This is a genomic window from Collimonas sp. GW821-FHT02H07 (assembly GCF_059421505.1).
The window spans coordinates 173109-285865 of sequence record NZ_JBWKVC010000004.1; the positions used below are offsets into that span (position 1 = coordinate 173109).

General features: G+C 58.8%; 111 protein-coding genes, 1 tRNA gene and 1 pseudogene (2 of these 113 cut by a window edge). 62 read left to right on the plus strand and 51 right to left on the minus strand.

Annotation, left to right across the window (positions count from 1 at the left end; all coding sequences use genetic code 11):
- Positions 1–1063, minus strand: partial view of a tRNA (N6-isopentenyl adenosine(37)-C2)-methylthiotransferase MiaB gene (gene miaB / locus AC07V8_RS08680; RefSeq protein ID WP_494678200.1) — the 5' portion only. Its footprint begins 278 nt before the window's first position; only the first 1063 of its 1341 coding nucleotides appear in the window; it begins with the start codon at positions 1061–1063; the stop codon falls past the left edge of the window.
- 34 nt (positions 1064–1097) lie between these two features.
- A complete protein-coding gene (locus tag AC07V8_RS08685) occupies positions 1098–1448 on the minus strand; it encodes a hypothetical protein (protein ID WP_494678199.1) in 351 nt (116 codons plus the stop codon).
- Positions 1449–1857: 409 nt separating this feature from the next.
- Here AC07V8_RS08685 and AC07V8_RS08690 point away from each other — a divergent pair, with 409 nt between their 5' ends.
- The 12 genes from AC07V8_RS08690 to AC07V8_RS08745 all read left to right on the plus strand — a co-directional run bounded on the left by AC07V8_RS08690 (position 1858) and on the right by AC07V8_RS08745 (position 15938).
- Positions 1858–2499 (plus strand): GspH/FimT family pseudopilin, encoded by a 642-nt coding sequence (locus AC07V8_RS08690; protein WP_494678198.1) that lies wholly within the window; start codon positions 1858–1860, stop codon positions 2497–2499.
- Positions 2500–2531: 32 nt separating this feature from the next.
- The gene (pilV, locus tag AC07V8_RS08695; protein ID WP_494678197.1) at positions 2532–3134 is read left to right on the plus strand and encodes a type IV pilus modification protein PilV; all 603 of its coding nucleotides are present in this window, start codon (positions 2532–2534) and stop codon (positions 3132–3134) included.
- Positions 3131–4045: a PilW family protein gene (locus AC07V8_RS08700; RefSeq protein ID WP_494678196.1), complete on the plus strand. Its 915-nt coding sequence runs from the start codon at positions 3131–3133 to the stop codon at positions 4043–4045. The genes pilV and AC07V8_RS08700 overlap by 4 nt, the downstream gene beginning before the upstream one ends.
- 30 nt (positions 4046–4075) lie before the next feature.
- Positions 4076–4588, plus strand: a complete 513-nt coding sequence (locus AC07V8_RS08705) for a pilus assembly PilX family protein (protein WP_494678195.1) — start codon at positions 4076–4078, stop codon at positions 4586–4588.
- Positions 4589–4602: 14 nt separating this feature from the next.
- Positions 4603–8079, plus strand: coding sequence for a pilus assembly protein (locus AC07V8_RS08710; RefSeq protein WP_494678194.1), 3477 nt, complete (start codon positions 4603–4605; stop codon positions 8077–8079).
- Between the two features lie 41 nt (positions 8080–8120).
- A complete protein-coding gene (locus AC07V8_RS08715) occupies positions 8121–8549 on the plus strand; it encodes a type IV pilin protein (RefSeq protein WP_494678193.1) in 429 nt (142 codons plus the stop codon).
- Positions 8550–9295: 746 nt separating this feature from the next.
- Positions 9296–9724, plus strand: coding sequence for a type IV pilin protein (locus AC07V8_RS08720; RefSeq protein WP_494678192.1), 429 nt, complete (start codon positions 9296–9298; stop codon positions 9722–9724).
- Between the two features lie 11 nt (positions 9725–9735).
- Complete coding sequence (locus AC07V8_RS08725; RefSeq protein ID WP_494678191.1) at positions 9736–10323, plus strand: GspH/FimT family pseudopilin; 588 nt, start codon at positions 9736–9738, stop codon at positions 10321–10323.
- The gene (locus AC07V8_RS08730) at positions 10323–10787 is read left to right on the plus strand and encodes a type IV pilus modification PilV family protein (RefSeq protein WP_494678190.1); all 465 of its coding nucleotides are present in this window, start codon (positions 10323–10325) and stop codon (positions 10785–10787) included. The genes AC07V8_RS08725 and AC07V8_RS08730 overlap by 1 nt, the downstream gene beginning before the upstream one ends.
- Positions 10788–10789: 2 nt before the next feature.
- Complete coding sequence (locus AC07V8_RS08735) at positions 10790–11893, plus strand: PilW family protein (RefSeq protein WP_494678189.1); 1104 nt, start codon at positions 10790–10792, stop codon at positions 11891–11893.
- Between the two features lie 47 nt (positions 11894–11940).
- Positions 11941–12495 (plus strand): pilus assembly PilX family protein, encoded by a 555-nt coding sequence (locus AC07V8_RS08740; RefSeq protein WP_494678188.1) that lies wholly within the window; start codon positions 11941–11943, stop codon positions 12493–12495.
- A gap of 14 nt (positions 12496–12509) precedes the next feature.
- Positions 12510–15938: a pilus assembly protein gene (locus tag AC07V8_RS08745; RefSeq protein WP_494678187.1), complete on the plus strand. Its 3429-nt coding sequence runs from the start codon at positions 12510–12512 to the stop codon at positions 15936–15938.
- A 111-nt stretch (positions 15939–16049) separates the two neighbouring features.
- On the opposite strand, the gene AC07V8_RS08750 is transcribed toward AC07V8_RS08745, so the two are convergent.
- Positions 16050–16721: a DUF2076 domain-containing protein gene (locus AC07V8_RS08750; protein WP_494678186.1), complete on the minus strand. Its 672-nt coding sequence runs from the start codon at positions 16719–16721 to the stop codon at positions 16050–16052.
- A 512-nt stretch (positions 16722–17233) separates the two neighbouring features.
- On the opposite strand from AC07V8_RS08750, the gene AC07V8_RS08755 reads away from it, so the two are divergent.
- Positions 17234–17665, plus strand: a complete 432-nt coding sequence (locus AC07V8_RS08755; RefSeq protein ID WP_494678185.1) for a Panacea domain-containing protein — start codon at positions 17234–17236, stop codon at positions 17663–17665.
- A complete protein-coding gene (locus AC07V8_RS08760; RefSeq protein WP_494678184.1) occupies positions 17666–18454 on the plus strand; it encodes a hypothetical protein in 789 nt (262 codons plus the stop codon).
- Here AC07V8_RS08760 and AC07V8_RS08765 read toward each other — a convergent pair.
- The 16 genes from AC07V8_RS08765 to mutL all read right to left on the minus strand — a co-directional run bounded on the left by AC07V8_RS08765 (position 18337) and on the right by mutL (position 32400).
- On the minus strand, positions 18337–18705 hold the full coding sequence (locus AC07V8_RS08765) for an Arm DNA-binding domain-containing protein (RefSeq protein ID WP_494678183.1): 369 nt from the start codon (positions 18703–18705) through the stop codon (positions 18337–18339). The genes AC07V8_RS08760 and AC07V8_RS08765 overlap by 118 nt on opposite strands.
- A gap of 441 nt (positions 18706–19146) precedes the next feature.
- Complete coding sequence (locus tag AC07V8_RS08770; RefSeq protein ID WP_494678182.1) at positions 19147–20115, minus strand: DUF4435 domain-containing protein; 969 nt, start codon at positions 20113–20115, stop codon at positions 19147–19149.
- A gap of 10 nt (positions 20116–20125) precedes the next feature.
- Complete coding sequence (locus AC07V8_RS08775) at positions 20126–21490, minus strand: AAA family ATPase (protein WP_494678181.1); 1365 nt, start codon at positions 21488–21490, stop codon at positions 20126–20128.
- Positions 21491–21665: 175 nt separating this feature from the next.
- Positions 21666–22898, minus strand: a complete 1233-nt coding sequence (locus AC07V8_RS08780; protein ID WP_494678180.1) for a phage major capsid protein — start codon at positions 22896–22898, stop codon at positions 21666–21668.
- Between the two features lie 2 nt (positions 22899–22900).
- The gene (locus AC07V8_RS08785; RefSeq protein WP_494678179.1) at positions 22901–23545 is read right to left on the minus strand and encodes an HK97 family phage prohead protease; all 645 of its coding nucleotides are present in this window, start codon (positions 23543–23545) and stop codon (positions 22901–22903) included.
- A 158-nt stretch (positions 23546–23703) separates the two neighbouring features.
- On the minus strand, positions 23704–23991 hold the full coding sequence (locus AC07V8_RS08790) for a hypothetical protein (protein ID WP_494678178.1): 288 nt from the start codon (positions 23989–23991) through the stop codon (positions 23704–23706).
- 237 nt (positions 23992–24228) lie between these two features.
- The gene (locus AC07V8_RS08795; protein WP_494678177.1) at positions 24229–24645 is read right to left on the minus strand and encodes a hypothetical protein; all 417 of its coding nucleotides are present in this window, start codon (positions 24643–24645) and stop codon (positions 24229–24231) included.
- Positions 24642–25955, minus strand: coding sequence for an AAA family ATPase (locus tag AC07V8_RS08800; protein WP_494678176.1), 1314 nt, complete (start codon positions 25953–25955; stop codon positions 24642–24644). Before AC07V8_RS08800 ends, AC07V8_RS08795 begins: the two co-directional genes overlap by 4 nt.
- Positions 25943–26269: a hypothetical protein gene (locus AC07V8_RS08805; protein ID WP_494678175.1), complete on the minus strand. Its 327-nt coding sequence runs from the start codon at positions 26267–26269 to the stop codon at positions 25943–25945. The genes AC07V8_RS08800 and AC07V8_RS08805 overlap by 13 nt, the downstream gene beginning before the upstream one ends.
- Positions 26266–26631, minus strand: coding sequence for a hypothetical protein (locus AC07V8_RS08810; RefSeq protein WP_494678174.1), 366 nt, complete (start codon positions 26629–26631; stop codon positions 26266–26268). The genes AC07V8_RS08805 and AC07V8_RS08810 overlap by 4 nt, the downstream gene beginning before the upstream one ends.
- Before the next feature lie 336 nt (positions 26632–26967).
- Positions 26968–27156 carry a helix-turn-helix transcriptional regulator gene (locus AC07V8_RS08815; RefSeq protein WP_211471935.1) on the minus strand — a complete coding sequence of 63 codons (189 nt, stop codon included), beginning with the start codon at positions 27154–27156 and terminating at the stop codon, positions 26968–26970.
- A 129-nt stretch (positions 27157–27285) separates the two neighbouring features.
- Complete coding sequence (locus AC07V8_RS08820) at positions 27286–27822, minus strand: hypothetical protein (RefSeq protein WP_494678173.1); 537 nt, start codon at positions 27820–27822, stop codon at positions 27286–27288.
- 126 nt (positions 27823–27948) lie between these two features.
- Positions 27949–29211, minus strand: coding sequence for a tyrosine-type recombinase/integrase (locus tag AC07V8_RS08825; RefSeq protein ID WP_494678172.1), 1263 nt, complete (start codon positions 29209–29211; stop codon positions 27949–27951).
- Between the two features lie 165 nt (positions 29212–29376).
- A tRNA-Met gene (locus AC07V8_RS08830) sits at positions 29377–29453 on the minus strand.
- An 89-nt stretch (positions 29454–29542) separates the two neighbouring features.
- Positions 29543–30511 (minus strand): tRNA (adenosine(37)-N6)-dimethylallyltransferase MiaA, encoded by a 969-nt coding sequence (gene miaA, locus AC07V8_RS08835; RefSeq protein ID WP_494678171.1) that lies wholly within the window; start codon positions 30509–30511, stop codon positions 29543–29545.
- A gap of 17 nt (positions 30512–30528) precedes the next feature.
- The gene (mutL, locus tag AC07V8_RS08840) at positions 30529–32400 is read right to left on the minus strand and encodes a DNA mismatch repair endonuclease MutL (protein ID WP_494678170.1); all 1872 of its coding nucleotides are present in this window, start codon (positions 32398–32400) and stop codon (positions 30529–30531) included.
- Between the two features lie 265 nt (positions 32401–32665).
- Between mutL and AC07V8_RS08845 the strand changes: the two genes are divergently transcribed.
- Entirely contained in the window at positions 32666–33310 is a 645-nt protein-coding gene (locus AC07V8_RS08845) for a VTT domain-containing protein (protein ID WP_211443433.1), read from the plus strand.
- 114 nt (positions 33311–33424) lie between these two features.
- Here the strand turns inward: AC07V8_RS08845 and AC07V8_RS08850 are convergent, their stop codons facing one another.
- Positions 33425–34774: an N-acetylmuramoyl-L-alanine amidase gene (locus tag AC07V8_RS08850; RefSeq protein WP_494678169.1), complete on the minus strand. Its 1350-nt coding sequence runs from the start codon at positions 34772–34774 to the stop codon at positions 33425–33427.
- Positions 34738–35241 (minus strand): tRNA (adenosine(37)-N6)-threonylcarbamoyltransferase complex ATPase subunit type 1 TsaE, encoded by a 504-nt coding sequence (gene tsaE / locus AC07V8_RS08855; protein ID WP_494678168.1) that lies wholly within the window; start codon positions 35239–35241, stop codon positions 34738–34740. Before tsaE ends, AC07V8_RS08850 begins: the two co-directional genes overlap by 37 nt.
- Before the next feature lie 57 nt (positions 35242–35298).
- Between tsaE and queG the strand changes: the two genes are divergently transcribed.
- Positions 35299–36432 carry a tRNA epoxyqueuosine(34) reductase QueG gene (gene queG / locus AC07V8_RS08860; protein ID WP_494678167.1) on the plus strand — a complete coding sequence of 378 codons (1134 nt, stop codon included), beginning with the start codon at positions 35299–35301 and terminating at the stop codon, positions 36430–36432.
- An 8-nt stretch (positions 36433–36440) separates the two neighbouring features.
- Here queG and AC07V8_RS08865 read toward each other — a convergent pair whose 3' ends face one another.
- The gene (locus tag AC07V8_RS08865) at positions 36441–37334 is read right to left on the minus strand and encodes an AEC family transporter (RefSeq protein ID WP_494678166.1); all 894 of its coding nucleotides are present in this window, start codon (positions 37332–37334) and stop codon (positions 36441–36443) included.
- Positions 37335–37827: 493 nt separating this feature from the next.
- Between AC07V8_RS08865 and AC07V8_RS08870 the strand changes: the two genes are divergently transcribed.
- The 9 genes from AC07V8_RS08870 to lpdA all read left to right on the plus strand — a co-directional run bounded on the left by AC07V8_RS08870 (position 37828) and on the right by lpdA (position 48316).
- Positions 37828–38361, plus strand: coding sequence for a methylated-DNA--[protein]-cysteine S-methyltransferase (locus AC07V8_RS08870; protein ID WP_494678165.1), 534 nt, complete (start codon positions 37828–37830; stop codon positions 38359–38361).
- On the plus strand, positions 38358–39296 hold the full coding sequence (gene xerD, locus AC07V8_RS08875) for a site-specific tyrosine recombinase XerD (RefSeq protein WP_494678164.1): 939 nt from the start codon (positions 38358–38360) through the stop codon (positions 39294–39296). Before AC07V8_RS08870 ends, xerD begins: the two co-directional genes overlap by 4 nt.
- 140 nt (positions 39297–39436) lie before the next feature.
- Positions 39437–39625, plus strand: coding sequence for a hypothetical protein (locus AC07V8_RS08880; RefSeq protein ID WP_494678163.1), 189 nt, complete (start codon positions 39437–39439; stop codon positions 39623–39625).
- A gap of 138 nt (positions 39626–39763) precedes the next feature.
- On the plus strand, positions 39764–40249 hold the full coding sequence (ybaK, locus tag AC07V8_RS08885) for a Cys-tRNA(Pro) deacylase (RefSeq protein ID WP_494678162.1): 486 nt from the start codon (positions 39764–39766) through the stop codon (positions 40247–40249).
- Positions 40250–40303: 54 nt separating this feature from the next.
- Entirely contained in the window at positions 40304–40924 is a 621-nt protein-coding gene (gene plsY / locus AC07V8_RS08890) for a glycerol-3-phosphate 1-O-acyltransferase PlsY (protein WP_494678161.1), read from the plus strand.
- A gap of 408 nt (positions 40925–41332) precedes the next feature.
- Positions 41333–44029 (plus strand): pyruvate dehydrogenase (acetyl-transferring), homodimeric type, encoded by a 2697-nt coding sequence (gene aceE / locus AC07V8_RS08895; protein ID WP_494678160.1) that lies wholly within the window; start codon positions 41333–41335, stop codon positions 44027–44029.
- Positions 44030–44158: 129 nt separating this feature from the next.
- Positions 44159–45490 carry a dihydrolipoyllysine-residue acetyltransferase gene (aceF, locus tag AC07V8_RS08900; protein ID WP_494678159.1) on the plus strand — a complete coding sequence of 444 codons (1332 nt, stop codon included), beginning with the start codon at positions 44159–44161 and terminating at the stop codon, positions 45488–45490.
- 78 nt (positions 45491–45568) lie between these two features.
- Complete coding sequence (locus AC07V8_RS08905) at positions 45569–46138, plus strand: Ntn hydrolase family protein (RefSeq protein WP_098493896.1); 570 nt, start codon at positions 45569–45571, stop codon at positions 46136–46138.
- Between the two features lie 72 nt (positions 46139–46210).
- Positions 46211–48316, plus strand: coding sequence for a dihydrolipoyl dehydrogenase (lpdA, locus tag AC07V8_RS08910; protein ID WP_494678158.1), 2106 nt, complete (start codon positions 46211–46213; stop codon positions 48314–48316).
- A gap of 161 nt (positions 48317–48477) precedes the next feature.
- On the opposite strand, the gene AC07V8_RS08915 is transcribed toward lpdA, so the two are convergent.
- Together AC07V8_RS08915 and AC07V8_RS08920 are read right to left on the minus strand one after the other, a co-directional pair.
- Complete coding sequence (locus AC07V8_RS08915; RefSeq protein WP_494678157.1) at positions 48478–48960, minus strand: C40 family peptidase; 483 nt, start codon at positions 48958–48960, stop codon at positions 48478–48480.
- A gap of 23 nt (positions 48961–48983) precedes the next feature.
- The gene (locus AC07V8_RS08920; RefSeq protein WP_494678156.1) at positions 48984–50204 is read right to left on the minus strand and encodes an acetylornithine transaminase; all 1221 of its coding nucleotides are present in this window, start codon (positions 50202–50204) and stop codon (positions 48984–48986) included.
- A 388-nt stretch (positions 50205–50592) separates the two neighbouring features.
- On the opposite strand from AC07V8_RS08920, the gene AC07V8_RS08925 reads away from it, so the two are divergent.
- Positions 50593–51678 carry a hypothetical protein gene (locus AC07V8_RS08925; RefSeq protein ID WP_494678155.1) on the plus strand — a complete coding sequence of 362 codons (1086 nt, stop codon included), beginning with the start codon at positions 50593–50595 and terminating at the stop codon, positions 51676–51678.
- Positions 51675–52226 carry a hypothetical protein gene (locus AC07V8_RS08930; RefSeq protein ID WP_494678154.1) on the plus strand — a complete coding sequence of 184 codons (552 nt, stop codon included), beginning with the start codon at positions 51675–51677 and terminating at the stop codon, positions 52224–52226. The genes AC07V8_RS08925 and AC07V8_RS08930 overlap by 4 nt, the downstream gene beginning before the upstream one ends.
- A 23-nt stretch (positions 52227–52249) precedes the next feature.
- Here AC07V8_RS08930 and AC07V8_RS08935 read toward each other — a convergent pair whose 3' ends face one another.
- Positions 52250–53275: a CDP-6-deoxy-delta-3,4-glucoseen reductase gene (locus AC07V8_RS08935; protein WP_494678153.1), complete on the minus strand. Its 1026-nt coding sequence runs from the start codon at positions 53273–53275 to the stop codon at positions 52250–52252.
- Positions 53276–53286: 11 nt separating this feature from the next.
- On the opposite strand from AC07V8_RS08935, the gene AC07V8_RS08940 reads away from it, so the two are divergent.
- The 9 genes from AC07V8_RS08940 (at position 53287) to AC07V8_RS08980 (ending at position 61807) form a co-directional block, all read left to right on the plus strand.
- Positions 53287–54213 (plus strand): SDR family oxidoreductase, encoded by a 927-nt coding sequence (locus AC07V8_RS08940; RefSeq protein ID WP_494678152.1) that lies wholly within the window; start codon positions 53287–53289, stop codon positions 54211–54213.
- 154 nt (positions 54214–54367) lie between these two features.
- The gene (locus AC07V8_RS08945; protein WP_494678151.1) at positions 54368–55141 is read left to right on the plus strand and encodes an ABC transporter ATP-binding protein; all 774 of its coding nucleotides are present in this window, start codon (positions 54368–54370) and stop codon (positions 55139–55141) included.
- Positions 55138–56145, plus strand: a complete 1008-nt coding sequence (locus AC07V8_RS08950) for an ABC transporter substrate-binding protein (protein WP_494678150.1) — start codon at positions 55138–55140, stop codon at positions 56143–56145. The genes AC07V8_RS08945 and AC07V8_RS08950 overlap by 4 nt, the downstream gene beginning before the upstream one ends.
- 55 nt (positions 56146–56200) lie before the next feature.
- Positions 56201–56974, plus strand: coding sequence for an ABC transporter permease (locus AC07V8_RS08955; RefSeq protein WP_211443413.1), 774 nt, complete (start codon positions 56201–56203; stop codon positions 56972–56974).
- 19 nt (positions 56975–56993) lie between these two features.
- Positions 56994–57809, plus strand: a complete 816-nt coding sequence (locus AC07V8_RS08960) for a transporter substrate-binding domain-containing protein (RefSeq protein ID WP_494678149.1) — start codon at positions 56994–56996, stop codon at positions 57807–57809.
- Between the two features lie 239 nt (positions 57810–58048).
- Positions 58049–59176, plus strand: coding sequence for a branched-chain amino acid ABC transporter substrate-binding protein (locus tag AC07V8_RS08965; RefSeq protein WP_494678148.1), 1128 nt, complete (start codon positions 58049–58051; stop codon positions 59174–59176).
- A 105-nt stretch (positions 59177–59281) separates the two neighbouring features.
- Complete coding sequence (lhpH, locus tag AC07V8_RS08970; protein WP_494678147.1) at positions 59282–60292, plus strand: trans-3-hydroxy-L-proline dehydratase; 1011 nt, start codon at positions 59282–59284, stop codon at positions 60290–60292.
- Positions 60293–60319: 27 nt separating this feature from the next.
- Positions 60320–61237 (plus strand): delta(1)-pyrroline-2-carboxylate reductase family protein, encoded by a 918-nt coding sequence (locus tag AC07V8_RS08975; protein ID WP_494678146.1) that lies wholly within the window; start codon positions 60320–60322, stop codon positions 61235–61237.
- Between the two features lie 75 nt (positions 61238–61312).
- Positions 61313–61807: a GNAT family N-acetyltransferase gene (locus AC07V8_RS08980; RefSeq protein WP_494678145.1), complete on the plus strand. Its 495-nt coding sequence runs from the start codon at positions 61313–61315 to the stop codon at positions 61805–61807.
- Positions 61808–61834: 27 nt separating this feature from the next.
- On the opposite strand, the gene AC07V8_RS08985 is transcribed toward AC07V8_RS08980, so the two are convergent.
- A complete protein-coding gene (locus tag AC07V8_RS08985; protein WP_494678144.1) occupies positions 61835–62299 on the minus strand; it encodes a rhodanese-like domain-containing protein in 465 nt (154 codons plus the stop codon).
- A 438-nt stretch (positions 62300–62737) separates the two neighbouring features.
- Here AC07V8_RS08985 and glnA point away from each other — a divergent pair, with 438 nt between their 5' ends.
- The 4 genes from glnA to ntrC all read left to right on the plus strand — a co-directional run bounded on the left by glnA (position 62738) and on the right by ntrC (position 67853).
- The gene (gene glnA / locus AC07V8_RS08990) at positions 62738–64153 is read left to right on the plus strand and encodes a type I glutamate--ammonia ligase (protein WP_211443405.1); all 1416 of its coding nucleotides are present in this window, start codon (positions 62738–62740) and stop codon (positions 64151–64153) included.
- 217 nt (positions 64154–64370) lie between these two features.
- Positions 64371–64877, plus strand: coding sequence for a DUF4124 domain-containing protein (locus AC07V8_RS08995; RefSeq protein WP_494678143.1), 507 nt, complete (start codon positions 64371–64373; stop codon positions 64875–64877).
- Positions 64878–65162: 285 nt separating this feature from the next.
- Positions 65163–66245 carry a nitrogen regulation protein NR(II) gene (gene glnL, locus AC07V8_RS09000; RefSeq protein ID WP_494678142.1) on the plus strand — a complete coding sequence of 361 codons (1083 nt, stop codon included), beginning with the start codon at positions 65163–65165 and terminating at the stop codon, positions 66243–66245.
- A gap of 81 nt (positions 66246–66326) precedes the next feature.
- On the plus strand, positions 66327–67853 hold the full coding sequence (gene ntrC / locus AC07V8_RS09005; protein ID WP_494678141.1) for a nitrogen regulation protein NR(I): 1527 nt from the start codon (positions 66327–66329) through the stop codon (positions 67851–67853).
- Between the two features lie 71 nt (positions 67854–67924).
- On the opposite strand, the gene AC07V8_RS09010 is transcribed toward ntrC, so the two are convergent.
- On the minus strand, positions 67925–68215 hold the full coding sequence (locus AC07V8_RS09010) for a helix-turn-helix domain-containing protein (protein ID WP_494678140.1): 291 nt from the start codon (positions 68213–68215) through the stop codon (positions 67925–67927).
- Positions 68212–68553, minus strand: coding sequence for a type II toxin-antitoxin system RelE/ParE family toxin (locus AC07V8_RS09015; RefSeq protein WP_494678139.1), 342 nt, complete (start codon positions 68551–68553; stop codon positions 68212–68214). Before AC07V8_RS09015 ends, AC07V8_RS09010 begins: the two co-directional genes overlap by 4 nt.
- A gap of 222 nt (positions 68554–68775) precedes the next feature.
- On the opposite strand from AC07V8_RS09015, the pseudogene AC07V8_RS09020 reads away from it, so the two are divergent.
- The 8 genes and pseudogenes from AC07V8_RS09020 to AC07V8_RS09055 form a co-directional block, all read left to right on the plus strand.
- A pseudogene (locus AC07V8_RS09020) lies at positions 68776–68899 on the plus strand (2-methylcitrate synthase); the annotation flags it as partial.
- Positions 68900–69012: 113 nt separating this feature from the next.
- Entirely contained in the window at positions 69013–69417 is a 405-nt protein-coding gene (locus tag AC07V8_RS09025) for a hypothetical protein (protein WP_494678138.1), read from the plus strand.
- A gap of 102 nt (positions 69418–69519) precedes the next feature.
- Complete coding sequence (locus AC07V8_RS09030; RefSeq protein WP_494678137.1) at positions 69520–70971, plus strand: bifunctional 2-methylcitrate dehydratase/aconitate hydratase; 1452 nt, start codon at positions 69520–69522, stop codon at positions 70969–70971.
- 156 nt (positions 70972–71127) lie between these two features.
- Positions 71128–73020 carry a propionate--CoA ligase gene (locus AC07V8_RS09035; protein WP_494678136.1) on the plus strand — a complete coding sequence of 631 codons (1893 nt, stop codon included), beginning with the start codon at positions 71128–71130 and terminating at the stop codon, positions 73018–73020.
- A 122-nt stretch (positions 73021–73142) separates the two neighbouring features.
- Positions 73143–73637, plus strand: coding sequence for an arsinothricin resistance N-acetyltransferase ArsN1 family B (locus tag AC07V8_RS09040; RefSeq protein WP_494678135.1), 495 nt, complete (start codon positions 73143–73145; stop codon positions 73635–73637).
- Complete coding sequence (locus AC07V8_RS09045) at positions 73634–74542, plus strand: RluA family pseudouridine synthase (protein WP_494678134.1); 909 nt, start codon at positions 73634–73636, stop codon at positions 74540–74542. The genes AC07V8_RS09040 and AC07V8_RS09045 overlap by 4 nt, the downstream gene beginning before the upstream one ends.
- A gap of 48 nt (positions 74543–74590) precedes the next feature.
- Positions 74591–74848: a hypothetical protein gene (locus AC07V8_RS09050; protein ID WP_494678133.1), complete on the plus strand. Its 258-nt coding sequence runs from the start codon at positions 74591–74593 to the stop codon at positions 74846–74848.
- A 7-nt stretch (positions 74849–74855) separates the two neighbouring features.
- Complete coding sequence (locus tag AC07V8_RS09055; protein WP_494678132.1) at positions 74856–75491, plus strand: esterase/lipase family protein; 636 nt, start codon at positions 74856–74858, stop codon at positions 75489–75491.
- Between the two features lie 17 nt (positions 75492–75508).
- On the opposite strand, the gene AC07V8_RS09060 is transcribed toward AC07V8_RS09055, so the two are convergent.
- The 3 genes from AC07V8_RS09060 to AC07V8_RS09070 all read right to left on the minus strand — a co-directional run bounded on the left by AC07V8_RS09060 (position 75509) and on the right by AC07V8_RS09070 (position 78264).
- Positions 75509–76816: an MFS transporter gene (locus AC07V8_RS09060; RefSeq protein ID WP_494678131.1), complete on the minus strand. Its 1308-nt coding sequence runs from the start codon at positions 76814–76816 to the stop codon at positions 75509–75511.
- Positions 76813–77262: a MarR family winged helix-turn-helix transcriptional regulator gene (locus AC07V8_RS09065; RefSeq protein WP_494678130.1), complete on the minus strand. Its 450-nt coding sequence runs from the start codon at positions 77260–77262 to the stop codon at positions 76813–76815. Before AC07V8_RS09065 ends, AC07V8_RS09060 begins: the two co-directional genes overlap by 4 nt.
- 387 nt (positions 77263–77649) lie before the next feature.
- A complete protein-coding gene (locus tag AC07V8_RS09070; RefSeq protein WP_494678129.1) occupies positions 77650–78264 on the minus strand; it encodes a hypothetical protein in 615 nt (204 codons plus the stop codon).
- 860 nt (positions 78265–79124) lie between these two features.
- Between AC07V8_RS09070 and xth the strand changes: the two genes are divergently transcribed.
- On the plus strand, positions 79125–79892 hold the full coding sequence (gene xth, locus AC07V8_RS09075; RefSeq protein ID WP_494678128.1) for an exodeoxyribonuclease III: 768 nt from the start codon (positions 79125–79127) through the stop codon (positions 79890–79892).
- A gap of 77 nt (positions 79893–79969) precedes the next feature.
- On the opposite strand, the gene AC07V8_RS09080 is transcribed toward xth, so the two are convergent.
- Positions 79970–81493, minus strand: a complete 1524-nt coding sequence (locus tag AC07V8_RS09080) for a leucyl aminopeptidase (protein WP_494678127.1) — start codon at positions 81491–81493, stop codon at positions 79970–79972.
- A gap of 38 nt (positions 81494–81531) precedes the next feature.
- Here AC07V8_RS09080 and lptF point away from each other — a divergent pair, with 38 nt between their 5' ends.
- From lptF to AC07V8_RS09095, 3 genes are read left to right on the plus strand one after another with little or no spacing between them, the layout of a single operon-like run.
- Positions 81532–82683, plus strand: a complete 1152-nt coding sequence (gene lptF, locus AC07V8_RS09085; RefSeq protein ID WP_494678126.1) for an LPS export ABC transporter permease LptF — start codon at positions 81532–81534, stop codon at positions 82681–82683.
- A complete protein-coding gene (gene lptG / locus AC07V8_RS09090) occupies positions 82680–83813 on the plus strand; it encodes an LPS export ABC transporter permease LptG (protein WP_494678125.1) in 1134 nt (377 codons plus the stop codon). Before lptF ends, lptG begins: the two co-directional genes overlap by 4 nt.
- An 18-nt stretch (positions 83814–83831) precedes the next feature.
- Positions 83832–84227: a sirohydrochlorin chelatase gene (locus AC07V8_RS09095; protein ID WP_494678124.1), complete on the plus strand. Its 396-nt coding sequence runs from the start codon at positions 83832–83834 to the stop codon at positions 84225–84227.
- Here AC07V8_RS09095 and AC07V8_RS09100 read toward each other — a convergent pair.
- Positions 84208–85119 carry a LysR substrate-binding domain-containing protein gene (locus tag AC07V8_RS09100; RefSeq protein ID WP_494678123.1) on the minus strand — a complete coding sequence of 304 codons (912 nt, stop codon included), beginning with the start codon at positions 85117–85119 and terminating at the stop codon, positions 84208–84210. The two genes, AC07V8_RS09095 and AC07V8_RS09100, sit on opposite strands and share 20 nt — an antisense overlap.
- Positions 85120–85251: 132 nt before the next feature.
- Here AC07V8_RS09100 and AC07V8_RS09105 point away from each other — a divergent pair, with 132 nt between their 5' ends.
- From AC07V8_RS09105 to AC07V8_RS09120, 4 genes are all read left to right on the plus strand, one after another.
- The gene (locus AC07V8_RS09105; RefSeq protein ID WP_494678122.1) at positions 85252–85458 is read left to right on the plus strand and encodes a DUF3563 family protein; all 207 of its coding nucleotides are present in this window, start codon (positions 85252–85254) and stop codon (positions 85456–85458) included.
- A 558-nt stretch (positions 85459–86016) separates the two neighbouring features.
- On the plus strand, positions 86017–86421 hold the full coding sequence (locus AC07V8_RS09110; RefSeq protein WP_494678121.1) for a hypothetical protein: 405 nt from the start codon (positions 86017–86019) through the stop codon (positions 86419–86421).
- Positions 86422–86772: 351 nt separating this feature from the next.
- Positions 86773–86979, plus strand: a complete 207-nt coding sequence (locus tag AC07V8_RS09115; protein WP_494678120.1) for a hypothetical protein — start codon at positions 86773–86775, stop codon at positions 86977–86979.
- A 146-nt stretch (positions 86980–87125) separates the two neighbouring features.
- Positions 87126–87302, plus strand: a complete 177-nt coding sequence (locus tag AC07V8_RS09120; protein ID WP_211443379.1) for a hypothetical protein — start codon at positions 87126–87128, stop codon at positions 87300–87302.
- Positions 87303–87342: 40 nt separating this feature from the next.
- Here the strand turns inward: AC07V8_RS09120 and cobA are convergent, their stop codons facing one another.
- The 7 genes from cobA to AC07V8_RS09155 all read right to left on the minus strand — a co-directional run bounded on the left by cobA (position 87343) and on the right by AC07V8_RS09155 (position 94346).
- Positions 87343–88119, minus strand: coding sequence for a uroporphyrinogen-III C-methyltransferase (cobA, locus tag AC07V8_RS09125; protein WP_494678119.1), 777 nt, complete (start codon positions 88117–88119; stop codon positions 87343–87345).
- A 31-nt stretch (positions 88120–88150) separates the two neighbouring features.
- On the minus strand, positions 88151–89470 hold the full coding sequence (locus AC07V8_RS09130) for a sulfate adenylyltransferase subunit 1 (RefSeq protein ID WP_494678118.1): 1320 nt from the start codon (positions 89468–89470) through the stop codon (positions 88151–88153).
- A 20-nt stretch (positions 89471–89490) separates the two neighbouring features.
- Complete coding sequence (gene cysD / locus AC07V8_RS09135; protein WP_211443377.1) at positions 89491–90426, minus strand: sulfate adenylyltransferase subunit CysD; 936 nt, start codon at positions 90424–90426, stop codon at positions 89491–89493.
- Between the two features lie 75 nt (positions 90427–90501).
- Positions 90502–91245 carry a phosphoadenylyl-sulfate reductase gene (locus AC07V8_RS09140; RefSeq protein ID WP_494678117.1) on the minus strand — a complete coding sequence of 248 codons (744 nt, stop codon included), beginning with the start codon at positions 91243–91245 and terminating at the stop codon, positions 90502–90504.
- 2 nt (positions 91246–91247) lie between these two features.
- Positions 91248–91793, minus strand: a complete 546-nt coding sequence (locus AC07V8_RS09145) for a DUF934 domain-containing protein (RefSeq protein ID WP_494678116.1) — start codon at positions 91791–91793, stop codon at positions 91248–91250.
- Positions 91780–93474, minus strand: coding sequence for a nitrite/sulfite reductase (locus tag AC07V8_RS09150; protein WP_494678115.1), 1695 nt, complete (start codon positions 93472–93474; stop codon positions 91780–91782). The genes AC07V8_RS09145 and AC07V8_RS09150 overlap by 14 nt, the downstream gene beginning before the upstream one ends.
- A gap of 98 nt (positions 93475–93572) precedes the next feature.
- Positions 93573–94346, minus strand: coding sequence for a sulfite exporter TauE/SafE family protein (locus AC07V8_RS09155; protein WP_098493851.1), 774 nt, complete (start codon positions 94344–94346; stop codon positions 93573–93575).
- Between the two features lie 242 nt (positions 94347–94588).
- On the opposite strand from AC07V8_RS09155, the gene AC07V8_RS09160 reads away from it, so the two are divergent.
- Positions 94589–95530 carry a CysB family HTH-type transcriptional regulator gene (locus tag AC07V8_RS09160; RefSeq protein ID WP_014007481.1) on the plus strand — a complete coding sequence of 314 codons (942 nt, stop codon included), beginning with the start codon at positions 94589–94591 and terminating at the stop codon, positions 95528–95530.
- A 70-nt stretch (positions 95531–95600) separates the two neighbouring features.
- Here the strand turns inward: AC07V8_RS09160 and AC07V8_RS09165 are convergent, their stop codons facing one another.
- From AC07V8_RS09165 to AC07V8_RS09175, 3 genes are all read right to left on the minus strand, one after another.
- On the minus strand, positions 95601–96059 hold the full coding sequence (locus AC07V8_RS09165; protein WP_494678114.1) for a hypothetical protein: 459 nt from the start codon (positions 96057–96059) through the stop codon (positions 95601–95603).
- 160 nt (positions 96060–96219) lie between these two features.
- Positions 96220–96348, minus strand: a complete 129-nt coding sequence (locus AC07V8_RS09170; protein ID WP_494678113.1) for a hypothetical protein — start codon at positions 96346–96348, stop codon at positions 96220–96222.
- Between the two features lie 173 nt (positions 96349–96521).
- Entirely contained in the window at positions 96522–98117 is a 1596-nt protein-coding gene (locus AC07V8_RS09175; RefSeq protein WP_494678112.1) for an MDR family MFS transporter, read from the minus strand.
- A gap of 237 nt (positions 98118–98354) precedes the next feature.
- Between AC07V8_RS09175 and AC07V8_RS09180 the strand changes: the two genes are divergently transcribed.
- The 3 genes from AC07V8_RS09180 (at position 98355) to AC07V8_RS09190 (ending at position 101565) form a co-directional block, all read left to right on the plus strand.
- Positions 98355–99359 carry a J domain-containing protein gene (locus AC07V8_RS09180; protein WP_494678111.1) on the plus strand — a complete coding sequence of 335 codons (1005 nt, stop codon included), beginning with the start codon at positions 98355–98357 and terminating at the stop codon, positions 99357–99359.
- A 158-nt stretch (positions 99360–99517) separates the two neighbouring features.
- On the plus strand, positions 99518–100921 hold the full coding sequence (locus AC07V8_RS09185) for a chloride channel protein (protein WP_494678110.1): 1404 nt from the start codon (positions 99518–99520) through the stop codon (positions 100919–100921).
- Positions 100918–101565, plus strand: coding sequence for a class I SAM-dependent methyltransferase (locus tag AC07V8_RS09190; protein ID WP_494678109.1), 648 nt, complete (start codon positions 100918–100920; stop codon positions 101563–101565). The genes AC07V8_RS09185 and AC07V8_RS09190 overlap by 4 nt, the downstream gene beginning before the upstream one ends.
- Positions 101566–101571: 6 nt before the next feature.
- Here the strand turns inward: AC07V8_RS09190 and AC07V8_RS09195 are convergent, their stop codons facing one another.
- From AC07V8_RS09195 to AC07V8_RS09230, 8 genes are all read right to left on the minus strand, one after another.
- The gene (locus tag AC07V8_RS09195) at positions 101572–103845 is read right to left on the minus strand and encodes a mechanosensitive ion channel family protein (protein ID WP_494678108.1); all 2274 of its coding nucleotides are present in this window, start codon (positions 103843–103845) and stop codon (positions 101572–101574) included.
- A 134-nt stretch (positions 103846–103979) separates the two neighbouring features.
- Complete coding sequence (gene denD, locus AC07V8_RS09200; RefSeq protein ID WP_494678107.1) at positions 103980–104957, minus strand: D-erythronate dehydrogenase; 978 nt, start codon at positions 104955–104957, stop codon at positions 103980–103982.
- 34 nt (positions 104958–104991) lie between these two features.
- On the minus strand, positions 104992–105780 hold the full coding sequence (gene otnI, locus AC07V8_RS09205) for a 2-oxo-tetronate isomerase (protein WP_494678106.1): 789 nt from the start codon (positions 105778–105780) through the stop codon (positions 104992–104994).
- A 23-nt stretch (positions 105781–105803) separates the two neighbouring features.
- Positions 105804–107126, minus strand: coding sequence for an MFS transporter (locus AC07V8_RS09210; protein WP_494678105.1), 1323 nt, complete (start codon positions 107124–107126; stop codon positions 105804–105806).
- Between the two features lie 54 nt (positions 107127–107180).
- Positions 107181–107828, minus strand: coding sequence for a 3-oxo-tetronate 4-phosphate decarboxylase (gene otnC, locus AC07V8_RS09215; RefSeq protein ID WP_494678104.1), 648 nt, complete (start codon positions 107826–107828; stop codon positions 107181–107183).
- On the minus strand, positions 107825–109117 hold the full coding sequence (gene otnK / locus AC07V8_RS09220; protein WP_494678260.1) for a 3-oxo-tetronate kinase: 1293 nt from the start codon (positions 109115–109117) through the stop codon (positions 107825–107827). The genes otnC and otnK overlap by 4 nt, the downstream gene beginning before the upstream one ends.
- A gap of 24 nt (positions 109118–109141) precedes the next feature.
- Positions 109142–110029 (minus strand): L-threonate dehydrogenase, encoded by an 888-nt coding sequence (gene ltnD, locus AC07V8_RS09225; protein ID WP_494678103.1) that lies wholly within the window; start codon positions 110027–110029, stop codon positions 109142–109144.
- A 13-nt stretch (positions 110030–110042) separates the two neighbouring features.
- Positions 110043–110795 (minus strand): FadR/GntR family transcriptional regulator, encoded by a 753-nt coding sequence (locus AC07V8_RS09230; RefSeq protein WP_494678102.1) that lies wholly within the window; start codon positions 110793–110795, stop codon positions 110043–110045.
- Between the two features lie 277 nt (positions 110796–111072).
- Here AC07V8_RS09230 and AC07V8_RS09235 point away from each other — a divergent pair, with 277 nt between their 5' ends.
- The gene (locus AC07V8_RS09235) at positions 111073–112230 is read left to right on the plus strand and encodes an ABC transporter substrate-binding protein (protein WP_494678101.1); all 1158 of its coding nucleotides are present in this window, start codon (positions 111073–111075) and stop codon (positions 112228–112230) included.
- A 32-nt stretch (positions 112231–112262) separates the two neighbouring features.
- A protein-coding gene (locus AC07V8_RS09240) for an HPP family protein (protein WP_494678100.1) crosses the window boundary here: on the plus strand, positions 112263–112757 show its 5' end (the start). 678 nt of this gene lie beyond the right edge of the window; 495 of the gene's 1173 nt are visible here — the first part of the coding sequence; the start codon lies at positions 112263–112265; the stop codon falls past the right edge of the window.

Below are 112757 nucleotides of genomic sequence, written 5' to 3' on the forward strand. Positions count from 1 at the left end.
GCGGCGTGTCGTCCTGCAGGTTGGCTGCGGGCGTGCCCGGACGCGGGCTGAAAATGAAGCTGAAACTGTTGTCGTAGCCGATATCGGTGATCAGCTTCATCAGCGCCTCAAAATCGGCGTCGGTCTCGCCCGGGAAGCCGATGATGAAGTCGCTCGAAATCGTGATGTTGGGGCGCACCTGGCGCAGGCGGCGGATCACCGACTTGTATTCCAGCACGGTATAGCCGCGCTTCATGGCCGACAGGATGCGATCCGAACCATGCTGCGCCGGCAGGTACAAGTGATCGACCAGCTTCGGCACCTTGGCGTAGGTATCGATCAGGCGCTGCGTGAATTCTTTCGGATGGCTGGTGACAAAGCGGATCCGTTCGATGCCTGGGATCTCGGCGATGTACTCGATCAGCAAGGCGAAATCGGCAATCTCGCCATCCGCCATGGCGCCGCGGAAGGCGTTGACGTTCTGGCCCAGCAGCGTGATTTCCTTGACGCCTTGCTCGGCCAGCCCGGCCACTTCGGTCAGCACGTCTTCAAAGCGGCGCGATACTTCTTCGCCGCGGGTGTAAGGCACCACGCAGTAGCTGCAATACTTGCTGCAGCCTTCCATGATCGAGACGAACGCCGTCGCGCCTTCCACCTTGGCCGGCGGCATGTGGTCGAACTTCTCGATTTCAGGGAAGCTGATGTCGACCTGAGAATGGCCGGTAGCACGGCGCTGGCTGATCATTTCCGGCAGGCGGTGCAGGGTCTGCGGGCCGAACACCATGTCGACATACGGCGCGCGCTTGACGATGGCAGCGCCTTCCTGAGACGCCACGCAGCCGCCCACGCCGATCAGCAGATCGGGATTGTTGCGCTTCAGCTCGCGTAGGCGGCCGAGGTCGGAAAACACTTTCTCCTGCGCCTTTTCGCGCACCGAGCAGGTATTGAGCAAGATCACGTCGGCATCCTCCGGGCGGTCAGTCTTGACCAGTCCGTCGGAGGCGTTCAACACATCGGCCATCTTGTCCGAGTCGTACTCGTTCATCTGACAGCCGAAGGTCTTGATGAATACTTTCTTTTGCATCGTTTTTTCCATGACTGCTTATTTATCGTTTCATTTACCGTTTCAGGCTATTGCGCTGCGCTTCGATTTTTACGCCGGCCTCATCGGGCGTCAGGATCCAGACGCGATCGATGTCGCCTTGTATGTTCAGGGTGTAATTCACCAGATAAGTGTCGCTGCCCAGCGAGCTCGGGATCTGGGTCAGCTGCTGGGTGTTCCAGATGCGCGAGCCGGGCGACAGCCGCAGCGTGTTGCCGCTCATGGCGACGGTGGGGTAGGCGGTGATGGTCATTTTGCCGCGCAAGGTGGTGGCGGGGAAATCGCGCTCGACCGCCATTGCGGAAAAGGCCAGCGTCGCCAGCAGGAAAATCATGAGCAGGCGGATTGGCCGCATTGTTGCCGACATAACAAACTCCGTTAGATGAAAGCCATGCCGTATCTGCGCAAGGCGTTGAACAAGGACTGAAATAAGAATGGCCTAAGGCGGCAACGAAGGCTGCACTGCGAAAACCTCATTCGCCTGCAGCAGCAGTGCCGAACCGCTTTGCGGGCGACTATCGGCCCGTTTGCAGGAAGCGCGGATTATAACATTTGGCCGTTCGACTTATCAGCAAGGTTGGCTTGACTGATCGTGTCGCTTTCAGAAAGCCAGTAAAAATCAATAAGCATAAAAAATAAGAAAAAACTGATTTATTACAATTTGAAACAGAATATATTGTTTATTTACAATCTGTAACAGATGGACGGTATGAGGGCAACGACGAGCGGGCCGTCAGAGAGTTTTTCTGGGGAAATGCAAAATATATAATAAGGCCTTGTCAAATCAGCATTTTTCGAGGAAAGGATGTCGCGTGCAAAGAAGTCATTCTGCGAATTTATTGCGGCTTTTTCGATGCTATAAAAGCATTGTTTTGCAATCGGGCAAGGGCTTCACCCTGGTCGAGTTACTTGTCACTATTTCAGTAGCGGCCATATTGGCAACTGTGGCGTTGCCGTCGATGGGCAATTTCATTAACCAGACTCGCTTATCGGGCAACGTCAATGAATTTATTGCGGCGACCATGCTGGCGCGCTCCGAGGCGATCCAACGTGCCGGCGCGGTGACCATCTGCCGCAGCACTGGCGCTGAAAGCGGAACGAGCACTTGCAATCACAGCGAAAGCGACTGGTCCAGCGGCTGGCTGGTATACGTTGGAACCGCCGCCGACACGCCGGATTCCGATCCCGCATCTGCGCATAAAATCCTGGCGCGCCAGGGGGCTTTCAACACAGGCACCCGCATCGCTCCTGCATCCACCGCGACCGCGATCACCTATAACGCCGGCGGCGCGCCATGGCCGGCGCCGCCAGGCGCCTTTACTTTTACGTTCAAAAACAACTTTGCGCGCACTGTCTGCTTTTCCCCGAGCGGACGGATCAGCACGCTTCCGGCTGGGACAGAGACATGTCCGGCTTGACGTCATCTAGGCAATCGAAAGGGATGAGAAGCATGGTCTTTCTCAGCAGTAATTTATCGCGCGCCGGCCGCCGGCAGCGCGGCGTCGGCATGATCGAGGTATTGATAGCCATCACGATATCCGCCTTCGCGCTGCTGGGACTGGCGGGCTTGCAGATGGCTGCTTTGAAATATCAGAAAGTGGCGCATTTCCGTTCCCTGGCGAGCCAGTTTGGCGCCGATATGGCGGACCGGATACGCGCCAATGCGTCTCCCGTGACCAAGGCTGTGAACAGCGGGGCCAGCGGCGGCCCCGACACGGCGACTTACTACCGCGCCGGAGAGCAATATTCGGAAGCGCCGCCGTCGACCGTCCCCTCATGCGCTGGTAAAGCACCGGCGGCTTGCGTTACTCCGCAAGACATTGCCGATAAAGATATCTATGAGTGGCGGCTGGCCCTGAATCGCGGGCTGGTCGGAGGCTGGGGCAATGTCTCCGCCTACGATGCGAAGCAGGGGGTCACCATCACGGTGTATTACAACGAACCTGACAAATCCCTGGCCAAGGCAGTCGACGCCAATTGCGATGCTTCGGTGTTTCCGTCAAAAGTCGACAAGAACGAGATACGCTGCTTTCAAACTACGGTGATGCCATGATGAATTTTCAGTCGCCTGCCGGCAGCCGCTGCGGCAAGGGCTTTACGTTGGTTGAATTAATGGTGTCGATGACGATCGGCCTGATTTTGTTGCTGTTCTTGAGCAGCCTTTATTTGAACAGCAGGTCCAGTTCTCGCCTGAACGACGACAATGCGCGCATACAGGAAGATGGACGCTACGCTATGGCGGTGATTGGCCGCAACCTGATGCAGGCTGGATTCGGCAATATGCAGACTGGCAATACCACGGATTTTCCGCCTGCGAATGCATCGGATTTAAAGGGAATAACAGGGTGTAACTACGGTTTCGCAACGCCCGTGGAGATACGTCCGAACTGTGCCGCCGCGCCGGTTCCGGCGCCATCGAGCATCGCCGGTCCTTCCGCTTTCACTGTCAGCTACACCAGCGAACCCTATTACGACGCCACCAATATCAGCGGCGCAGGGACGGATTGCAGCGGCGCCAAGGCGGTCAACGCCAGCAGCACGCAAGGCGGCCTGGTGATCAACAATTTTTATCTCGATACGAAAACCAAAACCTTGTATTGCAGAGGGAATGCCGGCGCCAGAACTCCGCAAGCGATATTAGGCAATGTCGATAATATGCTGCTGACCTACGGGCTTGACACCGGCAATCAATACGCGCCCGTGCAATCGACCACGGATGCGGCAACTGCCGGCGCCGCCGGTGCCGTCAACGGCAACAACAAGGTTGGCTGGGATCGCGTGGTGACGGTGACCGTTTGCCTGGAAATCCATAGCGCCAACAGCGTGGTGACCAGCGCGGCAGGCCAAACCTACTACAAGTGCAATGCGACGGAGCCGACCACCGCGACCGATCGCTTGTTGCATACCACGATGACGCGCACATTCACCTTGCGTAATAACGCCACCGCCAGTTTGCTGAACTGAGCGGCATCCGACTATCCATCAAATTTATTTATGGCACATAAAAATTTTCCGCAATCCGGCATCGCGCTGCCGATGGTGCTGGTTTTCCTGGTTCTCATGATGCTGATCGGCGCTGTCGCGATCCGCAACGTGATGCTGGATGAAAAGATGGCAGCCAATTCGCGCAATCACCAACTGGCGTTTCAGGCCGCTGAAAGCGGCTTGCGTCATTGCGAAACCGGGGCGCAAAGAAATGCGATCGTTCCCAAGCCCGGCGCCGCCGCCCGGCAACTCGACAGCATGATTACGAAGGCGGTGGCCGACGCCAACGTGTGGGACGTCTGGCCGGAAACAGCCACGACAACGGCCACCGTAAGCCTGCCGGATGGAAGCGGCGCGGCGCAATGCATTATCGAAGACGTGACGGCGAGCATCGCGATGGGACCTACCCAGACCAAAAGAGATATCAGCGCCAAGGTTTATCGGGTTACTGCATTCGGCGTCGACACATCCATGGCCAGTCCTAATGCAAAAGTAATGCTGCAAAGCTATTTGAAATTTTGAGAGTTGGAGAATCCATGTTGATAACCAATGTAACGCGCAGCTTGCCGCGCGGCCGTTTGACCAAACTAGCTGCGCGTTGCCTGTGCCTGGGCATGGCTGCGGTATCCGGTGTGGCGGCCGCCGAAATGACGCAATCGCCGCTGTTCCTGCCTACGCCGCCGCCGCCCAACATCATGTACATGCTGGATAATTCCGGCAGCATGGCATGGGGCACGGTGACCGGCACCGATGCCACCACGGAATTCAATGCCTCCAGAACCCAGCGTTCCTACTATTCCAGCGCCTGGAATCAGATTTATTACAATCCGGCGACAACGTATACGCCGGCGGTGAAGTACGACGGCGGCTCGATGGGCAATGCCAGCACCGGCAAGACGATCATTGATCCTTACCTGGCGGTCAACAGGACGCTGCCGAACAATATCGGCGCGGTCTGCTACTCCGGCTCGACATATGCGTTGCCGCTCTATGTTGCATTGAGTACTGCCAGCAACTACTTTGCCAGCAACAATAATTGCAAGGCGTCGAGCCAGGCCAACAGGAACGCGTTGGCGCAATATGCGTTCTACTACAACTGGATCGGCAGTGGCGCTCCGACCGGGGCGGCCAGTGAGGATACTGACGGCTATTACAAGCGTGTGGATATTCTGCCGGCGACAGCAACCTATCCCAAAGCCGCATCCCGTACCGATTGCGCCGCAGCTTCCACTTGCACCTACGCTGAAGAAATCCAGAATTTTGCCAATTGGTTTTCTTATTATCGGACGCGTATCCTGCTGACCAAGACAGCGCTCGGGATCGCCTTTTCCGGCATCAACGACCGCTTCCGCGTCGGCTTCGCAACGATTAACGACAACAGCGGCAATACGAATAGCAGCGCGGCCAACTTTGTGCCGCCATCGATTTTCAACGCGAACCAGAAAGCGGCGTGGTATGCAAAGCTGTATGCGATCAATCCGGGCGGCGGCACGCCGTTGATTAATGCCTTGAATCAGGTCGGGCAATATTATATGGGCAATGGCATGACCGGCGCCCCCAGATCGACCCCTGATCCGATCCAGTTGAAATGCCAGGCTAACTACACGATTCTTGCGACCGACGGCTATTGGAACGGTGGCGTGCCAAACACGATCGGCAACATGGACAGCAGGGTCCCCGCTTTGCCTGCGCCGATTTCTTATAACCCGGTGTCCGGCACGGCCTTGATACCGAATGATCCGTTCCCTCCGCCGTTTTATGAAGGAAGGACGGCGAATTCGAATTCGTTAGCGGATACGGCGATGAAGTATTGGATTACCGACATCGGTGTTCGCTCCGGGAATGGCGGCACGGTCGGAAAAATCGGCGCGACATCAACCGATCCAGCAACCTGGCAGCACATGACGACGCATACCATTGGGCTAGGTGCAAACGGCACGCTGGACTATCAGCCCGACTACAAGACGGCAGCGAGCGGCCATTATGCCGATATTAAAAATGGCAGCAGGAACTGGCCGGTACCGAAAGAGAATTCCGCGGAAGCGATTGACGATTTGTGGCACGCGGCGGTGAATGGCCACGGTAGCTATTTCAGCGCAAAAAATCCCAAGGGTCTGCAGGATGGCTTGAACAGCATCCTGGCTGAAATCGGCAAGGTCACCGGCTCCGGCGGCAATATTTCGGTACCAGGCGGCCCGGTGCCGGGAGCAAAGAATGCCGTCGCCTACATCCCGAGTTTCGATTCCGGCAGCTGGACCGGGCATTTGACCGCGCACCAGATCGGCGCGCAGGGCAAGCTCGACCCGACGCCGAAATGGGATGCGGCGGCATTGCTGCCGGACTACGCAAAACGCAATATCGTGACCTGGAATCCAAGCACGAACAGCGCCAAGGCCTTTACCTGGGCGAACCTGACCAAGGGTGTCGACAGCCAGCAAGCCAGGTTAGTCTCATCCGATGTAGTCGAATACCTGAAAGGTAATTCGGCCAGGGAACAGGCCCCGGACGGCAATGGTTCAGGCGTGTTCCGCTACCGCAAGAACAAGCTCGGCGACATCGTCAACTCGACTCCGCTCTACGTCCAGGGCAACGATTTCGGTTACGCCGCATTGCCGGCATCGATTCCCGGCGGCAGCGCTTACACGGCGTTCCTGGCAACCAAGGCAAAGCGCAGTGGCATGATCTATGTCGGCGCGAATGACGGCATGCTGCACGGTTTTGATGTCAATGGCGTTGAGAAATTCGCCTTTATTCCGAATAGCGTTTACCCCAATCTGAAAACCTTGAGCGACCCTGGCTATGGTCATCATTATTTTGTCGACGGACCGCTGGCGGAGGGGGATGCCTATATCGGCGGTGCATGGAAAAATATTTTGCTGGGAAGCACCGGGGCCGGCGCGCAAAGCGTCTTTGCGATAGATGTCAGCAAGCCGGATTCCTTGGCGGAAGGAAGCGTTCTGTGGGAATACAATGCTGCTTCCAGCGATGCGGATATGGGCAATGCGCTGGGCGCGCCGGCAGTCGTGCTGCTGGCCAATAACAAATGGGCGGCCATTTTCGGCAACGGCTACGACAGCGCCAGCGGCCGCGCTGTGCTGTATCTGGTCGATATCCAGAGCGGCGCCTTGATCAAGAAAATCGACACCGGTGTTGGCAGCGCCGATGCGCGTAACGGCTTGTCGGCGCCGGCGTTGTTATTCAATGCTTCGCGCCAGCTGATAGCGGCATATGCAGGGGATTTGCAGGGCAATCTTTGGAAATTCGATTTAAGCAACGCCACCGATGCAAACCAATGGAGCCGCGGTTCCCTGTTTACGGCCAAGGATTCGAGCGCTCCCCCGAAAGCCCAGCCCATCGTGCAGGCGCCCGTCATAGCTCCCCATCCGCTGGGCGGAATGATAGTGCTGGCCGGCACCGGAAAATACTTTGAAACGGAAGACCTGGGCAACACCGACACCCAAAGCCTGTATGGCATTTGGGACAAACCCGGGGAAGCAGCAGTCACCGGCCGCAGCCAGCTGCAGGCGCAGACGCTGACCGATGTGTTTTCCAAGTCGGGCCAAATGATCGGCCGCACCCTATCCAGGAATGCCGTTGCATGGGACACAAAGCGCGGCTGGTACATCGACTATCCGGCCGGTAGCGGCGAGCGCACCGTTGGCGCATTGCAGATAGTGAAGGATGTCATCCTGCTGGCCACGTCGCTGACGCCGAACACGGCTGACCCATGTGCCGGCGGCGGTTCCTCGCAAATTTTGGGCGCTAATTTCCTGTCGGGGGCTTACACGGATAAATTCCATTTGATTGTCGCCGATGCGCCACCGAATACCAATTTAAGTTCCGCCACGGTCCCCGGCACGGTTGGCACGGCCGCACCGATACCCAACCCCGATGCTACCCAGCCAGGCTGTATCAATACCGTGGGTTCGGACGGTAAAATACATTGTCAGGAATACCTGACTACAGGAGTGGCGGTGCGCCGCTGGCGGCAACTTTCGATCAAGCCAAACTAACAGGTCGAAAATCGCTTCGGCTTAGAATCAAGGAGATGTCCATGAAACCCAAAGATGCGTTGTCAAAGCCACGCGGCTTTACGCTGGTTGAATTAATGATCGTGGTAGCGATCGTCGCCATCCTGGCGGCGGTTGCGGTGCCGAGTTACACGCAATATGTGCAGCGCGGGAACAGGACGCAGGCGACGGCGACGTTGCTGAAATATGCTAACTGGATGCAGCAGCAATACACGATCAATAATAGTTACCAGGCCGGCGGCAAGGCGCTCAGCCTGCCGGCATTCGCCGACGGCGGCTCGAAATATGTTTATTCCATCCGCGAATCCACTGCCAGTTCCTTCACGCTGCAGGCTGCGCCGGTGGCAAATGACAAATGCGGGACCTTCCTCTTGGATAACACGGGTAAAAGAGATACCGAAAATGGAAAGGCGCCTGCTGCCAGTGCGGCGGATTGCTGGGCGGGGCGATAGGACCCGATGGCGGCAGACTGCTGAGCGAGGCCGCCAAAGTTAACACTTGACTGAGGAGCGCCGATGGCCGGATCTACAAGTCGGCACTCCTTTTCAATGCAATCAATTCATCCCTTCCCCGAAGAAGGGAAATATTGTCTTTCTTGCCTGATTCCCGGACAGGGACAAACAGACTGCTTCCATTCTGGTATGCGGTTTTTCAAATTTTCTCCTCATTCTTCAGGTGAATCTGAAGTGTTCGCCTGCGTCGCGGGCTGATGCGTACAAGTCTCGATACACATTGCTTACCCATATCTCGCCATCCTGAGTCGGCATGCAAGCTGCCTGGTGTAGCAGCGCCTTCTTGCGATCACGCTGGCCTTGCAACACGAACGGCCTAAGTCACTTCCTTTGCTTCTTTTTTGCGCACTGGATTGCTGTTCATTCCATCCGGGAGGAGCTGCAAATTGTCATTGCTTGTCGATTTGTAAAGCTCTATGAGGTGTAGACGAGCGGTATATACGCGGCGACGAACGGGGAGAGGAATCATTACTTTGAGGAAATGGTCCACCTATAATACTCAAATACTTGCACCGTAGAAATTTCGCGCTTGTCGGGCGCGGCGATGCCTAAAATATTTGCAGGTGAAACACAAAATTACCCCTTCACTTTGAGGGCGAGGCTTTTATCAAGGCAACCCGGCAGGCCTAACTTCAGGCGTTGCGGGCTGCATAACATCAGTTCATAAGAAAATCGGGCGGCTCGTAATGAAAAAATTGAACTCGGGTTTTACTTTAATTGAAGTAATGGTCACCGTGGCTATCGTGGCAATTCTGGCCGCTATTGCATTGCCCTCCTATCAGGACTATGTCCGGCGCGGCAAGGTACAGGAAGCGCCGACCAATTTATCCAGTTACCGGGCCCTGATGGAGCAGTCCTACCAGGATAATCGTACCTATGGCACCGGTACCACCTGTGCGGTGACCGTGCCGACCGCCACTGCAACTTTCACGTATGCCTGCGTCACCAGCAATTCCAATCAAAGCTTCAGCGTCACCGCGACCGGCAACGCCAGCACGCTCGCTTCTGGCTTGGTATATGGTTTGACCGAACAAAATGCTCAGTCTACGACCTGCACTAGCTGTGCCTGGGGACCATTTTCCGCGGCGTCAACCTGGGTGGTCAGACATCCATGAACAAATCAAGCATGATTCGTTCCCAGCGCGGAACCACCCTGATCGAGCTGATGATCGGCTTGGCCATTTTCGCGACGCTGCTCGCGCTGGCCTGGCCGAGCTTTAAAAATTCGATCCAGAATGCGCAGATCCGCACTGCGGCCGAATCCATCGTCAACGGCTTGCAGCTGACCCGGGCCGAAGCGGTGCGGCGCAACAGCGAAGTGCAGTTCCAGCTCAACAATACGCTGGCCGGCGCTGCCGTGAGCGGAGGTACTGACTGGTCCATCGTTCCTGACGACCTCTCCAAGCCGGGTACGCCGACCTTTTCGACTGCAATGCAAACCAGAAACGGCAATGACACCGTCAATGCACGGATCGGCGCCAAGACTGCCACGGATTTCACCAGCGCTGCCGCAGCAGGCGCGAACCTGCCGGGAACTATTACGTTTACCGGCATGGGACGCCTGACTGCCGCATCAACTATCGTCCAGATCGATGTTACGAATACTGCGGGAACCGGCACCCGGCAGCTCAGCATTACGCTCACGCCGGGCGGGCAGATCCGCTTGTGCGACCCGGCACTTACGCTAGCCAATAATCCGCAAGGATGCTCCTGATGAAAATACGCGCCTTGCCCGACCCACGCGTCCGGTACAAAACGGCAGCAGGTTTCGTCCTGCTGGAAGGCTTGATTGCCATCTTGATTTTCTCGTTCGGCGTGCTCGCCATCATGGGATTGCAGATCAGCAGCATCAGCGGTGTGCGAGACGCCAAGTTCAGATCGGATGCCGGCTTGTATGCGAGCCAGATCATCGGCGCCATGTGGGCCGACAGGAATAACTTGAGCGCCTATTCCTTGAATGCCACTGCCGCAACATGCGCAGCGGGAACCAGTACCAGCAGCGCTGCCAACGTAACAAACTGGCTCAGCGACGTGCAAGGCGGGCTGCCCGGCAGCGCCGCTTATAAACAGCAAATTGTGATCGGCTCCAACAATGTGGTCACCGTCACCGTCTGCTGGAAAAGTCCGCAGGACACCGGGCCGCACAATTTTTCAGCCACCGCCCAAATTCAGGGATAAGCATGCCTTACGCGATCAAGCAAAAGAGAAATGGTTTCAGCCTTGTCGAAGTCATGGTCGGCATGGTCATCGGCATGCTGGTCATGCTCATCATCTATCAGCTGTATACGACATTTGAAGGCCAGAAGCGCACTTCCACCGGCGGCGCCGAGACCCAGGAAAACGGCGTCTATGCGCTGTCGGCGATCGGTCGCGATATCCGTATGGCGGGCTGGGGCATCAGCAACTCGCCATTGTTGAATTGTTCAACGCCGTTCACGTATTCCAGTGTCAACAACGGTCCGATTGCATCCAGTTTATCGATCATGCCGGTTCGCATCACCGATAAAGGGACAGCGCCGGATATCATTACCATGATGACGGGGATGGCTGGCGCGGCCAACGCTCCCCTTACCGTCGTCGACGTTATCGGCAACGGCTCAAACGTCGAGTTCAAAACAAATTCTCAAGCCGGCCTCAACGTCGGCGACATGGTATGGATGGTGCAAGGCAATCAGTGCACCCTGTCCCAGATTACCAATCTGCAGGGTTCGGCCGGCCACGTTCAGAGAAATCCAGGTAACGCAGGAACTGTCAGCTACAATCCGTCCGCATCTTATAAGAACGGCGTCAGCTGGCCTCAGGAAACCGGCTGGAAATTATATGATGTCGGTCCGATGATGTTGCGTACTTACAGTGTCGCCGCGAACACACTGCAGGCACAGGATCTCGGATCAACAACGGCGGTTAGTCTTGACAGCAATATCGTCAGCATCAAGGCGCAGTACGGCATTACCTCCACCACTGTGGGAGACCAGAGTGTTGCCTATTGGGTCAGTGCCACGGGAAGCAGCCATATCGGTGTAACGGGCACCACCTGGGCCAGTCCGGCGCCGGCGGATGTGCTGCGGATCAAGGCGGTCCGGCTCGCCGTCGTCGCGCGCAGCCCGCTGCTGGAAAAGCCTGCCGCCAACGGCGGAGCGTGCGCCACGACGACCGCGGCGCCCACAACCTGGAACGGCGGTCCGGCAATCGATCTTTCCGGTGATCCCAATTGGAAATGCTATCGCTACAAAACCTTCCAAACCATCATTCCTCTGCGAAACGTCCTATGGTCAAATCTGTGAAAAATGCCCGCCAGTCTAGGGTTCCCCGCGACAGGCAAGAGGGCGCCGTGCTTTTCATTGCGATGATTGCGCTGGTCGTCATGATCCTGGCCGCGATTGCGCTGATGCGCGCTACCGGCACTGCCGGCACGATTTCCGGGAATATGGCGTTCAAGGAGGCTGCCACGCAGGCTGCCGATACAGGCGTCGAACTGGCCTTCGCAGCCATGCCGAACATCATCAGCACCAGCGTGGAATCGGATATCGCCAATCAGTATTTCGCCACCCAGCAGCCGGTCGACTCGAAGGGCATGCCGACCACGATTGACTGGACCAAGGTCGCGTGCCACGACAACAGCGGCAACCCCAGCAACGCGACCATCAGCTGCAGCGATAAGTCGAGCTACCGGGTCCAGTACGTGATCGACCGGCAATGCACCGGCACCCTGCCTATCGTCAATATAGCCAACCAATGTGTAATCGAGTCGCTGCAAGCCGACGGCAGCCACAAGGCGGGGGGGGTGAATTTTACCGGCGCGACCAAGGTTTTTTACCGCGTTACCGTCAGGGTGCTGGGGCCGCGCGACACCAGCAGCCTGGTCCAGGCGTCCCTGTCATTTTGAGATGTGAGAACACTATGCAAAACAAGAAAAATCTCCAGCGCCTGATTGCCTCGGTAGTGCTGCTGACGCAGTTGGCGTCGCCGCTCCAGGCGCTGGCCACCGATCTTGCAGATATCCCGATGGCGGTGCAAAACCGGGTGAGCCCGAACCTCATGTATACGCTGGATAATTCCGGCAGCATGGCTTGGGGTTTCATGCCGGATAGCGTTTACGGCGGCATAAACAATAATTGCTATGAAAATTCCTCATATAACGGAATTTATTACAATCCGAATTTCACCTACCTTCCAGGCAAGGATGCCACCGGCCAGCAATACCCTAACGCCAGCTTTACCGCAGCGTATGTAGATGGTTACGCTACTTCCTATAGTTATACGCCGGATGGAAATTCCTATTTCAATTCACCGGTTGATCTATCCAGTGCTTTTCAGGCTTATTTTGACAACGATAACAACAGCTTCGATACGCAGCAACCAGCTTATTACTACAACTATGTGGGAACCAGCCCCGCAACGCCAGTAGTCGGAACCTGTTACTCGAATAGAAGATATCAAGCAGTCATCGTTGGAGCCACTTCCGGCCCCGGGGGGACTGATGAAAGAACCAATTTTGCCAATTGGTTCAGCTACTATCGCACGCGAATGCTGACGATGAAAACCGGGCTGAGCCGCGCCTTCGCCACTATCGACAAAAGTTTTCGAGTCGGTTTCTCTACTATCAACGACAACAGCGGCAGACTGAATAATTCAGGCACCAACTTTATTCCAATTAACTATTTCAATAGCTGCGCGCTTGGCGCAGGGTGTCAGAAAGATATCTGGTACCAAAACCTGCTATCCATCCAGCCGGTCGGAAGCACGCCGCTCGGCGAAGCGATACGCAAAGTGGGGGAATACTACGCGACCGGAAAAATGCCTGGCGTTTCGCCAAGCACAGCGGACCCGATTCTATATTCGTGCCAGCATAACTATCAAATTGTGTCCACAGACGGATTCTGGAACCAGGGCTTATCAACCTCTGTAGGAGATAACGATCAAACTGTCCCTACCTTGCCTGCGCCGGTTCCTCTGGATCCTATCGCAGGTGTCGCACTGACAGCGGGTCAGCCGTTTCCGGCTATCTTTAGCGAGGGATCCACGGCATCATCCGATACCTTGGCCGATGTCACCATGAAGTACTGGATCACAGATCTGCGTCCTTCCGCCACCAATAATGTATTGCCCAATGCCTCTGACCCGGCCACCTGGCAGCATATGGTGACATACACTATCGGTCTCGGAGCGCCGGGGACGTTGACCAACAATACTACGACCTACAATAATTTGAAGAGTGGCGCTATCAGCTGGCCGGTACCCGTTTCCAATGGCCTGACGACCATTGACGACCTGTGGCATGCAGCCGTCAATGGCCATGGCATCTACACCAGTGCGAAAGATCCGACTGCTTTACAGGCGGCGCTGGGCAACGCGCTTTCTGACATCATCGGCCGCCAGGGATCAGGCGCAGCGGTGGCAGTGAGCAATCCGAACGTTTCCACAACCGACAACAGTTCCTTCTCGTCGAACTACAATTCCGGTACATGGACCGGCGATTTGCAGGCCTACCCGATCAGTCCGACGACAGGGGTAATCAACACTGCGGCGCCAATCTGGACGACCGGAGCGCAGGCGCAGCTGGATGCGCTGACCTGGAGCGGCCGCTACATTGGCAGTTATTCGGGTACAGCGGGAGTCGGGTTCAACACCGGCGCCACGGGACTGACGACGGCCCAAAAGGCAAGACTGAACTCTCCTGTCACTCCGCCAGGCCCGAGCGACGCTTCCGCCGTCATCAATTTCCTGCGTGGCGACCGCAGCAACGAAACCACTCTGTACCGCACCCGCACCCATGTGCTGGGAGACATCATCAACTCCGAGCCGGCTTATGTGACGGTGCCGAATGCGGGCTACGCCGACGCCGGATATTCTTCCTTTGCCTCCACTAATTCGACGCGGCAGAAAATGGTGTATCAGGGCAGTAACGACGGCATGCTGCATGCTTTCAACGCCACTACCGGCGCCGAGGCGTGGGCTTATGTGCCCGGCATTCTCGTCAACGCACCCTATGTGACGGCCAGCACCAACCCTGCGACCAACTATCCTTCCACCAGTGCTTTGGTCAACCTCAGCATGAAGACCGGATTTACCCATCTTTACTATGTGGACGGGACGCCGGTGCAAGGCGATATCGACCTGAACTACACTTCACCGCTGCCGAGCACTCCGTCCCCCAGCTGGATTAGCTTGCTGGTCGGTGGCCTGAACAAGGGTGGCCGCGGCTACTATGCGCTGAATGTCACCAGTCCAACGGCGACCAGCGATGCCAGCGTTGCCTCCAAGGTTCAATGGGAATTTCCGAATACCGCCACCGCCAGTACGGTTGTGCCCAACATCGGCTACAGCTACGGCAAGCCGATCCTGGTCAAGACTACAGCGGCAGGATGGGTAGTGCTGGTGACATCGGGTTATAACAACGGTACCGACACCAGTGGCGACGGCAAGGGCCATCTGTTTGTACTGAACGCCAGCACCGGCGCGCTGATCCAGGATATTTCCACCGGCGTAGGCACTGCCGCAGCACCGAGCGGCCTGGCGCAGATCAGCGCCTATGTTGAAAACGCCAGCGTCGACAACACCACGGATTATGTCTATGGCGGCGACCTGCTCGGCAATCTGTGGCGTTTCGACTTGACCGGATCGAGCAGCAGCAGCTGGAACGTCTCCTTGCTGGCAACCCTGGTCGACGGCACCAGTGCCGCCAACCCGCAGCCGATTACGACTGCGCCAGAACTGGGCAAGGTTAACAACAAGCGCATGGTTTATGTCGGCACAGGTCAATACTTTGGCGCAACAGATATTCCCGGCTCTACCGGCGCGAATGCAAATGCCTCCCAGGCGCAAACTTTCTACGGGCTGGTCGACAACCAGTCCAGCACTCCGCTCATCAAGCCCCTGCGCTCAAACCTGGTGCAGCAAACGTTGACCGTGAGCGGCAACGCTGCGACTGCAACAAAGAGCCCGGCAGATGCGACTAAGCAAGGATGGTATGTCGATCTTCCTAACAGCGGTGAACGCTCAACCACGGACCCGGCTTTGGTGCTGGGGGCGATCAGTTTCACCACCAATATCCCGAGCACCGATGCCTGCGCGCCCGGTGGTTCATCCTGGCTTTACCTCTTGGATGCCGCAAGCGGCGGGTATGTGGCGAATTCGACGGCAAGCTGGTCCGGAACCTTCCTGGGAAGCGTTCTTTCCAGCCGTCCGGTGCTGGTCAAGCTTGCGAACGGTAAAGTTGTCGCGGAAACCAAGGGATCGGACGGCTCCTCGACAAGTACAGTGTTGCCTCTTCCTCCGTCAAATCAGGTAGGCCAGCGCAACGCCTGGCGCGAGGTGATCGACAATTAGAGCTGATGTAAGGCAAGCATATTGTCGTCAATAAGAAACGGGCCTTCGCGGCCCGTTTTGCTTATCTGCCTACAATCGCAATATTTCATGCTGGCATGCGAGTCCGGCGAGTTACGCTAACGATCCGTCATCTGAATCAACGTCGTTGCTGGCGACGTCATTTGAGCTGTCTGAGCTATCGTTCGATGAACTGTCGTCCGCGTAGTAATTGTTGATGGTCGTGTTTTCCACAGGTGCCGCCAATGGCGCTGCCGCCTGCTGACCAAACAGCCCACCACCGTGATTGCCGCCATTCCCCATCAGATGCTCAATCCCCTGGAACAGGAACGCGCCGCCGGCGACGCCCGCAGCGGTAGTCGCGACGCTGCCCAGCACATTGCCAATCCCGCCGCCAAAAAAGCCCGGTGCCACGGCCGGCGCTTGCAGCGGCGACTGATATGCCGCAGGAGCCTGCTGCATTGGCGGCTGCTGATAAGGCGCTGCCGCCACGGGACGCGATGCCGGCGCCGCACTGTTGCCCCATGTATTTGCCGGATCAAGAAAACCGCGCGCTGGCGCTTGCGCCGCCTGGACCTGGCTTTGCAAGTTCGCGATCTGCGCCTTGGCCGCATTGAGGGCCTGATCCATCAGCAGCGCGCGCTGCACCAGCAGATAAGCCGCATCTGGCTGCTGCGCTACCGCACTTGCTATCAATGCATCGGCTTGCGGATCCTTGGCGATGCCTCTGGCTTGCGTGAGTTGATTCAGGAAATCTTGCAAAGCTTGCGATTCTTGCGGACTCATATGAAGTGCTCCTTCGGGATTTCGATGGTCAGGTGCTCTATATCGGGTCGTTTGCAAGGGGCTTCAAGAGGTGTTCAGCGCGGGCATGCTGATTTGGGGCGGCTAGATGGACAAAATGCTAAGGAAAATATTCGCAGTAGATGGAGAGATCTGTTCGGCTGGATGTTTGTACGGGATAGGTGGAATTTAATAATCCTTGCAAACCCAATAAATAAAATGGTTTGTTCGTCTCTTAGATGAAATATACCCGCACTGATACCCACAAAAAATTTTCTTTGTAGTCGATTGCGCTTAATTGGAGCGTGGCCCATTTTTAAGGGGCTCATATCAATTCATATACGGAACGCTAGAATGGTGCTAGATTGATATAAGTAACAACGGGCAAGTTTGTATTTGCTTGTTGAGTTGATAAGTAGATTCCATGGCATGGATGGCAGTCAAATGCCCTAGATTAATTGCATGATGAATTTTCCTAGACTGAATATATTCGATCATTTAAGGAACATATCGTTATGACGAACCACGATTTACTTCTGTTAGCGCTGTCCGCTGGTGGCCAGCATGAGCATTCGCCAGTTCAGGTTCAGAAGCTTCTATTTTTGATTGATAGAAATATTGGAGAGTCATTAGGCGGTCCGGTGTTTGATTTCAAGCCCTATGACTATGGCCCCTTTGACTCCACCATCTATGAATGCCTCCGCACGTTAAAACAGGAGGGATTTGCGAAGGCTGTGCCCACGGCTCGTGGATGGGAAAAATATGCTCTAACGGATGTGGGACTCGAAGCAGGTAAACGAATAGCGGTAAATATAGATCCGACACTGGTTAAATACATTGCCGAGCTATCAGTTTTTGTTCGCACTTTATCGTTTACGGATCTTGTAAGCGCCGTATACAAAGCTTATCCGGAAATGAAAGTAAATAGCGTATTCCGAGGGGCTTAGATGACTATTCTGGTCGGTATTAAATGCAAAAATGGCATTGTCATTGGATCCGACAGTTCAGCAACCTTTGGTTCCGGCCAAATACGCACGATTGAACAAAAAACGAAAAAAATAGAGATACTTCATGGCAAGATTATCGTCGCAGGTACGGGGCAAATTGGTCTAGGGCAGCGATTCTGCGATACCTTGGGCAACGGTTACGCAGCAGGAGGATTTAAGACAAAAAATGGTGTTCAGATGGGAGCACACATATGCCATTTAGTCCGAGCAGAATTTGGTACCACCTCTGCACCTTTGGGGCAATACGGTTCCCTAGTTGCCTATCCCGCAGACCACGACATCCATCTGTGCGAATTTGCGATTAGCGACCTCCAACCAGAGTTGAAAACCACTGGGCTTTGGTACGCGTCCATGGGAAGCGGACAGCTCATAGCCGATCCGTTTCTTGGCCTGATGCGAAGCGTGTTTTGGGAGCAGGGAATGCCAAATCTTGAAGAGGGTATTTTTATCGCAACCTGGGCATTGCAGCACGCTATTGACGTGAATGCTGGTGGGGTAAATGGACCTATTCAGATGGCTGTACTAACTAACGAAAAAGGTACGCCATCTGCGAGAATGCTAACACCCGACGAACTTAACGAGCATCAAGAGAATGTCACTGGTGCAGTAAGTCATCTGCGGACATATCGTTGTAAGCTGGCAGGAAAGGGCGATGCTGCAGTTCCTGCCATCCCTAGCACACCTCCTAGTGCGGTCGTTGCGTCTAAATCGAGCTCATCACCGCCGTAAGAAGGCCTTTTCGTATTAATGAGAAACTGGGGCGGTGGTAGCCGCGCTTCTGACAGCAATATTTCGGGGTAAGTGCCTAGCCGCAGGGAGGTTTCCATGCCCTGACGCTTGTAAACCATCTGCCAGCGCTTTATGCCCGTGGGCTCAACCAATATATATAAGCCGTGCCCGTCGCCAATTTTGTACCTTTTGGAGCGCGGTTTTAGCTCGGCAATCTGTGTTTCAGTCAGCGGCGTGGCTAATTTAGGCATTTTTGTTGGTATGTGATTTTGTTGAACGTTCTCGTATCAACAAGGGTACCAACATAAACTTTGGATTGCAATGGACGCTAAAAACGCTCCAGAAACAAAAAACCCGCATCAGCACTAGGCTAGAAGCGGGTTTCTGTACGTTACTGGACTTCTTAAAACGTGTTCTTGGTGGGATAGGTGGACTTTAATATCGCTCTAAAATCCTTATATATAGCCGTCTCTATACTATTTTTTATGGAAGATGGATTAAAACGTGGATGCAAAAAAATTTCCTTATGTATCTAACGCCGCCGTCCAGTTTCGAGAGCTCCACTGATTTCCTGCGTTTCAACGTCCCGCTACGTTTTCCCAAGAACGACAATCTTGCGAGAGGCAAAGAGTCGACAGTGCTTGGACGAACGCTGTCGACAGGTGAGCGAAGGAAGAGGCAAATTTGAAGTACTAATTTTTATGGTGCCCTTCAATCTCTCCAACGTATTCACAATAAGTTTGTGCAAGAAAACTTTGTAGTGAGATTGGACAGCGTACTCTCGGGGCAATAAACGACATTGCGTTTGATAGTCCCATTGAAATTTTTAGTTTTGGGGGGCGGGTATATTTGTTGCAAATACTGGCTATCGAACGATGAATCTCTAGAGAAAATTCGACTAAAAACCAGATCAGATACTTTCCACGAATGAATTTTTCAATGCCCTGATTCTCGCGAAACTCCAATTCGATTTTGGCTATTTCTTCCATTGGTGAGGCACCTACACCCGTACGGTGAGCTGCATCCTGAATCCTTGTTTCTGTGAGTGCAAACTCAGGCTTCAACGCAATAGTCCCATTTTCTAGTAGGAAAAAATTCTTTGGTTCGATCTTGCCCAACACCGGACGATTTCCTGTTCGTCGCCATATTATTATTTGTGCCATGATTGGGGTCATCGCCTCTCGAAATACCGTTAGGCCTGCGAAAAAGCGATTTTTTATTTGTTCGTTATCGTCGACGCTAAGTTCGTGAATGTTTAATATTTCCTCCAAAATACGCTTCAATGTCCCGGCGTTAATGGCATCGTTCTCAATTGAGTAATTGTCAGTGACGTAAATATTTTCGGCGGTCACAATTTCTTCTGGAATAAATTCAGATAAATCTCTGTCGACAAAAAAACAAATCCTTTTCGATGAAAATCTTGTCCAGTCGAAGATGCCAAATGCTTTTAATACTTTATCTTTGCATCCAGATTTGATTAGTTCGACTTCCCAACCTGCCGGGAGATTGTGTTCAATTAAGCCCCTATAAAAAGCCGGATCTTCTTTACCTTCAACAAGACCATAAACGATTTTTGCGTTGGTCTTGTACTTAAGAAGGAACTCATGATATGAGGTATTTACGCCTTCAAGCGCAGCAGTGTGAATATCGAGCATTGTCATAAATGTCCCCTCAGACGCCTATGAATTCACCGAGCGAATGCGTATAGGTGCGCAGTTCGTTTTCGTAAATAAATGGGGAATGAGTGACCGCGACCAATCCCTTGCAGAACTTACCGTTAGTAATATCTAAAAGAAAACGGCGCTGCCACGGAACAGAAAGAGACAATTCAGGTTCGTCAATCAATACGAAAAAATTACGGTGCCCTGAAAGATAGAGGTGACTAAACAAGGAGACGATTTGTTTTTCGCCTGAAGAGAGATCACTAAGGCTGATTCCTCGCTCCCTTAGCCTCTCATCTTTAGGGACAATTTTGAAAGTGAACGTCGGATTATCATAGAGGAATTGCTTATCAACAATGTACTCAGAACATAAATCACAGAATGCGGTTATCTGTTTTTCCTTGTCTTGAAGTGATTCTTGAAATCTCAATAGCTTCAAAAAATAATGGCATATTATTTTTTCGCGCTCGCCTGGAGTCTCAGAGGAGCGCACTGAATTGATCACACTAAAAAGGTGATCTTTATGTGCTTCAGTAAGAATGCTGTCATCAATTCGATTGAGAACCGTCCTTACGGTCGTCTCAGGAATATCGGAAATTTCTTTCATTCCGACATTTTCGTATTCACCATTGACGACATCACCAAGGTACCCAAGCGTTAATTGATTCAAACTCTCGCGAGCAAATTCTTTCAGCTTGCCCAATGTTTGATCAACGGCCTTTTGAACGTCCTTCATTCCGAATTCAACTAACTCAATATATGAACCATCCGTTTCTGGCTCATGAATTTGATTCCGGCTGCGTTGTAGGTCAGTTGTGTCAGCGCCTTCAAAAATGCTATTTAACTCGCGTTCTATACGCCGATAGGTTGGTAAATAGAGGATTTGAGCGTCGATTGAGCTGTGTATTTTTTTGATTGCATCATTAAATCCCTTTTGCGGTCCTTTCGGATCTTCTTCCAGGAATTCAAGTTGCCTCATAATTTCCAACGGTGAACTATGTCGGCCACTAAACCTTGAAAGTTCGTAGGATGCCCTTTCGGTTTCTCCGCGCTCCAAAAACTCCAGAATCTTTCGTCTAATTGAAGGCGGTACCGACGAAAGGAAGCGGCGGTCCACGCCCTTGAATGCGTTGACGAGCTCCTCGTGGCTGACTTTATATTCATGTCCGGCAACGGTGGCAACGATGTATTCAAAGCGAAATTGAACTAGAGAAAGCCAGCGACCAGATAAGAAATAAAAGAGAATTCGAAGAAACGTAGTTTTACCGGATCCGTTTTCTCCGACAAGGATCAAGGTGTTATTGCGGATCGTTGCGTCGATCGTCTTTTGGTCATGCAGTCCTATAATTCGAAATCGCTCCAGCGTGTTTTCCATTATCTTCTTTCCAGAAATACAAGTCTGCCTATCGAGAGGATATTCTGCGCGCCGATTGGTAAAACCGCAATAAATTTTGTTGCGCAAATTCAACTTATTAAAATGGCTAGATTGGGAGATGACGCGAGCCGATCCCGGCGCTGTATCGCAAAACCTTGGATCGGCCTTGATCTGATTATGGTGCTATGAATGCCCCGTAAACCAGCGCTCCAGGTGCTTCAACTGCCAAACCAAGTCGCTCCTCTACGAGAATAGTTACCATGTTTTTCACGAAATTGTCCCGGTCTTCCCGGCTTATTTCAATGGTGGCTTCCTGGCGGTCGTAGACCACGGCCGCGGCTGGAAAATCACCGACCAAGAAATTGCCTGCTGCAATCGCATTGGTGGGCACGACTGCCAAGCGCCATACCTTGGATTCGCCGCCGGTCGTCACATCAACCCAAATGTACTGCCCCGTAGAGTCTTTCTGTAACTCGATGTCGGCCCAGTCCGTTGGATTTAGCACCACGCCGGTTGGGTCACGTTCAGCCAGCTGGAGCTGAAGAATCGCGCGACGGATCACATCAATTTTTGTGTCACCTTTCTGACGCAGATCGTTGTTAAACGCTGTGAAATTGCCTGGCTTGAGCAGACCGGCCAAGTTGCCCAGCTTGCCGTCCCCGTTCAGCAACTGATCCTCTTCCTTGATTTTCAAACCCTGCAACAATCGATTTCCGATGAAGGACTGCAGCTTCGGCGCATCGTCAAGGATCTGTTTTGACGCCGGCAGCCAGTGCGCAAGCGTGACGACTGGATCCTGTACCAGCTCAAACGAGAGGCCGGATTCATTCTTCAGTACGTTTTCTTTGGCGCCGGCCGCAAATTGTGGGCCGGCGTTGTTGATGAACTCCAGCTCACGGGTGTACTCAACCAGGTTGGACGTGGTGGTTTCGTTACGCAGCAAGTTACGGATGGTCAGGCGACGCAGTGGGGCGACGCGGATCTCAGTCTTGCGGTCAGATGGGACCAGCGGCTGATTCTGGCCGGTTGCATTTACCAATGCAGCTTTGCTCATGAACCCTTGATCCAGCGGGATACGCGCCCGCGGCGTCTGGCCATTCTTGAACATTTCATAGGCTGGCGAGTCGATGATGTCCTTGATGCCGCTTTCCGATTCGCCGGCCTGGCCGCCATTGCCCCCTGGTCGTCGGGCCTGCTTCTGCTCAATCTCAAAAATCCGTGAATTGTGCTCGCTGAGGGTTTCGCTGTGCTTGGTGTGCGCGTCCTTCGCTTCGGCCAGGACACCGCGCACGTTTTGCGCCAACGTCTTGACCAAGACAACGACGTCATCATCCTGATCGTCATCTTGACGCGGTGCTTTGGTATGCAAGGCAGTTTTGGTTTGCAGGTGTGGTTCTGGAAATTTCATATTCATCCTTTAAAAGAAAAGTCGGTGAGTGATTTGATTGCTACATCCAGCTCATTGATGAGCCGATCATTGCTGCGTGGTGCGTCGGACCATCCACGGGTTGCAAGCCGACGGGCGTCAGCGCGTGAATAGCCGATCTCATCGCGAAGAAGGCGTTCAAAATCGCGAATGTTGGTTGGCGCGGATTTAACTTCGGTAATGCGGGCTGCGTGGTTGGCCGGCACGCTGACCAGGCTGATCTCGACCAGATCGACTTCCTTGATGAGCTGGATCTTGCCCTCGTAGGCGGCGTCCACGAGACGGTAGCCTATCGACATGCCCAGGGCGCCATCCTTGGCCAGCGCATGGGCTTCCTGGCCGCGTTGTGTGGCAAGCGTGAAGCGACCTGTCACCTTGAGGCCATGGCGGTCCTCAGTGATTTCTAGCCAGCGGCCAATCGGTTCTTTGATGTTGTGCGCCCAGAGCATAGCGGGCGCTGTTTGATTGGCGCCGTGTTGGTCGAGAGATTTGAGAAAGGCACCGGCTGCAATAACGTCGCCGTAGGAATCTACGGGGCCGTTGAAGGTGCTGGCATAGCCAGAAAAAACGCCATCAGATGCGGTTTTTGCATCCTTCAGGATAAGTGCGGGGGTGTAGCGCTCAATCATGTAGTGGTCTCATTAAGCAAAGTAAAACAAAGCCCGTCGGGCCTCCTTTGCCACATAAACCGCTCATCTCAAGCGCTAAAGGTGGGGGTGTTGCGCATCTCACGCAACACTTATGAGACAGGAGCATAACAGGCGAAATGGATTTGGTCAATCGTGTTTCATTGAAGGGTGCTGCTGCCGTTGACCGTGGCAACCTCGACGAGGACGCGGCGTGTTCCTTCCAGCTCAATCATCACCAGGCACACCGAAGGGACGCCGTGGGCGTTGACGCATAGCTCGATGCCGATTTGACCGCCGGCGCGCATGACCGCCGCAATCTTGCTGTGCTGCGTTTCCGACAGGTCGTTGGAGATGATCTCCAAAAGCTCGCTGCTGGTGCTGAGGGCGGCGCAAACGGCCTTGGAGAGGTTGCTGGTGCTGGCAGTAGGGACGAATTGAGTGGTCATATATTGATTTTGAGAAATGGTTTTAATTTTTAATTACGCGGGTGTAAAAAATTGACGAAGCGGACGGTCTGGGTGGGGAGGTGCTGCAGACTTTGACGCCCCCTACCCGGGCCCAGGACAGCCGGCCCGACCGCATTCCTTGCAATTTCATTTTGTGGAAATAAAAAAATTGCTAGACATACGGTCTTGCCAGGAGCTGCCCAAGACTTTTGCCCCCCCCTGGCTATAACGTGAGCGTCAGCTCGCTACCGATCTGCGGAACCAGAGTAGGGCAGCAGGTATTGATGCCAGGCTCTGCCTCATCCTCGCGTCGTGTATCCGCCGTCTGTCCTCGATGCTCAGGCCGCAGACCTCGCAGTAGCGATCGATCAGGCCGTCAAGCTCAGAGATCATCGAGAGCCACTCGTCAGGCGTGCGGCGAGGCGCAGAGATCGATGCCAACTGCTCGGCATCTTGCTGCGACAGGCCATCAACTTCCATGAACTCGCGAACCAGGTTCGATGCCTCGGCAATGATCGCTGCCTTGTATGGCCGTAGCTGCGGGGCATAATGCGCGACCAATGACTGATCGCCCTCAAGTGATACAGCGTTGCCTTGGACGATGATGGACACACCAGCTCTCTGACATTCCGCCATCAATTGACGGGCGTTCATAGATCCACCTTGGTGATGGCTTGACCAGGGGCGAGCGGTGCTGATGCGGGCAATGAGAGGTTGCTTTTAGGTGTTTCTCCGTCGATCTCAACAAACCCAATTTCAGAAGATTTCGGAGAAGATTTCGAAGATTTCGCTTTATTTTGAGTGGAATCTTCTGAAATCTTCTGAAATCTTGTGCTTACTCCGTTGGGCAAATACCAATACCAGCTGCCTGATTTTGTCCCGGAATCCTTGGCCGATTCGATCCCCGCCTTAGCTTTTGCCCGATTAGCAGCTGCCCAAGAAAACCCCGCGTCACTGAGTTCTGCCTTGACGACTTTGGCTGGCATCTTTCCGCCATTTTCGATCAGTAGATCAATCAGCATCTTTTGGAGGTCGCCTTGGTTTTCAGCGTCGCCGTTCTCATCATGCTCAACGTCGCCTAGAATCTCCCGTGCCGTGCCCTCAATCGTTCCTTCCCATTTAACGCAAGTGGCCTCAATGCCGGAGTCCAGTGTCGATAGCTCAATGTTGTACGACACACCGCCGTCATCCGGAGCGATGTTCGACTTTGCCCGGGCAAGGACGCGACGGCTACTGTCTTCTTCCTTCGCAGTTACCAGTACCATCCGGGCAAGTGCACCGAAGGCTTGAGAGCCGATTACGCGGTCCAGCGGGGACTTACCCGCGCCGGCTTTGCTGAAGTGACTGATACCGAGAATGGCGCACTTGTGTACGTCCCCAAAATCGACAAGAGCTTGAAGACTTCTTCGGACGTCGTTGGCTTTGTGCATATCGCCACTGACGGCGCTGACGATCGGATCCACTATCAACAGGGATACCCCGCCGATATTGATTACTGCCTTGTGCAACTCGTGAATGTCTTGTGCTGGATCAAAGGGCAGCCGCTCGCCGTTCTCGGTAATGCCGTCGATGAAGTGGCAGCGAGTCATGTCGGCGCCGGATGCAATCAGCCGCGGCACTAGCGTATCGTCCGGATTGTCCTCACTGGACCAGATCAAGACGTTCCCAGGTAGTACGCATGGGGCGCCATCCGGCCATTTCCCCAGTGCTGTGAGTATGGAAGCCAAACCCAATGCCAGAGTGGTCTTTCCCGTTCCGCCATTGCCGGCCAGGATGGTGAGCTTGCCAGCAGGTAGCCAGCCCTTCCACAACCAGGTAATAGGTTTGGCTACGATGTCCGCCGCGCAGCGCAGATTCACTACACGATTACCCGCTACTGTCGTTTCAAGCAAAGCACGAGCTGCTTTCGAGTCTTCCGATTCAGCGCCTAATTTAAATCCTGTCATGTCGTCTATCGCTTCCATGTGGCCACCGTTTTAAGAAATGCACTGCGACTGTGATCAAGATCGATAATCAACAGGCGGCGCGGCCTGGCTTGATAGAGAGAGCCAGTAAGTTTCCGGAGCACTCCGTATTTCGCGGAATCGCCGCGATACACGAGGACGACATCCAAACCCGCGACTGCAAAACAATCTCGGTCAGTAGGTAGGTGTGCGGGGTCAATGGCAATTGCATTGGCCTTTGGTGGGCGGAAGCCAAGCCCGAGGTAGATCAAGCCATTCACAGGCGCTAGTCCATGCTCTGTGCGAATGCGGTCGAGTTCTTTGAGAGTGCTCATGATGCGCGCCTCGATCGATCTGCCATCCGTTCCGGGCCGTACTTATTGATCCAATCGACGGAGCGTTCAGCGGACTCTTGCAGCAACTTCATTGATGCTATCGAAAGGGTCATCAAGGCATCGCAATCGAATGTATTCAATGCTGGCAAAACCTCTTCATCAGGATCTGCGTCCACGTTGAGGGTCCGCTGCAAATTGGCTGCATTGATGATTTCTAAGCAGGTTTTGACGCCGAAGCTAATGTCATGCGTGAGCGCAACAAAGTTACCCAGTGGGTAGTTCTTGGCGGCCCCGCATAAGGGGCTAAATGGCTCGTGAGCGCTATCTGTGTGGGAAAGTTTAGACGTGCTGGGACTAGGCAATGTGGCCTCCGTGTGTAGTGGAAGACCCGCTGCTCATCGCCAAATGAGGGAGGCGGGCACAAGGCAGGGTTGGCGAACCGGTACACACAGCAACCGGCATACCCGAAGGTATCCCCACCAAGGCCCGCCATTGAAGGCGCACTAAGGCAGTACGGACGTAAAAAAACCGCTTGATCGCGGCTGTCCGCCGTGTGTCATTCGAGTCGCCAAACCCGATCCATTTTTTCTCAGGGATGCGTTTAGAATACTCCGGCTGTAAACCGGCGTCAATGCCTAATGCACAAGTCATCGAGCCAGCGCTTTGATAGAAGCCTAGCCGTTGCTGGACGCTCACCATCAAACCCCTTGCTGAATCAAGGCGCGGATTTCTTCGACCTTCCAAGCAGTCACGCGCTCGGACAGCTTTATGCCGGCCGGATATTTGCCGGATTTGATGCCAGCCCACCAGGTGGACTTGGAGACGGGATAGACTTTGAGGACGACAGGCAAACGAACGTAGCCGGCAGTAGGTAGGGATTCAAACATGTATTGCACTCCTTTGGATTAACAACAATCCGAAGCGGGTAATTCCGCATCGATGGAGTGCATTACATCTTTTTTTAGTTTGCCAAAATAGCCCGCGTCCTAGGTGCGTGTGCGACTTACTAGCAAGGATTACGGTGTGCTAGGAGAGCGTCTTTTTTTTGCGACCGAAACATAATCGCTCAACGTTCTGAATGAGAGAAGCGGGCTAAAGTAGGTTGCGAGTATGGTCGCTGCTTTGTCTGCGCTAAGTGTGCGATCTATATTTTTTTCCCAATAGTCCAAGACTTCAGCTTTGAGCTTGTATGTTTCTGCGTGACGTTTGCCAGAGTTGATTTTCGCCACAAGTGTTTTTTGTTCGTTACCCCCTACAAATCGGCCTATGGAATGAGAGCTTGAGATTAATGAGCCCACAACTTTATCAAGGCGATTTTTACGTAAATAAATTATTGCTTCGTTGTGCAAAACAATCGCAACTACCAAGTGACTGCTGGAATTATTTTCTTCAATGCTTCGCACTACCGCATCATGTAGAGCAACGTCGCCATGAGCGTCGAGATACTCTAAAAATAGCGGGATTAGAGTCTCTTCTTTGATGCTTAGTATCGCGTCTCGTAAACTTTTTTTGTTGATGCTTATAGCGCCATCAAATATATCTGCTGACTCCATGTGGACCTTTTCCACACCTTAAATCGGGAGCCATGCCGGCCAAGTAAGGTTCTTGGTTTTCCCGCCGTCGCGGTAGGCATGGCTAAACTGGTGTTATCTCATTTTCGGCAATCTTGGTGTAGAGGGCTAAGCAACTTTACCGAACTTTCCGGCGATTACCTTCCCGCCGGCCGCCGAGTACAGATAGTCCGCATACTGCTGCATCATTATCTTGCGCTCATCAAGGAATAGGGCGCGGTCGTAGGCTTCGCCGTAGGTGTCTCCGGACGCGTGGGATAGCTGGCGATCTACGACCTCGTGGCGGTAGCCCAGACGCTCTTTGATTACGCCCATGGCCAATGAGCGGAAACCGTGGCCTGTCATCTTGCCGCTATAGCCCATACGCTTTACTGCCGCCAATATACCGAAGTTGGTCGCCGGTTGGCTTGGGTCGCGCAGATTGGGGAAAAGATGCTTGTTGTTGCCAGTGTGCTCCTGCAGCTCCCTAAGCAGTTCCCAGCCTTGGCTTGGCAGAAAGACGTGATGATCGACCTTTCGCGGGTTCAGCTTCTTCTTGCCCATCTTCATGCGCTGCCAGGGGATTACCCAGTCTTCATTTTCTAGATCGATCTCGGACCATTCTGTTGTCGTCAGCTCGCTGGTCCGCACAAAGGTCAGCATCATCAGCCGGAACATGATGCGTGTAGGTGCGTACATTCGGCCCTCTATCTTTTCGAAGGCTCTTAGGAACTCGGGCAGCTCGTCGGGCGTGATTGCAGCATGGTGACCCTTTGAGGTTTGCTTGAGCGCGCCCCGTAGGCTCGGCACTGGGTCAATCTCGGCTTTCCCGCAGGCAATTGCATACCGGAATATCTGCCCGCATACCTGGCCTTGCCGCTTCGCCATGTCCAGGGCGCCGCGTTTTTCGATCTGCCGCAGCACATCCAGCATGACGGGGGCTTTGATGTCGGTGATGGGGTGCTTGCCGATCAAGGGGAAAACGTCCTTTTCCAGCCGGTGCAAGATATTGGTCGCAGTACGTGCCTGCCAGGTGTCGAGCTTGTTTGTATGCCACTCGCGCGCCACGGCCTCGAAGGTATTGGCGTTGGAAGTCGCTCTGTGTAGTTTTTCTATCCGTTTGGCTTGGGCGGGGTCATTTCCTGCCGCTTTCAGCTTTTTTGCATCCAAGCGCTTTTTGCGTGCATCCAAGAGCGAGACTTCGGGGTAGGCTCCGAACGTCAGCCGGTTGTTTTTACCGTTCTCCTGGCGATAACTCATCCGCCATATCTTTGACCCGCTGGGCATAACCTCAAGATACATGCCGCCACCGTCGGCCAGCGTATAGGGTTTGTCCTTCGGTTTTGCGGTTTTGACCTGTATATCCGTCAGCGGCGTGGCTAATTTAGGCATTTTGCATCCATGCTGTTCAGGGGTTTGAATCCATGGATGCAAGTATGGGTGCAAAAAAGTTGGATGTAAATGGACGCCAAAAACATCCAATAAACAAAAAACCCGCATCAGCACTAGGCTAGAGGCGGGTTTCTGTACGTTGCTGGACTTCTTGAAACGTGTTCTTGGTGGTGATAGGTGGACTTGAACCACCGACCCCAGCATTATGAGTGCTGTGCTCTAACCAACTGAGCTATATCACCAATGAAGCCCTAAATTATGACGCATTTCTCCAAATGCTGTCAAGAAAAACAGGTTTGCGATGCTGCAAAATGGCAACTAGGCCGTGTTGTCAGCGTTTCAGGGCGTTTGTCACCGTCTCCAGCGCGGTTTGCGCAACATGCTGGCCGATGCAGTCGATCACAATCCGTTCCGGCATGGCGCGCAGCCAGGTGAGCTGGCGCTTGGCCAGCTGGCGGGTGGCGGCGATGCCTTTTTCGCGCATTTCCTGGTAGCCGTACTGGCCGTCCAGGTATTCCCAGGTCTGGCGGTAGCCGACGCAGCGCATCGAGGGCAGGCCGAGATGGAGGTCGCCGCGGGCGCGCAGGGTTTCTACTTCATGGATTAGGCCGCCGCTCTCAGGATCGAGCATGAGGTCGAAGCGCTGGGCGATGCGGCCGTGCAGGACGCTGCGGTCGGACGGTTCCAGGGCGATCGGCAGGATCTCGAAGGGCAGTTCCGGCGCTGGCTGGTTGGTCAGCAGCGAGGACATGGTCTGGCCGCTCAATTCGATGATTTCCAGGGCGCGCTGGATGCGCTGGCTGTCGTTGGGCTTGAGGCGTTCGGCGGTGACCGGGTCGAGCAGCGCCAGCTTGGCGTGCATGCCGGGCACGCCGATCACGGCGGCTTCGGCGTCCAGCCGGGCGCGCAGCGCCGGATTGGCTTGCGGCAGGGCGTCGAGGCCGTCGCGCAGGGCTTTGAAATACAGCATGGTGCCGCCGACCAGCAGCACCTGTTTGCCGCGCGCGTGGATGTCGGCGAACAGGCGCAGGGCGTCGTCGCGGAACTGCATGGCCGAATAGGATAGTGTCGGCTCCATGATGTCGATCAGATGATGCGGTACCGCGTCCAGTTCGGCGCGGCTGGGCTTGGCGGTGCCGATGTCCATGCCGCGGTACACCAGGGCCGAATCGACCGAAATGATTTCAGAGGGGATGTGGCGGGCGATTTCCAGCGCCGAGGCGGTCTTGCCGGAGGCGGTGGGACCCATGATGGCCACCACCAGCGGTTTACGCACGGATGTTGCTGACTTTGACGGCATGCTGCTTTTCTCCGCCATCACTGGCCGCGCAGGAAGAGCTTATCCAGGTCGGACAGCGCCAGCTGGCTCCAGGTCGGGCGGCCGTGGTTGCACTGGTCGGCGCGTTCGGTGGCTTCCATCTGGCGCAGCAGGGCGTTCATTTCCGGCGCCGTCAGGCTGCGGTTGGCGCGCACCGCGGTGTGGCAGGCCAGCGTGCCCAGCAGTTCATTGCGGCGCTCCACCAGCACCCGCGAGCCGCCGAACTCGCGCACATCGCGCAGGACGTCGCGTGCCAGCGTCTGGGCATCGGCGTTCTTCAGCAATGCCGGCACCGAACGTACCGCCAGCGTGGTGGGCGATATCGCGGCGATGTCGAAGCCGAGCGCATGCAGGGTTTCCTGGTTTTCTTCGGCGGTGCCGACTTCGACCGCATCGGCAAAGAAGGTGACCGGGATCAGCAGCGGCTGCACTTGCATCGCGTCTTCATCCAGTGCGCCTTTGAGTTGTTCGTAGAGGATGCGTTCGTGGGCGGCATGCATGTCGACCAGCACCAGGCCCTTGGTGTTTTGCGCCAGGATGTAGATGCCGTGCAGCTGGGCCAGGGCGAAGCCGAGCGGGAAGTCATCGCCGGGCAGGGTTTGGCTGGCAGCCTGCGGCAGCGCTTGATAACCCGGAACGCCATCGTTGGCCGGGCGCGTGGAATCCGCAAACAATGCGCCGTAGTTGGCGGTGCTTTGCGCGACGCCGCTGGCGCCATGGGCGAATTGCGGGCCGAACGAGGTTTGCTGTTGCGGCACCTGTGGGACACCCGGTTGCAGGATTGCTTGCAGATGTTCTTGCGAGCCGCGGATCCAGGGCATGGCGCCGCTAGGCGATGCCAGCGGCGCCGGCGTCGCGCCGAAAGAGGTGGCGGAGGTCTGCGCCAGTGCCCGGCTGACGGCATGGAACACGAACTGGTGCACCGCGCGGCTGTCGCGGAAGCGCACTTCGATTTTCGACGGATGCACATTGACGTCGACCAGCGCCGGATCGAGGTCCAGGCCCAGCACGTACGAAGGATAGCGGTCACCGTGCAGCACATCCTGATAGGCGGCGCGCACTGCATGCACCAGCAGCTTGTCGCGCACGAAGCGGCCGTTGACATAGAAATACTGAGCATCGGCGCGCGCCTTGGAGGCGGTCGGCAGGCCGACGAAGCCATGCAGCCGCAGCGGGCCGGCGGCCTCGTCCAGCGCCAGGCGGGCGTTGGCGAACTCATTGCCAAGAATGCTGGCGCTGCGCTTGCCGATTTCGGTGACGATCCAGTGATCGACGGTCTTGCCGTTGTGCGTCAGCGAAAAGGAAACATCCGGCCGCGCCAGCGCGATGCGCCGGACCACTTCGGCGCAATGGCCGAATTCGGTCTGCTCGGATTTCAAGAACTTGCGGCGCGCCGGGGTATTGAAATACAGGTCCTGGACGTCGACCGTGGTGCCTTGCGCGCCGGAGGAGGGCGTCACCGCCTGCGTGCTGCCGTCGATTTCCGAGGCGTGCGCGGCGTCGGCGGTGCGCGAGGTCAAGGTCAGCTGCGACACCGAGGCGATCGAGGCCAGCGCTTCGCCGCGGAAACCCAGGGTGGCGACGTTTTCCAGGTCGTGCAGCGAGGCGATTTTTGAGGTGGCATGGCGCGCCAGCGCCAGCGGCAATTGCTCCGGCGTGATGCCGCGGCCGTTGTCGGTGATGGCGATGCGCTTGACGCCGCCTTGTTCCAGGCGGACGGTGATCTGGCTGGCGCCGGCGTCGAGGGCATTTTCCAGCAATTCCTTGACCACGGCGGACGGCCGTTCGACCACCTCGCCTGCTGCAATTTGCGAAATCAGGTTGTCGGGCAGTTGCTGGATGGAGCGGATGGGGGAGAGCGGTGCATTCATGCAGCGATTATACCGAAGCCGGCGCTGCCGGTTGGCCGGGCTTGCCTGCGCAAACAATTGCCAAAACCGCCTTTGCCCAGTCTTCGGTAGTGTATTATTCCGGCGCACCCTGAGGAAAAGTCGGCCGGACTTACCGGCCGGACAGGCAGGATGGCAAGACGCGCCTGCCGCGTTTCGCGCAGGCGGGTGAACTTAATTCAACAAAGGAAAGTCAGTGTGCATAGACTTTTCAAACATAAAAGCGGTTAACTGAGGAACACGGACTATGGACTTTATGCAATTCATCGATGTCATCCTGCATGTCGATAAATCCCTCGGCTTCCTGATCCGGGAATACGGCACGCTGGTCTACATGGTCCTGTTCCTGATCGTTTTCTGTGAAACCGGCCTGGTGGTGCTGCCGTTCCTGCCCGGCGACACCTTGCTGTTTATCGGCGGCGCCTTTTGCGCCACCGGCGAGATGAATATCTGGGCGCTGATGGGCTTGCTGATCATTGCCGCCACCACCGGCAACACCCTCAACTACTGGATAGGCAGCTTGATCGGGCACAAGGTCTATACCCATGACTACCGCTGGCTGGACAAGGCTGCCTTGCAAAAGACGCACGCTTTCTATGAGCACCATGGCGGCAAGACCATCATCCTGTCGCGCTTCGTCCCTATCGTGCGGACTTTCGCGCCGTTCGTGGCTGGCGTGTCCGAGATGAATTTCTCCAAATTCCAGTTCTTTAATATTACCGGCGCCCTGATCTGGGTGGTCGGCCTGGTCGCGGCTGGCTATTTCTTCGGCAATATTCCTGTGATCCGCGATCATCTGAACACGATCGTGCTGGTCGGGGTCGGCGCGGCGATCGTGCCGGTAGCGCTGGGCGGCTTGTGGAAGTTTTACAAGAAAATGCGCAGCGCCTGAGCAAGCGGCTGCGGTTCAAAATGAAATAAGGGCGCGCTGCAAGATTTGCAGCGCGCCCTTGTTGTTTTGCGCCATTACTGTTTTGACATCATGTTTGCACGGCATGAAGCGGTCTCAGGTCAGGATATTCCTTGCCAGCGGCGGATTGCGGGCGAAATATTTCTTGATGCCCTTCAGGATCGCGTCCGCCATCTGGTCCTGGTAGGCATTGTCGGTCAGCTTGGCTTCTTCTTCCGGATTCGAGATGAACGCGGTTTCGATCAGGATGCTCGGAATATCCGGCGCCTTCAGCACGGCAAAGCCGGCCTGTTCCACCGAGCCCTTGTGCAATTTGTTGATGCCGCCGATTTCGCCCAGCACCGCGCCGCCGAGTTTCATGCTGTCGCTGATCTGCGCCGTGGTCGAGAGGTCGAGCAGCACGCTGGCCAGTTGGCGGTCGTGGCTCTTGATGTTGATGCCGCCGATCATGTCGGCCGAGTTTTCCTTGTTGGCCAGCCAGCGCGCGGCGGTGGAGCTGGCGCCTTTTTCCGACAGGGCGAACACCGACGAGCCGCGCGCCGACGGCGTCACGAACGCATCGGCGTGGATCGAGACGAACAGGTCGGCCTGCACCTTGCGCGCTTTCTGCACGCGCACGCCGAGCGGTACGAAGAAATCGGCGTCGCGTGTCAGCATCACCCGCATGTTCGGCTGCTGTTCGATCCTGGCCTTGAGGCGCTTGGCGATCGATAGCACCACGTGTTTCTCGTGATTGCCGCCGCTGCCGGTAGCGCCTGGATCTTCGCCGCCATGGCCGGGATCGAGCGCGATGGTGATCATGCGCGTCAGGTTGGAAGTACGGTCCGGCTTGGGATCGATCTTGGCGACCTGCGGCTGCTCGGGCTGCGGCTGCAACGGCGGCGTCGGTTTCGGATCAGGCTTGGTCTGCGCCACCGGCGGCGCCACTTCGCCCGGATTGGCGGAGGGCCATTCGCCTTTTTCGATCATCATCGCGATCGGATCGGGCGGGTTGACCGGATACAGGTCGAACACCAGCCGGTGCTGGTAGCCGGCCACCGGCGGCAAGGTGAAGACCTGGGGTTTGACTTCTTCCTTGAGGTCGAACACCAGCCGCACCACGCCCGGACGGTTCTGGCCGACGCGCACTTGCTTGATATAGGGATCGTTGGGCTGGATCTTGGCGACCAGTTCCTTCAGCGTCGCATTCAGTTCGATGCCTTCGATGTCGACCACCATGCGGTCCGGATTCTGCACCACGAAGTGCGTGGTTTTCAGGTCCGAATCGTTTTCCAGGGTGACGCGGGTGTAGTCATCCGCCGGCCAGACCCGCACTGCGACAATTTGCGCGGCGTGCGCCAGGCTTGGCGCCAACACCGAAATGAGCAGGGTCCCGCCCGCCTTCAGAACAGTGCGGCGGGTCTTCGATTTTAGAGGTTTGGTGCAAATTTCAGTCGAGCGAGACATTGACTACCCTTATCAGATAACGCCTGCAATTCTACATCACGTCCCGTGTTGGAAATACTGGAAACACTGGAAACGCTGAGTAATATACTGATGTCGGGCGGCGGCAACGCTGCGGCGGCTTTTTCCGGCCATTCGACGATGCAGATGGTGCTTTGGTTGAAATATTCGCGGAAGCCGGCTTCCAGGAATTCATCCGGACTGGCCATCCGGTACAGGTCGAAGTGCATGACTTCGACGCTGTGTTTGTCTATCAGGATGGAATAAGGTTCCACCAAAGTGTAAGTCGGACTTTTTACATGACCCTGGTGACCGGCCGCATGCAGCAGGGCGCGCGTCAGCGCGGTCTTGCCGGCGCCGAGATCGCCATGCAAATGGATCGCCAGTCCGGGCAGCAAGGCACGCGCCAGGGCGGCGCCCAGAGCATTGGTGCCGGCTTCATCATGCAGGTGGGTTGTAAAATGCGGCATCTCGTAACATAGTCCTCTATAGTAAATTCAGTAGTGTCTTTTGGAATCGCAGCAGCCATGGCCGTCACGCAGCAACACTTTACCGGGAAACCCCCGCCCGCTCCCGATCTGGCGGCGCTCGCCGTCGCCATCAAGGCATGGGGGCGCGAGCTTGGCTTTGCCGATATCCGCATCAGCGATGTCGATCTCGCCGAGCAGGAGGCCGGATTCCAGGCCTGGCTGGCGCTCGGTTATCACGGTGAGATGGATTATATGGCAGCGCACGGAATGAAGCGCGCCCGTCCGGCGGAATTGGTGCCGGGAACGATCCGGGCGATCGCGGTGCGCATGGACTATCTGCCGCGCGGCTACCAGGATGCGCCGGGCCAGTGGCGTCCGCGCGAACAGGCGCGGCTGGCGCCGGCCGCTGCGGGCACGGCGACCGTGTCGCTGTACGCGCGCGGCCGCGATTATCACAAGGTGATCCGCTCGCGCCTGCAGCAGCTGGCCGATCGCATCAAAGGCGAAATCGGCGAATTCGGCTACCGCGTGTTCACCGATTCGGCGCCGGTGATGGAAGTGGCGCTGGCGCAAAAGGCCGGGCTCGGCTGGCGCGGCAAGCACACCTTGCTGCTGAATCGGGAAGCCGGTTCGTTCTTCTTCCTCGGCGAAATCCTGACCGATTTGCCGTTGCCGGTCGACCCGCCCACCAGCTCGCATTGCGGCCAATGCAGCGCCTGCATCGATGTCTGTCCGACCCAGGCCATCGTCGGCCCTTACCGGCTCGATGCGCGCCGTTGCATCTCTTATCTGACGATTGAGCTGAAAGGCAGCATTCCGCTGGAACTGCGGCCCCTGGTCGGCAACCGCGTCTACGGTTGCGACGATTGCCAGCTGTTTTGTCCCTGGAATAAATTTGCTCAGCCGTCGACGCTGGGCGATTTCGATGTGCGCAACGGCCTTGACCAGGCTACGCTGGTGGAACTGTTCGGCTGGAGCGAGGAGCAGTTCAACAGCCGCATGGAGGGCAGTCCGATCCGCCGCATCGGTTATGAGCGCTGGCTGCGCAACATGGCGGTCGGTCTCGGCAACGCCGCCGCGGCGGGCGCCGGCACGCCGGAAATCATCGCGGCGCTGCAGTCGCGCAGCGCCGACCCGTCAGAGCTGGTGCGCGAGCATGTGGCGTGGGCCTTGCAGCAGCACGGCGCCTGATCGACCATTTAGCGCTGCAACATCCACAGCCAGAACGGCAGCGTCAAGGCTGACAGCATGGTGCCGGCAGAAATCAGGAATGCCACCAGCGGGCCGTTGCCGCCCATGCGCGCGGCCAGTATGTAAGCGCTGGAAGCGGTAGGCAGGGCGCAGAACAGCACCACGATCTGCAGTTGCGACGGCGCCAGGCCGAGCCACTGCCCCAGCATCCAGGCCATGGCAGGCAGCGCCATCAGCTTGAGCGTCAGGAAATAGGCGGATAGCGCCTTGGCTTGATGCACGCCGCTCAGGCGCAGGCCCGCACCCACCAGCAGCAAACCCAGCGCCAGTGCGGCGTTGCCCAGGCGCGACAAGACTGCGCCCGCCACTTCCGGCATCGGCAAGCCGCACAAGCTATACAGCAGGCCGCAGGCAGTGGCGATCAGCAAGGGATTGCGCGCCAGTTCCTTGAACAGGCCGCCGCTTTTATGCGCCAGCGCATGCACTGCGGCGAGATTGCATAGAGGCACGCCAAAACCGATCAGCAAGGCCATCATGCCGGTCGCCTGCTCGCCGCCCAGCCGCGCGGCCAGCGCGAGCGCCATATAGGAATTGAAGCGGTAACCGGTTTGCATGCCGGACTCATAATCCATGGGCGCCGCCTTGATCCAGGGTTTGCCCAGCCAGGTAAGGATGATGGAGCCGAGCAAGGCGCACATGCCGACCGCCAGCATTTTGCCGCTGGTGTCGAAGCTCAAAGGGGTACGCGCAGTGGAGTAAAACAGCAGGGCGGGGAACAGCAGGAAATACACCAGTTTTTCCGCACCGGTCCAGAACGCGCTGCCCCAGTCGCTGAAACGGTGCAAGACCGCTCCCAGCAGTATCAGTGAAAAATCGGGAAGCAACAGGTTGACGATGTACATGGAGAGGCGGATATTGTGTGAAGTGGTCTGGTACAGCGCGGCGTTTCGCGCAAATTACGATGCAATGGCGACGTTTATTTCCATGTGGAAATTTAATCGAAGTTTATTTGATTGGTTTGATAAGGGTTTAGTCTAAACCTATGTTGTTTGCGCAAATTCATTCATATAAATTATTTGTTAAATCTGGGTAACACCTGTTACAGTGCGACCACAATTTGACATTGCGAGACAAAAAGCAGCGGCTCAGGCCAGTTGAACCGCATTTTTTGGTTTCCAGCAGGCAGCACAGGATTCAGATTTTTTAAGCAGCAGAAAAAGCGGCAATGCGCTTGAATGACAGAGTTATAGGTGGTGGTGCATAAAAACGGTATTGATACCGGGGATACTGAGGAGACCGTGCGGTCCAAATGAAGCTGTCTAAACAGCCGGGATTGCACACGGAGTAATTTGAGGCGCATCGACAGATGCGCCTTTTTTATTTTATGCTGTGGCTATGAACATTATTTCCGATAGTCCGTTGAAGCGAGTCGCAGGCGGCCAGCTTCCCTCCCAGCACTTCACCGCCGTGGTCGCTGCGCCATTCGGCGCGGTAGGCATACGCACCGACGCCGGCCTGCTGCGCGAACTGGTCTATCTGCCTCCTTCCTTCCACGAGAAAGATGCCAGCGACGCGTTGTCGGCGCGCGTGGCCGAGCAGGTCAGCCGTTACTTCGAACAGCCCGATTTCCGTTTCGACCTGCCGCTGGCGCCGCTGGGCACCGCCTTCCAGCATCGCGTCTGGAAAGCGATTTCCGCGATACCGCGCGGCCAAGTCCTGACTTACGGCCAGGTCGCCAAGCTGATCGAATCGGCGCCGCGCGCGGTCGGCCAGGCTTGCGGCGCCAACTGGTTTCCACTGGTGATTCCCTGCCACCGCGTGACTGCCTCCGGCGGCATCGGCGGCTTTTCCCACCACGACGATGCCGACGGCTTTCACCTGCGGGTCAAGCGCTGGCTGCTGCAGCACGAAGGCGTGACCGGCCTGTGAGAAGATCCAAGGCCGAGCTCGCGGCCAGACCCGTGCTGCAGGCAGAGCATCAAAGCGCAATCGACGAATTTTGCGACAGCCTGTGGCTGGAAGACGGCCTGGCCAAGAATTCCCTGGAAGCTTACAGGCGCGACATGACCCTGTTTGCCTTCTGGCTGCAGGAGCAGCCGGACGCCAAATCGCTGCTGGCGGTCAATGCCGGCGACCTCAACGCCTATTTCCTCGCCAGGCACGACAGCAGCAAGGCCACCTCGTCGAACCGGCGGCTGGCGGTGCTGAAGCGTTTCTATCTGCTGGCGCTGCGGCAAAACCGCATCAGCGTCGATCCCTGCCTGCATCTGCGCTCGGCCAAGCAGGCGCCGCGTTTTCCCAAGGTGCTGTCGGAGGCCCAGGTGGAGGCGCTGCTGGCCGCGCCGGATGTGGCTACGCCGCTGGGCCTGCGCGACCGCACCATGCTGGAACTGATGTACGCCAGCGGCTTGCGGGTCTCCGAGCTGGTGCTGCTGAAGTCGCTGGAAGTCGGCATGAATGAAGGTGTCTTGCGGATTACCGGCAAGGGCAGTAAAACCCGTTTGCTGCCGTTTGGCGAAGAGGCGCGTAACTGGATCGTGCGCTACCTGCAGGACGCGCGCGGCCAGATCCTCAACGGCCAGATGGACGACGCCTTGTTCGTGACAGCGCGCGGCGGCGCCATGACGCGCCAGATGTTCTGGACCCTGATCAAGAAGTACGCCGCCAAGGCGATGATCAACGCCCCTTTGTCGCCGCATACCCTGCGCCACGCATTCGCCACCCATTTGCTGAACCACGGTGCGGATTTGCGCGTGGTGCAGCTGTTGCTGGGACACGCCGACATATCGACCACGCAGATTTATACCCATGTGGCGCGGGAACGCCTGAAAGCCTTGCATGCCGCGCATCACCCGCGCGGATAAAACCACGCCTGTGGAAGTTGCTATAATGAAACAATAAGTGGGCGCTTTGGCAAGCTTCCGCGGTGCTGAATTCTGCATCTTCCCAATTATTCTCCTGTATCCTGTACTACATCATTCAAGAGTCTATTTAGGGGGCGCAATTGGCAAAAACGAATTTTCAGTATGAAAAACGGCAAAAGGAATTAGAAAAGAAAAAAAAGAAGGAAGAAAAGCTGAAGCGCAAGCTGGAGAAGGGTTCTTCTTCCGAAACTGAAGTCGAAGAGGCAGCCGACGAGGGTGCTGAACCTGCGACTGGCGAACCTGCCGCCGACGAGCCGAAGCAGCCTTGAGTACGATGACGGCAGCTTGACTCCATGGATTGCGGATCGAGGACGACTCCTATCCGCGGTCTGTCGCTGCATCAGGTTTTAAGAAAGATAAAAAGCAAGCAGACGTCCGGCACAGGGCGCTGCATCCGCATTCCCGGTATGGCAAAACATATTTCAGAGACCCCGGCCACGCAATTCCTGCGCAAGCACGGCGCAGTCTTTTCCGAACATCCCTATGCATATGAGGAACACGGCGGCACCACGGTATCGGCGCGCGCCCTTGGCGTCGATGAACATCATGTGGTGAAGACCCTGGTCATGCAGGATGAAGCGGCCAGGCCGCTGATCATCCTGATGCACGGCGACCGCAAGGTGTCGACCAAGAACCTGGCGCGGCAGACCGGCCATAAATCGGTCGAACCTTGCAAGCCGGAAGTGGCCAACCGCCATTCCGGCTACCTGATCGGCGGCACTTCGCCGTTTGCCACGCGCAAGCAGCTGCCGGTTTATATAGAAGAAAGCATCCTGAGCCTGCAGAAGATATATATTAACGGTGGCCGGCGCGGCTATCTGATCGGCGTGGCGCCGCAGGTCGTGGTCGATCTGCTGCAAGCGAAAACGGTCCAGTGCGCACTGGAAGAGTAAGCGCCCCTAAATTAAATTAATTGAATTGATTAAGACAAAAAGAAAGAGACACGCATGTACACATTGTTAGCCGTGATTGGCGCCTACCTGCTGGGTTCGGTTTCATTCGGCATCATCATCAGCAAGCTGTTCGGGCTGAGCGATCCGCGCAGCTACGGTTCCAACAACCCGGGCGCGACCAACGTCCTGCGCAGCGGCAACAAGGCTGCTGCTGCGCTGACCCTGCTGGGCGATGGCTTCAAGGGCTGGCTGGCGGTATGGCTGACGCAAAGATACGGGCCGCAATTCGGCCTCGGCGACGGCGCCGTGGCGCTCGCTGCGGTAGCCGTATTCCTGGGCCATCTGTGGCCGGTGTTCTTCCGCTTTGCCGGCGGCAAAGGCGTGGCCACCTTGCTGGGCATCCTGATCGGCCTCAATCCTTGGCTCGGCCTGGCTACCATCGGCACCTGGCTGATCATTGCCTATGCTTTCCGCTATTCGTCGCTGGCAGCCCTGGTCGCCAGCCTGTTTGCGCCTTTCTTCTATGCCTTGATGGAAGGGCCGGACATGATCTTGCTGGCGATCGTGGTAATGAGCGCCTTGCTGATGTATCGCCATGCCAAGAACATCGGCAATCTGCTGGCCGGCAAGGAAAGCCGCATCGGCGCCAAGAAGAACGGCGGCAAGGCGGCGTAGCCAGGCCGGGATTGCCTGGGCAGGTAACGGGAGTGTGGATAAAAAAGCGCTGACCATTTCAGGTCCAGCGCTTTTTTATTTGGATTTATGGAATTCCTTATATCGAATTGACTATAAGTCTTAATTTTATGATGTCTATATGTAATTATTGTTGCGTCGCGACATATGAATAAGCCTGCATATTTTGCTTACAGACCAATGACATTACTTTTGGGATAGATGTTTTTATGAGGATTCGCCTTGCTATGCAGCATATTTTCATAATATGAAACGTCATATCGCTATTTGGAAATGGAAAAAACTCCTGTTAGAATTTGGCGTCCGTCTACAAAGTGACGTAGATGCTTGCGACCCAACCCGCTAATCCGATGCTAAATTGGACAGGCGCACAAATTCAGGAGACTCAGCATGTCAGCCCAGCTCGACCAGGTTTTGGCCCAAGCCGCCAACGATCCAGATGTCATAGAAACCCAAGAGTGGCTTGACGCGCTCGAAGCTGTTATTGAAACCGAAGGTCCTGAACGCGCCCACTATCTGATGGAAAGAATGGTCGACCTGGCGCGCCGCCGCGGCGCCCAGATCCCGTTTTCCAGCAACACCGCTTACGTCAACACCATCCCTGCCCACATGGGCGAGCATTGCCCGGGCGATCTGGAGATCGAAGAGCGCTTGCGCTCGTGGATGCGCTGGAATGCGATGGCGATGGTGGTCAAGGCTAACCGCCTCGACGGCGACCTCGGCGGCCACCTGTCCAGCTTTGCCTCGCTGGCCAACATGCTCGGCATCGGCTTCAACCATTTCTGGCACGCGCCTTCCGAAAACCACGGTGGCGACCTGCTGTACATCCAGGGCCACTCCTCGCCAGGCATCTACGCCCGCGCTTTCCTGGAAGGCCGCCTGACTGAAGAGCAGCTGCTGCATTTCCGCCGCGAAGTCGACGGCAACGGCCTGTCTTCCTATCCGCATCCGAAGCTGATGCCGGACTTCTGGCAATTCCCTACCGTATCGATGGGCCTGGGCCCGCTGATGGCGATCTACCAGGCGCGCTTCCTCAAGTACCTGCATGCACGCAGCATCGCCGATACCGCCAACCGCAAGGTCTGGGCCTTCTGCGGCGACGGCGAGATGGACGAACCGGAATCGATGGGCGCGATCGGCATGGCCGGCCGCGAACGCCTGGACAACCTGGTGATCGTGGTCAACTGTAACCTGCAGCGCCTGGACGGTCCGGTGCGCGGCAACGGCAAGATCATCCAGGAACTGGAAAGCGATTTCCGCGGCGCCGGCTGGAACGTCGTCAAGGTGATCTGGGGCGCGGGCTGGGACGATCTGCTGGCGCGCGACAAAGAAGGCATCTTGCAGCGCGTGATGATGGAAACCGTCGACGGCGAATACCAGAACTACAAGGCCAAGGATGGCGCATTCGTGCGCAAGCATTTCTTCGGCAAGCATCCGAAATTGCTGGAGCTGGTCAGCAAGATGTCCGACGACGATATCTGGCACCTGACCCGCGGCGGCCACGATCCGCACAAGATCTACGCTGCCTTCAAAGTGGCGCAGGAACACAAGGGCCAGCCGACTGTCTTGCTGGTCAAGAGCATCAAGGGTTACGGCTTCGGCAAGTCCGGCGAAGCGCGCAACACCGCGCACAACACCAAGAAGCTGGACGACGAAGCCATCAAGGCCATGCGCGACCGCTTCCAGTTGCCGATCTCCGACGAGCAGCTGCCGAGCGTGCCGTTCTTCAAGCCATCCGACGACACCCCGGAAATGCAATACCTGCACGCCCGCCGCAAGGCGCTGGGCGGCTACCTGCCGCAACGCCGCCAGAAAGCCGACGAAGAGCTGATCGTGCCGGAACTGTCGGCATTCAAGGGCGCCTTGGAGCCAACCGCTGAAGGCCGCGAGATTTCCACCACCCAGGCTTATGTGCGCATCCTGAACACCCTGCTGCGCGACCCGAGTCTGGGCCAGCGCGTGGTGCCGATCATGGTCGACGAATCGCGTACTTTCGGTATGGAAGGCCTGTTCCGCCAGATCGGTATTTTCAGCCAGGTCGGCCAGCTGTACGAGCCGGTCGATAAAGACCAGGTGATGTACTACCGCGAAGACAAGGCCGGCCAGATTCTGCAGGAGGGCATCAACGAAGCCGGCGGCATGAGCTCGTGGATCGCGGCGGCGACGTCGTACTCGACCAACAACCGGGTCATGATCCCGTTCTACACCTACTACTCGATGTTCGGCCTGCAGCGTATCGGCGACCTGGCCTGGGCAGCCGGCGACATGCGCGCCCGCGGCTTCCTGCTGGGCGGCACCGCTGGCCGTACGACATTGAATGGCGAAGGCTTGCAGCATGAAGACGGCCACAGCCACGTGCTGGCGTCGACCATCCCGAACTGCGTGCCTTACGATCCGACCTTCTCGCACGAAGTGGCAGTCATCATGCATGACGGCCTGCGCCGCATGGTCACCAACCAGGAAGACGTGTTCTACTACCTGACCCTGATGAACGAGAACTACAGTCATCCAGGTCTCAAGGAAGGCCAGGAAGAGGGCATCATCAAGGGTCTCTACCTGCTGCAGGAAGGCGGCAAGAAGAACAAGCAGCGCGTCCAGCTGATGGGCTCCGGCACCATCCTGCGCGAAGTCATCGAAGGCGCAGCCTTGCTGGCGAGCGACTGGGGCGTGGATGCCGATGTCTGGTCGGCGCCGTCGTTCACCCTGCTGGCGCGCGACGGCCAGGACGTGGAGCGCTGGAACATGCTGCACCCGACGGAAACTCCGCGCGTGGCGCACATCACCCAGTGCCTGCAAGGCACCAGCGGTCCGATCATCGTCTCCACCGACTACATGCGCACCTTTGCCGAGCAGACCCGCGCCTTTGTGCCGGCCGGCCGTACCTTCAAGGTGCTGGGCACCGACGGTTTCGGCCGTTCCGACACCCGCGCCAAGCTGCGTGAATTCTTTGAAGTCAACCGCTACTATGTGGCAGTGGCGGCACTGAAAGCATTGGCCGACGAAGGCAAGATCAAGGCCTCGGTTGTGGCCGATGCAATTACCAAGTATGGTATCAATCCGGACAAGCCGAATCCGGTCACGCAATAAGGTACTGGTCTTAATTACTGGGTAAACAGCCAGTATTAAAATTTCCACGGCTGCATATGCGGGCCTGAATTTTCTGAAAAGAAATTCAGGCCCGTAATATGCAGCGGGCAGAATGAATGGAGCTAAGCGATGAGTATGGTGGAAGTCAAAGTCCCGGATATCGGCGACGTCAGTGAAGTTGAAGTCATTGAATTGATGGTCAAGGTCGGCGACACGGTCAAGGTCGACCAGTCGCTGATCACGGTCGAATCCGACAAGGCCAGCATGGAAATCCCGTCCAGCCACGCGGGCGTGATCAAGGAATTGAAAGTCAAGCTGGGCGACAAGGTCAAGGAAGGCACGTTGGTGCTGGTGCTGGAAGCCGATGCTGCCGCAGCGCCGGCCAGCGCGCCGGCCGCGGCGCCTGCACCAGCCGCAGCGCCGGCTGCAGCTGCTCCGGCTCCTGCGCCAGCAGCAAGCGCACCGGCGCCAGCGCCAGCGGTTCCTGCACCGGTAGCAGCAGCCCCGGCCCCCGTCGGCGGCAGCATCCCGCATGCATCGCCATCGGTGCGCAAGTTTGCGCGCGAGCTGGGCGTGGACCTGAGCAAAGTCGCCGGCACCGGCATCAAGGCACGCATCACCCACGAAGATGTGCAGAACTACGTCAAGGGCGTGATTGCAGGTAGCGCAAGCACCAACGGTGCGGCAGCCGCAAGCAAGGGCGGCAGCGGTGTCGGCCTGGATCTGTTGGCTTGGCCGTCGCTGGACTTCAGCAAGCAAGGTCCGACCGAATTGCTGCCACTGTCGCGCATCAAGAAACTCAGTGGTCCGAACCTGCACCGCAACTGGGTCATGATTCCGCACGTCACGCAGTTCGACGAAGCCGATATCACCGAGCTGGAAGAATTCCGCAAGCAAGCCAACGACAGCTACGCCAAGGCCAAGTCGCCGGTCAAGCTGACCATGCTGGCGTTCGTGATCAAGGCCAGCGTCGCGGCGCTGAAGAAATTCCCGGCATTCAATGCCTCGCTCGACGGCAAGGGTGAAAACCTGATCCTCAAGCAGTACTACAACATCGGCTTTGCCGCCGATACGCCGAACGGCCTGGTGGTCCCGGTGATCAAGGATGCCGACAAAAAAGGCATCGGCCAGATCGCCCAGGAAATGGGCGAGTTGTCGGCCCAGGCCCGCGACGGCAAGCTGAAGCCGGCCGACATGCAAGGCGCGACCTTCACGATTTCGTCGCTGGGCGGCATCGGCGGTACGGCTTTCACGCCTATCATCAATGCGCCTGAAGTTGCGATCCTGGGTTTGTCGAAAGCCTCGATGAAGCCAGTGTGGGACGGCAAGCAGTTCGTGCCGCGCCTGATGATGCCGACTTCCCTGTCCTACGACCACCGCGTGGTCGATGGCGCCATGGGTGCGCGTTTCAGCGTCTACCTGGCCGATGTCCTGGCCGACATGCGCAAGACATTGTTGTAATACCAGCGGGCGGAAAAAGATCGTCACCCTGCTTTTTCCGCCACTTGCGGTCGTTTGGCAAACCGATGGAGAACAACTATGACTACCTGTGTCGTCGTTAAAAAAAATGGGCAGATCGCGATTGCCTCGGATTCGCTGGTGACATTCGGCGATACCCGCTTGTCGCATGCCTACGAGGTCAACAACAAGATCTTCCAGGTCGGCGAATCGTATATCACCCTGGCCGGCACCGCCGCCCATTTCCCGGTCATGCGCAAGCTGCTGACCGGCATGGGCGAAGACTGCAAGCTGACTAACCGCGAAGACGTGTTCGAAACCTTTTCCAAGGTGCACGGCATTCTCAAGGATCAGTATTTCCTGAACACCAAGGAAGACGAGGATGACCCATACGAGTCGTCGCAGATCACCGCGCTGATCGCCAATCCTTACGGCATTTTCGGCGTGTATTCGTATCGCGAAGTATTCAGTTTCGACCGTTTCTGGGGCATAGGCAGCGGCCGCAATTTCGCCCTGGGGGCGATGTATGCGGTCTACGACCAGGATATCAGCGCCCAGCGAATTGCCGAGATCGGCATTCATGCCGGCGTCGAATTCGACAAGAGTTCTGCCACGCCGCTGCGTATCCACAGTTTTGAAATGAAATCCTGAGCGGCGCACAACGCATCGCCTACATCACACACATCGTCTTCCGGCAGGGAGAGAGAGCATGGAGCAAACGCTATGAGCATGGTTGAAGTCAAGGTCCCGGATATCGGCGACGTCAAAGAAGTTGAAGTTATCGAGCTGATGGTCAAGGTCGGCGACACCGTCAAGGTCGATCAGTCGCTGATCACGGTCGAGTCCGACAAGGCCAGCATGGAAATCCCGTCCAGCCAGGCTGGCGTCATCAAGGAAATCAAGGTCAAGGTTGGCGACAAGGTCAGCGAAGGTTCGCTGGTCCTGGTGCTGGAAGCCGCTGGCGCCGCTGCGGCCCCAGCCGTCGCTGCCGCGCCCGCGCCTGCTGCACCGGCGGCTGCTCCTGCAGCGGCTGCAGCACCAGCAGCCCCTGCTGCCGGTGTCGCCAGCACGATTGAAATCAAGGTGCCGGATATCGGCGACGTCAAGGAAGTCGATGTCATCGAACTGATGGTCAAGGTTGGCGACACGGTCAAGGTCGACCAGTCGCTGATCACGGTCGAATCCGACAAGGCCAGCATGGAAATCCCATCCAGCCAGGCCGGCGTCATCAAGGAAGTCAGGGTCAAGGTCGGCGATAAGGTCAGCGAAGGTTCCGTGGTCGTCCTGCTGGAAACCACCAGCGCTGCCGCGCCGGCCGCTGCTGTTTCTACCGCCGCTGCGCCAGCTTCGGCAGCAGCACCAGCAGTTGCCGCGCCGGCTGCCGCCAGCTTCGGCGGCAAGGTCGATGTCGAGTGCGATACCGTGGTGCTGGGCGCCGGTCCTGGCGGCTATACCGCGGCTTTCCGCGCCGCCGACCTGGGCCAGAGCGTGGTCATGATCGAGCGCTACCCAAGCCTCGGCGGGGTCTGCCTGAACGTCGGCTGTATTCCGTCCAAGGCCTTGCTGCATGCAGCCAAGGTGATCACCGAAGCGGAAGAGATGGCGCACTTCGGCGTCAAGATGTCGGCGCCGGAAATCGATATCGATGCGCTGCGCGGCTGGAAGGAAAGCGTCATCAAGAAACTGACCGGCGGTTTGTCCGGCCTGGCCAAGGCGCGCAAAGTGCAGGTGCTGACCGGCAAGGGCGAATTCAGCTCGGCCAATACGATCACCGTGGCAACCGCGGATGGTCCAAAGGTGGTCGGCTTCAAGAACGCCATTATTGCAGCCGGTTCTTCAGTCGCCAAAATCCCTGGCTTCCCTTACGACGATCCGCGCCTGATCGATTCCACCGGCGCGCTTGAGCTGCGCCAGATTCCAAAGAAACTGCTGGTCATCGGCGGCGGCATCATCGGCCTCGAAATGGCTTGCGTGTATGACGCGCTGGGTTCCAAGGTCACCGTGGTCGAATTCGCCGACGGCCTGATCCCCGCGGCCGACCGCGATGTCGTCAAGCCGCTGCAGAAACGCATCGAGAAGCGCTACGAAGCGATCTACCTGAAGACCAAGGTGACCAAGCTGGAAGCCTTGAAGGAAGGCCTGCGCGCAACCTTCGAAGGCGCCGACAGCAGCTCGCCGGCAGCACCGGAACCGCAACTCTACGATATGGTGCTGGTGGCCGTGGGCCGCCGTCCTAACGGCAAGGAAATCGCGGCAGAGAAGGCCGGCGTCATCGTCAACGAGCGCGGCTTCATCCCGGCCAACAAGCAGCAGCGCACCAACGTTTCGCACATCTTCGCCATCGGCGACATCTGCGGCGATCCGATGCTGGCGCACAAGGCCACCAACGAAGCCAAGGTGGCGGCGGAAGTCATCGCCGGCCACAAGGTCGAGTTCGACGCCATGACGATTCCTTCGGTGGCATACACCGATCCGGAAATCGCCTGGATGGGCCTGACCGAAACCGAAGCCAAGGCCAAGGGCATCCCGTTTGAAAAAGCCAATTTCCCGTGGGCCGCCAGCGGCCGCGCGCTGGCGATGGGACGCGACGACGGCATGACCAAGCTGCTGTGGGATCCGACCACCAAGCGCATCATCGGCGCCGGCATTGTCGGCGTGAATGCGGGCGAGCTGCTGGCGGAAACCGTGCTGGCGATGGAAATGGGCGCCGACCTGGAAGACCTGGCGCTGACCATCCATGCGCATCCGACCTTGTCGGAAACGCCGATGTTCGCGGCTGAAATGGGCCTGGGTACGATTACCGATCTGTTCATTCCAAAGAAAAAATAAGCAGATGGTAGGGTGGGCACCCCGTGCCCACGCGGATCGCAAATTTTGCTGGTGTCGCCCATCAACATTCAGCGTGGGCAGGAAAACCTGCCCACTCTACAAAAAAACGCCGCTCCGGTTTGCATCGGAGCGGCGTTTTTATTATTGACAGTCAATCTCAATCAGTCGAAATATCTGCGCACTGCCTCAAAGCGCGCCGCGTAATAGCTGTTGTCGAGACGGTCTATGCGCACCTTGCCGTTGGTCGACGGCGCATTGATGAAGCGGCCGTCGCCGATATAGATGCCGACGTGGGAAAACGGGCGGCGCATGGTATTGAAGAACACCAGGTCGCCCGGCCGCAGTTCGGCCTTGCTGATAGGGCGGCCCTGGCGCGCAATGTCGGCCGCGCTGCCGCTGACCTTGAGGCCGGCCGCCTGGCGGTAGACATAGCTGACCATGCCGCTGCAATCGAGCCCGGCTTCCGGATTCTTGCCGCCGAAGCGGTAGTTGGTGTCGATCAGGCCGAGCGAGTAGATGACGATATCGTTGCCTTTATCGCTGATCGGCGTGTTGTCGTCGGAGCCGGGGCGGACCAAGCCGGTGCCGCCGCAGGCTGCCAGCAGCAACGCCAGGCAGCAGATAAAGAGATTTCTGATCGTCATCAAGCATGCACCCTTATTCGGTTTTACTTCTTGATCTGGCTGATCACGTCCGACAGCATCGCGATCATCTGGTCGATTTCCGCAATCGTCACATTCAGCGAAGGCATGAAACGCAGCAAGTTAGGCCGCGGCGAGTTCAGCAGCAGGCCGACCGGATTCAGGTCGCGTGCGATATCGACGATCTGCGGGCCGATGTCGCTACCCAGTTTCAACGCCCGCAGCAAACCTTCGCCGCGTTCGCCTTCGAGCCCGTGCTTCTCGGTCAGTTTCAGCAGCTCGGCGCTCAGGTAAGCGCCCTTGTCTTTCACCGACTGCAGGAAGCCCGGCGCCAGCAAGGTTTTCAGCACCGCGACGCCGACTGCCGTCATCAGTGGATTGCCGTTGTAGGTGCCGCCCTGGTCGCCGGCTTCAAACACGGCGATCTCTTCACGCGCCAGCAAGGCCGCCAGCGGTACGCCGCCGCCGATGCCTTTGCCGAGGGTCATGATGTCCGGCTGGATGCCCGACAGCTGGTAGGCAAACAATTCGCCGGTGCGGCCCATGCCCGATTGCACCTCGTCGACGATCAGCAGGATGCCGCGCTGCTTGGTCAGTGCGCGCAAGCCTTGCATGAATTCGCGGGTCGCCGGAATCACGCCGCTTTCGCCTTGCACCGGCTCCAGCATGACCGCCACTGTCTTGTCGTTGATCAGCTGTTCGACGCTGGCGAGGTCGTTCAGTTCCGCTTTCGGGAAGCCCGGCACTTGCGGCGCGAAAATCGTGTCCCAGCCCGGCTTGCCGCTGGCCGACATGGTGGCCAGGGTGCGGCCGTGGAAGCTGTGATTGAAGGTGATGATTTCAAAGCGGTTGTGGCCGGCCTGGTTGGGATTCTTCTTGCCCCATTTGCGCGCCAGCTTGATCGCGCCTTCGTTGGCTTCGGCGCCGCTGTTGGTGAAAAATACGCGGTCGAAGCAGGAGTTGGCGGTCAGCAGGTTGGCCAGTTCAATCGATGGCGCATTGTAGAAAGCGGGCGAAGGATTGAGAATCTTCTTCGATTGCGCGACCAGGGCATCCTGGATGCATTGCGGCGAATGGCCCAGTGCATTGACTGCCCAGCCTTGCAGATAGTCCAGGTAGCGCTTGCCGGTGTGATCCGTCATCCACATGCCGTCGCCTTCGGTAAACACCAGCGGCGGGCGGTTGGTGATGTACATCAGGTCATTGACTGGATATTGGTTGAATTCCCGCATTTCCCGCTGTTCCATTCGATAGACTCCTAAAAAGGGCAAAAAAAAACCACAGGCATCGCCTGTGGCTTCGTGATCAGACAGCGTTCACGCGCACGGCTTACCTGGCAAAGGTAATGAAATATGGCGTCGCAACAAGGTCTGGATCATGTTCATGACGCAAATATTAGGACTTTTTGTGTGGTGCGTCAAAAAAAATTTATGGGCTTGTTGCAGCTCATCGGGACGCATGCCTTGAAGTTTCCTCTCGACGCCCGCCCACGTTGGATGGCCGGATTGTCAAAATAGTTCTTAAAGGCAATAAAATCTGATATCTTGCATTATTATGACTTTGATCATGGCGCCGCTCGCTGCCGGAAGTGATGGTGCAACGCCGCCGCTCTGACCATTCGCGAGGAGGTGTGATGTGACATTTCCGCCTGATAAAACATTGAAGTCGTCGCGGCCGCTGGCGATGCACCACCTGATGCTGCTGCAAGGGATGCAGTTTGCCTGGATAGTCCGCTCGGCCCTGGCCCAGGGCCGCAATCTCTGGAGCGGCGAGCCGAAGCGAGAGCTGGCTGCCCGTTCCAATCCTTTGTTTGCTGTCGCCGATCTGTTCGAGCGCACGCCGCGCGGCCGTTTGAAAAGGGCCGACAAGCTGACCGTGCTGCTGGGCTATCCCTATGTGAAGCACGCGGTGCTGCCGTGGCAGGACGGGCTGACCAGTTCAGCGGACTGGCAAAGATATGCCAATGCAGTGTTTGATGCACAGGATGGCCATGCCAATCCGCAGCGCCAGGTAGTCGTCGATCCGGCGCCGTTCGGCCAGCCTCGGCTGGCGGCGGCAGCCGATGCCGCGCTGATAGAAGGGGTGCAGACGCTGGCCAGGCTGCACAAATTGCGCCTGGTTTCCTGCACCTCGTTGCTGACCGCCGCCGTGCAGCGGCACTGGAACTTGCTGGAAGACGATTGTGTCCTGAGCCTGCCGCAGCCGGAGGCTCTCGAATGTCTGTTCAGAAAGCAGGGAGCGTGGCAGGGCGTGTGCGGCATGGCGGTTGCGCCGGATGCTGAGTTGGCTGCTAGCGTCGCCGCCGGTGCAAGGCTAAGCAAAGCCACTGCCGCAACCGAGAGTACGGTTCCCCTGCTGGCGGTGACGCCGTTCTTGAGCGCTTCCGGCCATCCGCAAGAGCAGAAGCATCCTGTGCGCTGGCTGGGGCCTGCGCATCCCTGGCTGACAGGCAGCCGCGGCCTTGAACGCCTGCATGGCTTCGCGCACGGCCTGGCGCTGGCCGGACCAGCCGTTGCCGACGCGCCGGCTGCCGACCAAGCCGGCGCCAGGGATTACAAGTGGGGGTACTGGACGGCCGACAATCTCATGGCGGAGCAATCCGGACGCTATGGCGCATGGGGCAAGCAGATATCGCGCCATCCCCTCAACTGTTCCAGCTTTAGCGTGATTTACTTCAGGCCGCGGCCGCCGGCTTCGCGGCGGAGAAAGGAGTTGCGATGAGCGATCGTTCCTTGAAGCTGCGGACTGCGGACGCCAGCCCGGCGCTGGATTTTGTGCGGCCGCAAACGCGCCCCGGACGGCGCTTGCCGCTGATACTGTTGACGATACTGGTGGCGGGGGCGCTGGCATTGCAGGGAGGACGGGTGTGGACGTCAACCAGAATTGCTGCCGCCATGCCTGAAAAATCCATGAAAATACTGGCGGTTGGTGAGAAGAGCAGCAATATGCCGGCGTCGGCAGAGGAAAATGACCGCGCTCAGCTCGCGGCGGTGGAGCAGGCGCTCGCCCAGGACAAGCCTGCTGTCGCCGCTGCATTGCGGGCACACGATAAGACAAAGGCAGATCCTGGAGCAGGAGCAGCACGACGGCGGCCGGTGCCGCACTCGCCTTCACGCGTGATGGCGGCAAGCGGAGCGAAGCCGGTCGATCATGCCGGCGCGGAAGCGTTGCCGGCAAGCGCCGGGCGGCCCGAGCCGCAGCAAGCGATCGTCATGCCTGAAGTGACGCTTAAAAGCCACGTGCGCCTGACGAGCGAGGCGCGCAATTAAGTGCGCCGCGCGGCTGTGCCTGCCTAAGCGGCCAGATCCGCTTCCGAAGTAAACGCATCCGCATAAAACTCTTCCGCCGGCAATTTGCACAGGGCGACAAAATCGCGCTGTGCCGATTCCACCACCACCGGTGCGCCGCAGGCATACACCTGGTAGGCGGACAGGTCCGGCAGATCGTCGATCACGGCCTGGTGCACGAAGCCGCTGCGGCCCTGCCACTGGTCTTCCGGCTGCGCATTCGAAATCACCGGCACGAACTTGAAGTTCGGCAGCGTCGCCGCCCATTCCTCGCACAGCGCCATCATGTACAGATCTTGCGGACGGCGGCCGCCCCAGTACAAAGTGATCGGCCGTTGCGAGCCGGTATGGGCGCATTGCTCGACCAGCGCCTTGATCGGCGCGAAGCCGGTGCCGGAAGCCAGCAGCACCATCGGCTTGTCCGAATCTTCGCGCAGGAAGAAAGTGCCGAGCGGGCCTTCCATGCGCAGGATGTCGCGCTCTTTCAGGGTGCTGAATACCTGGTCGGTAAACAGGCCGCCCGGCATGTGGCGGATATGCAGCGTCAGGTGCTCATCCTTGTAAGGTGCGTTGGCCATGCTGTAGCTGCGGCGCTTGCCGTCGCGCAGGATGAATTCGATATATTGGCCGGCCAGGTACTGCAGGCGCTCATTGGCCGGCAGTTGCAGGGATAGCACGACCACGTCGTCGGCTACCTTGTCGATCTTGGCTACCCGGGTCGGCATTTTACGCACCGGGAATTCACCGATGCCGGCGACTTCGCGCGCCTCGATGGTGACGTCGGAATGCGGCGTGGCGCAGCAGAACAGGGCGAAGCCCAGCTGTTCTTCCTTCACCGGCAGGGCTTTTTCCTGGTGCGCGCCATGGCTGATTTCGCCGTCCAGCAGCTTGCCCTTGCAGGAGCTGCAGGCGCCGTTCTTGCAGCCGTAAGGCAGGCCGACACCGGCGCGTATCGCCGCGTTGAGGATGGTTTCGCCGTCGTCGCAAGTAAATTGTCGGCCGCTAGGCTGAACCGTTATCTGAAAACTCATACAATCCTGTAATGAAAAATATAAATATAAAACCCCACCATAGCGATAAGCTTGGCAAGCCGCGCCTGCTGATTCTCGGCTGCGGCGATGTCGGGCTGCGTTTGCTGCAGCTGCTGCAACACCGGTTCCGTGTCTTCGCGGTCACCAGCCAGCCGGCCCGCTGTGCCGAGCTGCGCGCCGCGGGGGCGATTCCGCTGGTGGCGGATCTTGATCAACCGTCAACATTAGGGCGCCTGGCGCGCCTGGCGCAGGTAGTCGTGCATCTGGCGCCGCCGCAGTCTGCCGGCGAAAAAGACCGGCGCACCCGCAATCTGGCCGCCATTTTACCCGAGCGCGCCACTCTTGTTTATATCAGCACCACCGGCGTCTACGGCGATTGCGGCGGCGCGCTGATCGATGAAACCCGGGTGTTGGCGCCGCACAACGGCCGCGCCAAGCGCCGTGTCGACGCGGAACAGGTGCTGCGCGCCTGGGCCCGGCGCCGCAATGGCCGGCTGGCGATCCTGCGCGTGCCCGGCATTTACGCGGCCAACCGCCTGCCGCTGGAACGCTTGCACAAGGCAACTCCAGCCCTGATCGCTGAAGACGACGTGTATACCAACCATATCCACGCCGACGACCTGGCGCGGATTATTGCCGCCGCGCTGTTCAAGGCAGCGCCGTTGCGGGTCTACCACGCCAGCGACGATTCCCGGCTCAAGATGGCGGAGTATTTCGATCTGGTAGCCGAAGCTTTCGGCCTGCCGCCGCCGGCGCGGCTGCCGCGCACCGAACTGGCGCAGGTGGTGTCGCCGATGCTGCTGTCATTCATGTCGGAATCGCGCCGTCTGCAAAACCGGCGCATCAAGCTGGAGCTCGGGGTGCGCCTGCGCTTTCCTGACGTTGCAGCGGCTTTGCCGGCGCTGGCAGCGGAACAGCAAGCCAAGCCTGGCGGCTAAAGTCTGCTGCCATGCGAAGGTTTTATATCTGTTTTTTGCATAAGCATAGAAGTTATAAGTTGTTGTAAGCCGGAAAGTTGACCGATAAAGTGAAAAGTAAATAAAAAATCCACTTTATATGCGCTTGCCGACTAAGCGGCGCTGCAACTTCCCCATGCAATTATCTTTCAAGCACGTCAACAAGCAGTTCTCCGGCTTGCCGGTGATAGCCGATTTCAGCCGCGAAATCGGCGAGGGCGAACTGGTCGCGCTGGTCGGACCTTCCGGCTGCGGCAAATCGACGCTGCTGCATCTGGCGGCCGGTCTCGGCGCTCCCAGCAGCGGCGCGGTGCTGGCCGATGGCGTCAGCATCAAGGGCCCGCACCCCGAACGCATGCTGATGTTCCAGGAAAATGCCTTGTATCCGTGGCTGACGCTGGAAGCCAACGTCGCGCTGGCGCTCGAGCTGCAAAAAATAGGCAAGGCCAGCGCCCGCCAGCAGGCGCGCGACTGGCTCGCCAAGGTCAGCCTGCAGGGTTTCGAGGCCTACTATCCGCACCAGGTGTCCGGCGGCATGCGGCAGCGGGCGGCGCTGGCGCGCGCTTTCATCAGTAAGCCGAAAGTGCTGTTGCTGGACGAGCCGTTCGGCGCGCTCGATGCCTTGACCCGCATGACCTTGCAGGATTCCCTGCGCCAGCTGATCCGGGAGGAGCGGCCGACCGTGCTGCTGGTCACGCACGATGTCGACGAAGCCTTGTTCCTGGCCGACCGCATCCTGGTGTTCAGCCCGCGCCCGGCCACGGTGCTGCGCGAATTCACGCTGAACCGGCATGAAAAGACCCACGACCTGTCCGAATTTGCCGCCACCCGGCGCGAGATTCTGTGCCTGCTCGGGATTCACGCGGAGCAGGACGCATTTGCCAAAAAACTTGAGGATATCGCCGCATGAGATTCATAAAATTCGTCAATTCCGGATTCAAACTATTCTTGTTGCTGCTGGCGCTGGCAGGCCACGCCTCGGCCGCCGAAAAATTCAAGATCGGCTACCTGCGCGTGATGGACGATGCGCAGGCGATCGCTGCGTTTGAAGGCGGCTTCTACAAGAAACATGGCCTGGATGTCGAACTGATCGAATTCAAATCCGGCACCGATCTGATCAAGGCCATTGTCGGCGGCCAGCTGGATAGCGGCGTGCTCGGCTTTACCAATGCCGCGGCCTGGGCTTCCAAGGGCGCCGATTTGAAAGTGGTGGCGGGCGCCCAGCACGGCTATCACGCGCTGGTGGTGCGCGAGGACAGCGGCATCAAGGATGTCGCCGGACTCAAGGGACATACTCTGGCGTCGCAGGCGGAAGGCAGCACCGCCGACACCGTGCTGAAAGGCGTGACGCTGAAGAACGCCGGCCTGAAAGCCGATGACGTCAACATCCTCGGCGTCAGCCCGCAGGTGGCGGTGCAGTCGCTGGTCGGCAAGCGCGTCGACGCCGCTTTCCTGTTCGAACCGCAGGCCAGCATTGCGAAACTGGTGGCGCCGGTGAAGCAGATTTATGAAGTCGGCGAAGTCTGGCCTTTCCCTTGCATGGTGGTGATCACTTCCGGCGAGACGCTGGCGAAGCGGCGCGAGGCCGTCTGGAAATCGCTGGACGCGCAGCGCGAGGCGATCAACCTGCTGCAGAAAGATCCGGCCGCGGCGTCGAAACTGATCGCCGGCTATTTCATCGCCGACCCCACCCTGAAAACCCTGAAGCAGGGCGACCTGCCACGCGAGACGGTGATCAGCGACGCCATCAAGAGCCAGACCTTCAGTGCCGTGCTGACGGCCAAGGAACTGGCGCGCATGCAGGAACTGGCGGACATCCTGCAACAGCAGGGTTCGCTGAAAACGCGCGACGGCAAGCCGTTCAACGTCAACGCGATCATCGACCTCGGCTGGCAAAAAGACCGCAAGCTGTAAGCTGTGCCGCAGCTAAGCATCTCTTTCAACAACGACGTATTGTCCTGGTTCATCTATGAGTACTCAAAGCCGGCTGCTCGGTTACCGCAAAAAGCTCGCCATGCTGCTGGCCATCGTGTTCATCTTCCTGCTGTGGCAGATCGCTGCCTGGTCCTTGCCGGATTTCCTGATGCCGGGCGTGCTGCCGGTGCTGGGGCGCTTGTGGCAAGAGGCGCAGACGCCCGAGTTCCGCACCGCCTTGTGGGGCAGCCTGACCCGCCTCGGCGGCGGCTATGCGGCGGCGATGCTGTTCGGCATCGGCTTCGGCCTGGTCGGCGCGGTGCTGTTCTTCTTCCGCGAAGTGCTGAAGTCGGCCATCATCATCCTGCAGTCGATTCCCTCGATTGCCTGGGTGCCGCTGTTCCTGATATTGATGGGTTTCGGCAACCTGCCGATCATGGTGGTGGTGGCGCTGGCGGCTTTTTTCCCGGCGGCGCTGAGCGTCATGAACGCTACCGAAAGCGTGCAGCAAGTGCATGTCTCGGCGGCGCGAGTGATGGGGGCGACGCGCTGGGACATGCTCAAGCGCGTGTACCTGCCGGCGGTCATGCCGGAGCTGATCACCGGCGCCCAGCTGGCGTTCGGCAATGCCTGGCGCGCGCTGATTTCGGCCGAGATGCTGATTGGTTTCGGCAAGGGCCTGGGCCGCACCCTGGCTTATGCCGGCGAGACAGCCGACATGGTCGGCGTCATGACCAACATCCTGGCGATTGCGATCCTGGCGGCGCTGATCGACCAGTTCATCCTGGAAAACCTGAAGCATCGCGTGTTGCGCTATCAGTACGTCTGATGGCGCCTGGCTGACTACCATGAAAGGCTTCTGTCCGCGCGCCGCGCTCTTCCTGTTGCTGGCTTGCGCCTTGCAAGCAACCGCGGGCGCGGCGAGCTTGCAGCAGATCCGGCAGCGCGGCACGTTGCTGGTCGGGGTCGACCACGTCGCGCCGTCCTACGTTGCCGGCGCCAAGTACCGTACCCAGGGAAGTTTTGACCAGACCGTGGCGGCAGACCTGGCGCAGCGGCTCGGCGTGCGCCTGAAGACGGTCGCCGTGACGGTGCAAAACCGCCGCCAGGCGCTGGCGCAAGGGCAGGTCGACCTGCTGCTGCTGAGCCTGCCGGATGCCGAGGCCGCTGCTTTGCGCGCCAGCGCCAGCCTGCTGCCGACCGCCTATCAGGCCGGACCCAAACTGATCATGCGCAGCGATACCGACATCAAGCGCCCGGCGCAACTCAAGGGGCGCAGCATCTGTCTGGCGCAAGGCAGCGTCTTTGCCGGCACGATGGCGGCCAATTATTCCGCGATAGAGAAAATATACCCGGCGCCGGCCGACGCCTTGCTGGCGCTCAGGACCGGCGCCTGCGACGCCGCCGTGCATGACGATACGCTTCTCGACGGCATGCTGGCGCTGCCCGAGTGGAAGAAATTTTCAGCCAGCCTGCCGCTCAAGGGCAATCCGGCGCGGCTGACCTTTGTTCTAAGGCCGGCGGATAGCCAGCTGGCCGCCTATCTGCAACAGCGCAATCTGGAGTGGGGCCGCAGCAACTACTGGCCGGTGCAGCAAAAAAAATGGATCAACGACGTCGCCTTCGAAGTCTACCTGGACCAGAACGTCCCCGACTGCCACTGAATTTCATTCAGCGCATCTGCCCGATTTATTTCCCAACACCTTGGATAGCAACTAAAATCCAGGATAGATCGCATCTTTTTTCCATCGAATCTACGGAGAAGCCGTCGCATAAAAGAATTTAATGTGGCGGCGTCCCTGCTAGGATTCGATCTGCAAGAGCCGTCCCCGGACTCCCACGCCTAACGATGGGTGCCGTTATTAAAAAAACATTATATTAAAGACAGACGAAAGGAAAAGCCATGTACGCACGGACCAAATTGATGATGGTGATGTTGGCAGCATTCCCAGCGCTCGCGATGGCGCAGGAGACACAGGTAGTAAAGATCGGCTTTAGCAGCCCGCTGACCGGCCCTCAGGCATCGGCTGGCCGCGACAACCAAGGCGGTCTGGCCATGGCGATCGACAAGCTGAATAGCCAGGGCATGGTTATCGGCGGCAAGAAAATCAAGTTTGAAGCGCAGATGGAAGACGACCAGGCGGATCCGCGTGCCGGCGTCGCCGTGGCGCAAAAGCTGGTCGACATGGGCGTCAAGGCAGTCGTCGGTCCCTATAATTCCGGCGTGGCGATTCCTGCTTCGCGCGTGTATAACGATGCCGGCATCGTCATGGGCACCGTGGCCTCCAATCCGAAAGTGACTCTGCAAGGCTTCCACTCGGTGTTCCGCGTGGCTGCCAGCGACAGCCAGCTGGGCGGCAAGATGGCGCTGTATGCGGCCAAGGAGCTGAAGGTCAAGACAGTCTCGATCATCGACGACCGCACTGCCTACGGCCAGGGCCTGGCGGAAGAGTTCTCGAAGGTCGCCAAGGCGAACGGCATCAAGGTGCTGGGCAACGATTTCACCAACGACAAGGCGACTGACTTCACCGCTATCCTGACCTCCATCAAGGCCAAGAAGCCGGATGCGGTTTTCTTCGGCGGCTACTCGCCACAGGGCGGTCCTATGATGCGCCAGATGAAACAGCTGGGCGTAGACGTCAAGTTCCTGGGCGGCGATGGCATCTGCGCTCCGGAAATGGGCCGTCTGGGCGGCGATGCGATTACCGACCAGGTGTACTGCACCCAGGGCGGCGCCTTGTTGGACAAGCTGGCTTCCGGCAAGACTTTCGCGGCGGATTACCAGAAGCGTTACAACCGTCCTGCAGAAACCTATGCAGCCTCGTTCTACGACGGCATGATGCTGATCGCCCAGGCGATGAAAGACGCCAACTCGGTCGAGCCTAAGCAATACGCCGCGGCGCTGGAAAAGATTCACTACAAGGGTGTTGCCGGCGCGTATGAGTTCGACGCCAACCACGACCTCAAGCAGTCGCCTGTGACGGTGTACCGCTTCAAGGCTGGCGCACCGGAAGCGCTGACCAGCTACTAAGCACCACCGGGGCCGGCTGCGCCAAGCGTAGCCGGCCTTTTTTCTGAGGCGGGCGCATCATGTCGCCGGCCATGCAGTTCTTTCCCGTTTCTCCAAAAAATTCCCATGCTAAGTTACACACGCACCATCCATACGGTCGATGCGCATACCGGCGGCGAACCGCTGCGCATTGTGATTTCCGGCTTGCCGCCGGTGCCCGGCAAGACCATCCTGGAACGCCGCAGTTGGCTCAAGGCGCAGCACGATGAGCTGCGCCAGTTCCTGATGAACGAGCCGCGCGGCCACGCCGACATGTATGGCGCCTACCTGCTGCCGCCGGTGACCGAGGCTGCGGATTTCGGCGTGATCTTCATCCACAACGAAGGTTATAGCGACATGTGCGGCCACGGCATCATCGCGCTGGGCAAGGTGCTGGTCGAACTGAATCATGTCGAGCGCACGGTGCCGCTGACGCGCATCGGCTTCGACACGCCGGCCGGCTTCATCGAAGCCCAGGTCGAGTGGGACGGCCAGCGCGCCGGCGCCGTCACCTTCCGCAACGTGCCGGCCTTCATCTATCAGCGCGATGTCGAAGTCGAGACGCCGAGCTTCGGCAAGGTCAGCGGCGACATCGTGTTCGGCGGCGCTTTCTACTACTACATGAACGGCGACCAGGCCGGCGTCCGGATCAAGCCCGAGCAGGTGCGCCAGCTGATACAGCTGGGCGCGGAAACCAAGCAGGCGGTCAAGGACAAGATCAAAATCCAGCATCCGCTGGAGCCGGGCCTGGATACCCTGTACGGCACCATCATCGACGGCGCGCCGAATGATCCGGCGGCGGACCAGGCCAACGTCTGCATCTTTGCCGACCGCGAAGTGGACCGCTCGCCGACCGGCACCGGTACTTCCGGCCGCGCCGCGCAATTATTCCTGCGCCAGAAACTGGCGCTGAACCAGACGTTGGTGAATGAGAGCATTGTCGGCAGCTGCTTCCGCGTGCGCGTGACCGAGACCGCCAAGGTGGGCGGCTTCGACGCCGCCATTACCGAAGTTACCGGCAATGCGCATATCATGGGCTTCAACCAATGGGTGCTGGAAGACAGCGATCCGTTTCCGCAAGGTTTCTTCTTGCGCTGATCTCGTTTAAGGATGGACGACAGGCCAATGCAAATTCTCGACGCTGAACAGACCGCCGCCGCACTGCCTTATGCTGAACTGGTGCCGGCGCTGGTCAAGGTTGCGCAGCAGCTGCGCGAAGGCAGGATCAATGCGCCTGAACGCATGGTGGTGGAAATCGACAAGGCCAGCGTGCTGCTGTGCATGCCTGCGGTTGCCGCCGACATCGGCATGACCAAGCTGATCACGGTGCACGCCAACAATGCCCAGCATCACTTGCCGGCGATCCAGGGCGAGGTGGTGGTGTTCGACGCCGCCAGCGGCCGCCGCCTGGCGCTGCTGCATGGACCTACCGTCACCGCGCGCCGCACGGCGGCGGTCAGCCTGCTTGGCATCGAAGCGCTGCTGCCGCGCAAGCCGCAGTCCGCGCTGTTGATCGGCACCGGCGTCCAGGCCATCGCCCATGCCGACGGCCTGGTCGATTATTTCGGCGTCAGCGAATTCTGGGTATCGGCCCGCGACCTGGCCAAGACCCAGGCTTTTTGCGATCTTCTGCAGCGGCGTCATCCGCACATCAAGATCGCTCCGCTGGCCGCTGCGGCACTGGCCAGCGAGCTGCCGCATACTGACCTGGTGATTGCCCTGACCACCTCGCGCACGGCGGTAATCCCGCCGCATATCGCGGCCGATACGCTGGCGATAGGCGTCGGCGCATTCAAGCCGGACATGGTGGAATTCCCGGCCGAGCTTCTGCATAGCCGCACCATAGTGGTCGACTGCCTGGCCGGCGCCAGGCATGAAGCCGGCGATCTGATACAGGCGCAGATCGACTGGAGCAAGGTGCGCGAGTTGCCTGACGTGCTGGCGCACGGCTTCGTCCAGCAAGCGCAGCTGCCGGTGTATAAAACGGTAGGCCAGGCTGCCTGGGACCTGGCGGCGGCGCGGGTAGCGATCGCTTCTTTGTGATCCGTGCTGCTTGATAGTTTGCAGGAATCGCCGCAACGCCGGCCAGCGCTGCACAACACCCAATGAGGAGATGATTTGATTCGCGATGCAACAGCTGCCGATTGCATGAGCCTGACCGCCTTGTCGATACAGGTCTGGCTGCACACCTACGCCACGGAAGGCGTCAGCGATGACCTTGCGCGCGAAGTGCTGTCCACGTTTACGCCCGCCTATTTCCAGGACCTTATCGGCGATCCCGATTACCGTCTGTTCGTCGACGTCGATGAAGAAAATCTGCTGGGCTACATCCTGCTCGATCTGGACTCGCCCTGCGCGGCTGAAAATTACGGTGGTGTCGAGATCGATACGCTTTATGTGCAGGAACACTTTCACGGCCGCGGCATCGGCCGCGCGCTGCTGGATCACGCTATACGGAACGCCGGCGCGCGGCTGTGGCTGACGGCGTGGGCCGGCAATGCCCGGGCCCTGGGTTTCTACAAGGCCTACGGCTTCGCCGACATCGGCATCACCTGGCACGAGTTTGAAGATCAGAAATACGAGAACCGGATCCTGGCCTTGCAAAAAAAGTAGGCCGGCAGACGCTGCCGGCCTGAGAGCTTAAGCGCCCATCCAGGGCAGGCCGGCCTTGCACCAGCCGTTGACGTTCTTGCGATGGCCGTTATTGTCCTTGTCGCCCTCGAAGCCTTCCAGGATATTGAAGCAGTTGCTGTAGCCATGTTCGGTCGCCAGCTTGGCCGCATGCTGCGAACGCACGCCGGAGCGGCACAGGAACAGCAGCGGCGTGCCTTTTTCGGCGATCTGCGCCAGCTGCGCCAGGAAGTCCGGATTTTGCACGCCGCCCGGATACTGCGACCATTGCACTGCTGCATGCTGCGCGTTCTGGATCGCGACGCGGCCGACCCAGTCGCGCTCGGCATTGGTGCGCACGTCCACCAGGATCGCGGCCGGTTCCGCTTCCAGCAAGGCGAAAGCCTCGCCTGGCGTCATCGCGCCGGCATAGGGGAGCTGGTCATTCTGGCCGCGCTGCCTGGCGGTGGTGAGGAGTTCGCTGCTGGTGGCCATGATGTTTCTCCTGAAATTGCGGGTTTATCAAGTATGCGATTTAATTTTTGCTTTTAATTTCTACCGATTGCACCAAAATCGCGCAAAACAACAATTCGCTGCAATGTTTGCACGAAAATAGTGCCATTGCGAGGCCTTGCACTGATATGGTGACTTGTCTTTATCGTAACGATACGGCCAAGCGGCCCCAAAAACGATGAATTCAGCCTTCCGAACAAGCAAATTACAATACCGACTATGGGCCGTTTCGTGAAAGGATGGTGGCATGGATTCTGCTATCATCCTGCCTGAGTTCTGGTCGTACCGAGTTGCTGTCCGGTCATAGTTTCTCACTACCTGTTCATGATGTTACTGCGACGCTGAGTTTGCGCGCAACAGATCCTGGACCGGTGCGCACAATTCAATTCGCAATATTTTCATATTCCTTAGGAGATTCACATGGCAATGACGGCCGCAGAAGTCTTGAAAATGGCAAAAGACAACGAAGTCAAATTCGTTGATTTTCGCTTCGCTGACACCAAAGGCAAGGAACAGCACGTAACTGTCCCGGTCTCTCATTTCGATATCGACAAATTCGAATCGGGTCATGCATTCGACGGTTCTTCTATTGCTGGCTGGAAGGGTATTGAAGCTTCCGACATGTTGCTGATGCCGGATCCGAATACTGCGAACATCGATCCGTTCATGGAAGAAACCACATTGTTCATGCAATGTGACGTCATCGAGCCATCCGACGGCAAGGGTTACGACCGCGACCCGCGTTCGATCGCCAAGCGCGCCGAAGCCTACCTGAAATCGTCCGGCCTGGGCGACACCGCCTACTTCGGTCCAGAACCAGAATTCTTCATTTTCGACGACGTCCGCTGGGGCGCAGACATGTCGGGCTGCTTCGTCAAGATCGGTTCCGAAGAAGCATCGTGGAGCACCGGCGCCAAGCTCGAAGGCGGCAACACCGGCCACCGTCCAACCGTCAAGGGCGGTTATTTCCCAGTGCCGCCAGTCGACAGCTTCCAGGACATGCGTTCGGAAATGTGCCTGATCCTGGAATCGCTGGGCATCCCGGTTGAAGTGCATCACCACGAAGTGGCCGGCGCCGGCCAGAACGAAATCGGCACCAAGTTCTCGACCCTGGTCGAGCGCGCCGACTGGACTCAGAACCTGAAATACGTCGTCTGGAATGTGGCCCATACCTACGGCAAGACAGCGACTTTCATGCCTAAGCCTATCGTTGGCGACAACGGTTCCGGCATGCACGTGCACCAATCGGTCTGGAAAGACGGCAAGAACCTGTTCGCCGGCGACGGCTATGCCGGCCTGTCCGAATTCGCGCTGTTCTACATCGGCGGCATCATCAAGCACGCCAAGGCGCTGAACGCGATCACCAACCCAGGCACCAACTCGTACAAGCGTCTGGTTCCAGGCTACGAAGCACCGGTCAAGCTGGCTTACTCGGCACGTAACCGTTCGGCTTCGATCCGTATCCCGCACGTGGCCAATCCAAAGGGCCGCCGCATCGAAACCCGTTTCCCGGACCCGCTGGCTAACCCGTACCTGTGCTTCGCAGCCTTGCTGATGGCAGGTCTGGACGGCGTGCAGAACAAGATCCATCCAGGCGAAGCAGCATCGAAGGACCTGTACCATCTGCCGCCGGAAGAAGACAAACTGATCCCTACCGTTTGCGCTTCGCTGGAAGAAGCACTGGAAGCGCTGGACAAGGATCGCGAGTTCCTGACCCGCGGCGGCGTATTCAGCGACAGCATGATCGATGCTTACCTGGACTTGAAGATGCAAGAAGTTCAACGCTTCCGCATGACGACGCACCCGATCGAATTCGACATGTACTATTCGGTGTAAGTCGATACGTAAATGCTGATGGCCTGCCTTGCGCATTGCAGGGCCGGCCGGCAAGATAAAAAGGACAGGGGCTTTCCTGTCCTTTTGTTTTTCATGCGCTGGTTTTTTTCCGTCTGTCCGCTATAAGTAATAATATGTAGGATGGTTTGTCATTGGAAGTTTCTTGACATAAACTAGCGGCTCCATTGAATTGCGAAGAATATCTATGAAGCGTCTCATGTTGCGTTTTTCCCCGGGATTTTTGCTGCTGGCCGCCGTCAGCATGCTTGGCAATGTCGCTCATGCCCAAAGCGAAGTGTTTCTGTGCGTAGACCAGAACGGCGTCAAGGAATACAAGAATACCGGCGACACCAAGGGCTGCAAGCGCGTCAGCCTGCCGCCGCTGACGGTGACTTCATCCGGCAGCAGCGGCAATAAGGCGCCGCGCGAAGGCGCCGCCAGCAAGCCGGCGGCCTCGACCCCGAGCGATTTCCCGAAAGTGGACAACGGCACGCAAAAGGCGCGCGACAACGATCGCCGGCAGATCTTGCAGGATGAGTTGAGGAATGAGCAACAGCGCCTGGCGGATCTCAAGAAAGACTATAACGACGGCACACCTGAGCGCCAGGGCAACGAGAAGAACTACGCCAAGTACCAGGAGCGCGTGGCTTCGATGAAGGAAGACATCTCGCGCAGCGAGAAAAACATCGACGCGCTCAACCGGGAATTGACGAATCTCAAGTAGTTCCAACGCATGGTATCAACCTTGCTTAATGCATAAGGCCGCAATCGCGGCCTTTATTTTTGCCTATCCGGCTTAAGATAGAGCAGGGCTGGAATGCACCACATTGTGGCAATCCGGCATATTACAGACCGACATCGCTTACAAAGCTTGTTATGCTCGGAAAATGCACCATTTCAATCACCAAGATACTTCCCATGGCAGTGGCGCATCGTGCTTTGCTGCCCGCGATCTCGTCGATTGCAGGCGGCGCCAGTCGGAACCAGGTCTTTTCATGAGGATGCCCGGATGCCAATAAAAACCGCCGAACGGAACGTGCTGGCCAGCCTGGATCTGCTGGCTTCGGCCGTGCTGGTGCTGGATCCGCAGGCGCGCCTGGTGTTTGCCAACGCTGCCGCGGAAAACATGCTGGAGAGTTCCTGCCGCTTGCTGAAGCAGCAAACCTTGTCCGACCTGTTCCTGAATCCCGAGCAGCTGCTGGCGATTTTCCAGCAGGCGCTGGAGCACCAGTTCGATGATTCGCGCCAGGACCTGATCCTGGAGCGCGTGGGACGCGAACCGCTGTGGGTCGACACCATCGTCACCGCGCTCGACAATCCCGAGATGCCGGTACTGATCGAGCTGCGCGAGAACGTGCAGCAGCTCAAGCTGGAGCGCGAAGAGCGCCTGATCGACCAGAGCCAGGTCAACAAGGAGCTGGTGCGCAACCTGGCGCATGAAATCAAGAATCCGCTGGGCGGCATCCGCGGCGCGGCGCAGCTGCTGGAGCTGGAGTTGCCGGAGCGTCACGTCAAGGAGCTGCGCGAGTACACCCAGGTCATCATCAAGGAAGCGGACCGCCTGCAGACCTTGGTGGACCGCCTGCTGGCGCCGCACCGGCTGGCGCAGATCGTCGGCGATGTCGACATCCATGAAGTGTGCGAACGGGTGCGCAGCCTGATCGTCGCCGAGTTCCCCAGCGGGCTTGCCATCAAGCGCGATTACGACCTGTCGATCCCGGAGTTCCGCGGCGACAAGGAACAGCTGATACAAGCCATCCTGAATATCGCCCACAACGCCGCGCAAGCCTTGAGCGAACGCATCAAGGCCGGCGACGCCGAGCTGGTTTTCCAGAGCCGGGTAGTGCGCCAGGTGACGCTGGCCAAGGTGCGTTACCGGCTGGCACTAGACTTGCATATCATCGACAATGGACCCGGCATTCCGGCCGAGATCCAGGAACGCATTTTCTATCCGCTGGTATCGGGACGCGATGGCGGCAGCGGCTTGGGCTTGACGCTGGCGCAGACTTTTGTGCAGCAACACATGGGCGTCATCGAATGCGAAAGTCGGCCGGGATGCACGGATTTCAGAATTCTTATACCACTGCCTTGAAGCCTGCTCCTGTCGCCATCATGGCGAGAACGAGCGGCTGATATCCGGTAAGTGTTTAGCGTGGCATATAGAGAAAAAATCATGAAACCAATCTGGATTGTTGACGACGACGAATCGATACGATGGGTGCTGGAAAAAGCGCTGGCCCGCGAGAATCTGACCACCAAGAGTTTTTCCAATGCGCGCGACGCCATTGAAGCGCTGCAAACCAATACGCCGCAAGTGCTGGTGTCCGATATCCGCATGCCGGGCGCCTCCGGCCTGGAGCTGCTGCAAACCGTCAAAGCCAAGTTTCCCGGCGTGCCGGTCATCATCATCACCGCATTTTCCGATCTCGATTCCGCCGTGGCGGCATTCCAGGGCGGCGCCTTTGAATACCTGGCCAAGCCGTTCGACGTCGACAAGGCCGTCGAGCTGATACGCCGCGCGCTTGAGGAGAGCCTGCGCGAGGCGAATGTCGAGCAGGCTTCGGCCGAAACGCCGGAAATCCTCGGCCAGGCGCCGGCCATGCAAGACGTGTTCCGCGCTATCGGCCGCTTGTCGCAATCGAATGTGACGGTGCTGATCACCGGCGAATCAGGCACCGGCAAGGAACTGGTGGCGCGTGCGCTGCACAAGCATAGCCCGCGCGCGGCGCAGCCGTTCATCGCCCTCAACACCGCGGCGATTCCGAAAGACTTGCTGGAGTCGGAACTGTTCGGCCACGAGCGCGGCGCCTTCACAGGCGCCCAGGCGTCGCGCCGCGGACGCTTTGAACAGGCCGAAGGCGGCACCTTGTTCCTCGATGAAATCGGCGACATGCCTTTCGATCTGCAGACGCGCTTGCTGCGGGTGCTGTCCGACGGCCATTTCTACCGCGTGGGCGGCCATCAGTCGCTGAAAGCCAATGTCCGCGTCATCGCCGCCACCCACCAGAACCTGGAAACCCGGGTGCGCGAAGGCTTGTTCCGCGAAGACTTGTACCATCGCCTGAACGTGATCCGCCTGCGCCTGCCGAGCTTGCGCGAGCGGCGCGAAGACATCCCTATCCTGACCCGCTACTTCCTCAGCCAGAGCGCCAAGCAGCTGGGCGTGGAAAGCAAGCGCGTCTCTGACAATGCCATGCGTTTCATGAGCGGCCTGGAATTGCCGGGCAATGTACGCCAGCTGGAAAACCTGTGCAACTGGATCACCGTCATGGCGCCCGGCCAGACGGTGGAGATCAAGGACTTGCCGCAGGATCTGGTGAGCGGCCGCGAGCACGGCACGCAGCTGGAAAGCCCGGCTAACCGGCCGGTAGCGTTTGATCCGCATCTATCGGTCTCGACTGCCGGCAGCGCCGTTGCACAATATGCCGAGCAGGCGTCATCCGTGGTTGCGGCGCCCGGCGCCGGCGAGAAGCAGAGCTGGATCGCCTTGCTGGAAGCGGAAGCCGCAAGCATGCTCAGCAATGGCGATGCGGATGTGATGGATGTGCTGGGCCGGCAGTTCGAATCGGCCCTGATCAAGATCGCCTTGCGCCATACGCATGGCCGCAAGAACGATGCCGCGGTGCGCCTCGGCATAGGCCGCAATACCATCACGCGCAAGATCCAGGAGCTGGGGATCGCCGGCGCCAAGGACGATTGAGGATAGGGACGCGCACCTGCGTGCAGTGATTTTATTTCACTATATTTATTTCACTATACGCAGTGCGCGTTTCAGCTCCCGCAGCGCTGCAAGAGGATAAAGGTGCGATGTGCCGACGATAGACGAGGCGTTAATTTTTCCTTGCTTGCAGTAGCGGCGAATGTCGCGATCGACACACCCAGATATTCCGCCGCTTCATCCGCTGTGAATTCGCTCCCTTGCAAATGCCCGAACAGTTCGGCATGGCTGAGATTGTCTCCGCTGGAGAAAGCTCGTCTGGCAATCAGCGAGAAGAATTTTTCCCGTTCATGTGAGGGCATTTGCTGCAAGCTGATGAAAAGTGTTTCAGCTGTCAGTGTCATTTGTACCATCCGTTCGCTCTTAAATCAGCTTTGAGATCATCGTAGAAGTTTTCGTGGGTGCCTAGCTTGTAAAAATCGATGAATAGAAAATCAGGGGACCGGTGTTCGGCCTTGTTCCCCGTTTTTTCAGCTGGAACGTGATAAGCCATAAGATATTCCTGTGTCTTATGTTTGAATTTATGAGCATAAATTCCCGTCAAGTCGCCGGTCTTGGCTTCGCCGATATCCGGCCTGGCGCACACCTTTAGCGCCTCATCTTCAATCACCGCCTGGAAAGGCTTGTGCTGTTTCTTCACAAAGGCGGAAAAGGGTTTCTTGTAGTTCGGCAGATAGGGCATGGGTATGTCCCATCTTTGTCAATTGTGATATAGATCGCTATCAATCGCAAGTCTTGAGCAAGCGTGTAGATGCCGCCCCATGTTAAAGAGTGCGGAGATGCGCAGAGTTAAGGAAATTCGCAGGCGGGAAACCGGAAACGCTGAAATGAGATAGCGGCTTCTACTCCAATTGGGCCACAAGGCAGCGCAGCTGATTTCCATGTATTGCGCCGCGGTGGCGAGATCGCATGCACTTCCGGCTGGTAGGCCTATCATCGAGCATCACATCGATAACAAGATTATTCGTCCGTCCACGAATCATGTGGCTCCAGAAGCTTTAAAATTTGTCCCGATTGGCAAGCGCAAATGCTGCCTGTGGTCAGAACGACAATGCAGGCATGTGAGCGAGCCAACAGGTGGCTGCGTCGCCGTTTCTGCGATGTTGCCTATGCTTACTAATTGCCTGAGGGCAGGGACCACATGATCGCTCGTAACTACCTGAATTTCCGTATCGCCTCCGCCTTGACGCTCACCGCCTTGCTGGCCGCCTGCGGCTCCAGTGTGCCGCTGGCCGACACTAAGCCGGAACCGACTTTGCCGAATCTGCTCAAGCTGGAGCCGGCGCCGGCAGCGAATCTGCTGACCGGCAATTTCTACTGCGAACTGGGAAACCGGGTTGATCTCGCCAGCGCCGCCGCCGATGGCAGCGTTAAGCTGAACTGGAAAGGCCGCAGCTATTCGATGACTACCGTCAGCACCACCACCGGCGCGGTGCGCCTGGAAGACAAGGCCAGCGGCCTGGTATGGATACAGATCCCGGCCAAGTCGATGTTGCTCAACTCCAAGCTCGGCCAGCAGCTGGCGAACGAATGCAAGCTGCGCTGATTGCCTGAACGGGCAGGGCGTTCGAGTTGAGGGTGCAGAGAGTACAAATAGAAGCATTGCGGTTCCTGGTTTTCCGTGTTGATGTTGACCTCAAGGAAAATAATGTCGGCTCCCATCTCCAACGTCCGTCCGAAATACGACAAGGTACTGGTCGACATCGTTGACTACGTCACCAGATACAAGATCACTTCCAAAGTGGCGTACGACACCGCGCGCAACTGTCTGATCGATACTCTGGGCTGCGGCCTGGAGGCCTTGGAATATCCGGCTTGCAAAAAGCTGATGGGCCCGATCGTCCCGGGCACCGTGGTGCCTAACGGCGCCAAGGTGCCGGGCACGCAGTTTCAGCTCGACCCTGTTCAGGCCGCCTTCAATATCGGCGCGATGATCCGCTGGCTGGACTTCAACGACACCTGGCTGGCAGCCGAATGGGGGCATCCGTCGGATAACCTGGGCGGCATCCTGGCGACTGCCGACTGGCTGTCGCGCAACGCCATCGCCGCCGGCAAGAAGCCGCTCAAGATGAAAGACGTGCTGACCGCGATGATCAAGGCGCACGAAATCCAGGGCTGCATCGCGCTGGAGAATTCCTTCAACAAGGTCGGCCTCGATCACGTGGTGCTGGTCAAGGTCGCCTCGACTGCGGTGGTGGCCGAAATGATGGGTCTGAGCCGCGAAGAAATCCTCAATGCGGTATCGCTGGCCTGGGTCGACGGCCAGTCGCTGCGCACCTACCGCCACGCGCCGAATACCGGTTCGCGCAAGTCCTGGGCGGCCGGCGATGCGACTTCGCGCGCGGTGCGCCTGGCGCTGATCGCCAAGAGCGGCGAAATGGGCTATCCATCGGTGCTGAGCGCCAAGACCTGGGGCTTCTACGATGTGCTGTTCAACGGCCAGCCGTTCAAGTTCCAGCGCAAATACGCATCGTATGTGATGGAAAACGTCCTGTTCAAGATTTCCTACCCGGCCGAGTTCCACGCGCAAACCGCGGTGGAGGCGGCCATGACCCTGCACGCGGCGCTGGCCAAGGCCGGCAGGCCGGTGGACGAGATCAAGAAGATTACTATCCGCACCCACGAGGCCTGCATCCGCATCATCGACAAGAAGGGGCCGCTCGACAATCCGGCCGACCGTGATCACTGCATCCAGTACATGGTGGCGCTGCCGCTGATTTTCGGCCGCCTGACTGCCGCCGACTATGAAGACAAGATCGCCGCCGACAAGCGCATCGATGTCCTGCGTAGCAAGATCGTTTGCGTTGAAGACCCGGCCTTTACCAAGGATTATCACGATCCCAAGAAACGTTCCATCGCCAACGCGCTGACGGTGGAATTCAAGGACGGCAAGAAGCTGAAGGAAGTCGTGGTGGAATATCCGATCGGCCACGCACGCCGCCGCAAGGAGGGCATCCCGCTGCTGGAAGCCAAGTTCAAGGTCAACCTGGCGCGCCAGCTGTCGCTCAAGCAGCAGCAGAAGATCCTGGAAGTTTCGCTGGACCAGAAGACGCTGGAAGACATGGCGGTCAACGAATATGTCGACCTGTATGTGATCTAAAAAAACGTCCTGCTTTGACGGGGCGCAATTGCGTTTGCACGAGGACGCGTAGGGTGGGCACTTGTGCCCACGCGGAAGGTCTATCATATCGAGGAGCCGATTCCGCGTGGGCAGTTTCCTGCCCACCCTATAATTTAAAAAAGACGAGGAGACAGCATGAGTTTCGCCACCTTTTACCAGCGCTCGATCGATGAGCCGTCAGCGTTCTGGACCGAGCAGGCGCGCCGGATCGACTGGCACCATCCATTCTCGCAAGTGCTCGACGACAGCCGGCCGCCGTTTGCCAGATGGTTTGTCGATGGCGCCACCAACCTATGCCATAACGCGGTCGACCGCTGGGTAGCGACGCGCGGCGAGCAGCCGGCGCTGATCGCAATTTCGACCGAGACCAATACAGAGAAGACCTACTCCTTCCGCGAACTGCATGCGGAAGTCAACCGTACCGCAGCCATCATGCAGTCGCTCGGCGTCGGCCGCGGCGACCGCGTGCTGATCTACATGCCGATGATCGCCGAGGCCACCTTCGCCATGCTGGCTTGCGCGCGCATCGGCGCCATCCATTCGGTGGTGTTCGGCGGCTTTGCCTCGCACAGCCTGGCGAGCCGCATCGATGATGCCACGCCGAAGCTGATCGTCTCTGCCGACGCCGGTTCGCGCGGCGGCAAGGTGCTGCCATACAAGGGCCTGCTGGACGAGGCCATCAAGCTGGCGCAGCACAAGCCGGCGCAGGTCCTGCTGGTCGACCGCGGCCTGGCTGCGATGGAAACGGTGGCCGGCCGCGACGTCGATTATGCCGGGCAGCGCCAGTTGCATTTGGACGCCAAGGTGCCGGTGACCTGGCTGGAATCGAACGAAGCGTCCTATATCCTGTACACCTCCGGCACCACCGGCAAGCCCAAGGGCGTGCAGCGCGATGTCGGCGGTTATGCGGTGGCGCTGGCGACGTCGATGGACGCCATCTTTTGCAGCAAGGGCGGCGGCACGTTTTTCTGCACCTCCGACATCGGCTGGGTGGTCGGCCATTCCTACATCGTCTACGGTCCCTTGATCGCGGGCATGGCGACGATTTTGTACGAGGGCTTGCCGATCCGGCCCGACGCCGGCATCTGGTGGAGCATCGTCGAGAAATACAAGGTCACGCGCATGTTCTCGGCGCCGACGGCGATCCGGGTGTTGAAAAAGCAGCCGCCCGAGCTGATGCAAAAATACGACCTGTCGTCCTTGCAGGCGCTCTACCTGGCCGGCGAACCGCTCGATGAAAGCACCTCCAGCTGGATTTCTGGCGCACTGGGCGTGCCGGTGATCGACAACTACTGGCAGACCGAATCCGGCTGGCCGATCATGACCATCGCCAAGAATATCGAAAACAAGCCGAGCAAGCTGGGCAGTCCCGGCCTGCCGATGTATGGCTACAAGGTGCGGCTGCTGAACGAATCCACCGGCGCGCTGTGCGGCGCCAACGAGAAGGGCGTGGTGGTGATCGAATGGCCGCTGCCGCCCGGCTGCCTGCAAACCATCTACGGCGACGACCAGCGCTGCGTCGCCACCTATTGGGCGACGCAGATGCCCGACAGCGGTCGCCCGGCCTACTCGACCTTCGACTGGGGCATCCGCGACGAGGATGGCTATTATTTCATTCTCGGCCGCACCGACGACGTCATCAATGTCGCCGGCCACCGGCTCGGCACGCGCGAAATAGAAGAGAGCATTTCCAGCCATCCGAATGTATCGGAAGTAGCGGTGGTCGGCGTCGAGGACAAGCTGAAGGGGCAGGTGGCGGTGGCTTTCGTGATTCCCAAGGTGGCGGACAGCAGCGCCGAGGGACGGGCCAGGCTGGAGGCGGAGATCATGCGCGTGGTGGACCAGCGGCTTGGCAGCGTGGGCCGGCCGGCGCGGGTGTATGTGGTCGGCCTGCTGCCGAAAACCCGCTCCGGCAAGCTGCTGCGCCGTTCCATACAGGCGCTCTGCGAAGGGCGCGATCCCGGCGACCTGACCACGATCGAGGACCCCGCATCGCTGCAGCAGATCAAGGATGCCTTGCTCGGCTGAATCCGCTGCGGCAAAGATGGCGCCGGATTGGCCGAATTGAGCAATCCGGCGCCGGTCGCGAGCGATTGCGCGGTATGATGAGGGATTAGCTCTTGTAACCTGCTTTCATATCCATCCCAGCCATGACGCACATCATACGCCCGGCCACCATCGCCGATGCAGCAGCTATTTGCCATATCTACAATCCCTACATCCTCGACACCGTCATCAGCTTTGAAACAGAGCCGGTGACGGCCGAACAGATGCGCCAGCGCATCCTCGACATCACGGCCAACCTGCCCTGGCTGGTGTGCGTCGAAGGCGACGAAATCCTGGGCTACGCCTACGCCACCAAATGGCGCGCGCGCGCAGCTTACCAGCACGCGGTGGAAAGCTCGGTGTACCTGTCGCCGCTGGCTGCCGGCAAGGGGCTGGGCAGCGCGCTGTACCGCGCGCTGATCGCGGAATTGGAAAAACTGCCGGTGCATACGGTGATCGGCGGCATCGCCCTGCCTAACGCCGCCAGCGTCGGCCTGCATGAAAAGATGGGCTACGTCAAAGTCGCGCATTTTGCCCAGGTCGGCAAGAAGTTCGACCGCTGGATCGACGTCGGCTATTGGCAACGAGTATTGCGATGAAACGGGAGCCGGTTTCACCACCGCTACCGCCGCTGCCGATGGTCGACGGCGTGGCGCCCAGCTATCTGTGGCTGCCGGTGGAAACCTGGCCGAACCTGCTGGCGTTCCTGGAGCAGCGCTTTCCTGCAATTTCCGCTGCGACCTGGATAGAGCGCATGGCGCGCGGCGAAGTGGTCGACGGCAAGGGCGCGCGGCTGGCGCCGGACAGCCCTTACCGCCGCGGCAGCTGCATTTTCTACTATCGCGAGCTGGACGCCGAGACGCCGATTCCGTTTGAAGAAACCATCTTGTATCAGGACGAGCGGATACTGGTGGCCGACAAGCCGCACTTCCTGCCCGTGATCCCGACCGGGCGCTTCTTGCACGAGACCTTGCTGGTGCGCCTGAAAAAGAAAACCGGCCTGGCGCAGCTGACGCCGATCCACCGGCTCGACCGCGAAACCGCCGGCGTGGTGATCTTTTCCCACGACGTCGCCAGCCGCGGCGCCTACCAGTCGCTGTTCCAGCAGCGGCTGGTCGACAAGACTTATGAAGCGCTGGCGCCGACCCGGTCGGAGCTGGCATTGCCGCTGGTGTACCGCAGTCGCATGGTCGACGGCACGCCGTTTTTCCGCATGCAGGAAGAAGCCGGTGAACCCAACTCGGAAACCCGCATCGAGCTGATCGAAGTGCGGCAAGACTGCAGCCTGTACCGCCTGCATCCGCTGACCGGCAAGAAACACCAACTGCGTGTACATTTGGCAGCGTTGGGGATACCGATCGTCAACGATGCCTTTTATCCCGATGTCTATCCTTGCAAGGGCGACGACTGGTCGGCGCCGCTGAAGCTGCTGGCGCGGGAGATTGCTTTCACCGATCCGCTGGACGGCCGCCGGCGCCATTTCGCCAGTCAGCGCCAGCTTTGACATCACACAATAAATTTATCAGCAGATGAGCAATATCAGGAGAACGCAATGAGATCAACCCGAGCCACGGCGGCGGTCGAACGTCTCAATGCCCGCAGCGCCGAGATACGCTATTCGATGGTGCGCACCGCGGAAGAGCTGTTTTACCTGACGCAGAACGCCGGCTTTGACGCGCCCGTCAAGCTTAGCGATGCGCTGGAGCTGGATGACTTCGTGCGCTTCGTCAACGCCTACGGTCCGCAAAAACCCAGGCGCATCAGCAAGCTGGACGTGGCTTTTGAAAAGCAGCTGAAGAAAAAAGAGTAGCAGCGCCATGAGCGATCAACCGTCCGGTGCCGGCAAAGTGCACGCGATCCTGGTGCATGGCATGGGCCGCACGCCGGTCTCCATGCTGCTGCTCTCCAGGCGCTTGCGGGCGGCCGGCATCACCACCCATCTGTTCGCTTATTCAGCCGCCTTCGAGCGCTGGCAGCCTTGCCTGCAGCGCCTGCGCAAATTCATCGTGAGCCGTGCCGGCGATGAGCGTTTCATCATGGTCGGCCACTCGCTCGGCTGCGTGCTGACGCGCGGCGTATTGCCGCTGCTGGATCACGCGCCGGAAATGGCCTTCCTGCTGGCGCCGCCGACCCGCGCCTCCAGCTATGCGATCAAGTTGTCACGCTGGCGCCTGTTCCGTCTGATTACCGGCGAGATGGGGCAGCTGCTGGCCAGCCAGGATTTCATGGACAGCCTGCCGATGCCATCTATTCCGCTGCACGTGTATGCCGGCATCAAGGGACCGCGCGGCAGCTGGACGCCGTTCGGCGACGAACCCAACGACGGCATCCTGTCGGTCGGCGAAGTGCAGCTGGGAACGCTGCCGCTGCATCTGCTGCCGACCATACACACCGTCATCATGAATTCACGCCAGGTGGCCCGCGATATCGTGGCCACCGTCAAGTCTTCGTAAATCCTCGCTGCCGAGCCTCAGCGGGCCGGCACCGGAATGCCCGGGATCAGGTCGCCGCCGGCCTGATGGCCCTTGATCCGCAGCACCAGTATCGCTGCAATGATGCAGGCCGCACCCATCAGCATCGACGACAAGGTATAGCTGCCCAGGCTGTTGCGCAGCGAACCCGCCAGCATGGTGGCGCTGGCAGCGCCCAGCTGATGGCCGGCGACGATCCAGCCGAATATGATAGGCGCCGCCAGCCGGCCGAAGACGTCGTTGGCCAGTCGCACGGTCGGCGGCACTGTGGCGATCCAGTCCAGGCCGTAGAACAGCGCAAAGACCGGCAAGCCGAAATAGCTAAGGCCGAAGGCATGTGGCAGGAAAATCAGGGCGACGCCGCGCAGGCCGTAATACCAGAACAGCAGCACGCGCGGGTTGTAGCGGTCCGACAGCCAGCCCGACATGGTGGTGCCGACCAGGTCGAGCATGCCCATCGCAGCCAGGATGCTGGCGCCGCCTACGGCGGTGATGCCGTAGTCGCCGCACATGGCGATGAAATGCGAGCCGATGTAGCCGTTGGTGCTCATGCCGCAAATGAAGAAGCTGAAAAACAGCAGCCAGAAGTCGCGGATCTTGACGGCCTTGCCGAGGGCGCCAAAAGCGATCGTCAGCGGATTTTTACCTTTGCTGACAGCTTCCGGCGGCAAGTCCTCATACTGGCCGTAGCGCTTCATGCCGATATCCTGCGGCCGCTCAGGCAGGAAGATGGCCACCAGCGGAATCGCCAGGGCCGCTACGCTGGCCACCAGGATCGCCACCGAACGCCAGCCGAAATGCTCAACCATGTAAGCCATCAGGGGCAGGAAAACCATCTGGCCGGTGGCGGAGCTGGCGGTCAGCAAGCCCATCGCCAGCCCGCGCCGGGTTTCGAACCAGCGGCTGACGATGGTCGCCGCCAGCGTGTTGGCGGCGACGCCGCTGCCGGCGCCGACCAGGATGCCCCAGGCCAGCACCATATGCCAAGGCATCGTCATGAAGGTGCTGGCGAAGGTGCCCGCCGCCAGCAGCACCAGCGCGCCCAGCACGATAGGCCGGATGCCGTAGCGCTGCATGGCGGCTGCCGAGAACGGCCCGATCAAGCCGTACAGCGCGATATTGACTGAGATGACGAAGGAGATGGTGGTGACGGTCCAGCCGAATTCGTGTTCCAGCGGCAATATCATCACCGACGGCGTGGCACGGATGCCGGCGGCGGAAAGCAGAACCAGGAAGATGATGCCGACGACTATCCATACGTAGCTGAAACGCAGGCGCGCCATGATGGCTTGGATGGTGGTGTTCATGGGATGGAGTGCTCGTGTTGTTCGAACTTGAGGTTGGCGTTGTCGACCAGATTCATCAAGGCATGATGCGTCTCGTCGCCCAGGATTGCATTGATTTCGTTTTGCGCCTTGCGCCAGTTGGGCATGGATACCTGCCACTTTTGGCGGCCGGCGGCAGTCAGGCTGACGCCGAAAGAGCGTTTGTCGGTCAGCATCTCCAGCGGCAGGTCGACGGTCGCTATCCAGCCGAGCGCGATCAGAGGCTTGAGCGTGCGGCTCATGGTGCTGCGGTCCATGCCCATGTTGCCGGCCAGCGGGATGACGCCGATCGGCCCGTATTTGCCTATCCTGGCCAGCAAAGAGTACTGGCTGATGGTCAGTTCATCCGCCGCAAGATAGTGATCGTAGATATTGGTCATCTTGCGCGTGAGCTGGCGCAAGGTAGAGCAGCTGCATTGGCTTTGCATGTTTCACCCGTTTATCATGTATATGCATCGATGCATATGCATGATATTGCTGGGGCAAACGCTTGTCAACACGCTTGTTGCAATTTGAGCGCAGGATATTTGGTGGGGGTGCGGCTGCGGCGAGGGAGGATTTTGATCAGGTAATTGTGCCTGAACCTGGCAGCCGGGGAGTATAGGATATTGGCTCGGCCGATAGCAGCGAGCTGCGCGACTTCAGCGCCGCGCCGAATGATTTATGCAGCCAGGCTCTTGTAGAGCCGGCCGGCTCCGAGGTCGCCGATCCTTCAATCCACGCCTTTGCAAACGGCGCCAGGATCTACATCTCCTTCTGAAGCGGAGAAATGCGTACAGGGCGCTTGTTCCTTCGCGCCCCGTACGCATATTAATTTACTTCATCGTTCTGGAGTGCGCCTCAGCAAACTGGGAGAAATCCAGGTCGCTGCGGTATTTGGACCAAACTGTGAGCGTTACCATTGCAATAAATCCGGTCACGATCAGAACGGGGTAGGCGGCCAGCAATTGCACTATCGAATATTTCCAGGCCAGTGGACGGCCGACACCCAGCATTGCGGCGTAAAACCAGGATACGGCCGACACCGCTCCGGCGAAAATTGCCAGCATGCGTTGGTTGAATGCCATTTGCAGCAGCGAACCCGCCTTTTCCATCGCAGGCATCACCGCACTGTGGAGAACGAAGCCGTTGAGCGTCAACAGGGCCACGATGGTTAATTTGGCCTGTAATTTTGGATTGGAAAAATACGCGGCAAATCCTTTGACTGAGACGTCAAGCCAAACGATTGCAATCCCGGTGATCCATAACGCAACGAGTGCCAGAGTAACCGTCCTTTTAAGGGAGTTTAATTGTGCGGTTTCTTGCTTTTCCGCAGTATCGCCGTTGATAAGTTGCTTGACCATGGCGATGTCGCTGGTGAGGACAAGACCGATCGCGACACAGCAGGCGATAAGATGAAGATATACGATACTCAGGCGAAATAATTCCATTGGGAATCCTTATTTAAATCATAAAAATAATAATAAAATGAGAACTGCCTTTTTATTTTACAAATTCTTACAAATTAAGAGACGGCATTTTTTAATTTCTCGTGGAGGAGCAACAATTAATATTGCAAAGTTAAAACTATTGCGAATAGTTGTTAATTCCATCAAATGGGAATTGAGGCATTCGATCTCCTTTTAATTTAATAGTGAAATGCCCGGCTGACACGTATGTTCACTAGGGGATTCATCAAAAATATGAGCGTTGAAATAGATAAGCTCAAGGACAAAATTGCCGGCACGAAATGAAGATAAGTACGTGTCGAAAATTTTTGAAGAATATGTCGGGATTTAGTTCAAATTAATTTCTATTAATAATTCAGTGGTTTTAGTTAATGGAAACTATTATTGCTTTATTATTATTGAATGTTTGAATATTTTCAATTTCATGCGAGTAATTTATTCCTTATTCTTGTTAATTACTATTTATGATATTTCAATTTAAAGATATTAATTATCGATTTGTATTTATTTAAATTCATCTCAAATTTATCTTAAACGTATCTTAAATTTATTTATTGGATATTAAGAATATCAAAGGCGTTGTTACATAAATAATCGCCGGCCGCGACCCCCTTTCCTCGGGCAAATTTAAGGTAAGGGGGCGGTCGTCGTCGTACTCAAGTGGGGAGGGCGATTCAAGTTGGCTGTGCAGACTTTAATAAGGCATACCCCGGCCGGGTAGCGGGTGCGGTAACATTGCTGCCTGTCACGCCGGGTAGTCATACCTGGATCAACTGGGTAGCCAGAGATCTGAAAGTCGCCGGATACTCTCCGAAACCCGCGCCAAATAAGGATGTGTAGTAATGAAAAAGATCGCAACGTGGAACGTCAACTCCCTCAAGGTGCGCCTGCCGCAAGTGCTGCAATGGCTGACCGACAACCCGGTCGACATCCTGGCCCTGCAGGAAACCAAGCTCACCGACGATAAATTCCCCGCGGCGGAAATCGAAGCCGCCGGCTATCACGTGGTGTTCAGCGGGCAGAAGACTTATAACGGCGTTGCGATTTTGTCACGCAGTCCGATCACCGATGTGGTCAAGAACAACCCGCTTTACGAAGACCTGCAGCAGCGCATCATCGCCGCCACCATCGACGGCATCCGCGTGGTATGCGCCTATATCCCCAACGGCCAGGCGCCCGACACGGAAAAATACCAGTACAAGCTGCAGTGGCTGGACGCCTTGCACAGCTGGCTGCAGAGCGAGCGGCGGCAGCATGCCCAGCTGGTGCTGCTGGGCGATTACAACATCGCGCCGGAAGACCGCGACGTGCACGATCCGGCGGCCTGGGTGGGGCAGAACCTGGTGTCGCCGCCGGAGCGGGCGGCGTTTGCGCGCTTGCAGGCGCTGGAGCTGACCGATGCCTTCCGCATGTTCGAACAGCCGGAAAAACTGTTCAGCTGGTGGGACTACCGGCAGATGGGATTCCGCCTCAATCGCGGCATGCGGATCGACCACATCCTGCTGTCGCCGCCGCTGGCGGCGCAATGCACCGCATGCGTGATCGACCGGGTGCCGCGCAAATGGGAGCAGCCTTCGGACCACGCGCCGGTGATCGCTACGCTCGGCTGATTTGACGGCTGTAGAAATAAAAACGGGGTGTTGGCAGTCATGCCAACACCCCGTTTTCCATGCTATTTACTGACTGATTACTTGGCCGCCGCGGCGCGGTTCATCAGGAAAGTGGTCAGCAGGGCGACTGGGCGGCCGGTCGCGCCTTTAGCCGCGCCGCTCTTCCATGCCGTGCCGGCGATGTCGAGGTGGGCCCAGGTGTATTTCTTGGTGTAGCGTTCCAGGAAGCAGGCTGCGGTGATGCTGCCGCCGGCCGGGCCGCCGATGTTTGCCATGTCGGCAAAATTCGACTTCAGCTGTTCCTGGTAGCTGTCTTCGATAGGCATGCGCCATGCGGTGTCGCCGGTCGCCTTGCCGGCGCTCAGCAACTCGTTGGCCAGGGCGTCATGCGCGCTGTCGTGACGGGTGAACAGGCCGGAATTGTGATGGCCGAGGGAAGTCACGCAGGCGCCGGTCAGCGTCGCGATATCGACCACGGCAGCCGGCTTGAAGCGTTCCACGTAGGTCAGCGCATCGCACAGCACCAGGCGGCCTTCGGCATCGGTGTTGAGGATCTCGATGGTCTGGCCGGACATGGAAGTGACGATGTCGCCAGGCTTGGTAGCTGTGCCGGAAGGCATGTTTTCCGTGGCAGGAATCACGCCGATGACGTTCAGCTTCAGCTTCAGTTCAGCGATGGCGCGGATGGTGCCCAGCACCGAACCGGCGCCGCACATGTCGTACTTCATCTCATCCATGCCGGCGCCGCCCTTGAGCGAGATGCCGCCGGTGTCAAAGGTGATGCCTTTGCCGACCAATACAGTCGGCGCATCCTTGGCCTTGCCGCCCATGTGCTTGATGATGATGAACTTCGGCGCCTCGCCGCCGCCGCGCGCGACCGACAGGAAGCTGCCCATTTTCAAGGCTTCGAGCTGCTTGCGGTCCAGTACTTCGACTGACAGCTTGAATTCCTTGGCCAATTTCTTGGCGGTGTTGGCCAGGTAGGTCGGGGTGCAGACGTTGCCAGGCAGGTTGCCCAGTTCCTTGGTCAGGTCGATGCCGTTGGCCAGGGCCAGGCCTTCAGCCACGGCTTGCTTGGCTGCTGCCGCATTGGCGGCGGCGACCAGGAAAGCAATTTTCTTGACGCCGGATAGTGTTGTCTCTTTTTTACTTTTGAGAGTGTCCGAACGATAGCTGTTATCGCGCAGCACCAGGATGCTGTTGCGGATGGACCATGCCAGGTCGCGTTCCGGGGTTTGCTTGGCCAGGCCGTCGAACGGCAGCGCCAGCAGGGCGTCGTTGCCGCCCAGGGTAGCGATGACCCGCGCCACGCACAGGGCCGCCATGGACATGGCCTTGTCGTTCAGTTCGCCGTCCGGGCCGAGGCCGATCAGCAGCACGCGCTCGGCGGCGACGCCGGCGACTTTGCGCAACAGCAAAGTGGAGCCTGGTTTACCGGAAATGTCTCCGGACTTTAGTGCAGCAGTGATTTCACCAGATTTGTCAAGAGCTTGCGCTTGTGGCGAGAGTTTCTTGTTTTCATAGATCCCGACTGCGATACAGCCGGCTTTCAGAGAGGCAATTGAGGTTTTTGCGTCAATGGTTTTTATGCTAAAGTCCATCACTTACTCCTTTTTTTGATCCGCAATTATATTCCCCAATGATCTTTCAGCGCGCACTCCGACGCGAATTAATTAGCACTGCCGGCGCAGTTTTCACCACGCTCTTCACAATTATCGTTACGGTAATGTTGATCAAGATTCTGGGACAAGCAGCCGGAGGCCAGATTGCGTCCCAGGATGTGGTCGCGCTGATTGGTTTTCAATCCCTCAACTACATGCCGATCCTGCTGATCCTGACCGGCTATATCTCGGTGCTGCTGGTGGTCACGCGCAGCTACCAGGATTCCGAAATGGTGGTCTGGTTTGCCTCCGGCCAGAGCCTGGTGCGCTGGGTCCGGCCGGTGCTGGAATTCGGTTTGCCGATCATTGTCCTGACAGCCATCCTGAGTTTCGTGGCGACGCCCTGGGCGAATAGCCAGAGCGCGCAATACCGCGAGCGCTTTGAAAAGCGCGAAGATATTTCCCGTGTTTCTCCCGGCAAGTTCCAGGAATCGGCCGCCGCCAACCGCATCTTTTTCGTCGAGGGCGTTTCCGGCGACAGCACCAAGGTCAAGAACGTTTTCGTGAATACCCAGCAGGATGGCAAGAACAGCATCGTGGTGGCCAAGGAAGGCAACCTGGAAATCGACAAGAACGGCGACAAGTTCCTGATCCTGTCGAAAGGACGCCGCTACGACGTCCTGTCCGGCAAGAACGAATTCCGCCAGATGGAGTTCGAGCGCTACGGGGTGCTGGTTGCCAGCAATTCGCAGGCCGAGAATGGCGACCGCTCGGCGCAGGCCTTGCCGACCGCCGATTTGCTAAAGGATCGCAACGGATTCAACCTGGGCGAGCTGCTGTGGCGCTTGTCGCTGCCGCTGATGGCGCTGTGCCTGATGCTGCTGGCGATACCGCTCAGCTTCGTCAATCCGCGGGTGGGCCGTTCCGCCAGCCTGCTGATCGCGCTGCTGCTGTACGTTTCCTACAGCAACGTCACCAGCATTTTCCAGGCTGCGGTGGTGCAGGGCCGCCTGTCGTTCTTGCTGGCCTGGTGGCCCATGCACCTGATCGTGCTGATCATCGTCGGCCTGCTGTTCATGTGGCGCCTGAACGTCAACAGCCGCTGGCATCCGCTGGTGATGTGGTCCGCAATCAAGCATGCACGCCTGCTTAGAAATCGCAATTCGACTAAAAAATCGGCGGCAGCATGAAGGTATTGCAACGTTACTTTACTTCCGAGATTGTCCGTTCGGTCTTGTTTACGCTGGCGGCGTTCCTGGCGCTGTTCGCGTTCTTTGACCTGACCACAGAGCTGAAGTCGGTCGGCCACGGCGGCTACAAGCTGCAGCATGCCTTCGTGTTCGTCCTGCTGGGCCTGCCCAGCTACGCCTATGAACTGATGCCGATCGCTGCGCTGATCGGCACCATCTACACCTTGTCGCAGTTCGCCGCGCGTTCTGAATTCACCATCATGCGCGTGTCCAGCATGTCGACCTTCATGACCGCCAAGATCCTGATCAAGATCGGCTTGCTGTTCGTGGTGGCGACTGTCCTGATCGGCGAATTCGTCTCGCCCAAGAGCGCAGAGTTTGCCGAAAAGCTGAAGCTGCAAGCCAAGGGTTCGTCGATTTCGCAGAAATTCAAGACCGGCTTGTGGAGCAAGGACGTGATCCGCACCGACGGCACAAGCGGTGAAATCACCGGTTCGCGCTTCATCAACATCGCCGAGATCAAGCCGGATGGCCAGCTGGTCGGCGTCAAGCTGTATGAGTTCGACCGCAATCTGCACATGACCGGGCTGATCCAGGCCGGCCACGCCGACTATAAGGGCCAGCACGTCTGGCGCCTGGATGAGGTGGTGCAGACCGACTTCGTCAACGGCAGCTCGACCGAAGACATCACCACGGCGATCGCCACCAAGAAATTCCCCAGCAAGGACCTGGTTTCGGAAATCACGCCGGAGATCCTGTCAGTCCTGTTTGCCGATCCGGACCATATGTCGGCCTACAATTTGTGGGCCTATTCCAAACATCTGGAAGAAAACAACCAGCACAGCGAACGCTACGACATCGCGTTCTGGAAAAAACTGGTGTACCCGTTCTCGGTATTCGTGATGATGGCGCTGGCCTTGCCGTTTGCCTACCTGCATTTCCGCACCGGCGGCGTCAGCCTGAAGATCTTTACCGGCATCATGATCGGCGTCAGTTTCCAGCTGGTCAATACGCTGTTCTCTCATTTGGGTTTGCTCAATACCTGGCCGCCGTTCTTCACCGCGGCCTTGCCCAGCACCCTGTTCCTGCTGATTGCGATCGGCGCCTTGTGGAAGATTGAGCGGCAGTAGCGGCGCTCAGGTCAGCGTATGTCACAACCATCCCCGGCCCCGCATCAAGCGCTTATCCTGTTTGCCCATGGCGCGCGGGATCCCTTGTGGGCGACGCCGTTTGAGGCCTTGCAGCAGATGCTGCGGCAGCAGCGGCCGGAGTTGCGGGTCGGCCTGGCCTTCCTCGAATTGATGCAGCCGGATTTGCCTGGGTTGCTGCAGCAGCTGGCGGCGGAGGGCATCCGCGAAGTGAGCGTGGTGCCGGTATTCCTCGGTCAGGGCGGCCATGTGCGGCGCGATCTGCCGGCCCTGATCGCGCAGGCGCAGCAACTGCATCCGCAATTGACGATCAAGGTGGCGCAGGCGGCGGGCGAGCAGCCGCAGGTGCTGGATGCAATCGCCGCCTATTGCGCTTCTACCCTGCCGAGACCCTGATACTTTCCGACGTTTGCCTGCCCTTGGCCTGCAGCCAGGCGATGAAGTTGCTCAGCACCGGATCCTGCAGGCTGGCGCGGTACAGCAAGTGAAACCCCTTGTCCTGCAAGCGCAAGTGCGGAAACGGCGGCAGCAGGCTGCCGTGCGCGAGATCGTCTTCCATCAGGGCCAGCGAGCCCATGGCCACGCCGAGATCGGTGAGCGCCGCCTGCAAACTCAAAAAGAAGTGTTCATAGATCTGGCCCGGCAGCTGGCCTTTGATCGGCACGCCGACTTCGCCGAACCAGCGGGTCCAGGTTTCCGAACGGCTTGACAGGTGCAGCAGGGACGCCTGCAGCAGATCTTGCGGCTGCTTGAGCGGATGCTGCTGCAGGTAGCGCGGCGACGCCACCGGCGTCAGCACATCGTCCAGGAAGCGTATGCATTCATAGTCGGCCCGGTGCATCGGGCTGCGTCGTATCAACACATCGAACGGTTCCTTGATCGCCTCCACCGCCACGGTCGAGGTGGTGACGCGGATTTCCACCCGCGGATTTTCTATCTGGAACGACGACAGCCGCGGAATCAGCCAGCGCATCGCCATCGACGGCGTGCAGCTGACGCGGATGATGCGCACCTTGCCGGTGTTCAGCAATTGCTCCGCTCCCAATGCGATACGGTCGAGTCCAGCCTTGACGTCGGTGAAAAACAGCCGCGCCGCCTCGGTCGGCTCGACGCCGCGCTGTCCCCTGGCAAACAGCGTGACGCCGAAATGCTGCTCCAGCAGCTTGATCTGCTGGCTCACTGCGCTGTGCGTGATGTGCAGTTCGGCGGCGGCCTGGGTCAGGCTGCCGGTGCGTACCACGGCTTCGAATACGCGCAGGGGCTTGAGCGGAGGGAGTTTGGTTGTCATGTTAAATAAACTTATATTTCGGATAGAAAATACGGCTATCAGTCTAAACTTGATGAGCCTATTCTACAAGCATTGCTCCTGAGGATTTGGCTTTCCTGCAGGGAGTTCCTGGTGCTTATATTGAGGTCCTGTATGTCGCTATCCAATAAATTTTCTAATATTAAGAACTGCTGGAAAAGTATCGTTGCCGGCACTGGCATAACGCTGCCGGAGGCGGAGCAGGCCTATCTTGCCGCGGCAGCGGATCATCAGGACCTGGAGCGCCGCATGCGGGTGCTGGACTGCCGCCACGGTTCGATTTTGCATACGCTGCGGGTGTTGAAGATCAGTTCTTACTGAGCTGCATCCGGTGGCGGCGAACGGCGAACGCTATGGCGACTTCCCAGTCGCCGGAGATGTGTTGGCAAAGCACAAATTTCAGGGAATGTAAAGTCATTTACTTGACAGAATAGCCAGCCAGAAATATAATCTTGTTATTGCATTGTATGGAGGTCCATATTTTGGACAGTTGTTCTAGTAGTAGCGGTGGATGGGTCCTCAGCCCGGCACATTACGCATAGTCTTTAGCAGACCTCCGTCGTCCGCTGCAGCTTGCGTCTATGCGAGCTGTAGTATCGTAAAATTTTATCGCCGGTTTTCGCGATAAGCATCTTGGCAATGTTGTAGCAGGTAACGCCGCAACGATACTCCCATCCTTTTTTTGTAATACCGATTGTTCGTGCTGCCATCTGGCGGATCGCGTGCGGCCGTGTATTTCCGGTTCCGGATCTTCCCGGGCTTGGCGTTTTTCCTGTGCATCTTGCAGGTCAGGCGTTCAGCCGGCGACGGTCCTGGCAGGAAATGCATCCTTGCGCCCGACCGGCAGGCAGGAACAACGGAAGTGGGAAGGAAATCGCCATGCCATTCAACAAACTGCATGCATTTTTTAAGAAACATCGTTCTTCGTTCGCCGCACCGCAGGAGGATCGCGACTTTGCTCTGCCGTATCGCATCGTGACCACCTGCCGCAGTTCGGAAGTGGCGCATCTGGAAGACTTGATGCGCCGGCTGCTGGCGAGTTATGACGTTACCTATCAAGCCAACGAGCCTGCCGTGCAGGCTAACCTGACTGCGATCACGGTGGAAGTGAAATGCTCGGTGCGCGAGCGTGCCGGACTGGTGCAGCTGGTGACCCGTCTGGCGCAGGAAATCAGCGTCCGCAGCGTACGCTGGGAAAGCATTCCCAAGCGTTCGGCGCGGGCGGCACAGGTCGCCTATGAACCTTCCGCGCGCAGCGCAGGTCCAACGGCACAACCGGCTTGATCTGGCTTGATCAGGCATTTTTGAATCAGGAGCTTTTGCAATGGACTGTCCCAGTTGCCCGGCTTACCGGAACAGAAATTCAGTAACAAACTCGGTAACAAACTCAGTAACAAAAATACGTAAAGCAATTGTCTGCTTGCAGTTGTCTGCAGCAGTCTAGCTATCCTCACTTTTCCCGTGTCGGTTAGCCAGGCTGTTCAGCTTGCAATCGACTGGCGGAATATCTCTCTTTCACCGTCGCTGTCGTGCGTGCCCCAACAGGCGCGTTGCACAATCGCTTTCCATGACGATTCGGCTTCGCCAATGCTGTCGTTTATCCGACGCCTGCGATGCCTTGCATGAAGAGGTGGAATGATGACTATCAAAACCCTGCTGGGTCTGGCATCCGGCAAACACAAAAAAGTAAATAACGGCAGCGGCAGCAACTGGACCTTTGGCTGGTCGCCAAGCCAGGCTTCGGCGCTGTCCGTCAAGGCCACGCAAGCCCGGCCCAATGCCGGCGCCGGTGATCGCGCAGTCGGCATGTATGGCGTGCTGGCGACGCGCAGCGGACGTTAAACAAGAAATTGGAAGAGGCCCCTGCCGCGGTAGCGGCAGGACGGCTTTTATTGGAATGCGCTGGTTTTTCGGCAGCGCTGCATCCGTCGCAGCGCAGGCCGGCAAGCGCCGGAGTTAAAGGAAATATCGCAAGTAAGGAGTCAACAATGAAATGGGAATTTTTGAATAAAAGAGTAGCAGTATTCCTGGTATTGACCGTAGTGGCCGTCGGCCTGGTCAGCTGGATCAATGTCTTGTCACCGGAAGACCGCCTGGAACAGTCCGGCCCGGTCTTGCAAAAAGCACTGGCGTCGGAAATTCACGCCAAGCCTGTCGTTCGCTAAACGAATATCCGACGCCGGCGGCCTGCTTTAAGCCGCGTTCTTAAGCCGCATTCCTGGCCTTGGCCTGACCGATTGCCAGCGGCTGTTCGGCGCGGCTGGCCAGCGCCTCGCCTATCATCACCAGCACCGGACCTTCGCATTGCTGCAAGCCCTGCTCCAGTTGATCCAGGCGCAGGCGCAGGATGCGCTGGTTGTCGCGGCTGCAGTTTTCCACCACTACCACCGGCATTGCAGCGGAGCGGCCTTGCGCCAGCAGCCGCTGCGCAGTGGCGGCTGCTTCGCGGCCGCCCATGTATTGCACCAGCGTGTCGCAGTTCGGCATATTGACCTGCTCCGATTCGCCGGGCGCGGTGCTGGAAGTAAAGAAAGCCACGCTGCGCGCCACGCCCCGCTTGGTCAATGGCTGCTGCGAAGTGGCGGCTGCCGCTAGCGCGGCGCTGATGCCAGGCACCACTTCGACCGCGATGCCGTGTTTTTCCAGCGCCCGCAATTCCTCATCGGCACGGCCGAACAGCATCGGATCGCCACCCTTCAAACGCACCACCACGGCATATTTGCGGGCACTGTCGACCAGCTGCTTGTTGATGAACTGCTGCGCGGTAGAGAGCTTGCCGCAACGCTTGCCGACCGCGATTTTCAAGGCTTGCGGGCAGAGCGCCAGCATGTCTTCCGTCACCAGGGCATCGTGCAGTACGACGTCGGCCTGCGCCAGCAGGCGGGCGCCGCGCACCGTGATCAGATCGGCGGCGCCAGGGCCGGCGCCGATCAGATAGACTTTGCCATAGGTGGCTTGAGTGCTGGCGGGGGTGGCTTGCATGGCGTGGTCCGGTGCTTGGGTTAGGAGTGGCTCAGTCGAGACGGATCATGCCCGCGGCGACGGTCTGGTGCGTGACTTCGTCGATCAGGATGAAGGCGCCGGTGGCGCGGATCTCATCGTAGGAATCGGCAGCGATGGCTTGCTGCAGATTGAGCGAGACGCGGGCGATGTCGTTCAGCTTGAGCGATTCCGCCGGCCGCCGTTGCTGGGTATTGATGTCGAGCAGCGTATCGATCTTGGTGATGCGCGCCGCGGTTTGCTTGGTGCTGTGCTTCAGCCAGTACTTGCGGCGCAGGTCGAGCGCATCTTCCGACAGCCAGCAGAGATCGGCGCTGACGGTCTTCAGCAGGGCAGGGGCGCGCTCCACCGAAGTGAGCATGTCGCCGCGCGAAATATCCAGGTATTCCTCCAGCAGCAAGGTCACCGACTGGCCGACCGCGGCCGATGGCAACGAACCTTCCAGCACCAGGATGTCTTTCACGGTCGCGCTCTGGCCGCTAGGCTGCACGATCAGCTTGTCGCCCTTGCTGACCTTGCCGGCTTCGATGCGGCCCATGTAGCCGCGGAAATCGTTGGCTTCGTGGCCGTTGTGGCGCGCCACCAGTTGCACCGGAAAGCGGAACGGCTCATCATGCGATTCGTCGTAGACGCTGAGCGATTCCAGCAGTTCGATCAGGGTCGGGCCTGTATGCCAAGGCATCTTGTCGCCGGCCGCCACCACGTTGTCGCCGGCCAGCGCCGACAGCGGGATCGGGCGCACATCGCGCAGGCCGAGCTGCTCGGCGAATTCCCGGTAGGCGGCGACGATGCGGTCATACACGGTCTGGTCGTAGTTCACCAGGTCCATCTTGTTGACCGCCACCACCACGTGTTCGATCTGCAGCAGGTGCGCAATGGTCGAGTGGCGCTTGGTCTGGGTCAGCAGTTCAACACTGCCGTCGTCGCCCAGTTTTACCTTGGAAACGTCGATCAGGATGATGACTGCATCGGCGGTCGAGGCGCCGGTCACCATATTGCGCGTGTACTGCTCATGGCCAGGGGTATCGGCGATGATGAACTTGCGCTTCGGCGTGGCGAAGTAGCGATAGGCGACATCGATGGTGATGCCTTGCTCGCGCTCGGCTTCCAGGCCGTCGGTCAGCAGCGACAGGTCGATGGCGTCGCCGACCGTGCGCTTGTGCTTGGCGCGCGACATGGCGTCCAGCTGGTCGGCGAAGATGCCCTTGCTGTCGAACAGCAGGCGGCCGATCAGGGTGCTCTTGCCGTCATCCACCGAGCCGGCGGTAATGAAGCGCAGCAGGCCGCGTTCCTGGCCGCGTGCCTGTGATGCAGTGCTGCTGTCAATGCTCATATTATTAACCACGGCGTCCATCAGAAATATCCTTCTTTTTTACGTTTTTCCATCGAGGCTTCCGAGGTCTGGTCATCCATCCGGGTCGCGCCGCGTTCGGTGATCTGGGTCACCGCGGTTTCCGCGATGATGGCTTCGACTGTCGCTGCATCGGAGGCTACCGGGCAGGTGCAGGAAATGTCGCCGACGGTGCGGAAGCGCACTTCGCGGGTTTCCACCACTTCGCCTTCCCGAGCCGGGGTCAGGTCAGTCAGCGGCACCAGCAGGCCGTTGCGCGGAATCACCTGGCGCTGATGGGCGAAATAGATGGGCGGCAGTTCCAGTTTTTCGCGGGCGATGTATTGCCAGACGTCGAGTTCGGTCCAGTTGGAGATCGGGAACACGCGCATGTTTTCGCCCGGGTGCACGCGGGTGTTGTACAAGTCCCAGAGTTCCGGCCGCTGCGCCTTCGGATTCCATTGGCCGAATTCGTCACGGAAGGAAAAAATGCGTTCCTTGGCGCGCGCCTTCTCTTCATCGCGGCGGGCGCCGCCGATGCAGGCGTCGAACTTATGCTCAGCAATGGTTTCCAGCAGGGTCACGGCTTGCGCTGCATTGCGCGAATCGGTCTGCGGATTGCGCAGGCGCACGGTGCCGCGCTTGATCGAATCCTCGACCGAGCCGACGATCAGGCGTTCGCCCAGTTCCGCCACGCGCTTGTCGCGGAAGGTGATCACTTCGGCGAAATTGTGGCCGGTATCGATATGCACCAGCGGGAAAGGGAATTTGCCGGGACGGAAAGCCTTTTCCGCCAGGCGCAGCATCACCACCGAATCCTTGCCGCCCGAGAACAGCAGCGCCGGATTGCTGCATTCCGCCGCCACTTCGCGCATGATGTGGATCGCTTCCGATTCCAGCCAGTCGAGATGGCGGTTGGCGGCTTTGTCCAGGAAAAAATTTTCAACAACTGTGTTCATATCGGTTCTTGTCTTTTAATGAAGCAATGCATCGGGACGGGATGTAGTGAGTCAGCGATGTAATGATTCTGCGATTCAGGCGTTCTGCTGCGAGACGGATTTGATGCGTATCAGTTTGCCGTCCACCACGTGCAGTCCGCATTCCTTGGATTCCGGGTTTTCCCACCACCAGCGGCCGGCGCGTACGTCTTCGCCCGGCTGGATGGCGCGCGTGCAGGGTTCGCAGCCGATCGAGGGATAGCCCTTGTCGTGCAGTGGATTGTACGGCACGTTGTTGTCGCGGATGTACTGCCAGACGTCTTCTTCCGACCAGTCGGCCAGCGGATTGAACTTGCTCATGCCATGCGCTTCGTCCTGCTCTTGCACATGCAGCTCGGCGCGGGTCAGCGACTGCGCTCGGCGCTGGCCGGTGATCCAGGCCTTGTTGCCGGCCAGGGCGCGCTTGAGTGGTTCGATCTTGCGGATGCGGCAGCATTCCTTGCGCATCTCGACGCTGTCGTAGAACGCGTTCAAGCCATTTTGTTCGACATAGGCGGCGACCGCTTCCGGCTGCGGCCGGTACGGCGTGACGTCGTAATCGTAGGTTTCCTTGATGCGATCCAGCATGCCCAGCGTTTCGGCATGCAGGCGCCCGGTTTCCAGCGTGAAGATGGAAATCTTATCTTGCAGCTGGCCGCGCAGGATCAGGTCGGTCAGCACCATGTCTTCGGCCGCCAGGCTGGAGGCGAATACCGCCGGCGTATATTCGGCGGCGATTTTTTCCAGCGTCGCCTTGGTGGCGGCGACCAGTTCCGGCAGAGAGGGAGTAGGGCTGCTCATGATCAATCCTGGCTGGCTGCTTGGCGATTCACACGGCGGAACAGCGGCGTTTTCTCGTCCCACGAAGTCTGGTATTTTTCGGTGAAATCGGTGAGGCCCTTGAGGGCGTCGTGGATGTTCTTGTCGGCGCGCACCGCAAAGGCGTCGAAGCCGACCCGCTGCATGTAGAACAGCTGGTCGCGCAAGACATCGCCGATGGCGCGCAGCTCGCCGCTGTAAGCCAGGCGCGTGCGCAGGTTGTAGGCGATCGAGTAGCCGCGGCCGTCGGTGAACTTCGGAAAATCGACGGCCACCACGGTGAAATGCGCGAGGTCGTCCTTCAGCACATCGGCCTGGGCATCGCTGCTGAGCCATACGCCGAGCGGAGCGCGGTCCTGCAGCTGCGCGCGCCGGGCTTGCCAAACGCTGAACGGCACGATCACCTTGCCGGCCGGGATGCCGACGCTTTCGGCGGTTTCGCCTTCTTGCAGGCGCAAGACGCTCCAGTCGTCGCTGACCACTGCACGGTTCTTGATGATTGCAACGTTATCGATATTAGACACAGGCATCCTCCCCATGGGTGTAACCGGTCGGGATCGGACTGGCGTAGACGTATTCCTTGAACGGCGCGACGCCGAGACGCTGCACGGTATCGATAAACAATTCTTCTTCGTGGCGCTGCTTCACATACACATCCAGCAGGCGCTCGATGACCACCGGCATCTGCTGCGCCGAGAACGACGGTCCGATGATCTTGCCGATGCTGGTGTTGTTGCCCTGCGCGCCGCCAATGGAAACCTGGTACCACTCGGAGCCGTCCTTGTCGACGCCGAGGATGCCGATGTTGCCGACGTGATGGTGACCGCAGGCGTTGATGCAGCCCGAGATGTTCAGTTCGATCTCGCCGATGTCATGCTGGAAATCGAGGTTGTCGAATTTCTCGGCGATGGCTTGCGCGATCGGGATCGACTTGGCGTTCGCCAGCGAGCAGAAATCGCCGCCGGGGCAGCAGATGATGTCGGTCAGCAGGCCGATGTTCGGCGTCGCCAGGCCTTGTGCCTTGACTGCCTGCCACACCGTGAACAGGTCGCTCAGCTTGACGTCGGCCAGCACCAGGTTCTGTTCGTGGGTGATGCGCACCTCGCCGAAGCTGTACTGGTCGGCCAGGTCGGCGACGAAATCCAGCTGGGCGGCGGTGATGTCGCCCGGCGGTACGCCGGTTTTCTTGACCGACAGGATCACGGCGGCATAGCCGCTCACCTTATGCGCCTTGACGTTGCGCAACAGCCAGTTGGCAAAAGCCTTGTTGTCCGCCTTGCGCTCCTCGAAGCTGGAATCGGCGGCAGGCAAGGTTTCATACGGCGGCGGCACGAAATACTGGGCGATCCGCTGCAGTTCTTCGACGGTCAGCGTGGCCGGACCATCCTTGATGTCAGCCCATTCGGCTTCCACCTGGCGCGCGAATTCTTCCGCGCCCAGCGCTTTCACCAGGATCTTGATGCGCGCCTTGTACTTGTTGTCGCGGCGGCCGTGCTGGTTGTAGACGCGCAGGATCGCTTCCAGATACGTCAACGCGTGCTGCCAAGGCAGGAATTCGCGGATCACGCTGCCGATGATAGGCGTGCGGCCCATGCCGCCGCCCACCAGGAAACGGAAACCGACTTCGCCTTCGGCGTTCTTGACGACATGCAGGCCGATGTCATGCACCGCCGTGGCGGCGCGGTCCTGCTCGGAACCGCTGATGGCGATCTTGAATTTGCGCGGCAGGAAAGCGAACTCGGGATGGAAGGTGCTCCATTCGCGAATGATTTCAGCGTATGGACGCGGATCGATGATTTCGTCGGCGGCGACGCCGGCCAGCTCATCCGACGTCGTGTTGCGGATGCAATTGCCGGAAGTCTGGATGGCGTGCATTTCCACCGTCGCCAGTTCCGCCAGGATGTCCGGCGACTGTTCCAGGTTGATCCAGTTGAACTGGATGTTCTGCCGTGTGGTGAAGTGGCCGTAGCCGCGGTCGTAGGTGCGGGCGATATGGGCGAACATGCGCACTTGCGGCGTCGACAGCATGCCGTAAGGCACGGCGATGCGCAGCATGTAAGCGTGACGCTGCATGTACAGGCCGTTTTGCAGGCGCAGCGGCAGGAATTCTTCTTCCGTCAGTTCATCCGACAAACGGCGGCGTACCTGGTCGCGGTATTGTGCGACCCGTTCCTTGACTATCTGGTGATCGTATTGATCGTAGCGATACATCTTTGTCTTCCTTATGGGTTGTGGCCGATATCGTTGTGAAACGGCCACGCCTTTATGACTAACTCAAAACGGATGCAAGAGCCGCACGCCGCGGCTCCTTAATAAATCAGTTTCACTGCGACGCTGGTCAACGTCAGCGCCAGGAGGCCGCGCAGGAATTTTTCCGGCACTGCCCGCGCTGCCAGCGAGCCGAGCGTGATGCCGGGCACGGAGCCGAGCAGCAGCGCACCGAGCAGGCTCCAGTCGATCGATCCCAGCCACCAGTGGCCGAGCGCGGCGATGGCGGTCAGCGGCACTGCATAGGCGATGTCGGTGCCGGCCACTTCGGCCGGCGACAGGCGCGGATACAGCAGCACCAGGATGGTGGCGCCGACGGCGCCGGCGCCGATCGACGACATGGTGACCAGCGCGCCGAGCACGATGCCGGCAATCACGGTAGCGCTGGTCAGGTTCCTGCCCTGCAGCTGCTTTTCCGGATGGGCATTCAGCCACAACTGGAGCTTGCCCTTGAACAGCAGGGCAACTACGGTCAGCAGCACCGAAATAGCGATCGAGTAACGGATGATCTGGCCGATTTCAGTGCTGATGCCGCCTAAATACTTGAGGATCAGCGCAGTGGCGATGGCGGCCGGCAAGGCGCCCAGCGACAGCAGCCTGACGATGTCCCAGCGGACGGTTCCCTTGGAGCGATGCGCGACCGTACCGGCGACCTTGGTCACTGACGCAAACGCCAGGTCGGTGCCTACGGCCACACTTGGATGGATGCCGAACAGCAGGGTCAGCAAAGGCGTCATCAGCGAGCCGCCGCCGACACCAGTCAATCCCACTAACAATCCGACGGCAAAACCGCTCACTACATAAGAAACAGTCATATCACCTCGTACTAAACACCTCGAATCGTAATAAACTTCGCATATATGTCCAACTACAGACTATTTATTTGCTTATATGCGTATTTGATATATGTAAATACAGGGAGCGCGTTTGCTGCTGGCGGGACTTTGAGTGTAGCAGGGAGTAATACAGGTAGATAGTTGCTGGAATGAAATTGTGTTTTCATTAATATTCCGGCCGTGCCGCACACATTCTTATTGAAGAAAAACAAGGAAAATTCATGAATCTCCATCAGTTCCGCTTCGTCCGCGAAGCGGTGCGCCAAAATTACAACCTGACCGAGGCAGCCAAGGCGCTGTACACCTCGCAGCCGGGCGTCTCCAAGGCGATCATCGAGCTGGAGGAAGAACTGGGCGTTGATATTTTCACACGGCACGGCAAGCGCATCCGCGGACTGACCGAGCCGGGGCGGGCGGTGCTCAGGTCGGTCGAACTGATCATGCAGGAAATCGATGGCCTCAAGCGCATCGGCAATGAATACGCCGCGCATGACAGCGGCAGCTTCACGATTGCCACCACGCATACCCAGGCGCGCTATGCCTTGCCGAAAGTGGTGCAGGCCTTCACCCAGAAATTCCCCAAGGTGCGCTTGTCGTTATTGCAAGGCAATCCGAAGCAGGTGGCCGACATGGTGCGCAACGACCAGGCCGACCTGGCCTTGGCGACCGAAGCCATCGTCAATGCCGACGGCCTGGTGACCTTGCCCTGCTATCAATGGGAGCACGTGGTGGTGGTGCCGCCCGATCATCCCTTGCTGCAGTCGAAGGCGATCACGCTGGAAGAAATCGCTGCCTTCCCTTTGATTACCTACGACAGCGCCTTCACCGGCCGCACCAAGATCGACCATGCCTTTTCCTTGCGCAACCTGAAGCCGGACGTGCTGCTGGAGGCGATCGACGCTGATGTGATCAAGACCTATGTCGAGCTGGGCATGGGGGTAGGCATCATCGCCGGCATGGCGTTCGACGCCGAGCGCGACACCGGCCTGCGTTCGATTCCGGTCGGCCATCTGTTCGGCACCAATATCTCGCGGGCGGCGGTCAAGCAGGGCGCCTATCTGCGCAGCTATGTGTATACCTTCATCGAACTGCTGGCGCCGACCATGAACCGCAAGCTGATCGAGCAAGTGATGAATGGCGAGAAGGATATGTACGAGCTGTAAGCCGGCCGGCAAAAAGGAAAAGGGGGCAAGCGTGATGCTTGCCCCCTTTTTTATTTCAAAGCTTCAATTCTCAATAACCGGCGTCGCGTATGGCATTTTCGGTAGCATGCTTGGCTGCCTCGATGCGTTGCATGGCGTGCTGCTGCAGTCCGAACACGCGCGGATCGTCTTCGCGCTGGCCGACGTCATTGCGGGCGCGCTCCAGCGCTTCCACCGCATCATGCAGGCGACCGCGGCGATCCGGACGGGCATCCGGCTGTTCTTGACGATAGACATCCTTGCCGACGTCCACGCCAAGCTGGGTGATCTCGCGCGTGGCGGCATCGATCTCGCCCAAGGCGATCTGTTCGCTGCGGCCCATGACCCAGTTGTCGCCTGGACGATGGTCGATCAGCCAGCGCGCCAGGTGCAGATCCGCCAGTGCATGCAGATAGGCGCCGTGATGGCCGGGTTCATCGGCTTGCGCGGCGAGCGGCAGCACAGCCGGCGCCAGCAGCAGGGAAAGGACGAGTTTGTGGATCAGTTTCATAAAGGCTCCGTGTTTATTTTTTTGTATGGCAATGTATTCAAGCTGAAGCTCAAATCTTGTTCATTTGGAGGTTTTCCGGCTGGAAATTATACCGATGCCCTTGCATTGCATAAGCCCGCTTACTTTTACTTACTACTTGATAACGATCAATAGCGAGCGATCAATAGCGGTCGTACGGATGGTAGTAATGCGGGTGGTAATAACCGGGGCCGATTGGCGCCACGATACAGCCGCTCAGCAAGGTGCTGAGGATGGTGCCAAGCACCAGTGAGGTAATGAGTTTTTTCATGATCTCCGTCCTGAGTGAAGTGATGTGATGTGAGTTACCAGGACTTCAGGATGCCACCGCCGGATTGATACAGGTGCTTCGAGACGGTGTGAGATGTAACGCTTTGTGAAGCAGTGTTAAAGCAGGTGTGCAGACCTGGCAGGCTTGCTGCAAGCCCGGTCTGCGCTGCTTGCCTACTCGGCGACGGCGCCTGCCGCGGGCTTGATGTGCAAGGTAATCGGCGGCACCTTGCTCACCAGCCAGAGGGCAATGCCGGTGACTACCACAGCGAGGCCGACGCCCATGTGGATAGCGCCGATCAATGCCTCGCGCGCCGCTTCCAGCAACAGCTGGCCCTGATGGCCGGCGCCGGCCAGCTGCGCCAGCACGGTAGCCTGGGTCTCATGACTGATGAGGATTTGCGGGTCGGCGAAGCTGGCGAACCAGTCGCCGGCTTTCTGTTCCGCCAGCGCCTGCCGCACGCTGCCGGCATACATGTGGTTGATCAGGGTGCCGATGATGGCGGTGCCCAGCATGCTGCCGATCATGCGCAAGGATTGCATCAGCGCGGTGGCGATGCCGAGATGCTCGCGGCCGGCTTCCTGCTGGATGAAGATGGTCAGGTTAGGCAGGATGAAGCCCAGTCCCAGGCCGCCGGTCAGCATGAAACCGACGATCACGCTGTGCGAGGTCCAGCGGTTGGAAATCACCACGCCCAGGCAAGACAGCGCCAGCAGGGTGAAGCCGATGTACAGCATGATGTTGGGATTCCTGAGGCGCGGGATGATGCGGCCGTTGGAAATGCTGCCCACCATGATGCAGGCCACCAGCGGCGTGATCAGCAGCCCGGCTTCCTGCGGCGACAGGCCGAAGCCGCCCTGGTACAGCAGCGGCGCATAGAACATCAGCGAAAACATGGAAAAGCCGCTCAGCACCGACAGCAGGAACAGGGTCGACAGTTTGCGGTCGAGCAGCAGATCGAAGGGCAGGATAGGCTGCGGCGTGTGATGTTCCCATTTCCACAGCGCGACGAAGCTGACGACGCTGGCCGCCAGCAAGCCCAGCATGCCGAGCGACAAGCCGTGCTGCGGCAGCATTTCCACGAACAGCTGCAGACAGCCGAGCGAAGCGGTGATCAGCAGGGCGCCAGGCCAGTCGAGGCGGATCTTGGCGTCCGGGTGGGTATGGCGCAGATGCGGCAGGTATTTATAGACGAAGAAGAGCGACAGCACGCCGACCGGCAGGTTGACATAGAACACCCAGCGCCAGCCCCAGTACTGGGTCAGGAAGCCGCCCAGCGACGGCCCGACCGCGGTGGCGATGCCGAACGCGGTGCTCATCATCACTTGCCAGCGCAGCCGCACGTGGGCGCCCGGGAACAGGTCGGGGATGCAGGCAAACGCCGTGCCGACCAGCATGCCGCCGCCTATGCCTTGCAGGCCGCGGGCGATCACCAGCCACAGCATGCTATTGGACATGCCGCACAGGATGGAGGCGGCGGTGAACAGGATGATGGAGACCAGCACAAAGGGCTTGCGGCCGTAGAAGTCGCCCAGGCGGCCGAAAATCGGCACCGTGATCACCGAGGTCAGCAGGTAGGAAGTCGCGACCCAGGCGTACAGCTCGAAGCCTTTCAGTTCGGCCACGATGGTCGGCAGCGCGGTGCCGACCACGGTCGAATCGAGCGCCACCAGCATCACCACGAAGGCGATGCCTAACATGGCAAGCAAGGATTCACGGAAGGGTAAGACCTGGTCGCTCGAATGCGCGGAGGCGGAATGGATAGCCATATGATTGTTTATCGGCGGAGTCGCCGCTTGGTGGGACAGAGCATGGAATCTGTAAATGATTGCCGCAAGGCACAGCTGAATACGGATGGTTGCTTAACTTATTGCAAAGGCAAGATGATACGCCCCTTGGCTGGTTTCTGCTGCGCGCCGCCGGCGGCAACTTATAATCACGCCCTTGCGCCATATTTTTCATCTGAAAAATCGCAGCTCTACACGCAACGTGCAATCAGCCAACCGATGAAAAAAACAGAAACCAAGGCGCTCAACATCGTCGAACAGCACGGGCAAGCCAGCCTGTCGCCAGGCCAGAAAATCTTCAATGCGCTGCTCAGGAAACTGGAGACCGAGCGCCAGCTGCTGGCGGCATGGCAGGAGATGATCCCGCTGCACCAGCAGCACTATGTCAGCCAGTACCAGCCTCTGATACGCAGCTACCACGGGCTGGCGGCGCAGCTGGTGCGCTTGCTCGACGACGCTTATTCGGCAAAGGGCTTGAGCCGGCACGATCAGGAAAAAATCAGCCACATCATCTGTTCGGTCGGCGCCGCCGTCATCGGCGACAGCGATGCCGCGGACTTGAAACGGATTTATCACATGCATGGCGGCGCCGATGCCGATGCAGCTGCCGGCCGGCAAGGCGACGCTGAGGCATCCGCGCAGCAGGCGGATGCCGACGCCGATGCGTCGGCCGAATACGGTCGCGAAGGCGCCGGCAAACGCAGGAAATCGGCCAAGGCCGCGGCCAGGGAAGCCAGGCAGCAGGAAGAATTGAAAAACGCCAGCCAGTCGGTGCGCGAAGTCTATCGCAAGCTGGCCAGCGCCCTGCATCCCGACCGCGAACAGGATCCTTTGGAGCGGACCCGCAAGACAGCGCTGATGCAAAGGGTGAATATCGCCTATGACAAGAAGGATCTGCTCGGCTTGCTGGAGCTGCAGCTGGAAATCGAGCAGATCGACCAGAGCCGCATCAATTCCCTGTCGGAACAGCGCCTGCAGCACTACAGCAAGGTGCTGACGGAACAGTCGGCTGAACTGCGGGATGAGATTGCCGGACTGGAGGTGGATTTCCGCAGGCGCTTCAATTTCGGGCCGCAGGAAGCCTTGTCGCCCGCGCTGGCGATGCGCCGCCTGAAAAGCGACATCAAGGGTCTGCAGCAGCATATCGCTGCGCTCAAGAACGACTTGCTGGCGTTTGCCGATGTCAAAAACATCAAAGCCTGGCTGAAAAGCTATCAAATCTAGGCCGATCGCTTTCCCGGGGAGCGACAATCCATCAAGGCGATCAGCGATATCCGGCTGCTTTTGCGCCGGTTTCGCCGGCATGCCGATGGCCGCCAGCGGCCTATTTAGGGGGAATTGCGCAGGGATAATTTATAATCATGTCTTTGCGCCCAATTCCAATGAATCCGCTCCCCCCGAGTTTTTCCGACCAGACGCTGCGCCAGGTACGGCGCGCCTGGCGTAAATACGGCATTTTGTGGATGGGAGCGGTGCTGGTTGGCTTGGCCGCGGTGCTGTATGCGTGGCTGATGGATGTCGGTTTCGGCATGTTCCGCTCCATGCAGCAATCGCATTTCTGGCTGCCGCTGTTCATCACGCCGGCAGTCGGCGCTCTGTGCGTATGGGCCACGCGCCGTTATTTTCCCGGCGCCGAGGGCAGCGGCATCCCGCAAGTGATCGCTACGCTGGAAGAGGACACTACCCGGCGCGGCCAGTCGCTGCTGTCGATCAAGCTGTTGCTGGGCAAGATCGGCGTCTCCTTCATCGGCATCCTGGGCGGCTTCACTATCGGCCGCGAAGGGCCGACGGTGCAGGTCGGCGCCGCCCTGATGTTCAATCTGCGGCGCCTCTATCCGCGCGCCAGCGCAGCGCTGGAGCGGCGCCTGATTCTGGCCGGGGCCGCCGCCGGCCTGTCGGCGGCATTCAACACGCCGCTGGCCGGGATTGTGTTTGCAATTGAAGAACTGACACGCAGCTTTGAGCACCGGGCCAGCGGCGTCGTGATTACCGTGATTATTTTTGCCGGCGCTGTAGCCTTGGGCTTGAATGGCAACTATACCTATTTCGGCACCATTCACATCAACAGCGCGCTGACCGACATGCTGGCGCTGGCGGTGCTGGTGACCGGGATTCTTACCGGCATCGCCGGCGGCTGTTTTTGCTGGCTGCTGCTCAATACCAGGCGCTGGATTCCAGCCCGGCTGCAAGATCTGCGCAGCAACCGTCCGATTGCCTTCGGCGCGCTGTGCGGCCTGGCGGTCGCGGTGATCGGCATCATCGCCGGCGGCGCCACTTTCGGCAGCGGCTATGTCGAGGCCAAGGGTTTGCTGGAAGGGCATCAGCAGCTGTCGGTGCTTTATCCGTTCCTGAAGATGGCGTCGATGGTGTCGTCCTATCTGCCGGGGATTCCGGGCGGGATTTTCGCGCCATCCTTGTCGATCGGCGCCGGTTTCGGCAATCTGTTGCACCAGGTGTTCGGCAATACCTCCCTGGAGATGCTGATTGCGCTGGCGATGGTGGGATATCTGGCGGCGGTGACGCAGTCGCCGATCACCGCCTTCGTGATCGTGATGGAAATGATCAACGGCCATGCCCTGGTGATTTCGCTGATGGCGACTGCGCTGATCGCCAGCCGCGTCTCGCGCTTCTTCGCGCCGCCGCTGTATGACGCGCTGTCGGAGCGCTACCGGGTGGCCTGCGCCGAAGCCATGCCGCCGGCTGCTGAAGTGCAACCAATAGAAATGAAAGAAGTTGAAGAAGTGAAGGAATTGAACAATGAACTGGGAAGCGGAACGCAAAAATGATTAATACCGATATGGCGGCGTACTACGCCAAACGTGCTGCGACTTACGAAGAGATCTACCAGCGCCCCGAGCGCCAGGACGAACTGCTGACCTTGCAGGTCAGGGTGCAGGAACTGATGGAAGGCCACGACGTGCTGGAACTGGCATGCGGCACCGGCTTCTGGACCGAGCAGATCGCCGCCACCGCGAAATCGGTGCTGGCGACCGACATCAATCCGGAAATGATCGCGCTGGCCGAGGCCAAGCAGCTGCCGGCCGGCAAGGCGACGTTTGCGCAGCAAGACATCAACACTTTCCAGGCTGACCGCAAGTTCACCGCCTGCTTCCTGGGTTTCTGGTGGTCGCATGTGGGACGCCAGGACCAGGTCCGGTTCATCGCCCAGCTGCGCGAAAAACTCGGCAAGGATATCTTGCTGGTGATGATAGACAACAGCTACGTCGAAGAGCAGAGTACGCCGATTGCCCGCACCGATGCCGATGGCAATACCTACCAGTTCCGCACTTTGCCCAACGGTGAGCGCTACGAAGTCATGAAGAACTTCCCGACCGACAGCGGCCTGCGCAAGAAGCTGTCGCCGATCACACGCGAACTGCGCATCCTGCGGCTGGAGTACTACTGGCTGCTGAGCTGCCGCATCAAGTAATCTTCGTCAGGCCTTGCCGCCGGCGGCGGGCAGCTCCGGCGCGCTGCTTTCTGCCGCTACCGGCGGCTCCACCGCGGTCAGCGGGAAATTCGCCCATTCATTGGCGAAGCGCACCTTCGGATCGTCATCCACCTTTTTCTTGATGCGCAGGTTGAAGCCGCGCGTGACTTCGTTCTGGGTTTGCGGCTTGGTGCGGATGCCGGCCAGCAGCGCCACGCCGTTCAGGTCGAAACCATTGACCCCGTAGATCTCGATAGGCTGCAGCAGCAGCCGGCGCAGGCGCCGGTCTTCCAGCATCTCGGCGCCGGTTTCGCGCATCAGCCGCAAGGCCTGGTCGACGTCCGAATCGTGGGTGATGCTCAGCTTGAGCGAAGCATATGTGTATTCGCGCGAATCGTTCTTGATCGCCGTGATCTGCGAAAACGGCACGCTGTGCACCGAGCCGTTGCTGTCGCGCAGGCGCACGGTGCGGATGGTCAGGTTTTCCACGGTGCCGGCATGGCCGTTGCCGACGTCGACCCAGTCGCCGACCGACATCGAATCTTCCATCAGGATGAAGACGCCGGTGATCAGATCCTTCACCAGCGATTGCGAGCCGAAGCCGAAGGCCAGCCCGACCACGCCGGCCGAGGCCAGCAGCGGCGTCACATTGATGCCCAGGTTGGCCAGCGTGGTGATCACCGTGATGGTCAGGATCAGCAGCATCAGCGCATTGCGCAGCAGCGGCAGGATGGTGCGCATGCGCGTGCTTGGGTTCTTGCGCGCGTAGCGGCTGTTGCGGGTCGGGTTGATGGCTTCCTGGATGAAGGTGTCGAGCAGGATCCAGATCAGCCAGGCGACCACCAGCGTCAGGCCGATCTTGCCCAGCGCCGAGACGATCATCTGGCCGATCAGGGTGGCGTTGGCGAATTCCAGCAGCGAATGCTCCCAGATCCTGGTCAGCAATTCGAAGAAACCAATCCACAACGCCAGCTGCAGCAGGCTGAAGCCGACGTTGCTGAGACGCAGGATGTAAGGCGACTGGCGCCTTGCCGCGCCTGCGCCCGTGGTCGTCTTGCGGGCGCGTATGCGCTGCAGCAGTGCGCTGATGAAGAACATGGCGATCAGTAGCGCGGCGCTGGCCAGCGCATGATTGAGCGCTGAATTATTGCTCGACAAATCGAGGATGGTGGCGACGCTGACGGTCACGCTCAGCAGCAGGATCGGGATGTACCAGAAGGCGGCGACGATTTCCAGCGTTTCCATGCGCGCCGGATGGTCGCGCCGCACCGCCCGCGGCCGGTTGCGGATGATGTGCGCCACCGGCCGCCGGAACAGCAGGGCGAACACGCCGCCCAGTATTGCCGCCGTCAGGCTGGCCAGGGTCGCCACCACGCTGGCCAGGTGGACGCCGATGATCTGGTTCACATGCGGATTGTCCAGGGCGTCGCCGAGCCAGCCGGCGCAGCCGATCACATATAGCAGGTTGAAGCCGCGCTGGTACAGGATATGCACCGCGACCATGCGGTGGCCGCCGTGCGACAGCGAAAAAATGATGGCGCAGATGGCCTGGAACAGGCGCGCGCCGACCAGGGTGTACAGCAGCACTGTGGCCAGGACCCGTCCCAGCGATTGTCCGTGCGCACTATCCATGCTGATGGTGACAGAAATTTCCGCCACCAGCGCCAGCAGCAGCGGCGCGATGTGGCGCCATATATACAGCAGCAATTCCTTCATGCTGGGATCGGACGACAGCGTCGTCTCGACATTGAAATGCCGTTGCACCTGCTTGCCGATATAGTGCAGAGCGATAGCGACCGCGCCGAACAAGGCCAGCATTTCGAGAAAGCCTGCCAGCGCCTGCCATCCGGTTTCCGACTCCTGGCGTTGCAGGATGGTCGACAGGTCTTGCCAGGCCAGCGAAAACTGCTGGTTCCAGAATTTTTCCGGCGTGATGACCTGCTGCAGATGCGCCTGGAAAGTGTCGAGGCTATTGGAAATCAGGCCAATGAAGCCCTTTTGCTCGGGCGAGGTCTTGCTGTTCTGCTGTTCGGCCTGGATCAGCGTGGCTACCAGGCTGCCAGTGCCGGGACTGCTTTGCAGCACCTTGGACAGCGTGTCCAGTGGTGCTGGCGCGGCGGCGGGAGCGGCCGGTGTGCTGGCGGCGGCGTCAGCGCTCGCGGCGGCCGTTGCCGCCCGGGCCGGGGCGCCGTTTGCCAGCAGCAAGCAAAGCAGCAAACAAGGCAGCAACGGCGAGGCCGATAGCAAGCGGACTAGGTGCTGGAAAGAGCTGGTCTTCATGTCGGCTTGGCAAAAGTCATAAAGAGACAATCTTACCGTACCGAGGACAAGCCGAGGACAAGTTCAGGCCGAATCGGCGCATGTCAAAAAAACATCGCGCGGCTGGCTTTCGCAGACAGCCAGCCGCGCTCGCTTCATGCCGCCGGCAGATCGTCTTCGATATAGGCGCGCACCACGTCGTCGAAACTGCTTTCACCGATAAAGCCGAGATCGGCGGCGCGGCTGGCGTCCCAGGCGCCCGGCCAGCTGGAAATGATCCTGTCTATGGCCGGATCGTGTTTCCATTCAATGCGTGCGGCGACTTCCTTGCCGGCGACGCGTTCCAGCGCCGCCACCATCTCCGCCACGGTGACCGAGATTCCCGGCAGGTTGATGGTCCGGCTTTTGCCCAGCACATCGGCCGGCAGCGCATAGCCATGGATCAGGCAGGCGATCACCTTGCGTGGCGACAGCAGCCACAGACGCACATCGGGCGCCACCGGGCAGATCGCCGGCTGGCCGTTGAGCGGCTCGCGGATGATGCCGCTGGCGAAAGAGGAGGCGGCCTGGTTGGGTTTGCCGGGACGCACGCTGATGGTCGGCAGGCGCAGCACGCGGCCGTCGACGAAACCCTTGCGGCTGTAGTCGTTGAGCAGCAGTTCGGCGATCGCTTTTTGCGCGCCGTAGGACGATTGCGGATTGAGCGCGGTACGGTCTTGCACCACTGCCGGCAGGACGCCGCCGAATACCGCCACCGAACTGGTGAAGATCACCCGCGGCGCGTGGCCGCAAGCGCGGCAGCGTTCCAGCAACAGGCGCGCCGCATCCAGGTTGATGCGCATGCCGAGATCGAAATCCGCTTCCGCCTGGCCGCTGACAATCGCCGCCAGGTGGAAGACCGCCGCGGTCTGGCTGGTGATCACGCGCTCCAGCAGGGCGCTGTCGGTGATGTCGCCGGTGACCTGTTCGATGCGCGCATCGTCGAAGCCGCTGGCGGCAACCACGTCCACCAGGACGATCTTGCTGATGGTTTGCAGCTGGCCGCCGCGGTCGGGCAGGCTGCCCTGTTGCAGCAGGCTGCGCGCCAGGCGCTGGCCGAGGAAGCCGGCGCCGCCGGTGATGACTACTTGCATGATGATCCTTTATTTATTCAATGGTGTTTGCGTTCTACAGCCAGGGCTTGAGCCAGCCCAGGCCGGCAGAAGTAGCGCCGCGCGGCCGGTATTCGCAGCCGACCCAGCCCTGGTAGCCGAGCTCGTCGATCAGTTCGAACAGATAGGGATAATTGATCTCGCCGCTATCCGGTTCATGCCGCTCCGGCACGCCGGCGATCTGGATATGGCCGATGCCGGCCTGCGGACGCAGCATGTCGCGCTTGAGCTTGACAGCCAGGTCGCCCTCGACGATCTGGCAATGATACAAATCGAACTGCACCTGCAGGTTGTCGGCGCCGACCTCGGCGCAAATCGCCTGCGCCTCGTCCTGGCGGTTCAGGAAGAAGCCGGGAATGTCGCGCGTATTGATCGGTTCGATGACGATGGTGACGCCAAGGGCGGCGGCCTGGGCCGCGGCATAGGCCAGGTTCTCCAGGTACACCGCGCGATGCCGGGCGCGATCCTGCTGCGGCTGGATCAGGCCGGCCATCACATGCAATTTACGGTTGCCCAGCACTTGCGCATATTCGAGGCCGGTGGCGACGCTGCGCTTGAATTCATCTTCGCGTCCGGGCAAGGAGGCAAGGCCGCGTTCGCCGCCGGCCCAGTCGCCGGGCGGCGCGTTGAACAGCGCCTGGGCCAGGCCGTTGTCCTGCAGTCTTGCCTGCAGTTCAGCGGCGGCGTGCTCGTAGGGGAAGAGGAACTCGACACCCTTGAAGCCATCCCTGGCCGCGGCCGCAAAGCGGTCGAGGAAGGCGTGCTCGTTGTACATCATGCTCAGATTGGCGGCGAAACGCGGCATTGCAGACTCCTAAAAAACAAATGTTATCGATTGACCATTTTAGGCGGTGTCTTCAGGATCGCAATGGCGCCGACCACCAGCATCCCGGCCAGCATGAACATGCCGGTCTGGTTGTTGTGCGTAGTGTCTTTCAGCCAGCCGACCAGGAACGGGCTGGCGAAGCCGGCCAGATTGCCGACCGAGTTGATCACCGCGATGCCGGCGGCGGCGCCGGTGCCGGACAGGAAAGCCGTCGGCAGCGACCAGAACAGCGGCGAGCAGGTCAGCACGCCCATCGCCGCCAGCGACAGGAAGGCGATGGCGATCACGGTATTGTCGGCGGCCAGCGCTGAAACGATGAAGCCGACCGCGCCCAGCAGAGCCGGCACGATCAGATGCCAGCGCCGTTCCCGCAGGCGGTCCGAGCGGCGGCCGATCAGGATCATGGCGAATACCGCGCACAGGAAGGGAATCGCGCTGATCAGGCCGATCTTGAAATCACCGACCACGCCGGAAGCCTTGACCAGGGTCGGCAGCCAGAAAGTCAGTCCGTACTGGCCCATGACGATGCAGAAGTAGATCAGGCACATATGCCAGATGCGGATGTCCTTGAACACTGCCGCGGTCGTTTTCGGGCTGTGCATGTCTTTCTGATCGGCGCGGATTTCTGCTTCCAGGAAGTCCTTCTCTTTTTCAGTCAGCCACTTGGCCTTGCGGATGCTGTTGTCCATCACGAAGAAAACGGCGACGCCCACCAGCACCGCCGGCACCGCTTCGATCATGAACATCCACTGCCAGCCATGCCAGCCGCTGGCGCCATGGAAAGCCTGCATGATCCAGCCCGACAGCGGATTGCCGAAGATGCCCGAGATCGGAATCGCCGCCATGAAAGTGGCGACCACCTTGGCGCGCCGGTGCGAGGGAAACCAGTAGGTCAGATAGAGGATGATGCCGGGATAGAAGCCCGCCTCCGCCAGGCCCAGCAGGAAGCGCAGGACATAGAACTGGGTGGGCGTCTGCACCCAGGCGAAGCAGGCCGACAGCAGGCCCCAGGTAATCATGATGCGGGCGATCCACAGCTTGGCGCCGACCCGGTTCATGATCAGGTTGCTGGGCAGCTCGAACAGGAAGTAGCCGAGGAAGAAAATGCCGGCGCCGAGGCCGAAGATGGTTTCGCTGAAGCCCAGGTCCTGCGACATCTGCAGCTTGGCGAAACCGACGTTGACGCGGTCCAGGTAGGCCACCACGTAACACAGCATGATGAATGGCACGAAGCGCCAGAATACTTTCTTGTACAGATTTTCCGCTTGTTCAGCCGGCAGGCTGACGCTGGCCTGTGCGGCCCTGTTGTCTATCGTTGCTGACATCTTGTCTCCACCAATGTGATTTTATGAATTGCGGATGTTTCTATTGCCTGAAACTTACCAGCGTGCGCCAAATACCCGATACAGCTCGTCCAGGGCCGCGGCGCTGAGCGGCTCCGGTTTGTTTTCCAGCATCAGCCACAGCCGCGCGGTTTCTTCCAGCTCTTCCAGCGCGAACGCCGCCTGCGAAACGCTCTCATGCCACAGCACCGGCCCTAGCCGTTCCAGCAGGACGCCGCGCACCGACGCCGCCAGCAGCTTGACCTGCTCGGCCACTTGCGGATCGCCAGGACGGCAATAGGGAATCAAGGGAATCTGCCCGACCTTCATCACTTGATAAGGCGTGATCGGCGGCAGCACGCACTGGTCGTGCCAGACGCCCGCCAGCGACAGCGCGACCAGATGGGTCGAATGGGTATGCACCACGGCTTGCGCCTGCGGGTTGTTGTCGTAGACCGCGCGATGCAGCGCCAGCGTCTTCGATGGCCTGTCGCCGGCCACCCATTTGCCGCTCAGGTCGACCTTGGCGATCTGCGCCGGCGTCAGTCTGCCAAGGCAGGCATCGGTCGGCGTGATCAGCCAGCCATCGTCCAGCCGGGCGCTGATATTGCCGGCGGTGCCGACGGTGTAGCCGCGCTGATACAGGCTGGCGCCGGTTTCGCAGATTTCCGTGCGCAGCGCCTGCTCTTTCAATGTCGTGTTCATAGACGGGTTTCGCCCAGCTGACGGAGCGCCTTTTCAAAAAAATCCGTGCTGCCGAAGTTGCCTGACTTCAGCGCCAGCGCCAGCGCTGGAGAACCCTCTGCGCCGATCGATGCCGTCGCCGGCACGCCCGGATCGATTTGCGCGCCTATGCGCAGCGCGCGTACGCCCAGTGCCTTGACCACCGCGCCGGAAGTTTCGCCGCCGGCAATCACGAAGCGCCGCACGCCGCCGGCCTGCAAGGCGACGGCGATATCAGCCAGCGCCTGTTCGATCAGCAAGCCGGCGCGTTCCACGCCGAGCTCGGCCTGCACCTGCCTGACCTGCTCAGGCGTGGTGGTTGCGTAGATCAATACCGGCTGTTGCTCGAGATATTGCTTGGCGAAAGCCAGGGCCTGCGCCACCACGGATTCGCCGCGCGCCAGCGCCGGCGGATCGAGACGGAACGCCGGACGCTTTTCCATCCATGCGGCGACCTGGGCATTGGTCGCCTTCGATGCGCTGCCGGCCAGCACCACCGACCAGCCTTCAACGCTGGGCAATGCACTTGCTTTTGCACCAGGCTGCAACAGGCCGGCCTTAACGAAATTGGCCGGCAGGCCGAGTGCAATACCCGAGCCGCCCGTCACCAGCTGCAGTTCCGCGCAGGCGGCGCCAATGGCGTACAGGTCCTGGTTTTCCAGCGCATCGACGATCGCCATCCGCACCCCTTGCCGGCGCAGCGCGGCAATTTCCGCATGAATCTTCTCGCTGCCTTGGGACACTGCCGGATAGCCGATCAGGCCGACCTTGGACGCAGTCTGCTGCTGCAGCACGCGCACCAGGTTGGCGTCGGTCATCGGCGTCAGCGGATGGTTCTGCATGCCCGATTCATTCAGCAACTGGTCCTTGATGAACAGGTGGCCGCGATACAAGGTGCGCCCGGTTTCCGGGAATACCGGGCAGGCGATGGTGAAGTCGCTGCCCAACGCCTGCAGCAGAGCGTCGGTCACAGGACCGATATTGCCCTTGGCAGTGGAGTCGAAAGTGGAACAGTATTTGAAAAAAAACTGACGGCATCCCTGCTGCTGCAGCCAGCTTAATGCGGTCAGCGAATCCGCCACCGCTTCGGCCGCCGGCGCCGTGCGCGACTTCAAGGCTACGACGATAGCGTCGACATCCTGCGGCGCCGTTGCCGGCACGCCGATGGTCTGCACGGTGCGCATGCCTTCGCGCACCAGCATGTTGGCGAGGTCGGTGGCGCCGGTAAAGTCATCGGCGATGCAGCCGAGCAGGGGGCCTGCCGTTGTCATTGATTGCTCTGGCATGGCTTACTCCTACGCTGTCGGCAACTGGATGCCCGGGAAAATCTTGATCACGGCGGAATCGTCCTCGCCGCCATGGCCGGCAGTCGACGCCATCATGAACATCTGATGGGCGGCAGCGGACAGCGGCAGCGGGAATTTGCTGGCGCGCGCGGTATCCAGCACCAGCCCCAAGTCCTTGACGAAAATGTCGACCGCCGAGAGCGGCGTGTAATCGGCTTTCAGGATATGCGGCACGCGGTTCTCGAACATCCAGGAATTGCCGGCGCTGTTGGTGATGACTTCGTACAGCGCATCGGCGTCGACGCCTTCGCGCAGGCCTAGCGCCATCGCTTCGGCGGCGGCAGCGATGTGCACGCCGGCCAGCAGCTGGTTGATGATCTTGACCTTGGAGCCGACCCCGTGCGCATCGCCCAGCCGGTACACCTTGCTCGCGATCGCCGCCAGCACCGCTTCGCCCTTGGCGTAAGCGGCCGCGGGACCGGATGTCATCATGGTCATTTCGCCTGAAGCGGCGCGCGCGGCGCCGCCGGAGAGGGGGGCGTCCAGCAGCTGCAATTGCAGCGCGGCTAGCCGCTCGCCCAGCTTGACGGCATATTCCGGCGCCACCGTGGCGCTGGCGATCACCAGGCTGCCGGGGCGCATCGCCGCCGCCGCGCCTTGTTCACCGAACAGCACTTGCTCGGTTTGCGCGGCGTTGACTACTACGGTGATCACCACATCGCATTGCGCGCCGAGTTCGGCCGGCGTGCTGCAGGCGATGCCGCCTTCGCTGGCGAACTGCTGCAAGACTTGCGGGCGCACGTCGCAGGCATAGGTAGGAAAATCCGCGCGCAGTAAAGAACGGGCAACACCCAGTCCCATGGCGCCGAGGCCGATAACACCTACATTGATAGTCATTTGCTGGTCCTGATTAAGATTTTCTTGAAGTGCTCTTGGCTTTCGGCGCCGCCTTGGCCGCTACCGCGCCTTGGGAAAGGCGGCGCGCCGCATTGAACATATGGTTTTGCGCGGCATTGCGCGCGCCCAGCGCATCGCCGGCGGCGATGGCGGAAGCGATGGCGGCATGCTCTTCATAAACCTGGCGCATGAAATCGTCGCGCCGCGCTTCATTGCTGCGGGTGACGGCGGTAGCGGCTTCCAGGTACTGGCTGAGGAAGGCCAGCGTCTGCAGCAGGAAAGGGTTGCCGGTGGCTTCGGCGATGCTGCGATGGAACATCACGTCGGCCATGACGCCGTCGCCGCCGGCGTTGACATCGGCTTCGATGCCTTTCAGCGCGGTTTCGATGGCTTTCAGCTGGCGCGGCGTGCGGCGGGTGGCGGCCAGCGCCGCCACTTCGGCATCGATGGCGCGGCGCAGCTCGACGATCTGCAGCACGGCGTCGGCCGAGGAAGCCTGGTCGAACTGGATGCGCAAGGGCCGCAGATGGCCTTGTTCGCTGACATACACGCCGCTGCCCTGGCGCGGCTCGACCGCACCCTCATTCTTCAAGCGGGAAATCGCTTCGCGCACCACGGTGCGGCTGACGCCGAACTGCTCCGACAGCACCGGTTCGGTCGGCAATCTGGCGCCGGGGCCGAACTCGCCGGTTTGTATCTTTTTCAGCAATTCCTGGGCTACGGTGTCGCTCAGGGACGTGCGGTTGGCATTCAGTTTATTGAACATATCGTCTCGTCCGCCTGTGTATTTTTATCGTAATGTGACCATATCATCATATGAATTATTGGAAAAATCAAGATTTGTTTCAACCATCTCTGACGATCGGTTACTTGCTTTTAGTCAATAATGCCGTGATTTTAATGGCTAACATCGGACCAAGAGATGGAGAACCGCCTGTTGGCGCTGCCTGCGGCCTGAGACATTCCAGTAGAATCCTTTCCTTGTGCAAACGCACCAGCAACCATTCAGCAACCATTGCCATCGTCATCAGGATCGCTATCCAATGAATAAACTTACGCGCTGCTGTCTCGCTTCCGTCGCCGTGCTGGCCGTCTGCGGCCACGCTCGCGCGCAAATCAAGATCGGCGTCGACATCGCCGTCACCGGCCCGGCGGCAGCCATCGGCGCACCCACTAAAAACGCCATCCTGCTGTGGCCGAAAGAGATCGCCGGCCAGAAGGTCGAATACATCATCCTGGACGACGCTTCCGATCCGACCAACGCCGTGCGCAACGCGCGCAAGCTGGTCAGCGAAGAAAAAGTCGACCTGATCGTCGGTCCCAACACGACGCCGGCCGCGCTGGCGCTGCTGGACGTGGTGGCCGAGTCCGGCACGCCGATGCTGGCGCTGGCGGCTTCGGCCTCGATCGTCGAGCCGCAGGACGCCAAACGCGGCTGGGCTTTCAAGCTGCCGCAAAACGATTCGCACATGGCTACCATCTTGACCCAGCACATGGCCGACAACGGCATCAAGAGCGTCGGCTTCATCGGTTTTGCCGACGCCTACGGCGACAGCTGGTGGCGCGAGTTTTCGCACCTGGCCGAGCTGCGCAAGATCAAGGTGGTTGCCGGCGAGCGCTATAACCGCAACGACAGCAGCGTGACCGGGCAAATCCTCAAGATCATGGCGGCGCAGCCGGATGCGGTATTGATCGCCGCTTCGGCGACGCCGGCGGTGCTGCCGCAAAAGACCCTGGCCGAACGCGGTTATAAAGGACGGATCTACCAGACCCATGGCATCGCCACCGCCGATTTCCTGAAGGTGGGCGGCAAGGATGTCGAGGGTACTTTCTTCCCCACCGGCCCGGCCGTGGTGGCCAAGCAGCTGCCGCTGTCCAATCCGGTCAGGAAGACCGCGCTGGATTTCACCCGCCGCTATGAAGCCGCCTATGGCGCCGACACCATGACGCAGTTTGCCGCCGATGCCTGGGGCGCTTATATGTTGATCGCCAACGCCGTGCCGCAGGCGCTGACAGCGGGGCCGCCCGGCAGCAAGCAGTTCCGCGCCGCGCTGCGCACCGCACTGGAAAACACCCATGACCTGACGATCCCGCAAGGCGTGGTCAACATGAGCCCCAAGGATCACGTCGGGCTGGACCAGCGCTCGCGCGTGATGGGACGCATCGTCAATAATAAATTCAGCTACGCCTACGGCGGTTGAACCCTCATCAAGAAAAGCGAAAGCAAAAGAAGATGAATTCGTTTGGTTTGTGGTTGCGCGGCTTTATTCCAGGTCCCGTGGTGGTCAACGCCACTGAACGCATGCGCGCCTGTTGCGGCGCCTTGCTGGGGATTTTGCTGACCGGGCTGGTGAGCCACTGGGCGCTCGGTCCGGGCGCTCCCTTGCCGATGTTGATTGCGCCGATGGGTGCTTCGGCGGTGCTGCTGTTCGGGGTGCCGGCCAGTCCGCTGGCGCAGCCCTGGTCCATCATCGGCGGCAACCTGGTGGCCGCCGTGATCGGCGTCGCCTGCGCGCGCTGGATCCACGATCCGGTGTTTGCCCCGGCGCTGGCGGTGTCGCTGGCGATCGGCGCCATGTTCGCCTTGCGCTGCCTGCATCCGCCCAGCGGCGCGGTGGCGCTGACGGCGGTGCTGGGCGGACCGGCGGTGACCAGCCAGGGCTTCCATTTCGTCCTGACGCCGGTGTTGCTGAATTCCTTCCTGCTGCTGCTGGTGGCGCTGCTGTTC

Excerpts from the sequence above, each read along its gene's own strand:
- AC07V8_RS08800 (WP_494678176.1), bottom strand. The coding sequence starts at position 25,955 with ATGGAAGCGATAGACGACATGACAGGATTTAAATTAGGCGCTGAATCG.
- AC07V8_RS09140 (WP_494678117.1), bottom strand. The coding sequence starts at position 91,245 with ATGAGCAGCCCTACTCCCTCTCTGCCGGAACTGGTCGCCGCCACCAAG.
- AC07V8_RS08905 (WP_098493896.1), top strand. The coding sequence starts at position 45,569 with ATGACTACCTGTGTCGTCGTTAAAAAAAATGGGCAGATCGCGATTGCC.
- AC07V8_RS09030 (WP_494678137.1), top strand. The coding sequence starts at position 69,520 with ATGTCGGCTCCCATCTCCAACGTCCGTCCGAAATACGACAAGGTACTG.
- AC07V8_RS09010 (WP_494678140.1), bottom strand. The coding sequence starts at position 68,215 with ATGACACTGACAGCTGAAACACTTTTCATCAGCTTGCAGCAAATGCCC.
- mutL (WP_494678170.1), bottom strand. The coding sequence starts at position 32,400 with ATGAATGCACCGCTCTCCCCCATCCGCTCCATCCAGCAACTGCCCGAC.
- AC07V8_RS08945 (WP_494678151.1), top strand. The coding sequence starts at position 54,368 with ATGCAATTATCTTTCAAGCACGTCAACAAGCAGTTCTCCGGCTTGCCG.
- AC07V8_RS08725 (WP_494678191.1), top strand. The coding sequence starts at position 9,736 with ATGATTCGTTCCCAGCGCGGAACCACCCTGATCGAGCTGATGATCGGC.
- plsY (WP_494678161.1), top strand. The coding sequence starts at position 40,304 with ATGTACACATTGTTAGCCGTGATTGGCGCCTACCTGCTGGGTTCGGTT.
- AC07V8_RS09110 (WP_494678121.1), top strand. The coding sequence starts at position 86,017 with ATGCCATTCAACAAACTGCATGCATTTTTTAAGAAACATCGTTCTTCG.
- AC07V8_RS08960 (WP_494678149.1), top strand. The coding sequence starts at position 56,994 with ATGAAAGGCTTCTGTCCGCGCGCCGCGCTCTTCCTGTTGCTGGCTTGC.
- AC07V8_RS08715 (WP_494678193.1), top strand. The coding sequence starts at position 8,121 with ATGAAACCCAAAGATGCGTTGTCAAAGCCACGCGGCTTTACGCTGGTT.
- cysD (WP_211443377.1), bottom strand. The coding sequence starts at position 90,426 with ATGAACACAGTTGTTGAAAATTTTTTCCTGGACAAAGCCGCCAACCGC.
- AC07V8_RS08865 (WP_494678166.1), bottom strand. The coding sequence starts at position 37,334 with ATGTACATCGTCAACCTGTTGCTTCCCGATTTTTCACTGATACTGCTG.
- AC07V8_RS08915 (WP_494678157.1), bottom strand. The coding sequence starts at position 48,960 with ATGACGATCAGAAATCTCTTTATCTGCTGCCTGGCGTTGCTGCTGGCA.
- glnA (WP_211443405.1), top strand. The coding sequence starts at position 62,738 with ATGGCAATGACGGCCGCAGAAGTCTTGAAAATGGCAAAAGACAACGAA.
- AC07V8_RS08845 (WP_211443433.1), top strand. The coding sequence starts at position 32,666 with ATGGACTTTATGCAATTCATCGATGTCATCCTGCATGTCGATAAATCC.
- AC07V8_RS09050 (WP_494678133.1), top strand. The coding sequence starts at position 74,591 with ATGAGATCAACCCGAGCCACGGCGGCGGTCGAACGTCTCAATGCCCGC.
- lptF (WP_494678126.1), top strand. The coding sequence starts at position 81,532 with ATGATCTTTCAGCGCGCACTCCGACGCGAATTAATTAGCACTGCCGGC.
- lhpH (WP_494678147.1), top strand. The coding sequence starts at position 59,282 with ATGCTAAGTTACACACGCACCATCCATACGGTCGATGCGCATACCGGC.
- AC07V8_RS08750 (WP_494678186.1), bottom strand. The coding sequence starts at position 16,721 with ATGAGTCCGCAAGAATCGCAAGCTTTGCAAGATTTCCTGAATCAACTC.
- denD (WP_494678107.1), bottom strand. The coding sequence starts at position 104,957 with ATGCAAGTAGTCATCACCGGCGGCGCCGGCTTCCTCGGCCAGCGCCTG.
- AC07V8_RS08955 (WP_211443413.1), top strand. The coding sequence starts at position 56,201 with ATGAGTACTCAAAGCCGGCTGCTCGGTTACCGCAAAAAGCTCGCCATG.
- AC07V8_RS08950 (WP_494678150.1), top strand. The coding sequence starts at position 55,138 with ATGAGATTCATAAAATTCGTCAATTCCGGATTCAAACTATTCTTGTTG.
- AC07V8_RS08805 (WP_494678175.1), bottom strand. The coding sequence starts at position 26,269 with ATGAGCACTCTCAAAGAACTCGACCGCATTCGCACAGAGCATGGACTA.
- otnK (WP_494678260.1), bottom strand. The coding sequence starts at position 109,117 with ATGACAACGGCAGGCCCCCTGCTCGGCTGCATCGCCGATGACTTTACC.
- AC07V8_RS08710 (WP_494678194.1), top strand. The coding sequence starts at position 4,603 with ATGTTGATAACCAATGTAACGCGCAGCTTGCCGCGCGGCCGTTTGACC.
- AC07V8_RS08720 (WP_494678192.1), top strand. The coding sequence starts at position 9,296 with ATGAAAAAATTGAACTCGGGTTTTACTTTAATTGAAGTAATGGTCACC.
- AC07V8_RS08700 (WP_494678196.1), top strand. The coding sequence starts at position 3,131 with ATGATGAATTTTCAGTCGCCTGCCGGCAGCCGCTGCGGCAAGGGCTTT.
- ntrC (WP_494678141.1), top strand. The coding sequence starts at position 66,327 with ATGAAACCAATCTGGATTGTTGACGACGACGAATCGATACGATGGGTG.
- AC07V8_RS09080 (WP_494678127.1), bottom strand. The coding sequence starts at position 81,493 with ATGGACTTTAGCATAAAAACCATTGACGCAAAAACCTCAATTGCCTCT.
- glnL (WP_494678142.1), top strand. The coding sequence starts at position 65,163 with ATGCCAATAAAAACCGCCGAACGGAACGTGCTGGCCAGCCTGGATCTG.
- AC07V8_RS08775 (WP_494678181.1), bottom strand. The coding sequence starts at position 21,490 with ATGGAAAACACGCTGGAGCGATTTCGAATTATAGGACTGCATGACCAA.
- ybaK (WP_494678162.1), top strand. The coding sequence starts at position 39,764 with ATGGCAAAACATATTTCAGAGACCCCGGCCACGCAATTCCTGCGCAAG.
- AC07V8_RS08755 (WP_494678185.1), top strand. The coding sequence starts at position 17,234 with ATGACGAACCACGATTTACTTCTGTTAGCGCTGTCCGCTGGTGGCCAG.
- AC07V8_RS08935 (WP_494678153.1), bottom strand. The coding sequence starts at position 53,275 with ATGAGTTTTCAGATAACGGTTCAGCCTAGCGGCCGACAATTTACTTGC.
- AC07V8_RS09230 (WP_494678102.1), bottom strand. The coding sequence starts at position 110,795 with ATGTTCAATAAACTGAATGCCAACCGCACGTCCCTGAGCGACACCGTA.
- tsaE (WP_494678168.1), bottom strand. The coding sequence starts at position 35,241 with ATGCCGCATTTTACAACCCACCTGCATGATGAAGCCGGCACCAATGCT.
- AC07V8_RS09180 (WP_494678111.1), top strand. The coding sequence starts at position 98,355 with ATGAAAAAAACAGAAACCAAGGCGCTCAACATCGTCGAACAGCACGGG.
- AC07V8_RS09195 (WP_494678108.1), bottom strand. The coding sequence starts at position 103,845 with ATGAAGACCAGCTCTTTCCAGCACCTAGTCCGCTTGCTATCGGCCTCG.
- AC07V8_RS09015 (WP_494678139.1), bottom strand. The coding sequence starts at position 68,553 with ATGCCCTATCTGCCGAACTACAAGAAACCCTTTTCCGCCTTTGTGAAG.
- otnC (WP_494678104.1), bottom strand. The coding sequence starts at position 107,828 with ATGAACACGACATTGAAAGAGCAGGCGCTGCGCACGGAAATCTGCGAA.
- queG (WP_494678167.1), top strand. The coding sequence starts at position 35,299 with ATGGCCGTCACGCAGCAACACTTTACCGGGAAACCCCCGCCCGCTCCC.
- lptG (WP_494678125.1), top strand. The coding sequence starts at position 82,680 with ATGAAGGTATTGCAACGTTACTTTACTTCCGAGATTGTCCGTTCGGTC.
- AC07V8_RS08780 (WP_494678180.1), bottom strand. The coding sequence starts at position 22,898 with ATGAAATTTCCAGAACCACACCTGCAAACCAAAACTGCCTTGCATACC.
- otnI (WP_494678106.1), bottom strand. The coding sequence starts at position 105,780 with ATGCCGCGTTTCGCCGCCAATCTGAGCATGATGTACAACGAGCACGCC.
- AC07V8_RS08770 (WP_494678182.1), bottom strand. The coding sequence starts at position 20,115 with ATGACAATGCTCGATATTCACACTGCTGCGCTTGAAGGCGTAAATACC.
- AC07V8_RS09055 (WP_494678132.1), top strand. The coding sequence starts at position 74,856 with ATGAGCGATCAACCGTCCGGTGCCGGCAAAGTGCACGCGATCCTGGTG.
- AC07V8_RS09070 (WP_494678129.1), bottom strand. The coding sequence starts at position 78,264 with ATGGAATTATTTCGCCTGAGTATCGTATATCTTCATCTTATCGCCTGC.
- AC07V8_RS08870 (WP_494678165.1), top strand. The coding sequence starts at position 37,828 with ATGAACATTATTTCCGATAGTCCGTTGAAGCGAGTCGCAGGCGGCCAG.
- AC07V8_RS08850 (WP_494678169.1), bottom strand. The coding sequence starts at position 34,774 with ATGTCTCGCTCGACTGAAATTTGCACCAAACCTCTAAAATCGAAGACC.
- AC07V8_RS09045 (WP_494678134.1), top strand. The coding sequence starts at position 73,634 with ATGAAACGGGAGCCGGTTTCACCACCGCTACCGCCGCTGCCGATGGTC.
- AC07V8_RS08765 (WP_494678183.1), bottom strand. The coding sequence starts at position 18,705 with ATGCCTAAATTAGCCACGCCGCTGACTGAAACACAGATTGCCGAGCTA.
- AC07V8_RS09145 (WP_494678116.1), bottom strand. The coding sequence starts at position 91,793 with ATGCCTGTGTCTAATATCGATAACGTTGCAATCATCAAGAACCGTGCA.
- AC07V8_RS08760 (WP_494678184.1), top strand. The coding sequence starts at position 17,666 with ATGACTATTCTGGTCGGTATTAAATGCAAAAATGGCATTGTCATTGGA.
- AC07V8_RS09095 (WP_494678124.1), top strand. The coding sequence starts at position 83,832 with ATGTCACAACCATCCCCGGCCCCGCATCAAGCGCTTATCCTGTTTGCC.
- AC07V8_RS08930 (WP_494678154.1), top strand. The coding sequence starts at position 51,675 with ATGAGCGATCGTTCCTTGAAGCTGCGGACTGCGGACGCCAGCCCGGCG.
- AC07V8_RS09235 (WP_494678101.1), top strand. The coding sequence starts at position 111,073 with ATGAATAAACTTACGCGCTGCTGTCTCGCTTCCGTCGCCGTGCTGGCC.
- cobA (WP_494678119.1), bottom strand. The coding sequence starts at position 88,119 with ATGCAAGCCACCCCCGCCAGCACTCAAGCCACCTATGGCAAAGTCTAT.
- AC07V8_RS08985 (WP_494678144.1), bottom strand. The coding sequence starts at position 62,299 with ATGGCCACCAGCAGCGAACTCCTCACCACCGCCAGGCAGCGCGGCCAG.
- AC07V8_RS08815 (WP_211471935.1), bottom strand. The coding sequence starts at position 27,156 with ATGTTTGAATCCCTACCTACTGCCGGCTACGTTCGTTTGCCTGTCGTC.
- AC07V8_RS08790 (WP_494678178.1), bottom strand. The coding sequence starts at position 23,991 with ATGACCACTCAATTCGTCCCTACTGCCAGCACCAGCAACCTCTCCAAG.
- AC07V8_RS08785 (WP_494678179.1), bottom strand. The coding sequence starts at position 23,545 with ATGATTGAGCGCTACACCCCCGCACTTATCCTGAAGGATGCAAAAACC.
- AC07V8_RS09115 (WP_494678120.1), top strand. The coding sequence starts at position 86,773 with ATGATGACTATCAAAACCCTGCTGGGTCTGGCATCCGGCAAACACAAA.
- AC07V8_RS09190 (WP_494678109.1), top strand. The coding sequence starts at position 100,918 with ATGATTAATACCGATATGGCGGCGTACTACGCCAAACGTGCTGCGACT.
- AC07V8_RS09035 (WP_494678136.1), top strand. The coding sequence starts at position 71,128 with ATGAGTTTCGCCACCTTTTACCAGCGCTCGATCGATGAGCCGTCAGCG.
- AC07V8_RS09065 (WP_494678130.1), bottom strand. The coding sequence starts at position 77,262 with ATGCAAAGCCAATGCAGCTGCTCTACCTTGCGCCAGCTCACGCGCAAG.
- AC07V8_RS09105 (WP_494678122.1), top strand. The coding sequence starts at position 85,252 with ATGTCGCTATCCAATAAATTTTCTAATATTAAGAACTGCTGGAAAAGT.
- AC07V8_RS09170 (WP_494678113.1), bottom strand. The coding sequence starts at position 96,348 with ATGAAAAAACTCATTACCTCACTGGTGCTTGGCACCATCCTCAGCACC.
- aceF (WP_494678159.1), top strand. The coding sequence starts at position 44,159 with ATGAGTATGGTGGAAGTCAAAGTCCCGGATATCGGCGACGTCAGTGAA.
- AC07V8_RS08745 (WP_494678187.1), top strand. The coding sequence starts at position 12,510 with ATGCAAAACAAGAAAAATCTCCAGCGCCTGATTGCCTCGGTAGTGCTG.
- xth (WP_494678128.1), top strand. The coding sequence starts at position 79,125 with ATGAAAAAGATCGCAACGTGGAACGTCAACTCCCTCAAGGTGCGCCTG.
- AC07V8_RS08995 (WP_494678143.1), top strand. The coding sequence starts at position 64,371 with ATGTTGCGTTTTTCCCCGGGATTTTTGCTGCTGGCCGCCGTCAGCATG.
- AC07V8_RS08965 (WP_494678148.1), top strand. The coding sequence starts at position 58,049 with ATGTACGCACGGACCAAATTGATGATGGTGATGTTGGCAGCATTCCCA.
- AC07V8_RS09210 (WP_494678105.1), bottom strand. The coding sequence starts at position 107,126 with ATGTCAGCAACGATAGACAACAGGGCCGCACAGGCCAGCGTCAGCCTG.
- miaA (WP_494678171.1), bottom strand. The coding sequence starts at position 30,511 with ATGCCGTCAAAGTCAGCAACATCCGTGCGTAAACCGCTGGTGGTGGCC.
- AC07V8_RS08705 (WP_494678195.1), top strand. The coding sequence starts at position 4,076 with ATGGCACATAAAAATTTTCCGCAATCCGGCATCGCGCTGCCGATGGTG.
- AC07V8_RS09165 (WP_494678114.1), bottom strand. The coding sequence starts at position 96,059 with ATGAAACTGATCCACAAACTCGTCCTTTCCCTGCTGCTGGCGCCGGCT.
- AC07V8_RS09175 (WP_494678112.1), bottom strand. The coding sequence starts at position 98,117 with ATGGCTATCCATTCCGCCTCCGCGCATTCGAGCGACCAGGTCTTACCC.
- AC07V8_RS08975 (WP_494678146.1), top strand. The coding sequence starts at position 60,320 with ATGCAAATTCTCGACGCTGAACAGACCGCCGCCGCACTGCCTTATGCT.
- AC07V8_RS09025 (WP_494678138.1), top strand. The coding sequence starts at position 69,013 with ATGATCGCTCGTAACTACCTGAATTTCCGTATCGCCTCCGCCTTGACG.
- AC07V8_RS08920 (WP_494678156.1), bottom strand. The coding sequence starts at position 50,204 with ATGGAACAGCGGGAAATGCGGGAATTCAACCAATATCCAGTCAATGAC.
- ltnD (WP_494678103.1), bottom strand. The coding sequence starts at position 110,029 with ATGACTATCAATGTAGGTGTTATCGGCCTCGGCGCCATGGGACTGGGT.
- aceE (WP_494678160.1), top strand. The coding sequence starts at position 41,333 with ATGTCAGCCCAGCTCGACCAGGTTTTGGCCCAAGCCGCCAACGATCCA.
- AC07V8_RS08940 (WP_494678152.1), top strand. The coding sequence starts at position 53,287 with ATGAAAAATATAAATATAAAACCCCACCATAGCGATAAGCTTGGCAAG.
- AC07V8_RS09060 (WP_494678131.1), bottom strand. The coding sequence starts at position 76,816 with ATGAACACCACCATCCAAGCCATCATGGCGCGCCTGCGTTTCAGCTAC.
- AC07V8_RS09120 (WP_211443379.1), top strand. The coding sequence starts at position 87,126 with ATGAAATGGGAATTTTTGAATAAAAGAGTAGCAGTATTCCTGGTATTG.
- AC07V8_RS09185 (WP_494678110.1), top strand. The coding sequence starts at position 99,518 with ATGAATCCGCTCCCCCCGAGTTTTTCCGACCAGACGCTGCGCCAGGTA.
- AC07V8_RS09155 (WP_098493851.1), bottom strand. The coding sequence starts at position 94,346 with ATGACTGTTTCTTATGTAGTGAGCGGTTTTGCCGTCGGATTGTTAGTG.
- AC07V8_RS08735 (WP_494678189.1), top strand. The coding sequence starts at position 10,790 with ATGCCTTACGCGATCAAGCAAAAGAGAAATGGTTTCAGCCTTGTCGAA.
- AC07V8_RS09150 (WP_494678115.1), bottom strand. The coding sequence starts at position 93,474 with ATGTATCGCTACGATCAATACGATCACCAGATAGTCAAGGAACGGGTC.
- lpdA (WP_494678158.1), top strand. The coding sequence starts at position 46,211 with ATGAGCATGGTTGAAGTCAAGGTCCCGGATATCGGCGACGTCAAAGAA.
- AC07V8_RS09040 (WP_494678135.1), top strand. The coding sequence starts at position 73,143 with ATGACGCACATCATACGCCCGGCCACCATCGCCGATGCAGCAGCTATT.
- AC07V8_RS09160 (WP_014007481.1), top strand. The coding sequence starts at position 94,589 with ATGAATCTCCATCAGTTCCGCTTCGTCCGCGAAGCGGTGCGCCAAAAT.
- AC07V8_RS09130 (WP_494678118.1), bottom strand. The coding sequence starts at position 89,470 with ATGAGCATTGACAGCAGCACTGCATCACAGGCACGCGGCCAGGAACGC.
- AC07V8_RS08730 (WP_494678190.1), top strand. The coding sequence starts at position 10,323 with ATGAAAATACGCGCCTTGCCCGACCCACGCGTCCGGTACAAAACGGCA.
- AC07V8_RS08820 (WP_494678173.1), bottom strand. The coding sequence starts at position 27,822 with ATGGAGTCAGCAGATATATTTGATGGCGCTATAAGCATCAACAAAAAA.
- AC07V8_RS09100 (WP_494678123.1), bottom strand. The coding sequence starts at position 85,119 with ATGACAACCAAACTCCCTCCGCTCAAGCCCCTGCGCGTATTCGAAGCC.
- AC07V8_RS08825 (WP_494678172.1), bottom strand. The coding sequence starts at position 29,211 with ATGCCTAAATTAGCCACGCCGCTGACGGATATACAGGTCAAAACCGCA.
- AC07V8_RS08685 (WP_494678199.1), bottom strand. The coding sequence starts at position 1,448 with ATGTCGGCAACAATGCGGCCAATCCGCCTGCTCATGATTTTCCTGCTG.
- AC07V8_RS08795 (WP_494678177.1), bottom strand. The coding sequence starts at position 24,645 with ATGAACGCCCGTCAATTGATGGCGGAATGTCAGAGAGCTGGTGTGTCC.
- pilV (WP_494678197.1), top strand. The coding sequence starts at position 2,532 with ATGGTCTTTCTCAGCAGTAATTTATCGCGCGCCGGCCGCCGGCAGCGC.